The 115343-nt window shown below is 70.2% G+C and carries 100 protein-coding genes, 2 tRNA genes and 2 pseudogenes (1 of these 104 running past the window's edge); 50 read left to right on the top strand and 54 right to left on the bottom strand.

Annotation, left to right across the window (positions count from 1 at the left end):
• Positions 1-116: 116 nt before the first annotated feature.
• The 6 genes from BLV72_RS16980 to pknB all read left to right on the top strand — a co-directional run bounded on the left by BLV72_RS16980 (position 117) and on the right by pknB (position 8234).
• A complete protein-coding gene (locus tag BLV72_RS16980; RefSeq protein ID WP_093463225.1) occupies positions 117-959 on the top strand; it encodes an FHA domain-containing protein in 843 nt (280 codons plus the stop codon).
• A gap of 10 nt (positions 960-969) precedes the next feature.
• Entirely contained in the window at positions 970-1488 is a 519-nt protein-coding gene (locus BLV72_RS16975) for an FHA domain-containing protein FhaB/FipA (RefSeq protein ID WP_014053590.1), read from the top strand.
• A gap of 75 nt (positions 1489-1563) precedes the next feature.
• Positions 1564-3150, top strand: a complete 1587-nt coding sequence (locus BLV72_RS16970) for a PP2C family protein-serine/threonine phosphatase (protein WP_093470387.1) — start codon at positions 1564-1566, stop codon at positions 3148-3150.
• Between the two features lie 22 nt (positions 3151-3172).
• Entirely contained in the window at positions 3173-4585 is a 1413-nt protein-coding gene (locus BLV72_RS16965; protein ID WP_059143764.1) for an FtsW/RodA/SpoVE family cell cycle protein, read from the top strand.
• Positions 4582-6054, top strand: coding sequence for a peptidoglycan D,D-transpeptidase FtsI family protein (locus tag BLV72_RS16960; RefSeq protein WP_093463224.1), 1473 nt, complete (start codon positions 4582-4584; stop codon positions 6052-6054). Before BLV72_RS16965 ends, BLV72_RS16960 begins: the two co-directional genes overlap by 4 nt.
• 167 nt (positions 6055-6221) lie before the next feature.
• Entirely contained in the window at positions 6222-8234 is a 2013-nt protein-coding gene (gene pknB, locus BLV72_RS16955; protein WP_093463222.1) for a Stk1 family PASTA domain-containing Ser/Thr kinase, read from the top strand.
• A gap of 115 nt (positions 8235-8349) precedes the next feature.
• Here the strand turns inward: pknB and BLV72_RS16950 are convergent, their stop codons facing one another.
• The 6 genes from BLV72_RS16950 to BLV72_RS16925 form a co-directional block, all read right to left on the bottom strand.
• Positions 8350-9090 (bottom strand): class E sortase, encoded by a 741-nt coding sequence (locus tag BLV72_RS16950; RefSeq protein WP_093463221.1) that lies wholly within the window; start codon positions 9088-9090, stop codon positions 8350-8352.
• A 40-nt stretch (positions 9091-9130) separates the two neighbouring features.
• Positions 9131-10585 (bottom strand): class E sortase, encoded by a 1455-nt coding sequence (locus BLV72_RS16945; RefSeq protein WP_107417423.1) that lies wholly within the window; start codon positions 10583-10585, stop codon positions 9131-9133.
• Entirely contained in the window at positions 10582-11232 is a 651-nt protein-coding gene (locus BLV72_RS16940) for an aminodeoxychorismate/anthranilate synthase component II (RefSeq protein WP_078642451.1), read from the bottom strand. Before BLV72_RS16940 ends, BLV72_RS16945 begins: the two co-directional genes overlap by 4 nt.
• The gene (locus BLV72_RS47950; RefSeq protein WP_086710638.1) at positions 11229-11405 is read right to left on the bottom strand and encodes a hypothetical protein; all 177 of its coding nucleotides are present in this window, start codon (positions 11403-11405) and stop codon (positions 11229-11231) included. The genes BLV72_RS16940 and BLV72_RS47950 overlap by 4 nt, the downstream gene beginning before the upstream one ends.
• 84 nt (positions 11406-11489) lie before the next feature.
• Positions 11490-12167, bottom strand: coding sequence for a class E sortase (locus BLV72_RS16930; RefSeq protein WP_093463219.1), 678 nt, complete (start codon positions 12165-12167; stop codon positions 11490-11492).
• 66 nt (positions 12168-12233) lie between these two features.
• Entirely contained in the window at positions 12234-13004 is a 771-nt protein-coding gene (locus tag BLV72_RS16925; RefSeq protein WP_093463218.1) for a DUF881 domain-containing protein, read from the bottom strand.
• A gap of 145 nt (positions 13005-13149) precedes the next feature.
• Here BLV72_RS16925 and crgA point away from each other — a divergent pair, with 145 nt between their 5' ends.
• On the top strand, positions 13150-13407 hold the full coding sequence (gene crgA / locus BLV72_RS16920; protein WP_030827826.1) for a cell division protein CrgA: 258 nt from the start codon (positions 13150-13152) through the stop codon (positions 13405-13407).
• Positions 13408-13754: 347 nt separating this feature from the next.
• Here crgA and BLV72_RS16915 read toward each other — a convergent pair whose 3' ends face one another.
• Together BLV72_RS16915 and BLV72_RS16910 are read right to left on the bottom strand one after the other, a co-directional pair.
• Positions 13755-14639 (bottom strand): rhomboid family intramembrane serine protease, encoded by an 885-nt coding sequence (locus BLV72_RS16915; RefSeq protein WP_093463216.1) that lies wholly within the window; start codon positions 14637-14639, stop codon positions 13755-13757.
• 89 nt (positions 14640-14728) lie between these two features.
• On the bottom strand, positions 14729-15262 hold the full coding sequence (locus tag BLV72_RS16910; RefSeq protein ID WP_059143818.1) for a peptidylprolyl isomerase: 534 nt from the start codon (positions 15260-15262) through the stop codon (positions 14729-14731).
• A 296-nt stretch (positions 15263-15558) separates the two neighbouring features.
• On the opposite strand from BLV72_RS16910, the gene BLV72_RS16905 reads away from it, so the two are divergent.
• Entirely contained in the window at positions 15559-16281 is a 723-nt protein-coding gene (locus tag BLV72_RS16905) for a DUF5324 family protein (RefSeq protein ID WP_093463215.1), read from the top strand.
• 146 nt (positions 16282-16427) lie between these two features.
• Here the strand turns inward: BLV72_RS16905 and BLV72_RS16900 are convergent, their stop codons facing one another.
• Entirely contained in the window at positions 16428-17579 is a 1152-nt protein-coding gene (locus BLV72_RS16900) for a response regulator (protein ID WP_093463213.1), read from the bottom strand.
• A gap of 187 nt (positions 17580-17766) precedes the next feature.
• Positions 17767-17839: transfer RNA gene (locus tag BLV72_RS16895), tRNA-Ala, on the bottom strand.
• Between the two features lie 118 nt (positions 17840-17957).
• Between BLV72_RS16895 and BLV72_RS16890 the strand changes: the two genes are divergently transcribed.
• Together BLV72_RS16890 and BLV72_RS16885 are read left to right on the top strand one after the other, a co-directional pair.
• Positions 17958-18506: a helix-turn-helix domain-containing protein gene (locus BLV72_RS16890; RefSeq protein WP_078642446.1), complete on the top strand. Its 549-nt coding sequence runs from the start codon at positions 17958-17960 to the stop codon at positions 18504-18506.
• A 45-nt stretch (positions 18507-18551) separates the two neighbouring features.
• On the top strand, positions 18552-20255 hold the full coding sequence (locus BLV72_RS16885) for a serine/threonine-protein kinase (RefSeq protein ID WP_093463212.1): 1704 nt from the start codon (positions 18552-18554) through the stop codon (positions 20253-20255).
• A gap of 187 nt (positions 20256-20442) precedes the next feature.
• Here BLV72_RS16885 and BLV72_RS16880 read toward each other — a convergent pair whose 3' ends face one another.
• The 11 genes from BLV72_RS16880 to dnaA form a co-directional block, all read right to left on the bottom strand.
• Positions 20443-21798: a hypothetical protein gene (locus tag BLV72_RS16880; protein ID WP_093463210.1), complete on the bottom strand. Its 1356-nt coding sequence runs from the start codon at positions 21796-21798 to the stop codon at positions 20443-20445.
• 210 nt (positions 21799-22008) lie between these two features.
• Complete coding sequence (locus tag BLV72_RS48780; protein ID WP_003958712.1) at positions 22009-22143, bottom strand: DLW-39 family protein; 135 nt, start codon at positions 22141-22143, stop codon at positions 22009-22011.
• A 192-nt stretch (positions 22144-22335) separates the two neighbouring features.
• Positions 22336-22409: transfer RNA gene (locus BLV72_RS16870), tRNA-Ile, on the bottom strand.
• Positions 22410-22470: 61 nt separating this feature from the next.
• A complete protein-coding gene (locus BLV72_RS16865) occupies positions 22471-23250 on the bottom strand; it encodes a DUF3566 domain-containing protein (RefSeq protein WP_093463209.1) in 780 nt (259 codons plus the stop codon).
• Between the two features lie 3 nt (positions 23251-23253).
• A complete protein-coding gene (gene gyrA, locus BLV72_RS16860) occupies positions 23254-25878 on the bottom strand; it encodes a DNA gyrase subunit A (RefSeq protein WP_093463207.1) in 2625 nt (874 codons plus the stop codon).
• Between the two features lie 42 nt (positions 25879-25920).
• The gene (gene gyrB / locus BLV72_RS16855) at positions 25921-27951 is read right to left on the bottom strand and encodes a DNA topoisomerase (ATP-hydrolyzing) subunit B (RefSeq protein WP_093463206.1); all 2031 of its coding nucleotides are present in this window, start codon (positions 27949-27951) and stop codon (positions 25921-25923) included.
• 307 nt (positions 27952-28258) lie between these two features.
• Complete coding sequence (locus tag BLV72_RS16850; RefSeq protein WP_043237513.1) at positions 28259-28801, bottom strand: DciA family protein; 543 nt, start codon at positions 28799-28801, stop codon at positions 28259-28261.
• Positions 28798-29940 carry a DNA replication/repair protein RecF gene (gene recF, locus BLV72_RS16845; protein WP_093463204.1) on the bottom strand — a complete coding sequence of 381 codons (1143 nt, stop codon included), beginning with the start codon at positions 29938-29940 and terminating at the stop codon, positions 28798-28800. The genes BLV72_RS16850 and recF overlap by 4 nt, the downstream gene beginning before the upstream one ends.
• Positions 29941-29995: 55 nt before the next feature.
• Complete coding sequence (gene gnd / locus BLV72_RS16840; RefSeq protein ID WP_093463203.1) at positions 29996-30877, bottom strand: phosphogluconate dehydrogenase (NAD(+)-dependent, decarboxylating); 882 nt, start codon at positions 30875-30877, stop codon at positions 29996-29998.
• Positions 30878-30979: 102 nt separating this feature from the next.
• A complete protein-coding gene (dnaN, locus tag BLV72_RS16835) occupies positions 30980-32110 on the bottom strand; it encodes a DNA polymerase III subunit beta (protein WP_093463201.1) in 1131 nt (376 codons plus the stop codon).
• 839 nt (positions 32111-32949) lie between these two features.
• Entirely contained in the window at positions 32950-34809 is a 1860-nt protein-coding gene (gene dnaA, locus BLV72_RS16825) for a chromosomal replication initiator protein DnaA (RefSeq protein ID WP_093463200.1), read from the bottom strand.
• 436 nt (positions 34810-35245) lie between these two features.
• Between dnaA and rpmH the strand changes: the two genes are divergently transcribed.
• The 9 genes from rpmH (at position 35246) to BLV72_RS16780 (ending at position 41998) form a co-directional block, all read left to right on the top strand.
• The gene (gene rpmH, locus BLV72_RS16820) at positions 35246-35383 is read left to right on the top strand and encodes a 50S ribosomal protein L34 (RefSeq protein ID WP_009716483.1); all 138 of its coding nucleotides are present in this window, start codon (positions 35246-35248) and stop codon (positions 35381-35383) included.
• 24 nt (positions 35384-35407) lie between these two features.
• Positions 35408-35791 carry a ribonuclease P protein component gene (gene rnpA, locus BLV72_RS16815; protein WP_079059322.1) on the top strand — a complete coding sequence of 128 codons (384 nt, stop codon included), beginning with the start codon at positions 35408-35410 and terminating at the stop codon, positions 35789-35791.
• On the top strand, positions 35788-36105 hold the full coding sequence (gene yidD / locus BLV72_RS16810) for a membrane protein insertion efficiency factor YidD (protein WP_014061973.1): 318 nt from the start codon (positions 35788-35790) through the stop codon (positions 36103-36105). Before rnpA ends, yidD begins: the two co-directional genes overlap by 4 nt.
• A gap of 3 nt (positions 36106-36108) precedes the next feature.
• Positions 36109-37254, top strand: a complete 1146-nt coding sequence (gene yidC / locus BLV72_RS16805) for a membrane protein insertase YidC (protein ID WP_093463198.1) — start codon at positions 36109-36111, stop codon at positions 37252-37254.
• Between the two features lie 15 nt (positions 37255-37269).
• The gene (locus BLV72_RS16800; RefSeq protein WP_059143744.1) at positions 37270-37779 is read left to right on the top strand and encodes a Jag family protein; all 510 of its coding nucleotides are present in this window, start codon (positions 37270-37272) and stop codon (positions 37777-37779) included.
• 111 nt (positions 37780-37890) lie between these two features.
• A complete protein-coding gene (gene rsmG, locus BLV72_RS16795) occupies positions 37891-38604 on the top strand; it encodes a 16S rRNA (guanine(527)-N(7))-methyltransferase RsmG (RefSeq protein ID WP_093463197.1) in 714 nt (237 codons plus the stop codon).
• A 226-nt stretch (positions 38605-38830) separates the two neighbouring features.
• Entirely contained in the window at positions 38831-39916 is a 1086-nt protein-coding gene (locus BLV72_RS16790; RefSeq protein ID WP_078505641.1) for a ParA family protein, read from the top strand.
• Positions 39913-41055 carry a ParB/RepB/Spo0J family partition protein gene (locus tag BLV72_RS16785; protein ID WP_093463195.1) on the top strand — a complete coding sequence of 381 codons (1143 nt, stop codon included), beginning with the start codon at positions 39913-39915 and terminating at the stop codon, positions 41053-41055. Before BLV72_RS16790 ends, BLV72_RS16785 begins: the two co-directional genes overlap by 4 nt.
• Positions 41056-41380: 325 nt before the next feature.
• Positions 41381-41998, top strand: a complete 618-nt coding sequence (locus tag BLV72_RS16780) for a GNAT family N-acetyltransferase (RefSeq protein ID WP_093463194.1) — start codon at positions 41381-41383, stop codon at positions 41996-41998.
• Positions 41999-42073: 75 nt separating this feature from the next.
• Here BLV72_RS16780 and trxA (BLV72_RS16775) read toward each other — a convergent pair whose 3' ends face one another.
• From trxA (BLV72_RS16775) to BLV72_RS16745, 7 genes are all read right to left on the bottom strand, one after another.
• Positions 42074-42403: a thioredoxin gene (gene trxA, locus BLV72_RS16775; protein ID WP_014061966.1), complete on the bottom strand. Its 330-nt coding sequence runs from the start codon at positions 42401-42403 to the stop codon at positions 42074-42076.
• A gap of 42 nt (positions 42404-42445) precedes the next feature.
• Positions 42446-43396, bottom strand: coding sequence for a thioredoxin-disulfide reductase (trxB, locus tag BLV72_RS16770; RefSeq protein WP_059143740.1), 951 nt, complete (start codon positions 43394-43396; stop codon positions 42446-42448).
• A 154-nt stretch (positions 43397-43550) separates the two neighbouring features.
• Positions 43551-44519, bottom strand: coding sequence for an anti-sigma factor (locus BLV72_RS16765; protein ID WP_093463192.1), 969 nt, complete (start codon positions 44517-44519; stop codon positions 43551-43553).
• Complete coding sequence (gene sigM / locus BLV72_RS16760) at positions 44516-45205, bottom strand: RNA polymerase sigma factor SigM (protein ID WP_093463191.1); 690 nt, start codon at positions 45203-45205, stop codon at positions 44516-44518. Before sigM ends, BLV72_RS16765 begins: the two co-directional genes overlap by 4 nt.
• 37 nt (positions 45206-45242) lie before the next feature.
• Positions 45243-46958 (bottom strand): protein kinase family protein, encoded by a 1716-nt coding sequence (locus BLV72_RS16755; RefSeq protein ID WP_093463189.1) that lies wholly within the window; start codon positions 46956-46958, stop codon positions 45243-45245.
• A 110-nt stretch (positions 46959-47068) separates the two neighbouring features.
• Positions 47069-49453: a murein biosynthesis integral membrane protein MurJ gene (gene murJ, locus BLV72_RS16750; protein WP_093463188.1), complete on the bottom strand. Its 2385-nt coding sequence runs from the start codon at positions 49451-49453 to the stop codon at positions 47069-47071.
• A 49-nt stretch (positions 49454-49502) separates the two neighbouring features.
• On the bottom strand, positions 49503-51863 hold the full coding sequence (locus tag BLV72_RS16745) for a DUF6049 family protein (protein ID WP_093463186.1): 2361 nt from the start codon (positions 51861-51863) through the stop codon (positions 49503-49505).
• 181 nt (positions 51864-52044) lie between these two features.
• On the opposite strand from BLV72_RS16745, the gene BLV72_RS16740 reads away from it, so the two are divergent.
• A complete protein-coding gene (locus BLV72_RS16740; protein WP_093463185.1) occupies positions 52045-53535 on the top strand; it encodes a CCA tRNA nucleotidyltransferase in 1491 nt (496 codons plus the stop codon).
• Here BLV72_RS16740 and BLV72_RS16735 read toward each other — a convergent pair.
• The 4 genes from BLV72_RS16735 to BLV72_RS49890 form a co-directional block, all read right to left on the bottom strand.
• Positions 53520-54878 (bottom strand): MFS transporter, encoded by a 1359-nt coding sequence (locus BLV72_RS16735; protein ID WP_093463183.1) that lies wholly within the window; start codon positions 54876-54878, stop codon positions 53520-53522. The genes BLV72_RS16740 and BLV72_RS16735 overlap by 16 nt on opposite strands.
• A gap of 85 nt (positions 54879-54963) precedes the next feature.
• Complete coding sequence (locus tag BLV72_RS16730; protein WP_059143734.1) at positions 54964-56046, bottom strand: inositol-3-phosphate synthase; 1083 nt, start codon at positions 56044-56046, stop codon at positions 54964-54966.
• A gap of 62 nt (positions 56047-56108) precedes the next feature.
• Complete coding sequence (locus BLV72_RS16725) at positions 56109-56813, bottom strand: PadR family transcriptional regulator (protein WP_093463182.1); 705 nt, start codon at positions 56811-56813, stop codon at positions 56109-56111.
• 321 nt (positions 56814-57134) lie between these two features.
• Positions 57135-57461 (bottom strand): hypothetical protein, encoded by a 327-nt coding sequence (locus BLV72_RS49890; protein WP_143059782.1) that lies wholly within the window; start codon positions 57459-57461, stop codon positions 57135-57137.
• Between the two features lie 99 nt (positions 57462-57560).
• On the opposite strand from BLV72_RS49890, the gene BLV72_RS16720 reads away from it, so the two are divergent.
• Positions 57561-59852 carry a transglycosylase domain-containing protein gene (locus BLV72_RS16720; protein ID WP_093463180.1) on the top strand — a complete coding sequence of 764 codons (2292 nt, stop codon included), beginning with the start codon at positions 57561-57563 and terminating at the stop codon, positions 59850-59852.
• Positions 59853-60070: 218 nt separating this feature from the next.
• The gene (locus BLV72_RS16715) at positions 60071-61558 is read left to right on the top strand and encodes a glycosyltransferase family 87 protein (RefSeq protein ID WP_167746369.1); all 1488 of its coding nucleotides are present in this window, start codon (positions 60071-60073) and stop codon (positions 61556-61558) included.
• Between the two features lie 34 nt (positions 61559-61592).
• On the opposite strand, the gene BLV72_RS16710 is transcribed toward BLV72_RS16715, so the two are convergent.
• The 3 genes from BLV72_RS16710 to BLV72_RS16700 form a co-directional block, all read right to left on the bottom strand.
• The gene (locus BLV72_RS16710) at positions 61593-62624 is read right to left on the bottom strand and encodes an alanine racemase (RefSeq protein WP_093463177.1); all 1032 of its coding nucleotides are present in this window, start codon (positions 62622-62624) and stop codon (positions 61593-61595) included.
• Between the two features lie 66 nt (positions 62625-62690).
• Complete coding sequence (locus BLV72_RS16705; RefSeq protein WP_093463176.1) at positions 62691-63809, bottom strand: lipid II:glycine glycyltransferase FemX; 1119 nt, start codon at positions 63807-63809, stop codon at positions 62691-62693.
• A 118-nt stretch (positions 63810-63927) separates the two neighbouring features.
• Complete coding sequence (locus tag BLV72_RS16700) at positions 63928-64245, bottom strand: hypothetical protein (RefSeq protein ID WP_093463174.1); 318 nt, start codon at positions 64243-64245, stop codon at positions 63928-63930.
• Between the two features lie 229 nt (positions 64246-64474).
• Here BLV72_RS16700 and rpsF point away from each other — a divergent pair, with 229 nt between their 5' ends.
• The 4 genes from rpsF to rplI all read left to right on the top strand — a co-directional run bounded on the left by rpsF (position 64475) and on the right by rplI (position 66244).
• On the top strand, positions 64475-64765 hold the full coding sequence (gene rpsF / locus BLV72_RS16695; RefSeq protein WP_014061950.1) for a 30S ribosomal protein S6: 291 nt from the start codon (positions 64475-64477) through the stop codon (positions 64763-64765).
• A gap of 82 nt (positions 64766-64847) precedes the next feature.
• Complete coding sequence (locus tag BLV72_RS16690; RefSeq protein WP_059143727.1) at positions 64848-65444, top strand: single-stranded DNA-binding protein; 597 nt, start codon at positions 64848-64850, stop codon at positions 65442-65444.
• Positions 65445-65542: 98 nt separating this feature from the next.
• Positions 65543-65779 (top strand): 30S ribosomal protein S18, encoded by a 237-nt coding sequence (gene rpsR, locus BLV72_RS16685; protein WP_003978893.1) that lies wholly within the window; start codon positions 65543-65545, stop codon positions 65777-65779.
• 18 nt (positions 65780-65797) lie between these two features.
• Positions 65798-66244, top strand: coding sequence for a 50S ribosomal protein L9 (gene rplI / locus BLV72_RS16680; RefSeq protein WP_059143726.1), 447 nt, complete (start codon positions 65798-65800; stop codon positions 66242-66244).
• Between the two features lie 129 nt (positions 66245-66373).
• Here the strand turns inward: rplI and BLV72_RS16675 are convergent, their stop codons facing one another.
• Positions 66374-67714 (bottom strand): MATE family efflux transporter, encoded by a 1341-nt coding sequence (locus tag BLV72_RS16675; protein ID WP_093463173.1) that lies wholly within the window; start codon positions 67712-67714, stop codon positions 66374-66376.
• 460 nt (positions 67715-68174) lie between these two features.
• On the opposite strand from BLV72_RS16675, the gene dnaB reads away from it, so the two are divergent.
• Complete coding sequence (gene dnaB / locus BLV72_RS16665; protein ID WP_078642416.1) at positions 68175-69656, top strand: replicative DNA helicase; 1482 nt, start codon at positions 68175-68177, stop codon at positions 69654-69656.
• Between the two features lie 71 nt (positions 69657-69727).
• On the opposite strand, the gene BLV72_RS16660 is transcribed toward dnaB, so the two are convergent.
• Complete coding sequence (locus tag BLV72_RS16660) at positions 69728-70837, bottom strand: FAD-dependent oxidoreductase (protein ID WP_093463171.1); 1110 nt, start codon at positions 70835-70837, stop codon at positions 69728-69730.
• Positions 70838-70909: 72 nt separating this feature from the next.
• Between BLV72_RS16660 and BLV72_RS16655 the strand changes: the two genes are divergently transcribed.
• Positions 70910-71590 carry a TetR/AcrR family transcriptional regulator gene (locus BLV72_RS16655; protein ID WP_093463170.1) on the top strand — a complete coding sequence of 227 codons (681 nt, stop codon included), beginning with the start codon at positions 70910-70912 and terminating at the stop codon, positions 71588-71590.
• A 157-nt stretch (positions 71591-71747) separates the two neighbouring features.
• Positions 71748-72350 (top strand): class I SAM-dependent methyltransferase, encoded by a 603-nt coding sequence (locus BLV72_RS16650; protein WP_093470385.1) that lies wholly within the window; start codon positions 71748-71750, stop codon positions 72348-72350.
• Positions 72351-72405: 55 nt separating this feature from the next.
• On the opposite strand, the gene def is transcribed toward BLV72_RS16650, so the two are convergent.
• The 3 genes from def to BLV72_RS16635 form a co-directional block, all read right to left on the bottom strand.
• Positions 72406-73044 carry a peptide deformylase gene (gene def, locus BLV72_RS16645; RefSeq protein ID WP_093463168.1) on the bottom strand — a complete coding sequence of 213 codons (639 nt, stop codon included), beginning with the start codon at positions 73042-73044 and terminating at the stop codon, positions 72406-72408.
• A 99-nt stretch (positions 73045-73143) separates the two neighbouring features.
• Entirely contained in the window at positions 73144-73482 is a 339-nt protein-coding gene (gene trxA, locus BLV72_RS16640) for a thioredoxin (protein ID WP_093463167.1), read from the bottom strand.
• A gap of 75 nt (positions 73483-73557) precedes the next feature.
• A complete protein-coding gene (locus BLV72_RS16635; RefSeq protein ID WP_059143717.1) occupies positions 73558-73989 on the bottom strand; it encodes a MerR family transcriptional regulator in 432 nt (143 codons plus the stop codon).
• A gap of 129 nt (positions 73990-74118) precedes the next feature.
• Here BLV72_RS16635 and BLV72_RS16630 point away from each other — a divergent pair, with 129 nt between their 5' ends.
• Both BLV72_RS16630 and BLV72_RS16625 read left to right on the top strand, forming a co-directional pair.
• The gene (locus tag BLV72_RS16630) at positions 74119-75516 is read left to right on the top strand and encodes a serine hydrolase domain-containing protein (RefSeq protein ID WP_093463165.1); all 1398 of its coding nucleotides are present in this window, start codon (positions 74119-74121) and stop codon (positions 75514-75516) included.
• A gap of 284 nt (positions 75517-75800) precedes the next feature.
• Positions 75801-77084, top strand: coding sequence for an SGNH/GDSL hydrolase family protein (locus BLV72_RS16625; protein ID WP_093463163.1), 1284 nt, complete (start codon positions 75801-75803; stop codon positions 77082-77084).
• A 65-nt stretch (positions 77085-77149) separates the two neighbouring features.
• Here the strand turns inward: BLV72_RS16625 and BLV72_RS16620 are convergent, their stop codons facing one another.
• From BLV72_RS16620 to BLV72_RS16610, 3 genes are all read right to left on the bottom strand, one after another.
• Positions 77150-77605 (bottom strand): GNAT family N-acetyltransferase, encoded by a 456-nt coding sequence (locus tag BLV72_RS16620; RefSeq protein WP_093463162.1) that lies wholly within the window; start codon positions 77603-77605, stop codon positions 77150-77152.
• 77 nt (positions 77606-77682) lie between these two features.
• Positions 77683-78159: a MarR family winged helix-turn-helix transcriptional regulator gene (locus BLV72_RS16615; RefSeq protein ID WP_093463160.1), complete on the bottom strand. Its 477-nt coding sequence runs from the start codon at positions 78157-78159 to the stop codon at positions 77683-77685.
• Between the two features lie 67 nt (positions 78160-78226).
• A complete protein-coding gene (locus tag BLV72_RS16610) occupies positions 78227-78733 on the bottom strand; it encodes a DUF2269 domain-containing protein (RefSeq protein ID WP_093463159.1) in 507 nt (168 codons plus the stop codon).
• A gap of 130 nt (positions 78734-78863) precedes the next feature.
• Between BLV72_RS16610 and BLV72_RS16605 the strand changes: the two genes are divergently transcribed.
• The 3 genes and pseudogenes from BLV72_RS16605 to BLV72_RS52020 all read left to right on the top strand — a co-directional run.
• Positions 78864-79496, top strand: coding sequence for an HAD family hydrolase (locus BLV72_RS16605; protein ID WP_093463157.1), 633 nt, complete (start codon positions 78864-78866; stop codon positions 79494-79496).
• 350 nt (positions 79497-79846) lie between these two features.
• Positions 79847-81433 (top strand): globin domain-containing protein, encoded by a 1587-nt coding sequence (locus BLV72_RS16600; RefSeq protein ID WP_093463156.1) that lies wholly within the window; start codon positions 79847-79849, stop codon positions 81431-81433.
• Between the two features lie 88 nt (positions 81434-81521).
• Positions 81522-82220: pseudogene (locus tag BLV72_RS52020) on the top strand (pyridoxamine 5'-phosphate oxidase family protein); the annotation flags it as partial.
• Positions 82221-83242: 1022 nt separating this feature from the next.
• On the opposite strand, the gene BLV72_RS16590 reads toward BLV72_RS52020, so the two are convergent.
• The 5 genes from BLV72_RS16590 to BLV72_RS16570 form a co-directional block, all read right to left on the bottom strand.
• Positions 83243-83755 carry an NUDIX domain-containing protein gene (locus BLV72_RS16590; protein WP_093470384.1) on the bottom strand — a complete coding sequence of 171 codons (513 nt, stop codon included), beginning with the start codon at positions 83753-83755 and terminating at the stop codon, positions 83243-83245.
• Between the two features lie 42 nt (positions 83756-83797).
• Positions 83798-84697, bottom strand: a complete 900-nt coding sequence (locus tag BLV72_RS16585; protein ID WP_093463154.1) for a LysR family transcriptional regulator — start codon at positions 84695-84697, stop codon at positions 83798-83800.
• Between the two features lie 197 nt (positions 84698-84894).
• On the bottom strand, positions 84895-86034 hold the full coding sequence (locus tag BLV72_RS16580) for a cystathionine gamma-lyase (protein ID WP_093463153.1): 1140 nt from the start codon (positions 86032-86034) through the stop codon (positions 84895-84897).
• Complete coding sequence (locus BLV72_RS16575; protein WP_093463151.1) at positions 86031-86678, bottom strand: low molecular weight protein-tyrosine-phosphatase; 648 nt, start codon at positions 86676-86678, stop codon at positions 86031-86033. The genes BLV72_RS16580 and BLV72_RS16575 overlap by 4 nt, the downstream gene beginning before the upstream one ends.
• A gap of 24 nt (positions 86679-86702) precedes the next feature.
• Positions 86703-87083 (bottom strand): phage holin family protein, encoded by a 381-nt coding sequence (locus tag BLV72_RS16570; protein WP_093463150.1) that lies wholly within the window; start codon positions 87081-87083, stop codon positions 86703-86705.
• A 66-nt stretch (positions 87084-87149) separates the two neighbouring features.
• On the opposite strand from BLV72_RS16570, the gene BLV72_RS16565 reads away from it, so the two are divergent.
• The 3 genes from BLV72_RS16565 (at position 87150) to BLV72_RS16555 (ending at position 88748) form a co-directional block, all read left to right on the top strand.
• Positions 87150-87467 carry a cupin domain-containing protein gene (locus BLV72_RS16565; RefSeq protein WP_093463148.1) on the top strand — a complete coding sequence of 106 codons (318 nt, stop codon included), beginning with the start codon at positions 87150-87152 and terminating at the stop codon, positions 87465-87467.
• A 234-nt stretch (positions 87468-87701) separates the two neighbouring features.
• Positions 87702-87896, top strand: a complete 195-nt coding sequence (locus BLV72_RS16560) for a DUF5326 family protein (protein ID WP_059143705.1) — start codon at positions 87702-87704, stop codon at positions 87894-87896.
• Between the two features lie 414 nt (positions 87897-88310).
• On the top strand, positions 88311-88748 hold the full coding sequence (locus BLV72_RS16555; protein ID WP_046085022.1) for an SsgA family sporulation/cell division regulator: 438 nt from the start codon (positions 88311-88313) through the stop codon (positions 88746-88748).
• A 165-nt stretch (positions 88749-88913) separates the two neighbouring features.
• On the opposite strand, the gene BLV72_RS16550 is transcribed toward BLV72_RS16555, so the two are convergent.
• Positions 88914-90329: a YibE/F family protein gene (locus BLV72_RS16550; RefSeq protein WP_093463147.1), complete on the bottom strand. Its 1416-nt coding sequence runs from the start codon at positions 90327-90329 to the stop codon at positions 88914-88916.
• Positions 90330-90509: 180 nt separating this feature from the next.
• Here BLV72_RS16550 and thiC point away from each other — a divergent pair, with 180 nt between their 5' ends.
• Positions 90510-92273 (top strand): phosphomethylpyrimidine synthase ThiC, encoded by a 1764-nt coding sequence (gene thiC / locus BLV72_RS16545; RefSeq protein ID WP_093463145.1) that lies wholly within the window; start codon positions 90510-90512, stop codon positions 92271-92273.
• A gap of 162 nt (positions 92274-92435) precedes the next feature.
• On the opposite strand, the gene BLV72_RS16540 is transcribed toward thiC, so the two are convergent.
• From BLV72_RS16540 to BLV72_RS16525, 4 genes are all read right to left on the bottom strand, one after another.
• Positions 92436-93614, bottom strand: a complete 1179-nt coding sequence (locus tag BLV72_RS16540; protein ID WP_093463144.1) for a serine hydrolase domain-containing protein — start codon at positions 93612-93614, stop codon at positions 92436-92438.
• A 104-nt stretch (positions 93615-93718) separates the two neighbouring features.
• On the bottom strand, positions 93719-94567 hold the full coding sequence (locus tag BLV72_RS16535) for a hypothetical protein (protein WP_093463142.1): 849 nt from the start codon (positions 94565-94567) through the stop codon (positions 93719-93721).
• A gap of 190 nt (positions 94568-94757) precedes the next feature.
• Positions 94758-96065 carry a metallophosphoesterase gene (locus tag BLV72_RS16530; RefSeq protein WP_167746588.1) on the bottom strand — a complete coding sequence of 436 codons (1308 nt, stop codon included), beginning with the start codon at positions 96063-96065 and terminating at the stop codon, positions 94758-94760.
• 216 nt (positions 96066-96281) lie between these two features.
• The gene (locus BLV72_RS16525) at positions 96282-97382 is read right to left on the bottom strand and encodes a LacI family DNA-binding transcriptional regulator (RefSeq protein WP_093463141.1); all 1101 of its coding nucleotides are present in this window, start codon (positions 97380-97382) and stop codon (positions 96282-96284) included.
• Between the two features lie 405 nt (positions 97383-97787).
• Here BLV72_RS16525 and hisC point away from each other — a divergent pair, with 405 nt between their 5' ends.
• The 6 genes from hisC to BLV72_RS51070 all read left to right on the top strand — a co-directional run bounded on the left by hisC (position 97788) and on the right by BLV72_RS51070 (position 109337).
• Positions 97788-98867: a histidinol-phosphate transaminase gene (gene hisC, locus BLV72_RS16520; RefSeq protein ID WP_093463139.1), complete on the top strand. Its 1080-nt coding sequence runs from the start codon at positions 97788-97790 to the stop codon at positions 98865-98867.
• 229 nt (positions 98868-99096) lie between these two features.
• Positions 99097-100704, top strand: coding sequence for a cytochrome ubiquinol oxidase subunit I (locus tag BLV72_RS16515; RefSeq protein ID WP_093463138.1), 1608 nt, complete (start codon positions 99097-99099; stop codon positions 100702-100704).
• 16 nt (positions 100705-100720) lie between these two features.
• On the top strand, positions 100721-101722 hold the full coding sequence (gene cydB, locus BLV72_RS16510) for a cytochrome d ubiquinol oxidase subunit II (RefSeq protein ID WP_093463136.1): 1002 nt from the start codon (positions 100721-100723) through the stop codon (positions 101720-101722).
• A gap of 22 nt (positions 101723-101744) precedes the next feature.
• The gene (cydD, locus tag BLV72_RS16505) at positions 101745-105518 is read left to right on the top strand and encodes a thiol reductant ABC exporter subunit CydD (RefSeq protein ID WP_093463135.1); all 3774 of its coding nucleotides are present in this window, start codon (positions 101745-101747) and stop codon (positions 105516-105518) included.
• Between the two features lie 772 nt (positions 105519-106290).
• Positions 106291-107961, top strand: a complete 1671-nt coding sequence (locus BLV72_RS16500; protein ID WP_093463133.1) for a GAF domain-containing sensor histidine kinase — start codon at positions 106291-106293, stop codon at positions 107959-107961.
• A gap of 536 nt (positions 107962-108497) precedes the next feature.
• Complete coding sequence (locus BLV72_RS51070; protein WP_093463132.1) at positions 108498-109337, top strand: hypothetical protein; 840 nt, start codon at positions 108498-108500, stop codon at positions 109335-109337.
• 72 nt (positions 109338-109409) lie between these two features.
• On the opposite strand, the gene BLV72_RS16490 is transcribed toward BLV72_RS51070, so the two are convergent.
• Positions 109410-110303 carry an HAD family hydrolase gene (locus tag BLV72_RS16490; protein ID WP_425288381.1) on the bottom strand — a complete coding sequence of 298 codons (894 nt, stop codon included), beginning with the start codon at positions 110301-110303 and terminating at the stop codon, positions 109410-109412.
• A 188-nt stretch (positions 110304-110491) separates the two neighbouring features.
• Here BLV72_RS16490 and BLV72_RS16485 point away from each other — a divergent pair, with 188 nt between their 5' ends.
• From BLV72_RS16485 to BLV72_RS16460, 6 genes and pseudogenes are all read left to right on the top strand, one after another.
• Positions 110492-111400 carry an LLM class flavin-dependent oxidoreductase gene (locus BLV72_RS16485; protein ID WP_093463129.1) on the top strand — a complete coding sequence of 303 codons (909 nt, stop codon included), beginning with the start codon at positions 110492-110494 and terminating at the stop codon, positions 111398-111400.
• Between the two features lie 113 nt (positions 111401-111513).
• Positions 111514-112422 (top strand): zinc metalloprotease HtpX, encoded by a 909-nt coding sequence (gene htpX, locus BLV72_RS16480; RefSeq protein WP_093463127.1) that lies wholly within the window; start codon positions 111514-111516, stop codon positions 112420-112422.
• 2 nt (positions 112423-112424) lie between these two features.
• Positions 112425-113008, top strand: a pseudogene (gene pspAB / locus BLV72_RS16475) (PspA-associated protein PspAB).
• A 231-nt stretch (positions 113009-113239) separates the two neighbouring features.
• Positions 113240-113803 carry a hypothetical protein gene (locus tag BLV72_RS16470; protein ID WP_093463126.1) on the top strand — a complete coding sequence of 188 codons (564 nt, stop codon included), beginning with the start codon at positions 113240-113242 and terminating at the stop codon, positions 113801-113803.
• Positions 113804-113918: 115 nt separating this feature from the next.
• Positions 113919-114998 carry an ABC transporter ATP-binding protein gene (locus BLV72_RS16465; protein WP_093463124.1) on the top strand — a complete coding sequence of 360 codons (1080 nt, stop codon included), beginning with the start codon at positions 113919-113921 and terminating at the stop codon, positions 114996-114998.
• On the top strand, positions 114988-115343 hold the start of the coding sequence (locus tag BLV72_RS16460) for a hypothetical protein (RefSeq protein WP_093463123.1). 544 nt of this gene lie beyond the right edge of the window; only the first 356 of its 900 coding nucleotides appear in the window; it begins with the start codon at positions 114988-114990; its stop codon lies off the right edge, out of view. The genes BLV72_RS16465 and BLV72_RS16460 overlap by 11 nt, the downstream gene beginning before the upstream one ends.

Below are 115343 nucleotides of genomic sequence, written 5' to 3'. Positions count from 1 at the left end.
GGTGACACTGCTCCACAGGGACAGGAAGGGGAACCACCCGATTTCCCTACGCGTGGATACGATCAGTAAGCAGTACCAGGACGGCATAGAGCACGACTGACGGAAGGAGGTGCCCCGTGGGAGTACTGAAACGCTTCGAGCAGCGTCTCGAGGGCCTCGTGAACGGCACCTTCGCCAAGGTGTTCAAGTCCGAGGTCCAGCCTGTCGAGATCGCCGGCGCCCTCCAGCGGGAGTGCGACAACAACGCCACGATCTGGAACCGCGACCGGACGGTCGTCCCCAATGACTTCATCGTCGAGCTGAGCACGCCCGACTACGAGCGGCTCAGCCCGTACTCCGGCCAGCTCGGCGACGAGCTGGCCGGCATGGTCCGCGACTACGCCAAGCAGCAGCGTTACACCTTCATGGGCGCCATCAAGGTGCATCTGCAGAAGGCCGACGATCTCGACACCGGCCTGTACCGGGTGCGCAGCCGGACGCTGGCGTCCAGCGAGTCCCAGGACTCGCAGCAGGCGCCGGGCCGCCCCGGCGCCGGAGCCCCGCAGCAGCGCCCCGGCGGTTACGGCTACCCCGCCCAGCCCGCCGGTGCCCCGCCGATGCCGTCCACGCCCCCCGGCGCCCGTCCGGTGCCCCGCACCAGCGGAGCCGGGGTCGGCGCCGGAGCCCAGCAGCAGGGCCAGACCCGCCGCTGGATCGAGATCAACGGCAGCCGCCACCAGATCTCCCGGCCCACGCTCGTCCTGGGCCGTTCCACCGACGCTGACGTGCGGATCGACGATCCCGGTGTCTCCCGCAGACACTGCGAGATCCGGGTCGGAACCCCACCGACCGTCCAGGATCTCGGGTCGACCAACGGCATCGTGGTGGACGGACAGCACACCACGCGCGCTACGCTCCGCGACGGCTCGCGGATCGTCGTGGGCAGCACCACCATCGTTTACCGGCAAGCCGAAGGGTGAAGCGGGGGCAATGTCAGAGCTGACCCTCACGGTCATGCGGTTGGGTTTCCTCGCCGTACTGTGGCTGTTCGTCATCGTGGCCGTCCAGGTCATCCGCAGCGACCTGTTCGGGACCCGCGTGACCCAGCGCGGTTCGGCGCGGCGCGGCGCCCCCGACCGGCCGCAGCAGCAGCAACAGCGGCAGAGCGCGCCACCGCCGCAGCGCCAGCAGTCCGGTGGCCGCGGCCGCCGCGGTGCCCCCACCAAGCTGGTGGTCTCCGAGGGCACGCTCACCGGCACCACGGTCGCCCTCCAGGGGCAGACCATCACCCTCGGCCGTGCGCACGATTCAACAATCGTGCTGGACGACGACTACGCCTCCAGCCGGCATGCCAGGATCTACCCGGACCGTGACGGCCAGTGGATCGTCGAGGATCTCGGGTCCACCAACGGCACGTATCTCGACCGGACCCGGCTCACCACACCGACACCGATCGCGCTGGGTGCGCCGATTCGCATCGGCAAGACCGTCATCGAGCTGCGGAAGTAGTAGGACCATGACGACCGGAGGGTGGGCAGCGTGGTTGGCAAGGGGCTGTACCCGGAGCCGACAGGCGAGGTGCGCATGAGTCTGTCACTGCGTTTCGCGGCCGGATCGCACAAAGGCATGATCCGGGAGGGCAACGAGGACTCCGGCTATGCCGGTCCCCGGCTGCTCGCCATCGCCGACGGCATGGGTGGCCAGGCCGCCGGCGAGGTCGCCAGCTCCGAGGTGATCTCCACCCTCGTCCAGCTCGACGACGACGTCCCGGGCTCGGACATCCTGACGTCCCTCGGCACCGCCGTGCAGCGGGCCAATGACCAGCTGCGCGTCATGGTCGAGGAGGACCCCCAGCTGGAGGGCATGGGCACCACGCTCACCGCCCTGCTGTGGACCGGTCAGCGGCTCGGCCTGGTGCACGTCGGCGACTCGCGCGCGTATCTGCTGCGCGACGGTGTGCTCACCCAGATCACCCAGGACCACACCTGGGTGCAGCGCCTGGTCGACGAGGGCCGGATCACCGAGGAGGAGGCGGGCACCCACCCGCAGCGCTCCCTGCTGATGCGCGCGCTGGGCAGCGGCGACCATGTCGAGCCCGATCTGTCCATCCGCGAGGTCCGGGCCGGGGACCGCTATCTGATCTGCTCCGACGGCCTGTCCGGCGTCGTGAGCCACCAGACGCTCGAGGAGACCCTCGGCAGCTACCAGGGCCCCCATGAGACCGTGCAGGAGCTGATTCAGCTCGCCCTGCGCGGCGGCGGCCCCGACAACATCACCTGCATCGTCGCCGACGTCCTCGACGTCGACGGCGGCGACACCCTGGCCGCCCAGCTCAACGACACCCCCGTGATCGTGGGCGCGGTCGCCGAGAACCAGGTCCCTCTCGGGGACGGCGGCGCCGCGCACACCCCCGCGGGCCGCGCGGCCGAGCTCGGCCGCTCCGTACCGCAGCAGGGCGACCCGCACGGCGGCTTCGGCCCGCCCGGCAGCGGCGACCCGGCCATGGGCGGTCTGCCGCAGGGCAGTTACGGCGACTACGCCGACGGCGACTTCACCAAGAAGGGCGGCGCCAAGGCCTGGGCCAAGCGGTCGCTCTTCATCGTGCTGGGCCTGGCCGTGATCGGCGGTGGGCTCTACGGCGGCTATCGCTGGACCCAGACGCAGTACTACGTGGGCTCCAACGGCGACCATGTCGCGATCTACCAGGGCATCAGCCAGGACCTCGCCTGGATCAAGCTCAACAAGGTCCATGAGGACCACCGCGAGATCGAACTCAAGTACCTCCCGGCCGACCAGCGCGGCCGTGTGGAGGACACCATCACGGTCAGCGGGCTCGGCCAGGCCCAGGACAAGACCAAGGACCTCGCCACCCTCGCCGGCGCCTGTAAGAAGGTCGAGGCCCAGGAGAAGGCCGAGGACAGCCAGAAGGACCTCACCGGCGGCGACAAGGACAAGAACGGCGGCTCCGGGGGCAGCCCCTCCAACAGCGCCAACCCGTCCCAGAGCGGCGCCCAGTCCGGGGACGACAAGACCGAGAACCAGCTCGGGGCGCGCGCCGCGAAGGCCACCACCAAGCCCACGCCGACGACGTCTCCCACTCCGAAGCCCGGCCCCACCCTCTCGGAGGAGGAGAAGAAGTTGGTCCCGCAGTGCAGCAGCACCCAGCAGTGAAGCCGTAAGGGGCCGTCCACCCATGAGCAGTAGTACGACCAACACGACGACGATCAGTACGGCCGGACCGCCGAGCAGGCGGAACACCGAGCTGGCCATGCTCGTCTTCGCGGTGATCATTCCGGTCTTCGCGTACGCCAACGCGGGTCTGGCGCTCAGCGACGAGATGCCCTCCGGCATGCTCAGCTACGGCATCGGGCTCGGTCTGCTGGCCGGCGTCGGCCATCTGGTGGTCCGGAAGTTCGCGCCCTACGCGGATCCGCTGATGCTGCCGATCGCCACGCTCCTCAACGGGCTGGGCCTGGTGCTCATCTGGCGTCTGGACCAGTCCAAGCGGCTGGCCCAGAAGGCGGAGAACGCCGGTCAGGTCTTCGCTGCCTCGGCCCCCAACCAGCTGATCTACTCGGCACTGGGCGTCGCCCTCTTCGTCGGCGTGCTGATCCTGCTCAAGGACCACCGCCTCCTCCAGCGCTACACCTACATCTCCATGGTGGTGGCGCTCATCCTGCTGATCCTGCCGGTGTTCTTCCCGCCCCGGTTCGGCGCGCGCATCTGGATCACCCTCGGCAGCTTCTCCATCCAGCCCGGTGAGTTCGCCAAGATCATCATCGCCGTGTTCTTCTCCGGCTATCTGATGGTCAAGCGGGACGCGCTCGCGCTGGCCAGCCGTCGCTTCATGGGCCTGTACCTGCCGCGCGGCCGCGATCTCGGCCCGATCCTGGTGGTCTGGGGGATGAGCATCCTCATCCTCGTCTTCGAGACCGACCTGGGCACCTCGCTGCTGTTCTTCGGCCTCTTCGTCGTGATGCTGTACGTCGCCACCGAGCGCACCAGCTGGATCGTCTTCGGTCTGCTGATGTCCGCGGTCGGCGCGGTCGGCGTCGCCACCTTCGAACCGCACGTCCAGCAGCGGGTGGACGCCTGGCTCGACCCCTTCGCGGCGTTCAAGACCGGGGGCAGCGACCAGATCGCCCAGGCGATGATGGCCTTCGGCTCCGGCGGCGTCTTCGGTACCGGCCTCGGCCAGGGCAACTCCGACCTCATCGGCTTCGCCGCCAACTCCGACTTCATCCTGGCCACGGTCGGCGAGGAGCTCGGGCTCGCGGGCACCATGGCGATCCTGCTGCTCTACGGCCTGATCGTGGAGCGCGGTGTGCGCACCGCGCTGGCCGCCCGTGACCCGTTCGGCAAGCTGCTGGCCATCGGCCTCTCCGCGGCCTTCGCCATCCAGGTCTTCGTCGTCGCGGGCGGTGTGATGGGCCTCATCCCGCTGACCGGTATGACCATGCCGTTCATCGCGCAGGGCGGCTCGTCCGTCATCGCCAACTGGGCACTCGTCGCCATTCTGATCAAGGTCAGCGACACCGCGCGCCGTCCGGCGCCGACGCCCGCTCCCACCACAGACGCCGAGATGACCCAGGTGGTCCGACCGTGAACAAGCCGCTGCGCCGAATCGCGATCTTCTGCGGACTTCTCGTCTTCGCCCTGCTGCTGCGGGACAACTGGATCCAGTACGTGCAGGCCGACGACCTCAAGAACCACGAGAAGAACCGCAGGGTCCTGATCGCCCGTTACGGCCAGCCGCGCGGCAACATCATCGTCGACGGCCAGCCGATCACCGGATCCGTCGAGACCAACGGCACCGACTTCAAGTACAAGCGCACCTACAAGAACGGTCCCATGTGGGCACCGGTCACCGGGTTCGCCTCGCAGGCCTTCGACGCCAACCAGATCGAGAAGCTCGAAGACCAAATCCTCACGGGCAACGACGACCGCCTCTTCTTCAACCGGACGATCGACATGATCACCGGTAAGAAGCAGAAGGGCGGCGACGTCATCACCACGCTGAACGGCAAGGCCCAGAAGGCCGCGTTCGAGGGCCTCGGTGACAAGAAGGGCGCCGTCGCCGCGCTCGATCCGCGCACCGGCAAGATCCTCGCTCTCGCCTCCACCCCGAGCTACGACCCCTCGAAGTTCGCGGGCGCCTCCAAGAAGGACTCCGACGCCTACAACGCGCTCAAGCCGGACGTCGACAAGGACGACCCGATGCTCAACCGGGCGCTGCGGCAGACCTACCCGCCCGGCTCGACCTTCAAGGTCGTCACCGCGGCGGCCGCGCTGGAGAACGGCAAGTACACGGACATCGACGGGCCGACCGATTCGCCGGACCCCTGGAAGCTCCCGCTGTCCACCCAGCCGCTGCCCAACGAGGGGGACATCCCCTGCAAGAACGCCTCGCTGCGGCAGGCGCTCCGCTACTCCTGCAACACCGTCTTCGGCAAGCTCGGTGACGACCTGGGCAAGGACAAGATGCTCGAGGAGGCCGAGAAGTTCGGCTTCAACGAGGAGATCTTCACGCCGGTCCGCGCCGACGCCAGCGTCTACCCCGAGAAGATGGACCAGCCGGGCAACGCGATGTCGGCCATCGGCCAGTTCGACAACCGGGCCACCCCGCTGCAGATGGCGATGGTCGCCGCCGCCGTCGCCAACGACGGCAAGCTGATGAAGCCGTACATGGTCGACTCGCTGCGCGCGCCCAACCTCAACACCATCGAGCAGACCGACCCGGAGGAGATGAGCCAGCCGCTCAGCTCGGAGAACGCCCAGAAGCTCCAGAGCATGATGGAGACCGTGGTCAAGGAGGGCACCGGCACCAGCGCCCAGATCCCGGGCGTCACGGTCGGCGGCAAGACCGGTACCGCGCAGCACGGCGTCGCCAACAGCAAGAACCCCTATGCGTGGTTCATCTCCTACGCCAAGGGGGATGACGGCTCGCCGGTCGCGGTCGCGGTGGTCATCGAGGGGTCCGACACCCTCCGCGGCGACATCGCCGGCGGCAAGCTGGCCGCGCCGATCGCCAAGAGCGTGATGCAGGCCGTACTGGAAACCGATAGCGACAAGTGACCCCCGTCACGTCCGGATATCAATCCCGCACGTCGCCGTACCGGTCCGGTATCAGATAGCGACTGAGGCCGGGTCCCGTAAGACGTGCCGGGTACGGTATGCGCGAGCAGCACTTCGCCGGCCCCCACAGGTGCGGCCGGGAACCACGGAAGAGGGCTGGAGTAGCTATGGAAGAGCCGCGTCGCCTCGGCGGCCGGTATGAGCTGGGCTCAGTGCTCGGCCGCGGTGGCATGGCGGAGGTCTACCTCGCGCACGACACCCGCCTCGGCCGTACTGTCGCTGTGAAGACGCTCCGGGCGGACCTCGCCCGTGACCCGTCCTTCCAGGCCCGGTTCCGCCGAGAGGCCCAGTCGGCCGCCTCGCTCAACCATCCCGCGATCGTCGCGGTCTACGACACCGGCGAGGACTACGTCGACGGTGTCTCGATCCCCTACATCGTGATGGAGTACGTCGACGGTTCCACGCTGCGTGAGCTTCTCCACTCGGGCAGAAAGCTGCTCCCCGAGCGCTCGCTGGAGATGACCACCGGCATCCTCCAGGCACTCGAGTACTCGCACCGCAACAACATCGTCCACCGGGACATCAAGCCGGCCAACGTCATGCTCACGCGGGACGGCCAGGTCAAGGTGATGGACTTCGGCATCGCCCGCGCCATGGGCGATGCCGGTATGACCATGACGCAGACGGCCGCCGTCATCGGTACCGCCCAGTACCTCTCCCCCGAACAGGCCAAGGGCGAGACCGTCGACGCGCGCAGCGACCTGTACTCCACCGGCTGTCTGCTCTACGAGCTGCTGACCGTAAGGCCGCCGTTCGTGGGCGACTCCCCGGTGGCCGTCGCGTATCAGCATGTGCGGGAGGACCCGCAGCCGCCGAGCACCTACGACCCTGAGATCACCCCGGAGATGGACGCCATCGTCCTGCGGGCACTGGTCAAGGATCCCGACTACCGCTACCAGTCGGCCGACGAGATGCGTGCCGACATCGAGGCGGCCCTGGAGGGCCAGCCAGTGGCCGCGACCGCCGCGCTGGGCGCGGTCGGCTACGGCTCCGAAGACCAGCCCACCGCGATGCTGCGGCCGCAGAACTCCGGTGCCGGGGCGCAGACCTCGATGCTTCCGCCGATGCGCGAGGACGACGGCGGCTTCGGCTACGACGAGCGGCCGGACCGCGGCCGGGGGCGCGGGGGCTCCGGCAAGAAGAGCAACCTCTCGACGATCCTGCTGATCGTCGCGGGGATACTGGTCCTGGTTGGCGCGATCTTCATCGGGAAGTCGCTGTTCGGCGGCGGTAAGAACGACGACATGGTCCCGGTCCCCAATCTGGTCGGCAAGACGATCGCCGACGCCAAGAGCCAGGGGGAGAACGGCGACTTCAAGATCAAGAACGTCGGCTCCAAGTTCTGCGAGAACGCGGACAAGGACACCGTCTGCGAGCAGAACCCCGAGGGCGGCGGCGAGATCAAGCGGTACGGCGTGGTCGAGCTGACCATGTCCAAGGGCCCCAAGCCCGCCGCGAGGGTCGAGGTGCCCGACGTCCTGAACGTGCAGTACGAGTCGGCCAAGGATCAGCTCGAGGCCAAGGGCTTCAAGGTCGACCAGAAGACCCAGCAGTCGGACCAGACCGCCGGCAAGGTGATCGACCAGGACCCGAAGGGCGGCAAGAAGGTCGCGAAGGGCACCACGATCACCCTGACCGTCGCCCAGGCGCAGCAGAAGGTCACCGTCCCCGACGTGACCACGCAGAAGGTCGCGGACGCCACGGCCGCCCTCCAGGGGAAGGGCCTCAAGGTCCAGACGCAGGAGGTCGACAACGGCGACGTCGAGGCCGGCACGGTGACCGACCAGACGCCCAAGGGCGGCCAGGAGGTCCTGCCCGGTTCGACGGTCACGCTGACCGTCGCCAAGGCCGCCGCGGAGAACGTGCCGGTGCCCAACCTGGGCGGCCAGAAGCTCAAGGACGCCAAGAAGGCGCTCCAGGACCTGGGCCTGAACGTGGGCAACATCGCCGGTCCGCAGGACGACGAGGCCACCGTGGTGGCCAGCCAGCCCGGTGCGGGCACCCAGGTGCCCAAGGGCCAGTCGGTGAACCTCATCACGGTCGCCGGGCAGGGCAACGGAGGGAACGGCAACGGAGGCGGGGACGGCGGAGGCATCTTCGGCGGCCAGAACGGCTTCTAGACGCATAGCGGTGACATGGGGAAGCCCCCGGCATCCTGAGCAGGGTGCCGGGGGCTTCGTCGTGCGCAGGGGCCGGGGCCGCCCCGGGGGCCAGTCCGCAAGCCGTCCGAGGGGGTCAGCGCAGTTCCTTGGGGGGCGTGCGGTCCGCGTCGACCTTCTCGGTGCGCTCCAGTTCGCCCCACACGATGTAGCGGTGGCGGGAGGTGTAGACGGGGGTGCAGGTCGAGAGCGTGATGTAGCGGCCCGGCTGCTTCCGGCCCGACTCCTTCGGGACCGCGTTCAGCACGTCCACGTTGTACTTCGAGGTCTCCGGCAGCGTCGCGTAGACCTTGTAGACGTACCAGGTGTCGCGGGTCTCGAAGACCACCGCGTCGCCGTCGTGCACCTTGTCGATGTTGTGGAACTTCGCGCCGTGCCCGTCCCGGTGCGCGGCCAGGCTGAAGTTGCCCTTCTTGTCCCACGGCATCGCGGACTTGACCGGCCGGGTGTAGTAGCCGGCCACACCGTCGTTGAGGGTCTCGGTACTGGTGCCCTTCTTGACCAGCACCTCGCCGTTGTGCATGGACGGTACGTGCAGGAAGCCGATGCCGCTCTTGGTGTCCAGCCCGCCCGGCCCCTGCTGCGACCAGTGCTTGCGCACCCGGTCGCCCTGCTTCTTCGCCTCACGGTCCGCCAGGACGTTGGTCCACCACAGCGAGTACACGACGAACAGGGCGAGAATCAGCCCCGCGGTGATCAGCAGTTCGCCGAAGACCGCTATGGCCGAGGCTACCCACCCACGGCCGGGACGACGGCTGGGCGTTGCGGGCGGGCCGGGGTGCCGGTCCTGCCGCTCGTCGTGGTCGGTCCGTGCCACCGCGTCGTACCCCTTTTTCTGGTTTCCCGGCTGTTCCCGCTCATTCGACCAGCGCGTCCGGCTTTCCCTGGCTACGCGGCCGCTCCTCGACCATCTTGCCCCAGAGGATCATCCGGTAGGTGCTGGTGAATTCGGGGGTGCAGGTGGTCAGCGTGATGTACCGGCCCGGCTCGGTGAAGCCGGAGCCGGGCGGCACCGGGTTGATGACACCCGTGTTGGACGGCGACGTCTGCGGCAGGATGCTGCTCATCGCATAGGTGTAGTACCGGCTCTGCGTCTCGACGACGATCTCGTCACCGGGCTTGAGGCGGTTGATGTAGCGGAACGGCTCACCATGGGTGTTGCGATGCCCGGCGAGCGCGAAGTTGCCCTTCTTGTCCCACGGCATGGCGGTCTTCAGCGGGCTCTTGCCGTAGTGGCCGACCATGCCGCGGTCGAGAACCTTGTGCTTGTCGATGCCCTCCGCGATCGGGGCCTTCACATCCAGCTTGGGGATGTAGATGATCGCGAACCCCTGCCCGGGGGAGAAGGTGCCCGGGTTCCGGTCGTCGCCGCCGTTCTCGTCCCACTTCTTCTGCAGGTTGTTGGCGGCGCCGTTGGCCTGCTGATGGGCACGGATGTTCGTCCACCACAGCTGATAGGTGACGAAGAGCAGCATCACCACGCCGAGGGTGATGAACAGCTCGCCTACCACCCGGCTCGCCACCACCCCGGGGCTGTCCTTACGGGCCCGCGCGGCGCGCTTGGCCTCCATACGGGTGCGGGGCGGGGCGTCCCCGGCGCTCCCCGCGCCCTCCGTGGGCCGTGTGGCGCCCGCCTCGGCCGTGCCGCGCCGGGCGCGGGAGCCATGCCGTCCGGCGCGCTTCCCGGCCTCCTGGGCGGCCTTACGGCGGGCGGCCCGGCCACCGGGCGAGGGCTCGGCGTCGCCGTCCCGGTCCGGCGCGACCTTGCGCAGCGCCATGGTCTGGTCGGCGGGCGCCCCCTGCACAGCGCGCAGGGCGACCGTCTCGTCGTTCCCCGGGGGCCTTACCGGGGGCAGGACGGCCGTCTCCGCGGCCTCCGGGACGCGTCCGGGCGTCTCGGAGGGGCGTCGGGGCGCCCTCGGGCCGCGTACGGGCGTCTGAGGGGCGTATGCGGACCCTGAGGGCCCCGAGGGGGCCGCGCGGGCGCGTCGGCGCCCCGTGGGCGGCCCGGCGGCCTCAGCGGCCCCCTCCGGCCCGGCGGGGGCCGGGCGGGCGCGCCGTCGGCGACCGGTGGGCGGCGGCACGGCGAGCGACGCGGTGCCCGTGGTCCGCCCCGTGGGCCCGGCCGGGGCGGAGTCCGGCAGCGGGTCGGCCAGAGGGTCCCGAAGGCCCTCCGCGGCCGCCGCGAACGCGTCCGGGCCCGCATGCGCGCCATGGGCGTCGTGCTGCTGATGAGACCCGTACGGCGGGTACGGGGCGGGCTCCCGGGCGCCGTGGCCGGCGCCCTCGCGCTCAGGGCGCGGTCCGGTCACTCGCCGGCCTTACCGCCGACCGCCCCGACCACCGGGGCGAGCCCCGCGGACCGTCCCACGGCATCCGTGTCCCCGCACTCCACCAGCCAGTTGGCGAGCATCAGATGACCCCATTCGGTGAGGACCGACTCGGGATGGAACTGGACGCCCTCGACCCGCAGTTCACGGTGGCGCAGCCCCATGGCGATGCCGGTCTCGGTCCAGGCCGTGATCTCCAACTCCGGGGGGACCGTCCCCCGTTCCACGGCCAGCGAGTGGTAGCGGGTGGCGGTGAAGGGCGTGGGCAGTCCGCTGAAGACGCCGGCGCCCTCATGGGTCACCAGCGAGGTCTTGCCGTGCAGCAGCTCCGGGGCCCGCCCGACGACGCCGCCGTAGGCGACGGCCATGGACTGCATCCCCAGGCAGACGCCGAACACCGGTACGCCGGTGCTCGCGCAGTGCCGCACCATGTCGACGCAGACCCCCGCCTCCTCCGGCGTGCCGGGCCCGGGGGACAGCAGAACGCCGTCGAAGCCGTCCTGGGCGTGGGCCAGGGAGACCTCGTCGTTGCGCACCACCTCGCACTCGGCGCCGAGCTGGTAGAGGTACTGGACGAGGTTGAAGACGAAGCTGTCGTAGTTGTCGACGACCAAGATGCGCGCGCTCATCGCGGACCCGCCATTCCCTCGTCGACCGTCACGTCATTGAACGGCAGCAGGGGCTCCGCCCAGGGGAAGACGTACTGGAAGAGCACGAAGACGATCGCCAGCACCAGCACGAGCGAAATCAGCGCCCGCATCCATGCGTTACCCGGCAGATGCCGCCAGATCCAGCCGTACATGCCATCCCTACTCACCGATGACGAAGTCGATTGCAGCACCGGAGTGCAGCACCAGAGTAAGGGGCGCGGGGTGGGGCCGGAGGGTCAGCTGTACAAAGCCTTGGGCTTGCCTTGGGCAACCGATTGGGTCGCGTCGAGGTGCGCCCAGGTGATCAGGCGGTGACTGTGGCCCCACTCCGGCTCACAGGTCGTCAGCGTGAGATAGCGCCCGGGGCGCCGGAAACCGGACGCGCGCGGCACCGGATCGATCACCCCGGTGTCGGTCGGCAGGGTGCGGTAGGGCCGCCGGTCGACGCGGTAGGTGAACCAGGTGGTGCCGTCGGTCAGCACCACCGCGTCACCGGGGCGCAGCGCGGGGAAGTCCTTGAAGGGGTCGCCGTAGGTGCGGCGATGCCCCGCGACGGCGAAGTTGCCGAGGGCCCCGAGGCGGGCGGTGCGGGAGTAGTGGCCGAGCCCCTTCTTCAGGGTGCCGGTGGCGGTGCCCTCGAGAACGGGCTTGGCCCAGTCGGCGCCGAAGCGCGGGATGTACATGATCGCGAAGGAGTCGCCGGACTCGTAGCGGCGGGGCTCGGACGAGGGCTCGGCGCCGACAGTGACCGTGCCGGTGGCCCATCGGTCCTGGAGGTGGTCGATCTCGCCGTCCATGGCGCGGTCGGCCCGCACCGAGGTCCAGTACAGGACGTAGACCACCAAAAGGATGATCAGGGCTCCGACGGTGACGCAGATCTCACTGAGCGTCCTGACGATCAGCCGCGTTCTCATCGGCCCCCACTGTCCGCCCCGCTGACCCCGTGCCGCCGGCCCGTGCCGCGTACAGGTCCGCAGGTGCTATCCGATGGGCTGTGCCTGGTGCAGATCCACTGTGCCGGAGTAGCCGGGAAGAGTCACCGTGTCGTGCTGGTCGACTTTCCAGCCGAGGCCGTACGCGTCGACATAGCTGCGGTAGTTCTGGATCGCTGGCGAGGCGGTGAGCGCGGCGCTCAGCTTGCCCCGGTCACCCACAGCGGTGACCTTGTAGGGCGGTGAGTAGACCTGGCCCTGCAGGATCAGGGTGTTGCCGACGCAGCGCACCGCGCTGGTGGAGATCAGCCGCTGATCCATGACCTTGATCCCCTTGGCGCCGCCCTGCCACAGCGCGTTGACCACGGCCTGCAGGTCCTGCTGGTGGATGACGAGATCGTTGGGCTGCGGGTCCGGGACGCCGGGGATCTGCGGGGTGGCGTTCGGCGGGGCGTCGGTGAGGGTGACCGTAAGGCCCGCGCCGGAGAGCTTCCTGGTCCCGGCGGTCTTCTCCAGCTCGGCCAGCTTGCGGCGCTCGGCCTGGGTGCTGCCGTTGTCCCGCCGGGCGAGGGCGTCGACCTCGGAGCGTATTTTGCCGGTGCTGTCGTCCAGGGTGCCGTTCTTACGGCTGCGTTCCTGGATGAGATCGGAGAGCCGCAGCATCGATTCATCGCTGCGGATATTGGTGCCCTGGGCTGTGTTGAAGCTGGTCCAGAAGATCACTCCGGCCAGCGCGAAGACCGCGCCGGTCAGCAGTCTCACGGGCCGGAACCGGGGGCGGCGGGACGCCGGGGTGGGGGAGTCAGCGGAATTGCTCAACGTACCCTTACTCCTTACGACGCCGCGGAAGGACTACGCTAACGGACGTGTGGGGGAGGGACGTGGTCCCCGTCGCTGTCCCGCCCCGGCGCCGTCCGTACACACCCCCGCGCGGTCACGCAGCGCATCGACAGGAGAGTTCCTCGTGCCGAAGTCACGGATCCGCAAGAAGGACGACTTCACGCCGCCGCCGGCGAAGCAGGCAGCCAGCATCAACTTGAACAGCGGCCGCCGGTGGGTGGCACCGCTGATGCTCGCCATGTTCCTGATCGGCCTCGCGTGGATCGTCATCTTCTACGTGACCACGGGTGATATGCCGGTCGAGTCGCTGGGCAACTGGAACATCGTGGTCGGCTTCGGCTTCATCGCCGCGGGCTTCGTCGTCTCCACCCAGTGGAAGTGACCCGGCTGTCCCCACGCCGGTCCCCAGGTTGTCCACAGAGTTATCCACAGCCGGGGAAAACTCAGAAGATCTGTGGATAACCTCTGCCGTGTTGACGCCGGTGTGACCGGCGACGGGCGTCTGTTCGATCGTTCACACCCCCGTCTTCCTGCGAAAATGCAGGTCAGCCGGGGGTCGTACGCAGGTTCTCCACAGGTTGCGTATGATCCACCACTTGCTGTGGACAACTGACCGAGCCCGGCTCGGCCCCACGCACCGGAGATCGCCGGGAACCGTCCACGGCCCTGCGGACGGCCCTAGGGAAGGACGTCCGCGGCGGCCCGCCGAGCGTCGGCCGACCGCCCCGCTCAGCCGGTGAGCTGGATCGTCCGGATCCAGACCATGGCGACGATCCCGAGCAGCACCAGGGCGCAGGTCCCGCGCTGCACCAGCGCCCGCTTCTCACGGGGCGCGTGCACCATCCCGTACGCCACCACCGTGCCCGCGACCAGGCCGCCGACATGGGCCTGCCAGGCGATTCCGGACCAGGTGAAGGTGAAGAGCAGATTCAGCGCCAGCAGGGCGATGACCGGCCGCATGTCGTAGTTCAGCCGGCGCATGAGCACGGCGGTGGCGCCGAGCAGGCCGAAGATCGCGCCGGAGGCGCCCAGCGACGGCTGGTTCTGCGCGGCGAGGAGATACGACAGCGCGCTGCCGCCCAGCCCCGACAGCATGTAGAGCACGATGAAGCGGACGCGGCCGAGCGCGGCCTCCAGCGGTCCGCCGATCCACCACAGCGAGAGCATGTTGAAGGCGATGTGGATCACCTGCTGGTGAAGGAAGATCGAGGTGGCCAGCCGCCACCACTGGCCCTCGGCGACTCCGACGATCTGCGCCGCGCCGGGGTCATAGGCCCGTCCGACCAGGTCGAGATCGTTCACCAGCCGGTCGCCCGCGGACAACGCCGCGAGCCATACCGCGATGTTAATGGCGACCAGGATCTTGGTGATCAGCCGGGGATCCGAGGTGATCGTGCCGCCGGCCATGGTGCGCGGCTGGGCGGCACGCGGCGGGGGACCGACGGCCGAGGCTCCGGCCCCGGCGGGCACCCGTCCGCTCACGCACTCAGGGCAGTGGAACCCCACAGAGGCGCTGATCATGCACTCGGGGCAGATCGGGCGCTCACAGCGGGTGCAGCTGATGCCGGTCTCCCGCTGGGGGTGCCGATAGCAGCAGACCGCCTGGTCCTCCATGATGTCCCCTCGCCCTTCCCCCGCCCCGCTTGTTCACACGGACACTTGTTCACACGGACAAGCGGGGCATGAAAGTTCCCCGTACGGGCTCAGCCCTCGCGGGTCTCCACAACGACCGACTCGATGACGACGTCCTGCAGCGGACGGTCGGTGCGCGGGTTGGTCGCGGTGCCCGCGATCGCGTCGACGACCTTCTTGCTGGCCTCGTCGGCGACCTCGCCGAAGATGGTGTGCTTACCGGTCAGCCATGCGGTCGGGGAGACCGTGACGAAGAACTGCGAGCCGTTGGTGCCCGGGCCGGCGTTGGCCATCGCGAGCAGGTACGGCTTGTTGAAGGCCAGGTCCGGGTGGAACTCGTCACCGAACTCGTAGCCCGGGCCACCGGTCCCGTTGCCCAGCGGGTCCCCGCCCTGGATCATGAAGCCGCTGATCACCCGGTGGAAAACGGTGCCGTCGTAGAGCTTCTCCTTGGCCTTCTTGCCGGTGGCCGGGTGCGTCCACTCGCGAGTGCCTTCGGCCAGCTCGACAAAGTTCTTGACCGTCTTGGGGGCGTGGTTCGGCAGCAGCCGGACCACGATGTCGCCATTGTTCGTCTTCAGGGTGGCGTAAAGCTGCTCGGCCACGATCAACCTTCCATCGTTTTCACTTCCGTCTCCTGATCCTCGCACGGACGCAAGGTCGACGAGTAGCCGCGGAGGCGGCGCCGGGCGCGCCGATCCGCGCGGTTTCAACGAGAATCCTCCTTATGACCCAGATGCCCGGTCACGCATGCTGCCCGTGCTGCGAACGGGCATGATCTCCACAAACAGGCATGATCTTTCTTGGGATGGAAACACGAAACTGGGCAAATAGAGCGCGCGACGAAAACGCACGACTCTGAAACCGGGAGCTTGACCACGCCACCGAGGAGGAGGATCCCGTGACCCGCATTGACAGCGTGCGAGCCGCGACCGGCACAGCCAAGGGCAGCGTCCTGCACGCCGCGGAGGCGGTGGCACCCTACGCCGGCACGGCCAAGGACACCGCATCGCGCTACGCGCACGAGGCCCGCGTACGGCTGGCGCCGAAGGTGTCGACCGCGGCGCACCAGGCCCGGTGCTCGGCCGGCGCCCAGTACCACGCCCATATCGAGCCCATGCTCCACCAGGCCCGTGGCACTCTGCCGCCGAAGGTGGACCAGGCTGCCACCCGGGCCGCCAAGCGCACCCGTAAGGCAGCCCGCCACGCCGCCGACTACACCGGTCCGCGGATGGAGCAGGCGATGGCCGGGGCGCGCGCCGCCGCCGGACCGGTGCGCGAGGAGGCCGCCGTCCGTACGGCCGCGGCCATCGCGGCGCTGCGCACCCATGTGACGGCCGCGGAGATCGAGAAGCTGGCCAGGAAGCACCGCCGCCGGGCTCGGACCGCCCGTGTCGCCAAGCGTGCGGCCTTCATCGGACTGGTCGGCGCGGGCGTCTTCGCCGCGTGGAAGTGGTGGGACAAGCAGGCCAACCCCGACTGGCTGGTCGAGCCCCCGGCGGCGACCGAGGTGGGCGACCGGGAACGGCTTTCGGCAGTGGACGGCAGCGACCAGAGCGCCCTCGACCCCGAGGTGCAGGCCAAGCAGGCCGAGACCGAGCCTCGCAGGGACGACGAGCGCTGACCAAGGACGACGAGCGCTGAACGCCGCCTCATACGGCGTCCGGCGCGGCCCTCCGCGAGGGGCGGGAGATCTGATGATCGCCCGCCCCTCGCCCCGTCTCCGGCCCCGGATCGGCCCGGTCTGGCCCGGCTCGGTCGGGGCCCGGCTCAGTCCGCCGGGTCCTCCCCCTTGGAACGGCGCTGCCGGCGCTCCAGGAAGATCTCGGTGAAGACCGAGACCTTGGCCCGCAGCGCCCAGGGGTCGAACGGCTTGGCCATGTAATCCACCGCACCGGCCGCATAGCCCCGCGAGGCGTTCTCGGGATCGGCGCCCATCGCGGTGAGGAAGATGATCGGGATGTCGCGGTTACGGGAACGCCGCTTGATGTGGGCCGCCGTCTCATAGCCGTCCATCTCGGGCATCTGCACATCCAGCAGGATCACCGCGAAGTCGTCATGGTCGAGCAGCGCCTTGAGGGCCTCCTGCCCGGACGTCGCGGTCACCAGCTCCTGGTCGAGCGTGGCCAGCACGGCCTCCATGGCCAGCAGATTGTTCTGCTGGTCGTCCACCACGAGGATCTTGGGCCGCGGCCCGGTGCCCCGCTTGGGCTCCGCCGGTCCCTCCGGGGCCGCGGGCTCGTCCTCCGGCTGGGGCACCGCGGCCGGGGGCTGGGACTCCACCATGGCCAGCTGCCGCTCCAGGACCAGACAGCGCTCCTCCGCCAGCCGGCCCCGCAGCCGCACGTCCTCCAGCTCCTCGGTGAGCCGCCCCACCTCCTGCCGGAGCAGATCCCGCTCCTTGATCAGCTCCTTCCGGTCCGGGAGCTCCCGCTCCAGCGCGTCCGCCCGGGCGCGCTCCGTGGCCCAGGCCGCCTCGGCCTGGTTCAGCCGCACCTCGAGATCGGCGATGCGGTGCTTGCGGTCCAGCAGCGCCTCGCCCAGCACGTCCTGGTGTGCCATGGACACCCGGGCGTCCCGGTCGGCGTCGGCCAGCTGGATCTGCAGGATCTCCATGGCATGGCCGGGGGAGCGACTGGTGCGGACCGCGGCCCGGTGCAGCTCCCGCACCAGCTCGATGGCGGCGGGGGTGGGAGCGACGCCCCGCCGCGCCGCGAGATCGGTGAACAGATCGAAGACGAACTCCCACGGCGGGATGCGGGTGCCGCTCAGAAACCGCGAGATGGTGCTCGGGTCGCGGTGCCTGCGCACCGCATATCTGCGCACCGAGATCCCCAGCCCCAGGAACAGCTTCCTCAGCTCCACAGCGAAAACCCGGCACTCCTCGGGCAGGTTCTCGCCCAGCGGATGCAGCTCACCCATCGTGTCCCCCTGTACGGCGGCTCACGCCGATCAGACGACTCCCGGGCGATCTGCCCGAGTTGTGAGAAACACCCTGGAGCATCCCGCGGGTGTTGCGCCGGGCAATGACAGGAGTGGCAACACCGATATCAGGGGCGAAACAAACCAGCCAGGACACCGATCACGATGTCCTGGCTGGTGACGAAGGTGGAGCCTAGGAGAGTCGAACTCCTGACATCCGCCATGCAAAGACGGCGCTCTACCAACTGAGCTAAGGCCCCGTCGCCGATCAGGATACCTGCTACCGGCCACCATTCCCGACCGGGTATCGCTCGTGCGTAGCGCTCTCCGTAGGATGCCACGCAAGATTCGCGGCAGCGAAGCGAAGGGGAGAGCGAGATGGACGCAACACAGCAGGATGCCACCGCGCGCGCACGGGAGCTTCAGCGCAGCTGGTACGGGGAACCGCTGGGGGCGCTCTTTCGCCGTCTCATCGATGATCTCGGTCTGAACCAAGCCCGTCTCGCCGCCGTCCTCGGGCTGTCCGCGCCCATGCTCTCGCAGCTCATGAGCGGCCAGCGCGCCAAGATCGGCAACCCCGCCGTCGTCCAGCGGGTGCAGGCGCTGCAGGAGCTGTCCAGCCAGGCGGCGGACGGCAGGGTCAGCGCCGCCGAGGCCGCCGAGCGCATGGAGGAGATCAAGAAGTCCGCGGGCGGCTCGGTCCTCAACTCCACCCAGTCCACGGCGACGAGCACGGGCGCCCCGACCGTTCGGCGAGTGGTGCGCGAGATCCAGTCGCTGCTGCGGTCCGTGGCGGCCGCGGGGGACATCATCGATGCCGCCGACTCCCTCGCCCCGACCCACCCCGAGCTGGCAGAGTTTCTCCGTGTGTACGGCGCCGGGCGGACCGCCGACGCGGTCGCCCACTACGAGGCGCACCAGAGCTGACGGGCTGAACTGCTGACGAGTCGATGACGGGGCGGGCACGGCGCGATGGGTGAGATCTTCGCGGGCCGGTACGAGCTGGTGGACCCGATCGGGCGTGGGGGCGTGGGCGCCGTATGGCGCGTCTGGGACCACCGCCGCAGACGGTACGTGGCAGCGAAGGTGCTCCAGCAACGTGATGCCCATACGCTGCTGCGCTTCGTCCGGGAACAGGCCCTGCGGATCGATCACCCCCATGTGCTGGCGCCGGCCAGCTGGGCGGCCGACGACGACAAGGTGCTGTTCACCATGGATCTGGTGGGCGGCGGCTCGTTCGCCCATCTCATCGGCGACTACGGCCCGCTGCCGCCCCGTTATGTGTGCACCCTGCTCGACCAGCTGCTCTCCGGACTGGCCGCGGTACACGCCGAGGGCGTGGTGCACCGGGACATCAAGCCCGCGAACATCCTGCTGGAATCCACCGGGACCGGGCGGCCGCATGTGCGGCTGTCCGACTTCGGCATCGCGCTGACCAAGGGCGAGCCACGCCTCACCGAGGCCAACTACGTGATGGGCACGCCCGGTTACTTCGCGCCCGAGCAGATGATGGGCGACGACCCGGACTTCCCGGCGGACCTCTTCGCCGTGGGGCTGGTGACGCTCTATCTGCTCAACGGGCACAAGCCCGACGCGGAGGCGCTCGTCAAGCTCTTCGAGCAGGGAGTGCCGAACGCGCCCACGGGGGTGCCGGAGCCGCTGTGGCAGGTGATCGCGGGTCTGCTGCAGCCGGACCCCGAGGACCGCTTCCGCACCGCCACAGGAGCGCGGAAGGCGCTGGCGACGGCGGTCGACCTGCTGCCCGAGGCCGACCTGGACGACGACGCCATCGAGGTCTTCGACCATCTCGGGCCGCTGCCCGCCGGGTTCGACTCCAATGGGCCGACCCGGCCGCGCCGCCGCCACGCGAAGACGGACCCATCCCGAGAGAACGGCGCGAACGGAGCGGCGCCCTCTCCGTCTCAGACCGCCGCCGACGCGGGCCCCGCCGCCGAGGCGTCCCCTCCCCAGCCGGCCGCCCCACAGCCGTCCATGTCCGACACCGGCAGCTTCACCCTCCCGCCGCCGCTCCCCCGGGCCGACCAGCCAGGGACACCGCACACCGAACCCCCGCCCGGCCAGGCCCCGCAGACCGGGTCTCCAGGGGCACCGTCCTCCGGCGTCCCGCACGCCGAACCGCCGCACGCCGAACCCCCGTACGCCCAGACGCCCCTGAGTCAGACCCCACCGCCCCAGCCCGCGGGCCCACCGACGCCCCCGCCGCCGACCGCCCGGCCCGCGACTCCGCCTCCGCCGGTCCAGCGGCCGTCGATGCCGCAGCCGATGCCCCACCCACTGACCCCGCCGACCCCCTCGACGGCGGCCCCGCTGCCACCGGCACAGCCGCCCGTGCACCATCCGCACCACGCACAGCAGCCCCCACACCCCGTACAGCCGGTGCACCACGCGCACCCGCATACGCCCACCCCCGCTTCCGCTCCGACCGCGGCACCCTCGCCGACACCGACACCGACTCCCACGCCGACTCCGACCCCGACACCAACGCCGCCCCCGCGTGATTTCCCTTCTACTCGTCCATACACCGCCGGGCGGCCGCAGGTTCCCGCGGCGACGCGGCGGCGCCCCGGACCGTCCCGGAAAGCAGCGCTCTCGATCCTGATCGTCGCGGCGGTGTGCTTCGCCGTCGGCGCATGGGCGCTGGTGGCCGCGGGCTGACGTCGCCCATACGCCGACGACGCCCCTGCCGACGTCACCGCCCCTGACGGAGCCCCCGCCGACCTCACCGCCCCTGACGGAGCCCCCGCCGACCTCACCGCCCCTGGCGGAGCCCCCGCCGACCTCACCGCCCCTGAGCCCCTGACGGCGCCGCCTGACGCACCCCCAGCGAAAGCGGCGCCCCCGGCTACCAGCCCGGCGACGGCCCGTACCGCTGCGTGGAGGCCCGGCGGCGGGCGGCGAGCGTCCACACGCCGAGCCCGAGCACCAGAGCCGTCCCCGTACCGATCCCCGCGTACCCCACCACCCGCAGCGCGGTCTTCTTCGAGTCGGCGGCGCCGGAGCCAGGACTCGCCATCCGGTCATCGTCCGCGGCGTCCGGATGGCGCTTGGCCGCCTTCCGGTCGGCGGCCGTGAGGCCGAACCCCGCCTCGACCGGGTCCTTGTCGTAGCTGGGCCCACCGCGCGCGGCGCCCGCGACCCGTACCCGCAGGACGACCGGCACCGGGCCGTTCAGATGCGGCGCCACCTGCGGCGGGTTGAGGGTGACCGCCAGGAAGTACCCACCGCTGAAGCTCATCGCGCGGACCGTGGAGCCGGTGTTGGCATACCGGTTTCCGTAGGCCACCGGCGCGGTGGCCACCTGGGTGCGGGGCGCATCGCCGTCCTGCGCGGCGGGGATGCCCCGCTTGGCGAGCCCGCGCGCCGGGTTGTACGCGTGCATCGCCAGCGCGCGGTCGAGCAGACGGGTGCTCTGGTCCTTGCCGTCGGCGGATAGTTCGGCGGCGGCGGTGAGGCGCTGCCCCCAGTCGACGGGCACCCGGTAGAAATGCGTCTCCCCCGGCGTGATCTCGTCCTTCCACACCCCGCTCCCCAGGGTCGGCGCGTCGGTGAAGCCGCGTCCGCCGCGCCGCGGCCAGGGAGTGCCGTCCGGCGGTACGGGCGACGGCGTGCTCCAACTCCCCTCCGGAGCGGCTCCCGTGGCCCCGCCCTTCACCGGTGGCTCCACCATCACCCGGAGCTCCACAGGCCAGCGCTCCGAGTCCGGTGACCCGTCCTGGCGCTCCACCGTCACCACATAGCGCCCCGCTTCATGGCAGGAGGCCGGCCCGGACTCGATCTGGCGGGAGGCGTAGTCGGCGAGGGGGAAGGCGACGCCATTGGTTTCGATCTTCGGGGCGGCGGTGCCGCAGATGCCCCCGTCAGGGCTCTCCAGCGTCACCTTCACGCCGTCGCGGTACGAGGTCACGTCCGCACCCGGTGGAGGCGCGGCGACCGCTGAGACATAGGCGGCTGACTTCGTGTCGAGCGTCACGCCGTAGTACCGCTTCTCGCCCGGCCCGAGGCTGTCGACATAGGTGCGGCCGGCCGCCAGGGACGGGGCGCCCGAGTCGGCGTCGGCGCCGGATATCCGGGTGCCGCGGGTCTCGTACGCCCGGGCCCCGTCGGCGCCGTCGGCGAGGGACGTCCCCGGCGCCGCGGCCACCGTGCACAGTGCCGCCACCGCGGCGAGACCGGCCCTGACCTTGCGGCGGTCCTTCATCGCGCGTCACTCCTCGTCGTACCGGCCGGTCGGCCCGTTCAACTTTGCCTGTGCAAGCTATTCGTTTGCGAGAGTGAAACACGAAGGCCCCCGTCATCCCATCTCCCGGCGCCCCTGCCCCTTCCCCGCACGGCGCCAGTAAAGCCGACGGGGCCCCGACCGCTCCAGCGGTCGGGGCCCCGTACTGGGACTGTCTTAGGAGCTAGGAGCTCACACACCCGAACCTGCGGGCACGGAGTCGGTCGCCTCCGTCCACAGATCCTGCTCGGCGCGATCCGCCTGGATCTGGCGGTACACGAGGAGCCCGCCGATGGCGGCCAGTGCGACCAGGAGCAGCTTCTTCACTGCGCTACCTCGTCTCTTTCTTGACGTAGGGGACCTCTGGCGCCCGATGATACACACCGACCGATACCGATCGGTGACCTATGACCGGCATTGGCCGATGAGAAACCGGGCAGGAACCGGGGATCAACTCCCGGCCCCCCATACGACATCAGCCTGGATGAAGAAGATCTTCATCCAGGCTGATCGCGACGGTGGGGCTAACAGGACTTGAACCTGTGGCCTCTTCCTTATCAGGGAAGCGCTCTAACCGTCTGAGCTATAGCCCCGCGCTGCACCGAAAGATTAGCGCACGACCTGCCCCGTCCCAAAATCGGTAACGGCGGGCCGCTACTCGTCCTCGGCCAAGGTCAGCTCGACGCCACCCACGAAGCCCGCCGACAGGTTGTAGATGAAGGCCCCGAGCGTGGCCAACGCGGTGGCCAACACCACGTTGATCACGGCGATGATCCCGGTGAACCCGAGGACACGCGGAAGCGACAGGAAGGACTCCAGGTCGAACCCGCTGCCCTCCTGCGACTCCGTCGCATCGCTGATGGTGCCGCCGACCGCGCTGAAGACGCCCATGGCGTCCATGACCATCCACAGCACCGCCACCGCGATCACGGTGCAGATCCCCAGCGCTATCGCGAGCAGGAAGCTGACCTTCATGACCGACCACGGATCGACCCTGGCGACCCTCAGCCGCGCCTTACGCGTCCGCGGCGCCGGACGGGCCCCCGCGGGCGTGCGGGGGCGGCGGACGGCCGTGGCGGCCTGCTGGTGCCCCGAATGGGCGGCCTGGCCCGGCTGCCCGGGCACCGCGGAGCCGCCCTGTCCGGCCCCGCCGCCGGGCGGCGGGGCATAGGCCTGCGGCGGGTGGTACGGCTGCGCGGGCTGGGCGGGGGCGGGGCGCTCGTTGGGGAGCGGGCTGGAGTACTGGGGCTTCGGATGCGGATCCCGCTGCGGCCGTAGCTTCCGGGTCTCCGTCACCGACGCGGGGGCGGAGTCCCCGGCCGGGCCACGGGCGCCTTCCCCAGCGGTGGTGCCGCCCGCCGAAGTCTGGGCTCCCGATCCCGGACGCCCTCCGGCGTCCGCACCGCCGCCCGCGGCACCCGTGGCTCCACTCACGACTTACTCCTCGGTCTCGTCGGCCGGGGGCGGATTGCCCTCGACCGCCTCGGACGCGGCCTCCTCGGCTGGCGCGCTCCCGGTCGCGGAATCTTCCTCGACCTCTTCAGCCTCACGACCGGCCTCGGCGTTCCGGGCGATGCCGACGACGGCATCGCGCTTGCCCAGGTTGATCAGTTGGACGCCCATGGTGTCACGGCCCGTCTCCCTGACCTCATTGACCCGGGTACGGATCACGCCACCGCTGAGCGTGATGGCGAGGATCTCATCGGTCTCCTCGACCACCAGCGCCCCGACCAGGGAACCGCGGTCCTCGACGATCTTCGCTGCCTTGATCCCGAGGCCGCCGCGCCCCTGGACGCGGTACTCGTCGACATTGGTCCGCTTCGCGTACCCGCCGTCGGTGGCGGTGAACACGAACGTACCGGGCCGGACGACATTCATCGAGAGGAGTTCGTCGTCCTCGCGGAAGCTCATGCCCTTCACACCGGAGGTCGCGCGCCCCATCGGCCGCAGCGACTCGTCCGTCGCCGTGAACCGGATCGACTGGGCCTTCCTGCTGATCAGCAGCAGATCGTCCGCGGAGGAGACCAACTCGGCACCGATCAGCTCGTCCTCGCGGCCGTCCGCCATCTCCCGGAGGTTGATCGCGATCACGCCGCCCGAGCGGGGCGAGTCGTAGTCCTTCAGCGGGGTCTTCTTCACCAGGCCGGACTTGGTGGCGAGCACCAGATACGGCACCGCCTCGTAGTCCCGGATCGCCAGGATCCGCGCGATCTTCTCATCGGGCTGGAACGCCAGCAGGTTCGCGACATGCTGGCCGCGTGCCTCCCGGCCGGCGTCCGGCAGCTCGTACGCCTTCGCCCGGTAGACCCGGCCCTTGTTGGTGAAGAACAGCAGCCAGTGGTGGGTGGTGGAGACGAAGAAGTGGGAGACGATGTCGTCCTGCTTCAGCTTCGTCCCGCGCACGCCCTTGCCGCCGCGCTTCTGGGAGCGGTAGTCCTCGGTCTTGGTGCGCTTCACATAGCCGCCACGCGTGATGGTGACGACGATGTCCTCCTCGGCGATCAGGTCCTCGATGGACATGTCACCGTCGAAGGGCACCAGCTTGGTGCGCCGGTCGTCGCCGAACTTCTCGACGATCGCGGTCAGCTCCTCGCTGATGATCTGCCGCTGCCGCTCGGGCGAGGCCAGGATCGCGTTGTACTCGTCGATCTTGGCCTGCAGCTCGTCGTGCTCCTGGATGATCTTCTGACGCTCCAGGGCGGCCAGCCGCCGCAGCTGCATCTCCAGGATCGCGTTCGCCTGGATCTCGTCGATCTCCAGCAGGCCCATCAGGCCGCCGCGCGCGGTGTCCACCGTGTCGCTGCGCCGGATCAGCGCGATGACCTCGTCGATCGCGTCCAGGGCCTTGAGCAGACCGCGCAGGATGTGCGCCCGCTCCTCGGCCTTGCGCAGCCGGAAGCGGGTCCGGCGGACGATGACCTCGATCTGGTGGGTCACCCAGTTGCGGATGAACGCGTCCAGCGACAGGGTGCGCGGCACACCGTCGACCAGCGCCAGCATGTTGGCGCCGAAGTTGGTCTGCAGATCGGTGTGCTTGTAGAGGTTGTTGAGGACGACCTTGGCGACCGCGTCCCGCTTGAGCACGATGACCAGGCGCTGACCGGTGCGCGAGGAGGTCTCGTCGCGGACGTCGGCGATGCCTCCGACCTTGCCGTCCTTCACCAGGTCGGCGATCTTCTGCGCGAGGTTGTCCGGGTTCACCTGGTACGGCAGCTCGGTGACCACCAGGCACTGCCGGCCCTGGATCTCCTCGACCTCCACCACCGCGCGCATCGTGATCGAGCCGCGCCCGGTGCGGTACGCCTCCTCGATGCCCTTACGGCCGACGACCAGCGCGCCGGTCGGGAAGTCCGGGCCCTTGATCCGGTCGATCAGGGCCTCGAGCAGCTCCTCCTGGGTGGCCTGCGGGTTGGCCAGGAACCACTGGGCGCCCTCGGCGACCTCGCGCAGATTGTGCGGCGGGATATTGGTGGCCATGCCGACCGCGATCCCCGCCGAGCCGTTGACCAGCAGGTTCGGGATGCGGGCCGGGAGGACGGTCGGCTCCTGGTTACGGCCGTCGTAGTTGTCCTGGAAATCGACGGTCTCCTCGTCGATGTCCCGGAGCATCTCCATGGCCAGCGGGTCCATCTTGCACTCGGTGTACCGCATGGCCGCCGCGGGGTCGTTGCCCGGGGAGCCGAAGTTGCCGTTGGAGTCGACCAGCGGCATCCGCATGGACCACGGCTGAGCGAGCCGCACCAGGGCGTCGTAGATCGACGAGTCGCCGTGCGGATGGTAGGTGCCCATGACGTCGCCGACGACGCGGGCGCACTTGTAGAAGCCCTTCTCGGGGCGGTACCCGCCGTCGTACATCGCGTACAGCACCCGGCGGTGCACCGGCTTGAGGCCGTCCCGGACGTCCGGCAGCGCACGGCTGACGATCACGCTCATCGCGTAATCGAGGTACGAGCGCTGCATCTCCGTCTCGAGGCCGACCGGCTCGACGCGGAGTGCGGCGCCTTCGGCGAGCTCGTCGGGGGTCAGTTCATCGGGCGTGTTCGGGGTGTTCTCGTCGGCCATTGCTGGTCAAAGTCCTTCTGTCGTCTGCGGCTGGGGGCCGACTCAGATGTCGAGGAAGCGGACATCCTTGGCGTTGCGCTGGATGAACGAGCGCCGTGCCTCGACGTCCTCACCCATCAGGACCGAGAACAGGTCGTCGGCCTGCGCCGCGTCGTCCAGGGTGACCTGGCCCAGGACGCGGTGGTCGGGGTCCATCGTGGTGACCCGCAGCTCTTCGGCGTTCATCTCGCCCAGACCCTTGAAGCGCTGGACCGAGTCGTCCCGGATGCGCTTGCCCTGTTCACGGCCGACCTGGATCAGCGCGTCCCGCTCCCGGTCCGAGTACGCGTACTCGAAGTCGTCCCGGCCCCACTTGATCTTGTAGAGCGGCGGGCGGGAGAGGAAGACGTGCCCCGCCTCGACCAGCGGGCGCATGAAGCGGAAGAGGAAGGTCAGCAGCAGGGTGTTGATGTGCTGGCCGTCGACATCGGCGTCCGCCATCAGAATGATCTTGTGATAGCGGAGCTTGTCGATGTCGAAGTCCTCGTGCACCCCGGTGCCGAAGGCGGAGATCAGCGCCTGGACCTCGTTGTTCTGCAGGATCTTGTCGACCCGGGCCTTCTCCACGTTGAGGATCTTGCCGCGGATCGGGAGGATCGCCTGATACTGCGGGTTACGGCCGGACTTGGCCGAACCACCGGCGGAGTCACCCTCGACGATGAAGATCTCGCACTTCGACGGGTCATTGGACTGGCAGTCACTCAGCTTGCCCGGCAGCGACGCGGTCTCCAGCAGCCCCTTACGGCGGGTCAGATCCCGCGCCTTACGGGCCGCGACCCGGGCCGTCGCCGCCTGGATCCCCTTGCGGACGATGTCCGCCGCCTCATTGGGGTTGCGGTCCAGCCAGTCGGCGAGATGCTCGTTGACGATCTTCTGGACGAAGGTCTTGGCCTCCGTGTTGCCCAGCTTGGTCTTGGTCTGGCCCTCGAACTGCGGCTCACCCAGCTTGACCGAGATGATCGCGGTCAGGCCCTCGCGGATGTCCTCACCGGTGAGGTTGTCGTCGCGCTCCCGGAGCAGCTTCTTGTCGCGCGCGTACTTGTTGATCAGGTACGTCAGCGCGGCGCGGAAGCCCTCCTCGTGGGTGCCGCCCTCATGGGTGTGGATGGTGTTCGCGAAGCTGTAGACACCCTCGGTGTACTGGGTGTTCCACTGCATCGCGATCTCGAGGGAGAGCATCCGCTCCTTGTCCTCGGCCTCGAACCCGATCACCGTGGGGTGGACCAGCTCGCCCTTGCGGGAGTTGAGGTAGGTGACGAAGTCGACGATGCCGCCCTCGTAGTGGTACTTCACGGAGAGCGGCTTGCCCTCCTCGTCCACATGGGCCTCGCGCTCGTCCTTGAGCGAGATCGACAGGCCCTTGTTGAGGAACGCCATCTCCTGGAAGCGCCGGGCCAGCGTCTCGAAGGAGTACTCGGTGGTCTCGAAGACGTCCGGGTCCGCCCAGAAGGTGACCGTGGTGCCGGTCTCCTCCGTGGCCTCGTTCCGGGCCAGGGGCGCGGTCGGCGCTCCCGTCTTGTAGTCCTGGGTCCAGCGGTAGCCGTCCGTCTTGACCTCGACCGACACCTTCGACGACAGGGCGTTGACGACGGAGACGCCGACGCCGTGCAGACCGCCGGAGACGGCGTAGCCGCCGCCGCCGAACTTGCCGCCCGCGTGCAGCACGGTCAGCACGACCTCCACGGCCGGCTTCCCCTCCGAGGGGACGATGCCCACCGGGATCCCGCGGCCGTTGTCCACGACGCGGACGCCGCCGTCGGCGAGGATCGTGACCTCGATGCTGTCCGCGTGACCGGCCATGGCCTCGTCGACGGAGTTGTCGACGACCTCTTGGACGAGATGGTGGAGGCCGCGCTCACCGGTGGAACCGATGTACATACCGGGTCGCTTGCGGACCGCCTCCAGCCCCTCCAGGACGGTAATCGCACTGGCGTCGTACGACGGCGGAGCCAGGGCCTCGTCGTCGGGCGTGGACGGGATGTTTTCGATGGGGTTGCCGGAATCGGCCACGAAGCGCCCTTTCTGGCACAGCACAAGCCGTCTCCGGGCAGGCGGGAGCGGCTGCGTCGTTCAACATGTGTCCGCAAGCGCTCGGTGCGCCGGCGGCGACGGTGTACGGCCCCAGTCTACCGGTAGCGCCGACAAGAATGGGGGCTTGCTGCCGCCTGAGTCCGCATGTGCCGCCCTGAACCGGCTGCCAGCGACTCCCCATATGCGGGGACGGGCTCCAAGAGGCTCACACCGCCACTCAGCGCTTCGAGCTGTCAACCACCGGCAACCGTGACCGGGGTCTCAGCAGTCACCCTGTTACCCCCGGTTAACACGGGAGCGCACAACCCGGTCAGCCGTAGGTATCGCCCGGGCCGGTGGAGCCCGGGGAGCGCAGCGGGCCGTAGCGGCGGGCCGGGCCGCCGGGGCCCAGGACCTTGATCATCTTGACGGTGCCATGCCCCAGATCGGCGTTCAGCCGGGCCACGAGCTGCGGGGCGAGCAGTCGCAGCTGGGTCGCCCACGCCGTGGAGTCACAGCGCACCGTGAGCACCCGGGCGTCCTCGTCGTACCGCTGGGGCTCACAGTGCTGCGCCACCTCGGGCCCCACCATCTGGGGCCAGCGGCCCATCACCCCGCCGACCGCGGCCGGGGCCTCCCAGCCGCGCTCGGTGATCAGCCGGTTGATCGCCGCACCGAGCGGAAGCGGATCGCGGCCATCGGCGCGCGCGCCGGAGCGCAGGCCCCCTCTGCGCGCCTGCTTCTTCTGCTGGGCCGCGGCTCCCCGGGCGCGCGCCTGCTCCTTGGCGGCGCGCAGCGCCACCCGAGCGAGATCGACTCCCGAGGGCTCGGGCACCGGCGAGGGCCCCGCAGGCTGGTCCATTCCGTCGGTCATACGCGCCGCACCTCGCCCTCGGACACCGCATAGCGCGTGCCGGACAGCACCTGCGGAACGTCATCTTCCACCGCCGCGGTCACCAGCACCTGCTCCCCGGGGGCGACCAGCTCGGCCAGCCGCTCCCGGCGCCGCTCATCCAGCTCCGCGAAGACGTCGTCGAGCACCAGCACCGGCTCGCCCGCCTCGGTGCGCAGCAGATCGTAGGAGGCCAGCCGCAGGGCGAGGGCGTACGACCAGGACTCGCCATGGCTGGCGTAGCCCTTCGCCGGGAGCCGGCCCAGCTTGAGGATCAGGTCGTCGCGGTGCGGGCCCACCAGGGTGACCCCGCGCTCGATCTCCTGCTTACGGGCCTCGGTGAGAGCGGCCATCAGCAGCTCATACAGCTCCTCGCGGCTGCCCGCGTCGGTCAGCCCCTCACCGGCCGAGCCGCGGTACTCCAGCAGCACGGGGCCGCCGCCCGGGGCGAGTTGCTCGTACGCCTTGTCGGCGAGCGGCTGGAGCACGGCGATCAGATCGAGCCGCTGGGCCAGCAACTCGGCACCGGCCCGGGCCAGATGCTGGTCCCAGACGTCGAGCGTGGACAGGGCCGCGTCGCCGCCGCCGCTGCGCGAACCGTGCCGCCGGGCCAGGGCCGCGGTCTTCAGCAGGGTATTGCGCTGCTTGAGCACCCGGTCGTAGTCGGAGCGGACCCCGGCCATCCGGGGCGCCCGCGCGGTGATCAGCTCGTCGAGGAAGCGCCGGCGCTCGCCCGGATCGCCCTTGACCAGGGCCAGATCCTCGGGCGCGAACAGCACCGACCGCAGGATCCCCAGCACATCACGCGGTCTGACCTGCGAGGACCGATTGATACGGGCGCGATTGGCCTTGCCCGGGTTGAGCTCCAGCTCGATCAGCTGCTGCCGGTCACCCTGGACGACCGCGGCCCGGACCACGGCCCGCTCCGCGCCCATGCGCACCAGCGGGGCATCGGAGGAGACCCGGTGGCTGCCGAGGGTGGCGAGATAGCCGACGGCCTCGACGAGATTGGTCTTGCCCTGGCCGTTGGGCCCGACGAAGGCCGTGACGCCCGGGTCGAGCGCCACCTCGGCCCGGGTGTACGAGCGGAAGTCGGCGAGCGAGAGATGCGTGACGTGCATAGTGGGCTGCGCCGACCTCCCCCGGCTGAACTGCTTGCTCCACCCCGTGGGGTGGTTACTTGTCGCTGCTCTCGACCGCGTGGCCGCCGAACTGATTGCGCAGCGCGGCGATCATCTTGATCTGCGGCGAGTCCTCCTGGCGGGAGGCGAACCGGGCGAAGAGCGATGCGGTGATCGCGGGCAGCGGCACGGCGTTGTCGATCGCCGCCTCCACGGTCCAGCGGCCCTCGCCGGAGTCCTCCGCGTAGCCGCGCAGCTGGGCCAGGTGCTCGTCCTCGTCCAGGGCGCGCACGGCCAGGTCCAGCAGCCAGGAGCGGATGACCGTGCCCTCCTGCCAGGAGCGGAAGACCTCGCGGACGTCGGTGACCGAGTCCACCTTCTCCAGCAGCTCCCAGCCCTCGGCGTACGCCTGCATCATCGCGTACTCGATGCCGTTGTGGACCATCTTGGCGAAGTGGCCCGCGCCGACCTTGCCGGCGTGGACGGCGCCGCCCTCGCCCTCGGGCTTGAGCGCGTCGAAGACCGGCTGGACCTTGGCCACATCCTCGGCGGCGCCGCCGTACATCAGCGCATAGCCGTTCTCCAGACCCCAGACACCGCCGGAGACACCGCAGTCGACGAAACCGATGCCCTTCGCGTTGAGCTGCTCGGCGTGCTTCTCGTCATCCGTCCAGCGGGAGTTCCCGCCGTCCACCACGATGTCGCCGGGCGACAGCAGCTCGGCCAGCTCGTCGATGGTGATCTGGGTGGGGACGCCCGCCGGGACCATGACCCACACCACTCGGGGGCCCTTGAGCTTGTTGACGAGCTCATCGATGCTGTGGACATCGGCGACGTCCGGGTTCCGGTCGTATCCGATGACGGTGTGGCCTGCGCGGCGAATGCGCTCGCGCATGTTGCCGCCCATCTTGCCGAGGCCGATGAGACCGAGCTCCATCAGTGATCCTTCATGCCGTAGTGCGTTGCGTTTCGCGGTGAGTCCGAGCCTACGCCCGCGGGTAGCCGCACAGATGTGGGCTACACCTGCTCATTCGCGCTCTCAGCCGCTGAGTCGCACCGGCATGATCAGGTACTTGTACGCCTCGTCCGCCTCGGCGTCCATGGCGGGCTTGCCACTGAGCAGCGCGGGCTTGGTCGAGGTGGTGAAGGACAGCTGGGCGACCGGCGAGTCGATCGCGCTGAGGCCGTCCAGCAGGAACGTCGGGTTGAAGGCGATCGAGATGTCGTCACCGTCGAGCTGGGCGTCCACCCGCTCCACAGCCTGTGCATCGTCGCTGGACCCGGCCTCCAGGATCAGCACGCCCTGCTCGAAGGTGAGCCGCACCGGGGTGTTCCGCTCGGCGACCAGGGCCACGCGCTTGACGGCCTCGACGAACGGGGGCGTCTCGATCACCGCGACCGAGTTGAACTCGGTGGGGAAGAGCGTGCGGTACTTCGGCAGGTCGCCCTCGAGCAGCCGGGTGGTCGTACGGCGCCCGGCGCCCTCGAAGCCGATCAGGCCCTCACCCGCACCCGAGCCGGAGAGCGCGAGGGCGACGGTGTCACCGCTGGTCAGCGACTTGGCGGTGTCGAGGAGCGTCTTGGCGGGCACCAGCGCGACAGCGGAGATGTCGGGGGTCTCGGGCTTCCACAGGAACTCGCGGACCGCGAAGCGGTAGCGGTCGGTGGAGGCCAGCGTGACGGTGTCGCCCTCGATCTCGATCCGCACACCGGTGAGCACCGGCAGGGTGTCGTCACGGCCGGCGGCGATGGCGACCTGGGCAGCGGCGGAGGCGAAGACCTCACCGGGGACGGTGCCGGTCGCGGTCGGCATCTGCGGCAGCGCCGGGTACTCCTCCACAGGCAGGGTGTGGAGTGTGAATCGCGAGGAGCCGCAGACGACGGTCACCCGCACCCCGTCGCTGGAGATCTCCACAGGGCGGTTGGGGAGGGCGCGGCAGATGTCGGCGAGGAGCCGGCCGGAGACGAGGACCGTGCCGTCGTCCTCGATGTCGGCCTCCACGGAGACGCGGGCCGAGACCTCGTAGTCGAAGCCGGAGAGGCTGAGCGCGCCTTCCTCCGCCTTCATGAGGATGCCCGCGAGGACGGGCACCGGCGGTCGGGCCGGGAGGCTGCGGGCCGTCCAGGCCACCGCCTCCGCGAGTACATCGCGCTCCACCCGGATCTTCACCGTAAGCCGCCTCCTGCTGTTGCTGGCTCGCCCTGCTGGCCTTCGTCGTCGGCTGAGTAGCCGGAGACCAGTCTGACGCACGCCGCCGACAGTCGGTGCGGCTCGGGGTCAAGTCGGTGCGCGGGGTGTCGGGCGGCTCGGCCCGAGGTTGTGCACAGGCCCCACTTCGAAGCGATTTCCTCGCTATAACTCTGTGGTCGTAGTAGTAGGGCCTGTGGAAACCGTGGAAAACTGACTTTTCCCTGGTCAGCGGCGGTTTTTTGTCCACCGGGCCTGTGGGCGACGGCGGTGGACAACCAGGGTTGTCTGTGGATGCCGAAGAGTTCTGCACATGCGATGCACAGACATCGGCCGGTTCTCCCCAGCGCCGTCCCCAGTTTTACCCACCTTCCCCACAGCCCAACCCGCCTCCTTGGTGTGACGCCTTTCACTCGCGCCGGTGACCGTGGCCGTTTCGTTGCCGAACAGTGGACAGCGGTGTGGAGAAGCTGTGGGCAACGGGCCTTCGGCTGTGGGTTGCCGGTGGACAAGCTGACGTGCGGCCTGTGGGTATCTCGATCATCCACAGTCTGTGGACTCCCGATAGCCACAATTCCACAACCACCTGACCTCGGCGGATGCCTTCCCCGCCGGACACCCTGTGGACGCGATCGGGACAACTTCCACGTCCCCAGGGTGTGGACGGTGGATGGGCCGCGTATCTGTGGAGAACTGGGCCGGCCGGGCAGGGAATCGAACAGCTCGTAGGGGTGAACGACGAAGGGCGCTCCGGGAGTTGTCCCTCCCGGAGCGCCCTTCAGCGGTTCGCGGTGGCCCTGCGGCGGCCCTGCGGGCCCCTCTCAGCCGTTCTTGATGCGGTTGGTCAGCTCGGTCACCTGGTTGTAGATGGAGCGCCGCTCGGCCATCAGCGCCCTGATCTTGCGGTCGGCGTGCATGACCGTCGTATGGTCGCGGCCGCCGAACTGCGCGCCGATCTTGGGCAGCGACAGATCGGTCAGCTCCCGGCAGAGATACATCGCGATCTGCCGCGCGGTGACCAGGACCCTGCTGCGGGAGGCGCCGCACAGATCGTCGACCGTATGCCCGAAGTAGTCGGCCGTCGCGGCCATGATCGCGGTGGCGGTGATCTCCGGGGCCGCGTCCTCGCCGCCGGGGATCAGATCCTTCAGCACGATCTCGGTGAGCCCGAGGTCCACCGGCTGCCGGTTCAGGCTCGCGAAGGCGGTCACGCGGATGAGCGCGCCTTCCAGCTCCCGGATGTTGCGGGAGATCCGCGAGGCGATGAACTCCAGCACCTCCGGCGGCGCGTTCAGCTGCTCCTGCACCGCCTTCTTACGGAGGATCGCGATACGCGTCTCCAGCTCCGGCGGCTGCACATCGGTGATCAGGCCCCACTCGAAGCGGTTGCGGAGCCGGTCCTCCAGGGTGACCAGCTGCTTGGGCGGCCGGTCGGAGGAGAGCACGATCTGCTTGTTGGCGTTGTGGAGCGTATTGAAGGTGTGGAAGAACTCCTCCTGCGTCGACTCCTTGCTCGCCAGGAACTGGATGTCGTCGACCAGCAGGATGTCCATGTCGCGGTAGCGCTTGCGGAACGCGTCCGCCTTGCCGTCGCGGATGGAGTTGATGAACTCGTTGGTGAACTCCTCCGAGCTCACATAGCGCACCCGGGTGCCGGGATACAGACTGCGCGCGTAGTGACCGATGGCGTGCAGCAAGTGGGTCTTGCCGAGCCCGGACTCCCCGTAGATGAACAGCGGGTTGTACGCCTTGGCCGGCGCCTCGGCCACGGCGACCGCCGCGGCGTGCGCGAAGCGGTTGGACGCGCCGATGACGAAGGTGTCGAAGAGGTACTTCGGGTTCAGCCGCGCGGTTGGCTCACCGGGGCCGGACGCGGGCGCGGGCTGAGCGGCGAGCGGGCCGGGGGCGCCGGTCTGCGAGGGCAGGACGGGCGGTCCGCCGCGGGCGCGCTCGAGCGGGTCGGGCAGATCGTGGCGCTGCTCGTACGGCGGGCGCTCGGGGCCGGGCCCGGGGCCGCCGCCGGGACCGCCCGGACCGGGGCGCTCGGCGCCCGGACCGCGGTAGTCACCGCGCCGCTGCTGGTCGTACGGCTGCTGGTCATAGCCGGACGAGGAGTGCTGGGGGGAGGCGTAAGGATCGCTCTCGGGGAAGCCGCCGAGCCGGGGCTGCTGCCAGCCGTAGTCGTCACGGGGCCGCGGCCAGGCGCCCGGTTCGGGGCGCGGCTGCTGATAGCCGGGGTACGCGGGGCGGGCCGACGGCAGATCGTCCGGCGCCTGGCGGCCATAGCCGTCCCGGCCGTCCCGGCCGTCGTAGCTCTCGTAGGACTCGCGCTGGTCGCGGCTCTCGTAGGACTCGCGCTGGTCGCGCTGGACCTGCGGGGGGACGACCGGTTCGCCGGCGGATTCGTCGACGGTGATCGCGATGCGGATCGGGCGGCCGCACTCCCGGCTCAGCGTTTCGCTGACGACGGGGGCCAGCCGGCCCTCCAGCACGCCCTTGGCGAATTCATTGGGGACGGCGAGCAGCGCGGTGTCGGCGACCAGCGCGAGGGGCTGGCACCGCTTGATCCAGTGCTCGTCCTTGGCCTCGACACCTTGTCCGCCCTGTCCCGAGCCCTCTCCCAGCAGCCGCTCGAGCACGCGTGGCCACACTGCGGCAAGATCGGCAGGTACGTCAGCCACAGGGCACGCTCTCTCAGCTCGCTGGGTGGGGACGCCGACAGGTCCCACGAATGCGTGGTTCTCGGGACGGGCGTGAAGGAATCGGAGCCCAGCCACGGTAGTCAGGCCGGGGTACGCGGTTCAAGTCGTTGTCCACAGGGTGTGTACAAATGTGCCATGCGATGTCGCCGGGCGTTCCCTTGCCCCTAGTCTGGGAGCAGAACCGCGCTGTCTTGGTGTCGGCCACCGGTTTGACCGGATGGCGTAACCGCGCGTACCGTAACCAGGTCGAGTTGTCGATGGCTGCTGCCGCCTGCCTCCGATGGGCAAGGATCACGGGCGAGATGACCTGTGATCGTGAAGCGGTGCACTCGGGCGTATTGCGAGCTACTCGTGGGCGCACGGTGACAGCCAAGCGATAGACCGCCACCATCCGATTCATTTCTGGAGCCCCCGAGTGAGCAAGCGCACTTTCCAGCCGAACAACCGTCGCCGCGCGAAGACCCACGGCTTCCGGCTGCGGATGCGCACCCGTGCCGGCCGCGCGATCCTCGCGTCCCGCCGTAGCAAGGGTCGCGGACGCCTGTCGGCCTGAGCAGCCTGATCCAAGGTCCATGACGTGCTGCCTACCGAGCATCGGCTGAGGCGGCGCGAGGACTTCGCGGCCGCGGTACGCCGAGGACGCAGGGCCGGTCGCCCGCTCCTTGTCGTGCATCTTCGCACCGGCCTCACCAGCGGTGATACGGACCCGCACGCATCCGGGGAGAGTGCTCCTCCGGCGCGTGCGGGTTTCGTCGTAAGCAAGGCCGTCGGCGGCGCCGTCGTCCGCAATCTGGTGAAGCGGCGACTGCGTCATCTGATGCGGGACCGCATCGATCGTTTTGGCGCAGGTAGCCTTGTGGTCGTACGGGCGCTGCCCGGCGCGGGTGAGGCGGGCCACGACCAGCTGGCCCGCGATCTCGACACGGCAGTGCAGCGGCTACTGGGAGGGGTGCCGCGATGAAGTACCCGCTGCTGTGGTTGATCAAGCTGTACCAGTGGACCATCAGCCCGATGCTGGGACCGGTCTGCAAGTACTACCCGTCGTGCTCGCACTATGGCTACACGGCCATTGACCGGCACGGCGCGGTAAAAGGAACGGCGCTGACGGCCTGGCGCATCTTGCGCTGCAATCCATGGTCGCTCGGTGGCGTCGACCACGTTCCGCCCCGGAAGCGTCCGGTGTGGCACCAGCGGCTGCGGAACCGCCTCGGCGGGCATCCGACTGTGGAGCCTGCCGCACAGCCCGAGACCCAGCCCAACGCCCAAGGAGCCTGATTCGTGGACACGATCCTCGGTCCTCTTTATGACGTAGTTTCCTGGATCATCGTCCAGTTCCACTCGTTCTACAGCCTCATTTTTGATCGGGACAGTGGCTGGGCGTGGGGTCTGTCCATCGTTTCGCTGGTGGTGCTGATCCGTATCTGCCTGATCCCGCTCTTTGTGAAGCAGATCAAGTCGACGCGGAACATGCAGGCGCTCCAGCCCAAGATGAAGGCGATCCAGGAGCGCTACAAGAGCGACAAGCAGCGTCAGTCCGAAGAGATGATGAAGCTGTACAAGGAGACGGGGACCAACCCGCTCTCCAGCTGCTTGCCGATTCTCGCCCAGTCGCCGTTCTTCATCTCGCTGTACCAGGTCCTGAACCACATCGCGAACAACAGGACGGTCGGTGTCATCACCGACCAGGCCCTGCTGGACAGCGCCCGTAACGCCCACATCTTCGGCGCTCCGCTGTCGGTGAAGTTCATGGACTCGGCCTCGAAGGTCGAATCCCTCGGCGCCTCGCTGACCGATGTGCGCATCGTGACGATCACCATGATCGTCCTGATGTCGGCGTCGCAGTTCTTCACCCAGCGCCAGCTGATGACCAAGAACGTCGACCTCACGGTGAAGACGCCGTTCATGCAGCAGCAGAAGATGCTGATGTACGTCTTCCCGATCATGTTCGCCGTCTTCGGCATCAACTTCCCCGTCGGTGTCCTCGTCTACTGGCTGACCACCAACGTCTGGACCATGGGCCAGCAGATGTTCGTCATCCGCCGTAACCCGACCCCGGGCAGCCTCGCCTTCAAGGCCCGCCAGGAGCGGCTGCGGGCCCAGGGCAAGCTGAAGGAGGAGCCGGCCGACGTCGTCGCGAAGCAGGCGGCCGAGACGGCGCGTGCCAACCGTCAGCAGCCCAAGCGCCAGACCAAGGCGCAGCGCTCCACGACCGGCCACAGCAGGGCCGGCGCGCAGGCGGATTCCGCGGTCTCCACGGAGAAGTCCGCCGAGGCCAAGAAGCCCGGCGAGAAGCAGGGCGCGGGGCAGAAGAAGGGCGCGCAGGGCGGCAAGCCGGCCGGTGGCTCGGCTTCCGGCTCCTCCCGTGGCGCGAAGTCCGGCCAGCGCAAGGGCCAGCAGCGCCCCAAGCACCCGTCCAAGAAGTAACGAAGGAGTCCATCCGTGACGGAAGGCACCACCCCGGCCGCCGAGGGTGTCGACACCCTGTCCCGCCTTGAGCAGGAGGGGGAGATCGCGGCCGACTACCTCGAGGGGCTGCTGGACATCGCGGACCTCGACGGCGACATCGACATGGACGTCGAGGCCGATCGCGCAGCGGTGTCGATCATCAGCGACTCGACCAGCCGCGATCTGCAGAAGCTGGTCGGCCGCGACGGCGAGGTGCTGGAGGCCCTTCAGGAGCTGACCCGCCTCGCGGTGCACCGGGAGACCGGCGACCGCAGCCGGCTGATGCTCGACATCGCCGGATACCGGGCCCGTAAGCGTGCCGAGCTGACCGAGCTGGGCACCAAGGCCGCGGAGGAGGCGAAGGGCACCGCTCAGCCGGTGAAGCTCAAGGCGATGACGCCCTTCGAGCGCAAGGTCGTGCACGACGCTGTGGCCGCCGCCGGGCTGCGCAGTGAGTCCGAGGGCGAGGAGCCCCAGCGCTGCGTGGTCGTGCTTCCGGTCTGAAGCGGTTCCGCATCGTGATCCACCCGGCCCCGTCTGCACGCAGACGGGGCCGAATCTTGTCAGCCTTACATCATCGTTCAGCACAGTGTTCGGTACGGAAGGACGGTCCCCGTGACGGAAGCAGCGGAGCTCCCCCCGGCGCCCCCCGAGGCAAGGGACGTATTCGGTGACCGCTTCCCGGAGGCCGTGCGCTACGGCGAGCTGCTGGCTGATGTGGGAGTGACGCGCGGGCTGATCGGTCCGCGTGAGGTGCCGCGGCTGTGGGAGCGGCATCTGCTGAACTGCGCGGTGCTCTCCGAAGTGGTGCCCGAGGAGGTCACCGTCTGCGATGTGGGGTCGGGGGCCGGGCTCCCCGGTATCCCGCTCGCCCTGACCCGCCCTGATCTCCAGATCACGCTTCTGGAGCCCTTGCTGCGGCGGACGAACTTTCTGCGGGAAGTGGTCGAGCTGCTGGGGCTGGATCATGTGACGGTGGTGCGCGGCCGCGCCGAGGAGGTCCTCGGGAAGCTGACCCCGATGCATGTGGTGACGGCTCGGGCGGTGGCCCCGCTGGACCGGCTGGCCGGCTGGGGGGTTCCGCTGCTGCGCCCGTACGGCGAGATGCTGCTCCTGAAGGGCGACACCGCCGAGGAGGAGCTGAAGCAGGCCCGGGCCGCGTTGGGCAAGCTGGGTGTGGTGGAGACCTCGGTGCTGCATGTCGGTGAGGGAGTGGTGGACCCGCCCTCGACGGTGGTGCGAGTCGAGGTCGGGGAGAGTCCCGGGGGTGTGCGCTTTGCCGCGAAGCGGGCCAAGGCCGCTCGCCGGACGCCGCGCCGTCGCCCCTGAGCCGAGGGCATTGCTCCATACAAGCTGGCAAAACTACGCATACCGGAGTGTCGCGACCAATCCGCAGGGCCTCCCGTGCATCGTGTTTCACGTGAAACGTCGCTCCCTGCTGCATGGAATCATCAGTCGCGGTCGTGCGGCAGCCTCGCCCCGCGACCGCCGACCCCGTATGAACGTGGATTCATCCACAGGAGAACGGGCCTCGCTGGTTCACGACCCCAAAAGCATGGCAGGCTCTGCTTATTGCGAGCCTGATGTCGAGGAGAGTGAATCCTTGCGGTCCGACGCCAACATCGCGGGGCCGATGACCGATCCGGTCCCCGGCCCCCGTACCGAATCGCCGGGGGAGGATGTTTCACGTGAAACGCCACCCCCGATGGACGACACCCCTATTGGCCGTGCTGCTCAACTGGCGGTAGAAGCTCTGGGCCGTGCTGGTGAGGGGCTGCCCAGGCCGGAGCAGACCCGGGTGATGGTGGTCGCCAACCAGAAGGGCGGGGTCGGAAAGACCACGACCACGGTCAACCTGGCCGCCTCGCTTGCCCTGCACGGTGGTCGGGTGCTGGTGATCGACCTCGACCCACAGGGCAATGCTTCGACGGCGCTGGGGATCGACCACCACGCCGAGGTCCCATCGATCTATGACGTGCTGGTCGACAGCAAGCCGCTGTCCGATGTGGTGCAGCCGGTCCCGGATGTGGAGGGCCTCTTCTGCGCCCCCGCCACGATCGATCTCGCCGGTGCCGAGATCGAGTTGGTCTCTCTGGTGGCGAGGGAAAGCCGACTGGAGCGGGCCATCCAGGCATATGAGCAGCCGCTGGACTACATCCTGATCGACTGCCCGCCCTCGCTGGGGCTGCTGACGGTCAATGCGCTGGTGGCCGGTGCGGAAGTGCTGATCCCGATCCAGTGTGAGTACTACGCACTGGAGGGATTGGGGCAGCTGCTGCGGAACGTGGATCTGGTGCGGGGCCATCTCAACCCCAAGCTCCATGTCTCGACGATCCTTCTCACCATGTACGACGGCCGCACCCGGTTGGCCTCCCAGGTCGCGGACGAGGTGCGCAGCCACTTCGGCGGTGAGGTGCTTCGGACGAGCATTCCCCGATCGGTGCGCATCTCCGAGGCCCCCAGCTATGGGCAGACCGTCCTCACCTATGACCCGGGGTCCAGTGGGGCGCTCTCCTATCTCGAGGCGGCCCGCGAGATCGCCCTCAGAGGCGTCGGCGTGCACTACGAGGCCCAGCACGTTCATGCCTTGCCCGAGCTCAGCCAGCACGACCAGCACAGTATGCAGGAGGGGATTCAGTGAGTGAGCGACGCAGAGGACTGGGCCGTGGGCTCGGTGCCCTGATTCCTCCCGCGCCGAAGGGGGCGGACAACGCCGCGCCCTCGGCGGGGGCGGGAACGGTCACGACGACCGGGGCCACCACCTCACCGACCGCGGTCCCGGTGCTCACCCAGGAGCGCGGAGTGCCGGCGGCCAAGGTGGCCGCATTGTCGACGCACACCGTTCCACAGGAGCCCGAGCCCGCACCGCCGGAGGCGGAGCCCGAGGCCGCACCGGCGGTGATGCCGGAGGAGGTGGCCGGGGCGCACTTCGCCGAGCTGCCACTGGACTTCATCACCCCCAATCCGCGGCAGCCTCGTGAGGTCTTCGACGAGGACGCGCTCGCCGAACTGGTCACCTCGATCCAGGAGGTCGGTCTCCTCCAGCCCGTCGTCGTACGGCAGTTGGCGCCGGAGCGCTATGAGCTCATCATGGGCGAGCGCCGCTGGCGGGCCTGTCGTGAGGCCGGGCTGGAGAAGATCCCCGCGATCGTCCGGGCCACCGACGACGAGAAGCTGCTGCTCGACGCGCTGCTGGAGAACCTGCACCGGGCCCAGCTGAACCCGCTGGAAGAGGCGGCGGCGTACGACCAGTTGCTGAAGGACTTCAACTGCACGCACGACGAACTGGCCGACCGCATCGGGCGCTCACGTCCGCAGGTCTCCAACACGCTGCGGCTGCTGAGGCTCTCCCCGTCGGTTCAGCGCAGGGTGGCGGCGGGGGTTCTCTCCGCGGGCCATGCGCGGGCGCTGCTCTCCGTGGACGACGCGGAGGAGCAGGACCGGCTGGCCCATCGCATCGTCGCCGAGGGACTCTCGGTGCGTGCGGTGGAGGAGATCGTCACCCTGATGGGATCGCGATCGGGCGGTACGACGAAGACCAAGAGCCCGCGGGCGGGTGCGAGGGTGTCCCCCGCGCTCACGGATCTGGCGTCACGTCTCTCCGACCGGTTCGAGACGCGGGTGAAGGTCGACCTCGGTCAGAAGAAGGGAAAGATCGTCGTCGAGTTCGCCTCAATAGAGGATCTCGAGCGGATCCTCGGCTCGCTGGCCCCCGGTGAGGGGCCGGTGCTGGAGCAGCCGCTCTCCTCCGAGGGCGGAGCGGAGGACGAGGACGAGTGAGGCGCTGTCCGTGCGGCCAGGCCGTACGGAAGGGCAGTGCGGGGCGGGTCGCGGTCCGACATGGTCGGAACGCGACCCGCTGTTTGCCCAAGGGCGGTATCGGTGCAATCTCGGCACGGATACGATGCGATCAGGCAGGGCGGATCCAGGTGGAGGCGCCGCATGTGGAGGGCAGGGCCATGCGACCGGTGAGTCGCACCGGGCTGGTGGCCACAGGATTGGGCCTGGGAGCTGTCGGCGGCTTCGTCGGCAGTCTGCTCAGGGAGCGTAGTGCGCTGTCAGCCGCCCGTGGCGCGGCTGGCCAGGGAAGTGAAGGACTGGCTTCATGGGGCGTCGGCTCGTACCGCTCACGTTGGACAACCTCCCGGACATCCCCAAGCGCTGTCGCGCCTGTGTCTTCTGGGAGCTCGATCCGGTCAGCGGCGAGGCAGCCGTAAGGGCCGGCCGGCCGGAGCTGGAGAAGGAGGCATGGATCTCGGCCGTGCTGCTGGAGTGGGGATCCTGCGGCCGGGTGGTCTATGTCGATGAGGTTCCGGTGGGCTTTGTGCTGTACGCACCTCCGGCGTATGTGCCGCGCTCCACGTCCTTCCCGACCAGTCCGGTCGCGGCGGATGCCGTCCAGCTGATGACGGCGTGGCTGATGCCCGGATACCAGGGGCAGGGGCTGGGCCGGGTGATGGTGCAGACCGTCGCCAAGGATCTGATCCGCCGGGGCTTCAAGGCGGTGGAGGCGTTCGGGGACGCCACCTGGAAGGAACCGGCGTGTGTGCTGCCCGCCGATCATCTGCTGGCCGTGGGCTTCAAGACCGTCCGGCCGCATCCGCGCTATCCCCGGCTGAGGCTCGAGCTGCGGACGACGATCTCCTGGAAGGAGGATGTCGAGTTGGCGCTGGATCGGCTGCTCGGCGCCGTCCAGAAGGAGCCCGCGCTTCGGCCGCTGTAGAGAGTTCCACGTGAAACACGAAGGGGCTGCCCGTATGGGCAGCCCCTTCGTGCATCAGCGCGACGCGCGATGTGTTCAGCCGATGAAGTCGGCCAGGTCGCGCTCGATGGCGGCCTTCGGCTTGGCGCCGACGATGGTCTTGGCGACCTCGCCGCCCTGGTAGACATTGAGCGTCGGGATGGACATCACGCCGTACTTGGCGGCCGTCGCCGGGTTCTCGTCGATGTTGAGCTTGGCGATGACGATCTTGTCGGGGTGCTCAGCCGCGATGGCCTCCAGCGAGGGGGCGATCTGGCGGCACGGACCGCACCAGGCGGCCCAGAAGTCGACGAGTACCGGCTTGTCGCTCTTGAGGACCTTCTCCTCGAAGTCGGCGTCCGTCACGGTGACCGTGGCACCGGCCATGGCAATCTCCTTAGTGAGTTGGTGCAGGGGTGGGAAGCGAAGTCAGACTGTGGCGTCGCCCTGGCCCAGCGAGGCGAGGTACCGCTCGGCGTCCAGCGCCGCCGAGCAACCGGTGCCGGCCGCGGTGATCGCCTGGCGGTAGGTGTGGTCCACGACATCGCCCGCGGCGAAGACACCGGGCAGGTTCGTCCGGGTGGTGGGCGCATCCACCTTGAGGTAGCCCTCGTCGTCCAGGGCCAGCTGGCCCTTGAACAGCTCGGTGCGCGGGTCGTGGCCGATCGCGATGAACAGTCCGGTGACCGGCAGCTCCGAGGTCTCGTCCTTCTTGACATCGCGGAGGGTGAGACCGGAGAGCTTGCCGTCGCCGTGGATCTCCTCGACCGCGCTGTCCCAGACGAACGAGATCTTCGGGTCGCCGAAGGCCCGCTCCTGCATCGCCTTGCTGGCGCGCAGGGTGTCCCGGCGGTGGACCACGGTGACCGACTTGGCGAACCGCGACAGGAAGGTCGCCTCCTCCATGGCCGTGTCGCCGCCGCCGATGACGGCGATGTCCTGGTCCTTGAAGAAGAACCCGTCACAGGTGGCACACCAGGAGACACCGCGGCCGGAGAGCTCGTCCTCGCGGGCCAGCCCCAGCTTGCGGTGCTGGGAGCCGGTGGTCACGATGACGGTCTTGGCGCGGTGGACCGTACCGGCGGAGTCGGTGACGGTCTTGATCTGCTCGGTGAGGTCGACCGCGACCACATCGTCCGGGATGAGCTCGGCGCCGAAGCGCTCGGCCTGAGCCCGCATGTTGTCCATCAGGTCGGGGCCCATGATCCCGTCCCGGAAGCCGGGGAAGTTCTCCACATCGGTGGTGTTCATCAGGGCACCACCCGCGGTCACGGAGCCTTCGAAGACCAGCGGCTTCAAGGAAGCGCGGGCGGTGTAGAGCGCGGCCGTATAGCCCGCGGGCCCGGAACCGATGATGATCACGTTGCGGACGTCGCTCACGGATGTCTTCCTTGTCTCTGCCGACTGCCGGACTGCTGACTGGGCGGGCGGCTCCGGGTCCCCCCGGAATTCCGCTGCCACCCCACCCAACGGATCCTACGGGTCAGGCATTCCCGTGCGCTGTCAGACAGGGCCCTGGGGTGCGTGGTGTGCCTCAGGGGCGCGGATAGGTCCGGGTCACCAGAAGCTCCCCGGGAGACGACGGAGACGCCGAGACGCAGGACGCGTCGATCACAAAGGCATCGACGAGCGAGCTGTCGGAGGGATGCGGGAGGACGACGATATAGGCGCTCTGGCCGTCGTAGGTGTCCTGCTGCGCCGCGAGTGCCGGCTCCTTGCGGCCGGTGCCGCTCTGTACACAGGACGGCACATTCGGGTCGTCGTCGGCGCGCAGCGGCACATCGGGTGAGTTGCCCTGCCCGGTGACCCCGTTCGACGCGGTGGACTTCCGGTCGGCGAGCAGCTCGTGCACGCGGTCCTTGAGCGTGCCCGAGGAAAGGGTGGACTTCCCGGAGCTCTGGCTGGCATGGGCCTGGGTGCCGGGGTCGCCATGATCACTCGAGGAGCCGCCCTGGATGAAGAAGGAACCGATGCCGATCACCGCCGCGGCACATGCGCCGCCGAGGACGACCTTGGGCCAGCGACGGGAGCGGCCCGGACGGGCGGCGGGCCCGGTGGAGCCTCGTCCGGGTCCGGTGGCCCCACGCGGGCGCCCAGCGGGCCGGTCCGCCGCGGTGGAGGACTTGGACAGGGGCTTCACGGTGCCGGAGGCGGGGGCGCCGTCGCCGGTTTCACGTGAAACCGGCGTGGGGGCTGGATCCGGATCCGGAGTTTCACGTGAAACATCGGCCACCGCCTCGGGAGCGGTCGCGTCGAGAAGCGCCTCGGCGGCCAGTGCCGCGTCGATACGGCCCGCGATATCGGCGGGCATCCGCACCGGCCCCGGCAGGGTCCCGAGCAGGGAGCGGATCTCTTCCAGTGACGTCGATACGTCCGCGCACAGCACGCAGCTCGCGAGGTGAGTGCGCACATCGACGGCGCGGGACGGAGAGAGCAGACCCTCGGTGAGTGCGGAGATCTCCGCGACTTCAGGGTGCTCGTCCGTGTCCGTCGAGGATGTCACGCTCGCCCACCTCCGCCCTTCACGGCATCTGTGTCGTTCGGTCCTGCCGTCGGTGGGACGGACGTCCCCTGCGTCCGGTTCCTTCCCACGCCCGAGGGTGAGCTATCCCTCCCGCTGGGGTGGAGATGTGAGAGCAGTGGCAGCAGTCGTGCGCGGCCCCGGGCACAGCGGCTCTTCACGGTGCCGGTGGGAACGTCCAGGACCTTCGCCGCCTCCGCGACGGGATAGCCCTGCATGTCGACCAGCACCAGAGCCGCGCGCTGCTCGGGAGGGAGGGTGCGCAGCGCCCGGAGCAGTTCGCGGTGGAGATCACCGCGCTCGGCGGGAGCGGCGGCTGATTCATGGGGTTCCAGAAGTTGCTCGAGCCGCTCGGTGTCGTCCACGGGGGAGGTGCGACGGGAGGCGGCCTTACGGGCCCGGTCCAGACAGGCGTTGACCGTGATCCGGTGCAGCCAGGTCGTCACGGCGGACTGGCCCCGGAAGGTATGCGCGGCGCGGTAGGCGGAGACGAGCGCGTCCTGGACCGCGTCGGCCGCTTCCTCACGGTCGCCGAGGGTGCGCAGCGCCACCGCCCAGAGTCTGTCGCGGTGGCGCCGCACTATTTCGCTGAAGGCGTCCGGGTCGCCGTCGACGTGCCGGGCAAGGAGCTCGCCGTCGCTCGCCCCGCCGATGGTGGCGTCGTCCAACGTTGAGCCCCTCCCCTCTCGGCCGACCGCTAGAGGGTCAGCCCTTGACCTTGATCTCCGAGATGCCGCCACGGTAGCGATCAGCGGTGCTGGCCGGAAGCTCGGTGATGTGAACCAGGACGAAACGCGTCCGTACTGGCTTGTCGAGAACGGTGGTCAGCTTCTTCCCGGCGCTCTTCAGGTCGGTGAGGTGCTGGGAGAAGGCGCTGAGTGAGGTGGGGTTGGAGGCGGAGGGGTCCGCGGCGAGAACTTCCACCTTCTGGCCGGCGCGGTAGAAGTCGATGTCGATACTCGCGACGCTTTTGGCGCTGCCGAGGTCGACGACGATGCCGCTGCCCTGCTTGCGTTGGGGCAGGTTACCGAAGTTCGGGTAGTTCCAGAACTCCTTGGTCACCCAGGCGGTGTCCGCGTCGCCGTCCACGGCTCCATCGACCTTGTCAGCGGCGAAGGGCGGACCCAACGGGGAGAACTCCGTGGCGCTCGCGATGTCGAGCGGCTTGCCCACGAGCTGCTCGCCCTTGCCGTCGTCCTTCTCGCTGGTGGACTTGCCCGGGTCGGCCTTGTTCTCCTCCTTGAGGAGGGTGTCCGCGAGCTGCCAGCTGCCGAGGCCGAGGGCGGCGATCAGAAGGGCGGAGACGGTCCACTTGAGGGCCTTGCCCGTGCGGCTCTGCAGCGGCGGCGGAGGCGGCACGGGAACGGCCGGGCGGGCCGTGTGCGCGGCGCCGCCACGGTTCGGAGGCTGGCCGTACACGCCCTGTTGGTACGTCGTGCGCGAATACGCCGGCGAAGGGGTGTAGGCGGGCTCGGGCGGCCGGATGCGCGGCATGGCCGCGACGGCCTTGGCCAACTCTTCGGGGGTGGTGCAGGGCTGGTCCTGACGGGAGGCGGTGGCCCCGTCGTTGACCAGTGCGCGCATCGCGAGCTCGGACAGACCGCGGTGCACTCCCGCGCGGACCTGGTCGGGGGCGATCAGGCCCACGCCCTTGGGCAGCCCGGAGAGGCCGTAGGCGTCGGTGTCGTACGGCCAGCGCTGAGTGAGCCCCGCGTACAGCAGCGCGCCGATCGCCTCGGTGTCCGTGCGCTGTGGGTGGTCGACGCTGATACCGCGCAGGGCGGCCATGACGGCGAGTCCCCGGATGCGGTACTGGCCGGACTCGGTGCGCAGCACGGAGCCGGGGTTCAGCCGCAGATGGGCCAGGCCCTCGCGGTGGGCCGCGGCCATGGCCTGGGAGACCTGGCTGACCAATTGGTACGCGTCGTGCGGCTCGAGCGGCCCGGCGGCCAGCACGGCGGTGAGTTCGGTGGCGTCGGGAAGCCACTCATGGACGACATAGACGAGATCGTTCTCCTCGACGGCGTCGAGGACCTGGACGAAGCGGGGGTCGCCCAGCAAGGCCGCCGAACGGGCGGCGGCCAGCACCGGCCTGGCGCGCGGATGGTCGGCGGGCAGGACATGCACACCGACGGCACGCCGCAGCTTCTCGTCCACGGCACGCCAACTGCTGAATCCGTCCAGACGGGTGACGCACTCCTCCAGACGGTAGCGTCTGGCCAACTTATGACCGCTGTGCAGCTCGAGGGGGCTCGCTTCGGCCGCGGCGCCCACCTCATCGGTGACCGCGTCCTCCGTCCCCTTACCGACCTTCTCTTTCGTCCCCGCCCCGTCGGCCGTGGCCTTGCCCGCCTCGGCGGTCAGCGGCTCCTCTCCACCGCTGTCGGCCACGTCGACGGCAGCCGTGCTCCGTTCCGCCACCGTCGTTCCTGCCTCCCCATCCGTTGCGCCTACTCCGAGCCAAGACAATTGTGCCCACAGTCCGCCGCTATGCACGACACACGGTGGCGGACGATGGTTGTGCTCAATGATCAGCGTCCGAGTCGTCCGCGCACCATACCGACCATGGCCGTCAGCTCCTCAACGCGCATCCGTTTGGCAGCAATGTAGAAGACCGCGATAAGAACGAGACCGCCGCCCAGCAAACCCGCTACAGAGCCGGCGATGCCCATTCCGAGGGTCTGCATGATGGTGTACGCCGAGCCGCCGCCCAGGAGGGCGGCGGGGATGCTGGCGCCCGCGAGGCGGGTGTAGGTGCGGACGACGCGGGGGCCGTCCAGATCGCCGCCCAGCCGGTCGCGCAGCCGCTTCCAGGCCACGCCCACGCCCGTCGCGTAGGCCAGGCCGTAGGCGGCCGCCATACCGGCGACGGCCCAGCGGGCGGGGAGCACGACATAGGCGAGCGCGGAGCCGGCGGCGTTGACGGCGGCGACGATCACCGTGTTGTAGAAGGGGGTGCGGGTGTCCTCGTAGGCGTAGAAGCCGCGGAGGACGACGTACTGCACGGAGAAGGGGATGAGTCCGAGGCCGAACGCCATGAGGATGTAGCCCATGGCTTGGGCCGTTTCGGTGCCCGACGTCCCGAAAAGCAGGGTGCAGAGGGGGATACCGAGCGCGATGAAGCCGAAGGAGAGGGGGACGATGGCGACGGCGGAGGTGCGCAGGCCCTGAGAGATGTCGTCGCGGACCGCTCCAGGGTCGCCGTCGTGGGCCGCCCGAGAGAGCCTGGGGAGCAGAGCTGCCATCACCGACACGGTGATGATGGCCTGCGGCATGTTCCAGATGAGCTGAGCACTCGTGTAGCCGACGTAGCTCGCTCCTGGGTGGCCCCCGTTGTCGGCCTCCGTACCGGCCGAGGTGGCGAGCTGGGTGACCACGATGTTGCCGGCCTGGTTGGCGAGCACGAACAGCACGGTCCACTTGGCCAGTTTGGCGGCCTTGCCGAGTCCGTGGCCACGCCAGTCGAAGCGTGGCCTGAAGCGGAAACCGGCTGCCCGGAGATAGGGGAACATCGCCAGGGCCTGGACGGTGAGGCCGAGGAGTGTGCCGATGCCCAGCAGCCGGATGCCTTCCGGCGTGATGGTCGTGACGCCCATGTTGGAGTTGCTGGAGGTGCCGAACACCCAGATGAAGAGGCCGAAAGTGGCGATGACGACAATGTTGTTGAGGACCGGGGTCCACATCATCGCGCCGAACTTGCCCCGGGCGTTGAGGATCTGACCGACCACGACGTGCACGCCCATGAAGAAGATGGTGGGCAGGCAGTAGCGGGCGAAGGTGACCGCAACCTCGTTGGAGGGGGGATCGCTGGCGATGTCCGCAGAGAGCATCCGGATCAGTGTCGGAGCCGCGAACAGCGAAACCGCGACGAGGCTGCCGAGCGCGACCATCGTCAACGTGAGCAGACGGTTGGCGTAGGCGACTCCGCCGTCGTCGTCCTCCTTCATCGAGCGCACGAGCTGGGGGACGAAGACGGAGTTCAGACCGCCGCCGACGGTGAGGAAGTAGATCATCGCGGGCAGCTGATAGGCGACCTGGTAAGCCTGGCCGAGGCTGGCGGCACCGAGGCCCGCGACGATCACCATCTGTCGGATGAAGCCGGTCAGACGGGAGACCAGGGTGCCCGCGGCCATCAGCGCGCTTGACTGCAGCAGACCCCCGGCCCGGCCCCCTGAGGGCTTCTTCGGCTCGGGCTCGGGCTCGGGCTCGGCCGCGGGGGCGGTCACGACGGGAGCGGCCACCGTGGGAGCGGCGGCCGCGGCATGGGCAGACTCGGATCTCGACGGTCCGGGGACCGGTGCCTGCCCCTGTGCGGGCGCCTGTCCGTGCGGGTAGTTCTCCGGGCCCTGCTGGTAGCTCTGGCCCTGGGCGGCCCGGGGGTCATAGGGCTGCTGATCGCGGTAGAGATGCGCGAAGGCGTCCCGCTGCGGCTGCTGCACCGCGCCGTAGCCATCGCCGGCCCCCGGATAGCCGGGGCCCGGCTGACCGCCGGTGTACGGCTGTTGTGCCGCGCCGTGGTGGCCGGGGGCAGCCTCGGAGTGCCATGCGCGCGGGTCGGGGCCCTGCGGCGTGGGGGGCTGCTGGTACTGCTGCTGCTGGTAACCGCCCTGCTGCGGTGCGTGAGGGGCGTTCCGGTCGTACAGCGGATCCGTCAGCGGGTCGTGGGCGTAGCGATCCTGCGTCGGATACGGGTAGGGCGTGAAGCTGCCCGTCGCGTACGTATCGTCCAGATACGGATCCGGTGCGTAGTACTGCTGGCCGTACGACTGGCGCGGATCGGCCTGGGGGGCCTGGTGGGCGTCGCCCAGATACGGATCGCGCTGGTGCGGTTCCTGTCCGTAAGGGTCGTGGGAGCCGTGAGGCGAAGGCTGCGGCGGTGGTGGCACTCGGCCATCACCGTCATACGGCGCGTTCATCGCTACCCCACCTCATCGTCCACTGCGGCCGACCGGCCCCGTGCTTTGCTCAACGCTCCACTTTCTCACCCGAGCCGGACGGGCCAGCGCTTTGCGATCCGGTGTCCGCCGCCGGGTCACTCGGCTGCTCGGGCACGAGGGCGTGAGCGGGGTCACGCCGGTCGGTCTCCGGCGCCTCGCTGTCGTCCTCATCATCCTGCCCGTGCGCCGTCTCGGCGTCTTCCCCGTCTCCGCCGTCCTCACCACTCCTGGCGGCCGCGCGCTTGCGCTGGACGTAGATCCGGACACCGGCGAGGACCAGCAGCAGCACACCGCCGGCGATCACGAGAATCACGGTCGACGTGATTTCGGTGACATTCACCTCGAACAGCATCTCGCGGCCGTAAGGCTGTCCGTCCGGCGTGTAGAGCTGGGCCGAGACCCACACCGGGCCGTTCGCGTTGGCCGTGGTCCCGAACTTCACGGACTGGCTGTGTCCGCCCTCCACATTGACCAGCTGAGGGTCGCTGATCGCCAGCCGGTTGCCCTGCTGGGAGCGGAGGACGAGCCGCAGCTCGACGCCCTGCACCAGGTTGTTCTGCAGGGTCACCGGGACGGTCGCGCTCCGCCCGGAGAGGGTCATGTCCGTCTTGGGGACCAGGCGCACCTTCTTGGTGAGCCCGGACAGGTAGGTCTGCACGTCGTGCCGGAAGCCGGCCGCGTTGTGCGCCTCGCTGCGCCATGAGGTCGACATCTCGCGCCTGATCGCGTTCCCGAAGGGAGTGACCACCCGGTACTTGGCGGTGAGAATCGGCTCGAAATTGTCCAGGGTCTTCTGGGTCTCCTGGATCCTGTCGAACGCCTCGGTGGGCAGTTCCCGCGCGCGCAGCGACCGGGGGTACGAGCGGGAGCTCGGCACCCGCTGGGTGGCGCTCGGGTCGGGCTTGGCCTTCGCGGCCTGTCCCAGGCTCAGCGGCTGCGTCCACTGCCCGGAGAGGCCCTCCAGGGCCGCCGCCATCGCCTGCGCCTGGCTGGTGGTTGGCGTCCGCTGGGGGGCGACCACGATGCTGCGCTGCTTGTCCGGCGCCTGCAGGTTGAACATCTGGCTCTGGGCCAGGAACGTCTGGATGGCGAGGGTGGAGTTCTCCGCCTTGGACATGTCGCCGGTGAAGGCCGTCGACAGCCGTGCGTCGGCCACCACCGCCGTATTGCCGCCGCCGATCTGGCGGGCCGCGGTGGGGGTGTAGGAGAGCCCGCCGGTCTCCCGCAGGCTGTCGCTGCGGGCGATGACGTTGTGCGCGCCCGCGGAGGTGGCGACGTCCACGATCGAGGAGTCGATCGCGCCGTCCACGGGCCAGGCGAAGTCGGTGCGCGGCCGCACCCCGAGGATGGTCTCCACGGTGGTCGAGGCGAGCTCGGTGGCGCCCTGGAGGTGGCTGAGGGTGCCGGTGACGTTCTTACCGCGGTGGGCGAGCGAGGCGAGGTCGGGGTCGGCGAACGGCAGCGCGACCACCTGCTTGCCGTCCACGGCCTTCTGCAGGGCGTCGAGCCACTGCTTGGCGACGGTCTGGCCGCGGCCCGCCGTGGTGCCCTTGCCCGAGGGGTTCTGGACCTCGTACTTCTTGGTCATCGCGTCGACCGTGGCGAGCAGGTCGGGGTCGATCACCCAGGTGATGGGGAGATTCTTCCCCAGGGCGACCATCTGCTGCAGTCGGCCGCCGGGGGCCAGCTCCTCGGCGAGGCGGTCGTCCCGGAAGATCGGGGTGCGGTCCTCGTCGTTGTCCGTGCGCGCGGTCACATGGGTGGCGGAGATCAGCGGCCACAGATAGGTGAGCTGGGACTTCTTCGTGGCCGTGCCGGACTGCCAGGGCAGGAAGGTCCGCTCGATGCCCAGCACCTGCGGCCAGGGCTGACTGGAGGTGCCACCGGTGAGCGAGACGCCGAGCTGATAGACGCCGTTCTCCCCCAGGTGCAACTGGTCCACCGGTATGGAGAGGGAGAAGTCACGGCTGGCGCCGGCCGACAGCTTGCCGATCTTCTTGGCGTATTTGTCGTCCACCTCGGTGCCGTCGAGGCCCTCCGTATAGCCGGTGCGGTGGGCGGTGGTGTCGATCGCGCTGCGGCCGTTCATGGTCGGACCGACACGGAGGCCCACCTGGGCTCCCGAGACCGTGCTCTTGGTGTCGTTGGTGACGGTGCCGCTGACGGTGAGGGTGTCGCTCTTCTTCGGCGCGGTGGGGGTCAGCGAGGTGATGGAGACGTCCACCGACCGTGAGCCGGTGGCCTTGCTCTCCGCATGGGCGGCGGGTGCCGCCGGAATCTGCGTCAGGCCCGCGAGCATCGGCGCCGCGGCGAGCAGGGCCGCTGTGCGCCGCAACCATCGCCGGGCGCGAGCGGAAGTTGTCCCCCGGAGGTCTGCCGCATCGGCCACGCGCTCGCCCGTCCCTTGTCGTCAGTAGGTCGTCAGTGGTCGTCGCAATGTGCGTCCACGAAATGGTAACGATGCCCGCTGTGGCGAAGTGCTGTGGATGGCTCCACAAGATCGTTACGCAGTGGTGGTCCGCATCGGGTGTGGAGTCCGCGGGGCGCACGGCCACGTACCCTGTTCTGTTGTGCCGAACGCCAACAATGACAGCCGACCCCCGCAGCCGACCAATGAGCTCAGCCAGGTGCAGCGCCGCGCCGTGGGCGAGCTCCTGCGGGTCTCTCCCGTCGCCGACGATCTTGCCCGTCGCTTCCAGCAGGCCGGTTTCCGCCTGGCCCTGGTCGGTGGCTCGGTACGGGACGCGCTGCTCGGCCGGCTCGGTAACGATCTGGATTTCACGACGGACGCACGGCCGGACGAGGTACTGAAGATCGTACGGCCGTGGGCGGACGCGGTGTGGGATGTCGGCATCGCCTTCGGCACCGTCGGCTGCCGTAAGGACATGGCCGCAGGAAGCGGGTCGGACCAGAGCTTCCAGATTGAAATCACAACTTATCGGTCAGAAGCCTATGACCGGACATCCCGGAAGCCCGAGGTGTCGTACGGCGACTCCATCGAGGAGGACCTGGTCCGTCGGGACTTCACGGTCAACGCGATGGCGGTGGCGCTTCCGCAGAAGGAGTTCATCGACCCGCACCACGGTCTGGAGGATCTCGCCGCCCGGGTGCTGCGCACCCCCGGGACGCCCGAGGAGTCCTTCTCCGACGATCCGCTGCGGATGATGCGTGCCGCGCGCTTCGCCGCGCAGCTGGACTTCGAGGTGGCCCCCGAGGTGGTCGCCGCGATGACGTCGATGGCCGACCGTATCGACATCGTCTCGGCCGAGCGGGTACGTGATGAGCTCAACAAGCTCATCCTGGCCGACCACCCCCGCAAGGGGCTGCGGCTGCTGGTGGAGACCGGGCTCGCCGACCGTGTCCTGCCGGAGCTCCCGGCGCTGCGCCTGGAGCGTGATGAGCACCACCGCCACAAGGATGTGTACGAGCATTCGCTGACGGTGCTGGACCAGGCCATCGACCTGGAGGCCGAGGGGCCCGATCTGGTGCTGCGGCTGGCCGCGCTGCTGCATGACATCGGAAAGCCCAAGACGCGCCGCTTCGAGAAGGACGGCCGGGTCTCCTTCCACCACCACGAGGTGGTGGGAGCCAAGATGACCAAATTCCGGATGACGAAGCTCAAGTACTCCAATGAGCTGATCAAGGACGTCTCGCGCCTTGTCGAGCTGCATCTGCGCTTCCACGGCTATGGCACGGGGGAATGGACCGACTCCGCCGTCCGCCGCTATGCCCGTGACGCCGGGCAGCTGCTGGACCGGCTGCACAAGCTGACCCGCTCGGACTGCACCACCCGTAATAAGAGGAAGGCGACGGCGCTCTCGCGGGCGTACGACGGCCTCGAGGAGCGCATCGCCCGGCTGCAGGAGCAGGAGGAGCTGGACTCGATCCGCCCGGATCTGGACGGCAACGAGATCATGAAGATCCTCGGTATCCCCCCGGGGCCGCAGGTCGGCAAGGCGTACAAGCATCTGCTGGAGATGCGGCTGGAGCACGGCCCGATGGAGCGGGACACCGCGATCGCCACGCTAAAGGAGTGGTGGGACGCTCAGTCGGAGGGCTGAGTCCCTCCGGTTTCACGTGAAACATCGACCCGCTGGGCGTGGTCCCGGTCATGTTTCACGTGAAACCTGACCAGCAGCGCGGTGACCGCGTAGAGCAGTGCCACACAGAGCAGCAGCGGGGCCGATCTGCCGTCCGGTGGCAGTATCACCGCGGCGACCGCCGCGGCGCCCACGAAGGCGACGTTGAACAGCACGTCGTAGAGGGAGAAGATCCGGCCGCGGAAGTCATCGGCGATGGCGGACTGCACCACGGTGTCGGTGGCGATCTTCGCGCCCTGGGTGACGAGCCCGAGGATGAACGCGGCGATCAGCATGGGGGCGGGCTCGAAGGGCAGCCCGAGCCCCGGCTCCAGAAGGGCCGCGCTTCCCGCGCACACCATCACCCAGGAGAGCCGGCCGTTCGGGCGGGAGGACGCAGGCCTCCTGAGTCGGGCCACCGCCCATGGCGTGATCACCGCGGCCGCGAAGAAGCCCGCGCCCGAGACACCGACCGCCAGCCCCAGAAGCGCGAGCCCCTCGGACTCGGTATCGGCCCATGCATAGCGGCAGAGCATCAGCACTGTCACCGTGAGCGCGCCGTAGCAGAAGCGCATCAGCGTCATCGCGGCCAGCGCCACGGTGGGGTCCCTGCGCTCCAGCAGATGGCGTACACCCGCGACCAGGCCCCGCGCGGTGCTCATCAGGGCCGCGGGGAGACGGGGCTGAAGGGCCGCGGGATCCGGTCCCAGCAGGCCCGGTGCCATCGACAGGGCGGTGAGCCCGGCGATGAGATAGAGCGCGGCGCCCACCAGGACGACCAGCGCGTCCGACGAGGTGCCTCCCGGGCCCGACAGCCGGACGATGAAGGCGAGGCTGCCCCCGGCCGTGGCGGCGAGTGTTCCGGCGGTGGGCGAGAGCGAGTTGGCCATGACCAGACGTTCCTGGCTGTCGACGACCCGCGGCAGCGCCGCCGAAAGACCGGCCAGCACAAAGCGGTTGACGGCCGTCACCGACAGGGCCGAGACGTAGAAGAGCCACTCCGGCACCTGACCGAGGACCAGTACGGCGGTTCCGGTGGCCAGTCCCGAGCGCAGCAGATTGCCGTAGAGCAGCACCTGCCGTCGGCGCCAGCGGTCCAGCAGCACCCCGGCGAAGGGGCCGAGCAGGGAGTAGGGGAGCAGGAGGACGGCCATGGCGGAGGCGATGGCCGCGGGGGAGGTCTGCTTCTCCGGGGAGAAGACCACATAGGTGGCGAGTGCGACCTGGTAGACGCCGTCGGCTGCCTGGGACAGCAGCCGGATGGTCAGAAGGCGCCGGAAGTCACGCAGTTGCAGCAGTACGCGGAGATCACGCACAACAGGCATGACGCCAGCCTCACACACCACACGGGCCTCCGGGTGTATTACCCGAAGGCCCGTGATCACGCGGCGGGAATCAGCGCATGGCGCGTCAGCGCTCGACCTCGCCCTTGATGAACTTCTCCACGTTCTCCTGCGCCTCGTTGTCGAAGTACTGCACCGGCGGCGACTTCATGAAGTACGAGGAGGCGGAGAGGATCGGGCCGCCGATGCCGCGGTCCTTGGCGATCTTCGCGGCGCGCAGCGCGTCGATGATGACACCCGCGGAGTTCGGGGAGTCCCACACCTCGAGCTTGTACTCCAGGTTCAGCGGGACATCGCCGAACGCGCGGCCCTCCAGGCGGACATACGCCCACTTGCGGTCGTCCAGCCAGGCCACGAAGTCCGAGGGGCCGATGTGGACGTTGTCGGCACCCAGATCGCGGTCGGGGATCTGCGAGGTGACGGCCTGGGTCTTGGAGATCTTCTTGGACTCCAGGCGCTCGCGCTCGAGCATGTTCTTGAAGTCCATGTTGCCGCCGACGTTCAGCTGCATGGTGCGGTCCAGGATGACGCCCCGGTCCTCGAACAGCTTGGCCATCACGCGGTGCGTGATGGTCGCGCCGACCTGCGACTTGATGTCGTCACCGACGATCGGCACCCCGGCCTCGGTGAACTTGTCCGCCCACTCCTTGGTGCCGGCGATGAAGACCGGAAGGGCGTTGACGAAGGCGACCTTGGCGTCGATGGCGCACTGGGCGTAGTACTTGGCCGCGTCCTCGGAGCCGACCGGGAGGTAGCAGACCAGAACGTCGACCTGCTTGTCCTTGAGGACCTGGACGACGTCGACCGGGGTCTCGTCGGACTCGTCGATGGTCTGGCGGTAGTACTTGCCGAGTCCGTCGAGCGTGTGGCCGCGCTGGACCGTGACACCGGCCGTCGGCACGTCGCAGATCTTGATGGTGTTGTTCTCGCTGGCGCCGATGGCGTCCGCGAGGTCCAGGCCGACCTTCTTCGCGTCCACGTCGAAGGCGGCCACGAACTCCACGTCGTTCACGTGGTAGTCGCCGAACTGCACGTGCATCAGACCCGGCACGCGGGTGTCCGGGTCGGCGTCCTTGTAGTACTCGACGCCCTGTACCAGCGAGGCGGCGCAGTTGCCCACGCCGACGATGGCTACACGAACCGAACCCATTCCGGTTGCTCCCTGTGTGTACTGGACGAGGCCCCGCGGCTGCCGGGCCCCACTTGGCGGTGTCATTCGGACGGATCCGGCCGGGATCCACCCCGGTGCCGGGGCGGGCCGTCCGCATCTCCTGACTGGTCCTGCTCCTGGTGTGGCGGCCGGTCCTCATCCCGCTCGATCGCCCGGTCCTGCCCGGCGGTGCCGTCGCGCTGGTCGCGCCCGGCCCGCTCGCTCTCGATCAGCTCGTTCAGCCAGCGGACCTCGCGCTCCACCGACTCCATCCCGTGCCGCTGCAGCTCGAGGGTGTAGTCGTCCAGCCGCTCGCGGGTGCGGGCCAAGGCAGCGCGCATCTTGTCCAGGCGCTCCTCAAGGCGGCTGCGCCGCCCTTCGAGCACCCGCATCCGAACGTCTCGTGACGTTTGGCCGAAGAAGGCGAAACGGACGCCGAAGTGCTCGTCCTCCCAGGCGTCCGGCCCGGTGTGGGTGAGCAGCTCCTCGAACCGCTCCTTCCCCGCCGCCGTGAGCCGGTAGACGATCTTGGCCCGGCGACCGGAGAGGGGCGCCGCGAGGGCGTCCTGGGAGGTGCTGCCGGATTCCTCGATCAACCAGCCGTTGGTGACCAGCGTCTTGAGGCAGGGATAGAGGCTGCCGTAGCTGAACGCCCGGAACACCCCGAGTGACGTGTTGAGCCGCTTGCGCAGCTCGTATCCGTGCATCGGGGACTCGCGCAGCAGGCCGAGGACGGCGAACTCCAGGACGCCGGAGCGTCTGCTCATTCCCCGCCTCCCCTCTCCTCCGAGCCAGCTATGTCGAGCTGATGTATCGACTCGATACATCAAGACGATAGAACCGTGCCCCCGGCGGGACAAGAGGGCCCACGGTGAACGCCGTCACATCATCAATTCGTGGCATTCAATCTGACGGTTATGGAGCGAAGGTGGCGGCTGGGCGGGTTTTGACCGTGCGTACTCTGTTCGCCATGCAGACCTATGGGAACCAAGTGACGCCCCGAAGCGTCCTCGTCCCGGATGCAGTGCGTCCGGTTGCCTGGTGCGACCGGACCGCACATTGGGGGGACCGGAAGCCATCTGCCGCTTTCAGGCGATAGCGCCTGCCCGAGGAGAAGTCGTTCCATGAGCGAGCACCGTCGCAAGTCGCCGCAGCCCCAAGGCGGCGGACGAGCAGCGGCCCGGCGAGCCGGACAGCAGTCGTCCGGCCGCCGCGCAGCACCGATGCACAACGCCGCAGCCGGGTCGGACGCCACCCCCCAGGGGGAAGAGCGTCCTTACGGCGGCCGCGCGGCGGCCCGCCGCGCCGCACAACGCGGCGGCGGCCGTAGACGAGGAGCCGATCCGGGCGCGGGCGGCGCGGGCCACGGTGGTCGCGGTGGCGGCCGGCGGGGAGTCGGCGGCGGCCGCGGACATGGCTCGGGGGGCGATGGGCAACCCGGCAAGAAGCGCTTTATTGACTATCCGCGTGGCGGAAGGTCGGGCTTCCGGCGCTGGGTTCCGTCCTGGAAGCTGGTGACGGGAACCTTCCTCTTCTTCTTCGCGGTGCTGCTCGGGGCCGTCGGCATAGGGCTGTGGCTGGTACAGGTGCCGACCGCCCAGGCCGCGTCCCAGACCCAGAAGAACGTCTACTACTGGGCGGACGGCAAGCAGATGGTCGTCTCCGGCGGGGGTGACCTCAACCGCCAGATCGTCCCCCTCAGCAAGATCCCCAAATCCATGCAGAACGCGGTGATCTCCGCGGAGAACGCCAGCTTCTACGACGACAACGGCGTCGACCCGATGGGTATCGCACGCGCGGTCGTCAACATGGCGCGGGGCGGCGCGACCCAGAGTGGGTCGACCATCACCCAGCAGTTCGTGAAGAACACCTACCTGGACCAGTCGCAGACGCTCACGCGCAAGGTCAAGGAGCTGTTCATCTCCATAAAGGTGGGCGCGACCAAGGACAAGGACTACATCCTCGGGAGCTACCTCAACACCGCCTACTACGGACGTGGTGCCTACGGCTGCCAGGCGGCCGCCCGCGCATACTACGACCGTGACTGCTCGGCCCTGACGCCCAGCCAGAGCGCCTTCCTGGCCTCGACGCTGAACGGCCCCAACCTCTACGACCCGAACGGCGGCTACGGCGCCGCGGCCACCAAGGAGGCCAACACCAAACGGGCCAAGCAGCGCTGGGAGTGGATCCTGCGGCGTGAGGTCGCCGTGCACCGGATGCCCAAGACCGAGGCCCAGGAGTGGATCGGCAAGGGCTTCCCGATGCCGCAGGACCCGAAGGTGGCCACGAACAAGCAGGGCCAGATCGGCTACCTCACCGACCTCGCCGACAACTACATCATCGCCAACACCGGCATCAGCAAGTCGAAGCTGGACAAGGGTGGCTATCAGATCCACACCACCTTCGACCGGAAGAAGATCAGTGAGCTGACCCGGGCGGTCGAGAGGGTCACCAAGGAGAACATCAAGCCGAAACAGCGCGAGGTGGACAAGTACGTTCAGTTCGGCGGCGCCTCGGTGGAGCCCAAGACGGGCAAGATCCTGGCCATCTACGGCGGCAAGAACGCGCTGGAGCACTACCGCAACAACGCCGACTACACCGGTGTCCAGGTGGGCTCGACCTTCAAGCCCTTCGTGATGGCCGCCGCGATGACCAATGGCGTCCGCGACCCGAAGGGCACACGGGAGCAACCCGATTCCGAGCGCACCCTGGTCTCGCCGAGCAGTGTCTACAACGGCGACAACAAGGTGACCCTGCGGGACTACGACGGAACCGTCTGGCACGACAAGGACGGCAAGGAGTGGCACCAGCGGAACGACGGTGACGAGGACAAGGGCCCGATCAGCCTGCGCACCGCGATGCAGTACTCGGTGAACACCCCGTTCATCCAGCTGGGCATGGACGTCGGCACCGACAAGGTGCGGGACGCGGCCCTGGCCGCGGGCCTCAGCAAGGAGCAACTGGCCTCGATCACCCCGACGTTCTCGCTCGGCACCTCCGCACCCAGCGCCATCCGGCTCGCCGGGGCGTACGCCACCTTCGCGGCCAGCGGCGAGCAGGCGGACCCGTACTCGGTGGAGCGGGTCGAGGACAAGAACGGCCCCGTCTACGACCACAAGCAGGACGCCCAGCTCAAGCGGGCGTTCGACTCGAACGTGGCGAACAACGTCACCGGTGTCCTGGAGAACGTGGTCGAGCACGGCACCGGCACCTCGGCGAAGATCGGCCGGCCGGTGGCGGGCAAGACCGGAACCACCGACGAGAACAAGTCGGCGTGGTTCTCCGGGTACACCCCGCAGCTGTCCACCGCGATCGGCATGTGGCGGGTGAACGACCAGGCCAAGAGCCAGAAGTTCCTGTCCATGCGCGGTGTGGGCGGTCAGAAGACGATCCACGGCGCGTCGTTCCCGGCCGAGATCTGGGCCGACTACATGCGCGGTGCCCTGCAGGGCAAGCCGGTCAAGGACTTCCCCGCGGCCACCCCGATCGGCGAGAAGGTCTTCGGCGAGGACGCGAGCCCGAGCCCCACCCAGACGACGGAGAAGCCTTCCGAGTCCCCGTCGGAGTCTCCTTCGGAATCCCCGTCGGAGTCGCCCTCGGAGTCGCCGTCCGGCAGTCCGACCCCGACGGGCACCTGTGACCCGCTGGACTTCGACTGCAACGAGGACGGCGGGAACCAGAACGGCGGCCAGAACGGCGGCCAGAACGGCGGTCCGGGCGGTCCGACCACCTCGCCGACCTCGGATCCGCCGGGCGGTCCCGGAGGCATCTTCGGCGGCCCGACCGGGGCCCGGCGGGAGGACTAGCCCGCAGCCCCGAACGACCCGTTCACCACTCGCCGGCCGCGCCGGAGCGAACCCCGCTCCGGCGCGGCCGGCGCCGTTTAAGGCCCCTGGACGGCCCTCTGCGCCTCTCGCAGCTCTGTTCCCGCCCCGAGGACCTGCCGAGGCGTCCGCGGCGCGCTCAGCGGCCGCTGGGGCGGTCCTGACTCCTGCCGCCAGGCTCGTACGGCAGGATGGGGGCCATGAGCGTGCGCGAGGACCCAGAGGCCGAGCCCGTCAGGCCGACCGCCGAGGACCCGCTGGCCGCGGCCGGCAGCGAGCTGATCGGTGGGCCGGCCGGGCGCCGGGCTCTGCTCGGCACGAGCTGGTGGACCCCGGTGCGGATCGTGGCGATCGCCGCCATCGGCATGTTCGCCCTGGGCATGGTGCAGAAGATGCCGTGCTACGACGGCGGCTGGTTCTACGGCGCCACCGCCCAGTACACCCACGCCTGCTACTCCGACATACCGCACCTCTACAACGGCCGCGGCTTCGCCATCGACCTCGTCCCGTACTTCGACCGCATACCGGACAGCGTCTCGGGCGGGATGCAGTACCTGGAGTACCCGGTCCTCACCGGCCTCTTCATGGAGGTCGCCTCCTGGCTGACCCCGCACAGCGGCTCCATCCAGGACCGTGAGCAGATCTACTGGCTGGTCAACGCGGGCATGCTGATGATCTGCACCGCGGTCATCGCGGTCTGTGTGGCCCGTACGCACCGGCGCCGTCCCTGGGACGCGCTGCTGGTCGCCCTGGCCCCCGCCTTCGCGCTCACGGCCACCATCAACTGGGACCTGCTCGCCGTCGCCCTTACGGCCGCCGCCCTGCTGATGTGGTCCCGCAGCCGCCCGCTGGCCGCCGGTGTGCTGCTGGGGCTCGCGACGGCCGCGAAGCTCTACCCCGGACTGCTGCTCGGCGCGGTGCTGGTGCTCTGCCTGCGGGCGGGACGGATGAGGACCTTCTGGACGGCGACGGGCGGAGCCGTGGCCGCCTGGCTCGTGGTGAACCTCCCCGTGATGATCACCACGCAGGGCGGTGGCCTGCACATCCGCGAGGGCTGGAAGACGTTCTACACCTTCAGCCAGGAGCGCCCCGTCGACTTCGGCTCCCTGTGGCTGATCATCTCGCAGCGCACCGGGAACCCCCTGGAGGACGTCAACACCTACGGGACCCTGCTGATGGTCCTGGCCTGCATCGGGGTGGCGGCGCTCGCCCTGTGCGCCCCGCGCCGTCCGCGGCTGGCCCAGCTGTCCTTCCTGGTCGTCGCGGCGTTCGTGCTCACCAACAAGGTCTACTCACCGCAGTACGTGCTGTGGCTGATCCCGCTGGCTGCACTGGCACGACCGCGCTGGCGGGACTTCCTGGTCTGGCAGGCGTGCGAGGTCATGTACTTCCTCGGGATCTGGATGTACCTCGCGTACACGGGCAGCGGCGACCAGCACCGGGGGCTGCCCGCGGAGGGCTATCAGCTGGCGATCGCCGTGCATCTGCTGGGGACGCTCTATCTGTGCGCCCTGATCATCCGGGACGCGCTGGTGCCGGAGCGGGACCCGGTGCGCAAGGACGGGGCGGACGACCCCGGAGGCGGCGTGCTGGACCGGGCCCCGGACGCGTTCGTGCTGGGACGGGCGCGGCGCGCTTCCCGGTACGACGGCGCGGCGCTGGTGGACTGGGGCGTCCACCGGGAGTGAGCCCCGGAGGGGAGCCTCTCCCGGCGGCGCGGAATCAGCGGTCGAAGAGCCGGTCGAACTGCGTCGTGGTGTGCCGCAGATGCGCCACCAGCTCATCCCCCACCTGGGGTGCCTGGACCTCACTGGGCACGAACAGGATGGACACCTGCATATGCGGCGGCTCGGCGAACCACCGCTGCTTGCCCGCCCATACGAACGGCGAGAGATTGCGGTTGACGGTCGCCAGACCGGCGCGGGCGACCCCCTTGGCGCGGGGCATCACCCCGTGCAGCGCCTTGGGCGCCTCCAGACCGACGCCGTGGGAGGTGCCGCCCGCGACGACGACCAGATGGCCGTCCGAGGCGGACTTCTGCTGGCGGTAGCCGAAGCGGTCGCCCTTCGCCACCCGGGTGACGTCGAGCACCGAGCCCCGGTACTCCGTCGAATCGTGGTCGCCCAGCCACAGCCGGGTGCCGATGCGCGCCCGGAAGCGGGTCTGCGGGAACTGCTGCTGCAGCCGGGCCAGTTCCTCGGCCTTGAGGTGGCTGACGAACATGGTGTGCAGCGGCAGGCGTGCCGCCCGCAGCCGGTCCATCCAGGCGATGACCTCCTCGACCGCGTCCAGACCGTCGGTGCGGTCGAGCGGGAGGTGGATGGCGAACCCCTCCAGCCGGACGTTCTCTATCGCGGCGTGCAGCTTGGGCAGGTCCTGCTCGGTGACGCCGTGCCGCTTCATGCTGCTCATGACCTCGATGACCACACGCGCGTTCACCAGGCCGTAGACGCCGTCGACCGAGGAGACCGAGCGGATCACCCGGTCCGGCAGCGGCACCGGCTCCTCACCGCGGCGGAAGGGGGTGAGCACGAGCAGGTCACCGCTGAAGAAGTCCTTCATCCGGGCGGCCTCGTACGTGGTCCCGACCGCGAGGATGTCGCTGCCCATGCGGGCTGCCTCCTCGGCCAGGCGCTCATGGCCGAAGCCGTAGCCGTTGCCTTTGCAGACCGGGACTATCCCTGGGAACTGCTGGATCACCGTCTGCTGGTGCGCCCGCCAGCGCGCGGTGTCGACATAGAGGGTGAGCGCCATTGGCCGGTCCCGGAACCTTTCTCGTTGCCGCGGTGTATTGGAAGTATGGGAAACAGCGAATCGTGGTCAACGGCGCGACATGTAGATGTCGAGTGCCTTGTGCAGGAGCTTGTTGAGCGGGAAGTCCCACTCGCCGAGGTACTCGGCAGCCTGCCCACCGGTGCCCACCTTGAACTGGATCAGGCCGAAGAGATGATCTGTCTCGTCGAGGGAGTCGCTGATGCCGCGCAGGTCGTAGACGCTCGCGCCCAGCGCGTAGGAGTCGCGGAGCATCCGCCACTGCATCGCGTTCGAGGGCCGGACCTCGCGCTTGTGGTTGGCGGAGGCGCCGTAGGAGTACCAGACATGGCCTCCGACGATCAGCATCGTGGCGGCGGCCACGACCTCGTTCTCGTGCATCGCGAAGTACAGCCGCATCCGGTTGGGGTCCTCGGTGTTGAGGGCCGTCCACATGCGCTGGAAGTAGCTGAGCGGGCGCGGCCGGAAGTGGTCGCGCTCCGCGGTGATCTCGTAGAGCCGCTGCCACTCGGGCAGATGCTCGTAGCCGCCCTGGACGACCTCGACACCGGCCTTCTCGGCCTTCTTGATGTTGCGGCGCCACAGTTGGTTGAAGCTCTTGTGGACATCCTCCAGGGAGCGGTTCTCCAGCGGCACCTGGAAGACGTATCGCGGCTGGACGTCACCGAAGCCGGCCCCGCCGTCCTCGCCCTGCTGCCAGCCCATGCGCCGCAGCCGCTCGGCGACCTCGAAGGCGCGCGGTTCGATGAAGGTGGCCTCGACATCGCGCAGCCGCTTGACGTCGGGGTTCTGGATGCCCGACTTGATCGCGTTGGCGTCCCAGCGGCGGATGATGACCGGCGGGCCCATCTTCACGGAGAACGCGCCCTGCTGCTTCAGATGCGCGAGCATCGGGCGCAGCCAGTCCTCGAGGTTGGGCGCGTACCAGTTGATGACCGGGCCCTCGGGGAGATAGGCGAGGTAGCGCTTGATCTTGGGCAGTTGCCGGTAGAGGACGAGGCCGGCGCCGACGAGCTGGCCCGTGGCGTCGAACCAGCCGAGGTTCTCCGAGCGCCACTCCGACTTGACGTCAGCCCATGCCGGGACCTGCATGTGGCTGGCCGCGGGCAGGCTCTGGATGTACGCCAGATGCTGCTCTCGGCTGATCGTCCTCAGGGTCAGGCTCATGCGGGGCGCTCCTCGGCAGGTTTGTCCCCAGGGTCGGGGCTCCGGCTCTCGCGCCGAAGCCTACTGCGACCGGGACGCGCCCCGTTCGGGCCTGGGGGCAACCAGGCTCCGGCCGGGCTCAGCCCAGCACGCCGCCGAAGAGCCCTCCGTGTGCCATGCCGAGGTAGAAGCCGACCCCCGCGGCACCGAGTCCGATGATCAGCACGAACCGCTCACCGGTGGTCGCGGAGATCAGCTGGCCCCAGGCGCCAGTGATCATCCCCACCAGCCCGGTCCATGAGCTGACCAGGTGGAGCTGGGTGAAATGAGCCGTCACGAAGGCGATCGCCCCGATCACCAGCGTGGTCACGGCGAAGGCGTTCTGAACGGGATGCGGCTTGCCGTCGGTGTCCAGGAAGGAGAGCAAGCCGTGATGGGGTCGTGCTGCCTGTGCCATGGGGCACCTCCAGGTAGGCACATAGAGCAAAGCGGCGAACTGTAATGCCGCTCACACCCGATGTGTACAGATTGCGGGCTAAGACGCCCGGATTTCAAGCGGGAGGCCCTAGCCGGGTACTGTGTACCGTCCGCGGTGGTGTCTGCACAGATGCCGCAACGGATACGCATCACGACCCTCCTGCCACGGAACGACCGTGGCCGCTGAGTCCAAAGGAGGTGGGTTCCACATGCGTCACTACGAGGTGATGGTCATCCTCGACCCCGATCTCGAGGAGCGCGCTGTCTCCCCGCTGATCGAGAACTTCCTTTCCGTCGTCCGTGAGGGCGAAGGCAAGGTCGAGAAGGTCGACACCTGGGGCCGTCGTCGTCTCTCGTACGAGATCAAGAAGAAGCCCGAGGGCATCTACTCGGTCATCGACCTGCAGGCAGAGCCCGCGGTCGTCAAGGAGCTCGACCGCCAGCTGAACCTGAACGAGTCGGTCCTCCGGACCAAGGTCCTCCGTCCCGAGACCCACTGACGCGTAAGCGTTCAGCGGTCATCGGGGCCGTATCGCAACGAGTAGCAAGCAGCCCAGCAGTACCCGCCGAGAGGTTCCCCCAATGGCAGGCGAGACCGTCATCACGGTCGTCGGCAATCTCGTCGACGACCCCGAGCTGCGTTTCACCCCGTCCGGTGCGGCGGTCGCGAAGTTCCGCGTCGCGTCCACTCCCCGTACCTTCGACCGGCAGACCAACGAGTGGAAGGACGGCGAGAGCCTCTTCCTCACGTGCTCGGTGTGGCGGCAGGCCGCGGAGAACGTGGCCGAGTCCCTTCAGCGCGGCATGCGCGTCATCGTGCAGGGTCGTCTGAAGCAGCGGTCCTACGAGGACCGTGAGGGGATCAAGCGCACGGTCTATGAGCTGGATGTCGACGAGGTCGGCGCCAGTCTGCGCAACGCCACAGCCAAGGTCACCAAGACCACCGGTCGCGGTGGTCAGGGTGGTTACGGCGGCGGCGGTGGCGGCGGCCAGGGCGGCGGAGGCGGTTGGGGCGGCGGCCCCGGCAACTCCGGCGGCGGTCAGCAGGGCGGCGGCGCTCCGGCCGACGACCCGTGGGCGACCGGCGCACCGGCCGGCGGCCAGGGCGGCGGCGGTGGTGGCTGGGGCGGCGGCTCCGGCAACTCCGGCGGCGGCTACTCGGACGAGCCGCCCTTCTAGGCCTGGGGCGCTGTTTCACGTGAAACCACGTGAAACAACAGCGCTCGGTCTGGTCAGGGCGACCAGCACATACTTCTTGATCACACTGGAGAGAGACAATGGCGAAGCCGCCTGCTCGCAAGCCTAAGAAGAAGGTTTGCGTGTTCTGCAAGGAGAAGATCTCCTACGTCGACTACAAGGACACGAACCTGCTGCGGAAGTTCATTTCCGACCGCGGCAAGATCCGTGCCCGCCGGGTCACCGGCAACTGCACCCAGCACCAGCGTGACGTCGCCACGGCTGTGAAGAACAGCCGTGAGATGGCGCTGCTGCCCTACACCTCCACCGCGCGATAAGGGAAGGGTGACCCAGTCATGAAGATCATCCTCACCCACGAGGTCTCCGGCCTCGGTACCGCCGGTGACGTCGTGGACGTCAAGGACGGTTACGCCCGTAACTACCTCGTTCCGCGTGGTCTGGCGATTCGCTGGACCAAGGGCGGCGAGAAGGACGTCGAGCAGATCCGCCGCGGTCGTCGCATCCGCGAGATCGCCACGATCGAGCAGGCCAATGAGGTCAAGGCCCGACTCGAGGGCGTCAAGGTGCGGCTGAAGACCCGTGCCGGCGACGCCGGCCGGCTGTTCGGCTCCGTCACCCCGGCCGACATCGCTTCGGCGATCAAGGACGCGGGTGGTCCGGAGGTGGACAAGCGCCGCATCGAGGTGCAGTCGCCGATCAAGACCCTGGGCGCACACCAGGTCTCGGTCCGTCTGCACGCCGAGGTTGCCGCCAAGGTGGGCGTCGAGGTCGTCGCCGCCTGACGACCGTGACGGTCGCCTTGGGCACCGTGCACCGGAGGGCCGCACCCTGTGGGGTGCGGCCCTCCGCCGTGCCGGGGGACCGGTGGCTCTGGTTCTGTCCGAGGACGCGCGTGGTGTGGTTCGGCGGGCTCAGCCTCGTACCGCGCCGGTGACGATCCAGCGGCCGGAGCGGGTGCGCAGCCACAGGGTCGCCAACCGGACCGACATCATCAGCGCCATCGTGCACCACAGCGCGGTCAGCCCGCCGCCGAACGAGGGCACCAGCAGTGCCACCGGAGCGAAGGCGACGAGGGTGATGATCATCGCCCAGGCCAGATACGGCCCGTCGCCCGCGCCCATCAGCACGCCGTCGAGGACGAAGACCACCCCCGAGACCGGCTGGATGAGGGCGGTCACCAGCAGGGCGGGCAGCAGGGCGTCCCGTACCGCGGCATCGGTGGTGAACAGGGGGATGAACAGCGGCCGGGAGGCGACCACCAGCAGACCCAGCGCCACGCCCGACGCGATGCCCCAGTGCACCATGCGGCGGCAGGCGGCCCGGGCGCCCTCCTCGTCGCCCGCCCCCAGATACCGTCCGATGATCGCCTGGCCCGCGATGGCGATGGCGTCCAGGGCGAAGGCCAGCAAATTCCACAGGGTGAGCACGATCTGATGGGCGGCGACGTCGGCGTCGCCGAGGCGGGCCGCCACGGCCGTCGCGATCAGCATCACGGCGCGCAGCGAAAGCGTCCGGATCAGCAGCGGTGCCCCGGCATGGGCACAGGCCCTGATCCCGGCGGCGTCGGGCCTCAGCGAGGTGCCATGGCGCCGCGCGCCCCGGATGACCACGGCGAGGTAGACGGCGGCCATGGCGTTCTGGGCGATCACTGTGCCCCAGGCCGAGCCCGCGATGCCCAGCCCGGCCGCGTAGACCAGGGTGACGTTGAGCGCGGCGTTGGCCCCGAAGCCGCCGATGGCGACATACAGCGGGGTCCGGGTGTCCTGGAGGCCACGGAGGACACCGGTGGCGGCGAGCACCACCAGCATCGCAGGGATGCCGAGGGTGCTGATCCGCAGATAGGTGATGGCGTAGGGCGCGGCGGTGTCCGAGGCGCCGAAGAGGTCGACGATGGCGGGGGCGGTGGGAAGGACCACGGCGATGACGGCGGCGCCGAGCAGCAGGGCCAGCCAGATGCCGTCCATGCCCTGCCGGATCGCTCCGGCGAGGTCGCCCGCGCCGACGCGGCGGGCGACCGCCCCGGTGGTGGCGTAGGCGAGGAAGACGAAGATGTTGACGGCGGTGGCGAGCAGGGCCGCGGCGACGCCCAGACCGGCCAGCTGGGTGGTGCCCAGATGGCCGACGACGGCGCTGTCGACCATGACGAAGAGGGGTTCCGCCACGAGCGCGCCGAAGGCGGGAAGCGCGAGTGCGACGATCTCGCGGTCGTGGTGGCGCAGGGTGCTCCGCGCGCTCGTGGGGGCCTGTGTCATGAGGGCAATGTAATCGTCCACAGGTAAGAGACACAAGTGATCCCCGGTCCTTACAAGGCGGCGTGCGGGACGATCTTCTCTGCGCCCTTTGTCGTGATCTTGCGCCGGGGGCGGAAGTTTTTCTTCTGCACAGCCCCTGGATAGAGAAACCGCAGGTCAGAGTTGGGCTCTCGGGGTGATTGTGTGTTTGTCCACAGCACTGTCCCCCGACCCGTGCACAGGTTCGCGCGACTTACCCACAGGATGGATCCCATCATCCACATGCCCTGTGGATAACCAAGTTGGCTGGCGGTCCCGACGGGCCTAACGTGGTCCGGCGCCCGCCACCCGATTCGGCCCTGGAATCCCCAGCCTCCGATGCGCCGTGTCCGGAAAGCCGGCCGCTCAGTTGTGTCATAGCCGTGCCGTAAGAAGGACGGGCACGGCGAGGTTCGCTTTGCGGACGGGAGGAGGTGACGGGGTGAGCGTTCCCGAGCCCATGGACGACCCCTGGGCGGACTCCGGCCCGTCCGACCGGTTCCCGTCCCCCCGCTTCCGCCGCGGTGAGGGCGGCGGCCGGGGCCGCGACGGCCAGCAGGACCGCGACGGAGGGGGCGGCTCCGCCTGGGAGGGCTCCGGCTTCGAGCGCGTTCCGCCCCAGGACCTCGACGCCGAGCAGTCCGTGCTCGGCGGCATGCTGCTCTCCAAGGACGCCATCGCCGATGTGGTGGAGGTCCTCAAGGGCAATGACTTCTACCGGCCCGCCCATGAGACCGTCTACCAGGCCATCCTGGATCTCTACGCCAAGGGCGAGCCGGCCGACCCGATCACGGTCGCCGCGGAGCTGACCAAGCGCGGTGAGATCGCCCGGGTCGGCGGCGCCTCGTATCTCCACACCCTCGTCCAGTCTGTCCCCACCGCCGCCAACGCCGAGTACTACGCGGAGATCGTCCACGAGCGCGCCGTGCTGCGCCGCCTCGTCGAGGCGGGCACCCGCATCACCCAGATGGGATACGCGGCGGACGGGGACGTCGACGAGATCGTCAACAACGCCCAGGCGGAGATCTACGCCGTCACCGAGCAGCGCACCAGCGAGGACTATCTGCCGCTCGGCGACATCATGGAGGGCGCGCTCGACGAGATCGAGGCGATCGGCTCACGCAGCGGGCAGATGTCCGGGGTGCCCACCGGCTTCACCGATCTGGACTCCCTGACGAACGGTCTGCACCCGGGCCAGATGGTCGTCATCGCCGCCCGGCCCGCGATGGGCAAGTCCACCCTGGCCCTGGACTTCGCCCGGGCCTGCTCGATCAAGCACAACATGCCGAGCGTGATCTTCTCGCTGGAGATGGGCCGCAACGAGATCGCGATGCGTCTGCTCTCCGCCGAGGCCCGGGTGGCGCTGCACCATATGCGCTCCGGCAGCATGACCGACGAGGATTGGACGCGGCTGGCCCGGCGGATGCCGGATGTCTCCCAGGCCCCGCTCTTCATCGACGACTCCCCGAACCTGTCGATGATGGAGATCCGCGCCAAGTGCCGCCGGCTCAAGCAGCGCAGCGATCTGCAGCTGGTCGTCATCGACTACCTGCAGCTGATGCAGTCCGGCGGCGCCCGGCGCCCCGAGAGCCGTCAGCAGGAGGTCTCGGACATGTCGCGAAACCTGAAGCTGCTGGCCAAGGAGCTGGAAGTGCCGGTCATCGCGCTCTCCCAGCTCAACCGAGGCCCCGAGCAGCGCACGGACAAGAAGCCGATGGTCTCCGACCTCCGTGAGAGTGGATCCATCGAGCAGGACGCGGACATGGTCATCCTGCTCCACCGCGAGGACGCCTATGAGAAGGAGTCACCGCGCGCGGGGGAGGCGGATCTGATCGTGGCCAAGCACCGTAACGGCCCGACGGCCACGATCACGGTCGCCTTCCAGGGCCACTACTCACGCTTCGTGGACATGGCGCAGACCTGATACGAGGCGAGGTTGGGTCGTCACGATCGGGCCGGCTGGACGACCGGTCTCCTGGTCGTACGTGGTGACCTTCAGCCAGGTTGGAAGAACGCGAGCAGTTTCCGGGCGGCGTCCGGCGACATCAGCAATTCCTGCATATCCGCGGACATCCGGGCGGCGGCGCTGGTGCGTTCGAACATCTCGCGTTCGTATTCCCTGACCGCGGCGGGAAAGTCGTCCGGGTGCGCGGCCAGCGCGAGACCGAGCAGGGCGCCATCGAGCAGCGCCATGTTGGCGCCCTCTCCCACCGGCGGCATCAGGTGCGCGGCATCGCCGAGCAGCGTGATGTCCGGCGTCGACGGCCAGGTCAGGCCGACCGGGAGCGTGGTGATCGACCGCGGCACGACCGCGTCGTCGCAGGCCGCGATCAGCGCGGTGAACCGTGCGTCCCAGCCGGCGAGCAGATCGATCAGCCGCGCCCGGGCGGCGGCCGGGTCGTCGAACGGGATCCCGCTGGTGGCGAGCCAGTCCTCGGCGGTGTTGTAGAAGCTGAGGCCGATGCGAACGCGGCCGTCACCGTTGCGCTGCGCCGCCAGGGACAGTCCGTTGCCGAGCACCCAGTAGTTGCCGCGCCCGACCATCGCCGCGAGGTCGGGATGCGTGCGGTCGATATCGGGAATGCCGACCTCGACGATGTTCTGGCCGATATGCGCCGGGCGGGCGTCGGTGAGCAGCGCGCGGACCCGGGACTGCGCGCCGTCCGCGCCGACCAGCAGGTCATACGTCGCACTGCCGCCGTCGGCGAAGTGCAGCAGGCCGTTGTCCGCGGAAGTGAACGCGCGCCCCCAGCGCACCATGTCTTCGGGGAGGGAATCCAGCAGCAGGTTGCGCAGATCGGCCCGGTCGACCTCGGGTCGCTCGAGCGGGGCGTCGTCGGGCGTGTCCTCCTGGAGCAGCAGGGTGCCATCCGGTTCGAGAAGACGCATGTCCTGGCCTTCACCACGGGCAATCGCGTGGAACCGGTCGATCAGACCGGCCTCGCGCAGCGCCCGCTGGCCGGAGTGGATGTCGAGCATGCCGCCCTGACCGCGCGCATCGCGTGACGCTTCACGTTCAAATACGACGGCGTCCATGCCGTTCACATGCAGCACCCTGGCGAGGGCCAAGCCGCCCAAACCGGCTCCGACAATGGCGATGGTCATGGTTGCCTCTCCTTCGATACACCGTACCGGGTCGATACAGTGTATTCCCCGATGCGATGTATGGTGAGCCGCATGTTGGTGTGGGAGAGGCCGGAGCCACCGAATCGACCCGTGCCGGCCCCGTTGAGCCGGGAGCGGATCGTACGAGCGGCGATCGAGCTGGCCGACGCGGACGGCCTGGACGCGGTGTCGCTGCGCAAGGTCGCCACCGCGCTGGATGTCCGTCCGATGCGGCTGTACGGCTACATCGCCGGCAAGGAGGAGTTGCTCGACCTGATGGTCGACGCAGCCCACGCCGAGATCCGGCCGGTCGGAGACGGCTGGCGGGAGGTGCTCCGGTCTCTTGCCGAGGCCACTCGGCAGGCCGCTCACGAGCACGAATGGCTCGCCGATCTCCTGGGCGGCCGACCCCAGCTCGGGCCGCACGCGCTGGCCACTGGGGAGGCCGTGGTGGCCGCATTGGACGACGTCGACGTGGACGCCATCATGCCGGTGGTCGCCGCGGTGAACGCGTATGTGATCGGCGCGGTGCGTCGGGAGATCGCCGAGCGGCGTGCCGAGCGGGCCACCGGGATGGACGAGAAGCGCTGGCAGGCCTCACTCGGGCCCTATCTGGAGCGAACCTTCGCCACCGGCCGATTCCCCGCGCTGGCCACGGTGGTGCGCGATGCCGCCCACCTGGACGCCGACCACACCTTCCGGATCGGCCTCGACTGCCTGCTCGACGGCATCGAAGCCCGTATCTCGAGGTGACGCGCGGACATTGATGGAGTCGGTGGGGGCGAAGGCCGACGACGAGTCGGCCCTGACAACCGCCCGCTCTTCGTCGTTTCGGCAAAAAAGTTTGTCGATTCGCCGCGGGCAGGGACAGGTTGGTGCCGGACGCGACCCCTCCACGTAAGGCATGGCCATGGACACACAGTTCTGGGATGACGTGTATCGCAGCCGCGACCAGCTCTTCAGCGGCGCGCCCAACGGAGTGCTCGTCACCGAGGTCACCGATCTACCGCCGGGGCAGGCGCTCGACGTGGGATGCGGTGAGGGCGCCGATGCCATCTGGCTGGCCCGGCGCGGCTGGCAGGTCACGGCGGTCGACATCTCCCGGGCCGCCCTGGAACGCGCCGTCGCGGCCGCCACGGAGGTCGAGGGCCGTGTGGCGTGGACCCGCGCCGACCTGACCGGCACGCCGCCCCCGGCCGCCGCGTTCGACCTGGTGTCCGTCCACTACTTCCCGCTCGCACACCAGCCGGACCACACCGCGCTGCGCGGCCTGCTGGACGCCGTCGCACCCGGCGGCACCCTGCTCTTCGCCACCCATGCCCTCGCCGATCTGTCCCCGGACCCCGAGCAGGGCTTCGACCCCGGCGACTACTACCAGCCCGACGAGATCGCCGGGCTCCTCGACGACGACTGGACCGTCCTGATCAACGAAACCCGGCCACGTACCGCTCCCGCCCCCGCCGGCACCCATCACACCCAGGACACCGTCCTGCGAGCGCGACGCCTGCGGTAATGCGGCGGTGACTTGAGGCCGATCCCGGCCGTCACCCGCCCGGGGGCGGGCCGGGTCAGGGACGCAGCTGGTGGCCCAGGGCCGCCGCCTTCTCCACCCGCCGTGCGAGGACCCGCTCATGGAGGTCCGTCATCTGCCGCAGCGCGTCCTTGCGGTCGCGCTTGGAGAGCCGGTCGATGTAGAGATGCCCCGAGAGATGGTCGGCCTCGTGCTGCAGACAGCGGGCGAAGTAGCCGGTGCCCTCGATCACCAGCGGGTTGCCGTCCTTGTCGACGCCGCGGACCACGGTGCGGTCGGTGCGCGGTACGTCCATCCGCGCGCCCGGTACGGACAGACAGCCCTCGGCGTCCTCGATGAGCAGCCGCTCGGCCGGATCGGGCTGGTCCAGGACGGGGTTGATGATGTGGCCGACATGCCGGACGCCGTTGTCGTCCGGGCAGTCGTAGACGAACAGCCGCAGATCGACGTCGACCTGATTGGCGGCCAGCCCGGCGCCGTCGGCGATGTACATGGTGAGGAACATGTCGTCGATGAGGGCGCTCAGCTCGGGCGTGCCGAACTCGGCCACCTCCCGGCAGGAGCGGCGCAGAATCTCCTCACCGACCTCGGTGATCCGGCGCGGTGACCCGCGCTCGGCCTCGGGGGGCAGCGCCGGATAGGAGCCGACGGGTTTCCCCTGCACCAGGACGCGCACCGCTGACCTCACCTTTTCCGCCCCCACTGATGGCCGCCCCCACTGATGGTCATGTCCGGCCAACGTAGCAGGGGCGGTTCGGCCGCGGCTCCGGCTCCGTCAGATCGCCTCGGCGAGCTCCTCCAGCAGCCGCCGCTTGCTGCGCGCCCCGACCAGCGACCGCACCGGCTCGCCCGCCCGGAACAGCATCAGCGTCGGCATCGACAGCACCCCGTACGCGTTGGTGGTGGACGGGTTCTCGTCCACGTCGAGCTGCACCACCTTCAGCCGGTGGCCCTCCTCCTGCGCGATCTCCGCCAGCACCGGCGCGATCATCCGGCACGGCGGGCACCACGAGGCGGTGAACTTCACCAGCACCGGCAGCTCGGCCGTCAGCACTTCCTCTCCGAAGGTGGCGTCCGTGACCGTGGCCACTCCCCCGGTGTGTGTCAGCGACATCTCATCTCTCCTTCGGAGTTGTTCGGAGTCGTTCGGAGCCGTCGTGGTGACGGCGGGATGGCGGGACGGCGGGGCTCACGGCCCGGGCGGCGTCAGCTCGCAGCGCGGCTCCGGGGCCCCTTCGGGCGCCGTGGCCGCGGCCTCCAGCTCCGCACGGGCCAGCTCCGCCTGGGCGAGCTGGGTCCCGACCCGCTCCCGGATGGCGCTCAGCCGGCCGATGCACTCGTCCAGCTCGGCCAGCTTGCGCCGGTAGACCTCCAGCGAGGCGGGGCAGGAGTCACCGGCCGGATGGCCGGAGCGCAGGCATTCGACGAACGGGCGCGTCTCCTCCAGCTCGAAGCCGAAGTCCTGCAGTACGCGGATCTGCTGGAGCAGCCGCAGATCGTCCTCGTCGTACGACCGGTACCCATTGCCGGTGCGGCGCGCGGGCAGCAGCCCGAGCGACTCGTAATAGCGCAGGGTGCGGGTGGTGGTACCCGCCCGTTCGGCCAGCTCTCCGATCCGCATGGGCCGACGGTAGACCTTGACCCTGACGTCAAGGCCAGACCGCGCCGCGGTCCCGGGCGGTGCCCCGGCTGTCGACGATCGGCCGGCCGATGACTGCCCGCTGTCGGACCCCCGCCGTACAGTGCCGACATGACCACACGCGACGCGGATGAGTTCACGGAGCCGCTGCCCGCCACCCGCCGTGCCCTGCTGCGGCGCGTCGCGCTCGGCCAGGCCGAGGGCCGTGCCCCGTCCCTGGTGGGGGCCGTGGTGCGGGACGGGCGGCTGGTGTGGACGGGCTCGCGCGGCCGCGTGGACGGATCGGATGGATCCGCGCCGGACGCCGACACGCAGTACCGCATCGGCTCCTTGACCAAGACCTTCGTGGCGGTGCTGGTGATGCGGCTGCGCGACGAGGGGCTGCTGGACCTCGGCGATCCGCTGGCCAAGCATCTGGACGTGCCGCAGGCCGAGGGCGCGACCGTGGCCCAGCTCCTCTCCCACACCTCGGGGCTCGCCGCCGAGGCCCGCGGCCCGTGGTGGGAGCGCACGCCCGGGGCGCTGCGGCCCGAGACGGCCGATATCTTCGGCGAGCGCCCCCTGGTCCACCCCGCGGGCCGCCGTCACCACTACTCCAACCCCGGTTTCGCGCTGCTCGGCGCGCTGGTCGAGCGGCTGCGCGGGGCGCCCTGGGGTGAGGTGCTGGCCCATGAGGTGCTGGAGCCGCTGGGGATGGGGCGCACGTCGCTGGAGCCGCGCGCCCCGCACGCCGCGGGCTGGGCCGTGCACCCCTGGGCGGATGTGCTGCTGCCCGAGCCGGCCGAGGACACCGGGCGGATGGGCCCGGCCGGGCAGCTCTGGTCGACCGCCGGGGATCTGGCTCGCTTCGCCGCCTTCCTGCTGGACGGGGACGCGCGGGTGCTCGGTGCGGAGTCGCTCGCCGAGATGCGGGTGCCCGCCGTCGCCCCCGAGGAGAGGGACTGGGACGGCGGCTATGGCCTGGGGACGCAGCTCGTCCGGCACGGCGGGCGGTTCCTCCACGGCCACACCGGCTCCATGCCGGGCTTCCTGGCCTCGCTGTGGGTGAGCGCCGAGGACCGGCTGGCCGGGATCGCGCTGGCCAACACCACCTCGGGGCCCGCGATCGGCGCCATCGCCGCCGACCTCATAGGGATCGTGGCGGAGCACGAGCCCCGTATCCCCGAGCCGTGGCGGCCGCTGACCGAGGCCGATCCGGCGCTGCTGGCGCTGACCGGCCCCTGGTACTGGGGCCCTCGCGCCTACCATCTGCGGCTGCGCGCGGACCGCGCACTGGAGCTCTCCCCGGCCACCCAGGGAGGCCGGGCCTCCCGCTTCAAGGCCGAGCCGGACGGCACCTGGACGGGGCTCGACGGCTATTACGCGGGGGAGACGCTGCGGGTGGTCGAGGGGGAGGGCGACGCCCCCGCCCACCTGGACCTGGGCACCTTCGTGTTCACCCGGGAGCCCTACGCCCCGGACGGCGTGGTGCCCGGAGGGGTGGATGCGGAGGGCTGGCGGGCGCTCTGAGGGGGTGGGGGCGGGGTCGGGGTGCGGTGATCCGGCGGTCGCGGGTTCCGGCGGTTCGCGGGCTTCGGCGCTCATAGCCTGACCCCGCCAGTGGTACGCACGGCCGGGGGCTGGGTCGGCGGTGCGATGGACGGCAGGTTGGTCTCCGGCACTCCGGCACTCGGTACGCCGGTACTCAGGTGCTCGCACTCCCGTACGTCGGTACGGCGGCGCTCAGGCGCCCCGTACCCCGTACCGGAGCGGCCTGGTCCGCCCTTCCCGCGCCCTCCCTCAGGAGCCCCGCCATGCGCTCGTCCACGCTTCGCCTCAGCGCCTCCCTGCTCGCCCTCACCACCGTCCTGGCCGCCTCCGGGACGGCCACCGCCCGGCCCGGAGGCCCGGCGGCCGGCCGCGACCGGGCGGGGACCGGCTGGTCGGCCGGGTGGGCCGCCCCCGTCCAGCGCCCCAGCGCGGGCTTCGAGAAGAACTGGGCCGAGAGCGGCTTCGCCGAGCGCACCGCCCAGACCCTGCGTCAGGTCGTCCGGGTCACCGGTGGCGGCACGGCCGCCCGGATCCGGCTGTCGAACCGCTATGGCACCGCGCCGCTGCGGATCGCGGGCGCGACCATAGCCCGTACCGCGCACGGTGCCTCCGTCCAGGGCGCGAGCCTGCGCGCGCTGACCTTCGGACACCGGCGGCCGGTGGAGATCCCGGCGGGCGGTGAGACGGTGAGCGACGCGGCCCCGCTGCGGGTGGCGCCGCGTCAGCCGGTCACGGTCACGCTGTACTTCGACCGCCCCACCGGCGCCGCCACCTTCCACGCCCAGGCGTACGCCCGCAGCTACCGCGCGGACGGCGACCACCGCGCCGACCGCACCGGGACGGCCTTCACCGAGACCACCCACTCCTGGTACTACCTCTCCGATGTCGAGGTCACCGGCGGCCCCGGCCACCCGGGCACGGTGGTGGCCTTCGGCGACTCGATCACCGACGGCTTCGGCTCGACCGACGACGCCGACCACCGCTGGCCGGATCTGCTGGCCGAGCGCCTCGCGGCCGCGGGCACCCCGCGACCCGTCCTCAACTCCGGGATCGGCGGCAATCTGCTGCTGCACGACTCGGCCTGGTACGGGGACCGGGCGGGCGCCCGCTTCCGGCGCGATGTCCTGGACAAACCGGGCGTACGGTCGGTCATCCTGCTCGAGGGGCTCAACGACATCGGCTTCAGCGAGGTGGATCTGCCCACCTACAAGCCCAATCCGCAGGTGTCGGCGGAGCAGGTGATCGCGGGTTACCGGGAGCTGATCGCCCAGGCCCACGCCCGCGGTATCAAGGTCATCGGCGGAACGATCCTCCCGTTCAAGGGGGCTGAGTACCACACCCCGCGCTCGGAGGCGAAGCGCGCCGCGATCAACGAGTGGATCCGCACCTCGGGCGCCTTCGACGCGGTCGTCGACTTCGCGACGGTCATGGCCTCGCCGTCCGATCCGCTGCGGCTGGACCCGGCGTACGACTCGGGCGACTTCAAGCACCCGAACGACGCGGGCTACCGGCGGATGGCCGAAGCCGTCGACCTCGCGACGCTTTAAGGCCGCCCGGCGGTGAGATCAGGTCATGTCGGCTCAGGCAGGACGGACGGGCCGGGAGGGACAGCTCAGCCCAGCGGGAGCTTGAAGCCGACGTGGCTGGCCTCGAAGCCGAGCCGCTCGTAGAAGCGGTGGGCGTCGATACGGGTCGCGTCCGAGGTGAGCTGCACCAGGGCGCATCCCTCGCGGCGCGACTCCTCGACGGCCCATTCGATCAGCTGGGTGCCGAGCCCGCCGCCGCGCTCCTCGGAGTGGATCCGGACCCCCTCGATGATCGAGCGGGTGGCACCGCGCCGCGACAGCCCGGGGATCACGGTCAGCTGGAGGGTGCCGACGGTACGGCCGTCCCGGACCGCGACGACCAGCCGCTGCTGGGGATCCTGGTCCAGACGGTCGAAGGCGGCGCGGTACGGGGCCGGGTCGTCCAGGGACTCCCGGTGGGCGCCGAGCGGGTCGTCCGCGAGCATGGCCACGATCGCCGGGATGTCGTCGGCGGTCGCGCGCCGTATCTCGAAGTCGCTCATGCGGTGAGCCTACGCCGGTGCCCGCGAGCCCCGGACGGGCGGCGGACCAGGGGCAAGCCACTCACGGCCGGTGGCGATCAGTACGTCGCCGTCAGCCTCTCGACGGCGGCGACCAGCGGTGCCAGCTCCGGCCGCCGGGCGGCGTCGGCCAGGGCCTCGCGCAGCGCCGCGTCGTGCGTCGGCCGCGCCTCCTCCAGGAGCTTGAGCCCGTCGTCGCTGACGTTGGTGTAGATGCCGCGGCGGTCGCCGGGGCAGATGTAGCGGGAGAGCAGCCCACGGTCCTCCAGCCGGGTGACCAGCCGGGTCGTGGCGCTCTGGCTGAGCACGACGGAGTCGGCGAGCTGCTTCATCTGCAGATGTCCGCCGTCGCCGTCGTGCTGTCCGCTGAGGACGTTGAGCACGGAGAATTCGCGGACGCTCAGATCGTGCCCGGCCTGCAGCGCACGCTCGATATGCGTCTCTATCCGGCCGTGCAGGGAGGACAGGGCGCACCAGCCCTGGGCGAGCGCCTGCCCTGCGGGCGGGGCGACGGCGCTGTGCGCCTTCTCCGGCATGGAACCCCTCCTTGGTGGGTGAGCGGATTCCAGGATAGTCCAGCGATGAAAAAGACCGCGTATGCAATTATCGGTGCTTTGTCGCCCGCAGCCGGCGCCCCCGGGCGGTCAGCCCCCAGGGCTTGGTCACCGAGATCGCGGTGAGGAACGTATAGACGCCCAGGCTGACCGACGGCGCCACGATCAGATCCGTGGTCGCCCCGACCGCCCGGCCCGCCACCACATCGGCCATCGCGGCGTCGATACTGGCGCGCAGGGCGAACGCCGTGGCGCCGGTGGTGACCAGCGTCAGCCAGAACTTCACGTACACCCACCGGTGGCGGGCCAGCCCCCAGGGCGTCCCCAGCGACAGCACGATCCCGCTGGCCGGCGCCAGCAGGCTGATCGGAATCAGCAGCCAGTCGCCCAGCACATTCATGGACCGGTACATCGCCCCGGCCTCTTCGGCCGAGTCGGCCACGGCCCCGGTGATCCCCAGGGCCAGCATGCCGAGGGACAGCCCGAGCCATCCGACGGAGACGACGACATGCACGACGAGGAGGCCCCGGCGGACGGGGCGGGTGAGCTGCTGCATGCCCCCACCGTGGCGGCGCGGCGGCCCCGCGGCGTCTGACGGCAGGAGTATCCACGCGTACTCCCGGCGGCGGGCAGCAGAGCGGGGCGGGACCGGGGCGCCCCGGGGGTTGCCTCTAGGCTCGGCTGATATGACCAGACTGCATCTGTTCGATCTGGACGGCACGCTCATCCACGGCTCCGCCGCCGCGATCGAGATCTCCCGGCAGCTCGGTCTGGAGCGGGAGATCGCCGCGCTGGAGCGGGCGTTCGCCGGCGGGGAGCTGACGACGGCCCAGTTCGCCGAGCGGGCCTGCGCGCTGTGGGAGGAGCTGACGGAGGCCCATGTGGCGGCGGCGTTCGAAGGGGCGCCGTGGCTGGCGGGGATCCGTGAGGTGTGGGCGGACATCCGGGCGCGGGGCGAGCGCTGTGCGGTGATTTCGCTCTCGCCGGGCTTCTTCGTGTCGCGGCTGTTGGAGTGGGGCGCGGACGCCACCTACGGATCGACCTGGCCCGCCGTGCCGTTCCGGGAGCCGGTGGATCCGGCGGGGATCCTGACCCCGGCCGCGAAGGTCCGGATCGCCGATGAACTCTGTGCGAAGTTCGGGTTGACCAGGGACCACTGCGTGGCCTATGGGGATTCCCTCTCGGACGCGGAGCTGTTCACGGTGGTGCCGGTCTCGGTCGCCGTGAACGCCGACCACCATGTGAGCGACATCGCATCCCACGCCTATGCCGGACGTGATCTCCGAGAGGCTTACGAATTGATGGGTAACCGCACGTAACTATCGGTAATTACGTGAGTTGGCAGGTGTAACGAATGCGGTGCACTTGGGGCTTGTGAATTCATCCGGGGCCGGTAGGGTCGGGTCCGGTTCCGTGTGGCGTGCTGTAACGGGGTCAGAACGGGCATCCCAGGCCAACCAGCATAACGGGAACGCGGCCCCCGTTCCCCGGACTTCGGGCTATGTGCCCGAGGTGGGGAACGAGCGTGGCATGCTGCCCGAAGAGAGTCACGGAGAGGGTCGGCACGACCATTCTCGCTTGAACCAGGGCACCAGGACGGGGAATTGCGGGCACATTCCGGCAGCGGAAGTGCGAAGACCGACAGAAAGATGTTCGAGGCGAGGCAACCATGGACGCTCCGACCACCACATCGTCGGCCGGCAGTGACGGCTCCGGCGGAAACAGTGGCGACTGGGGCTGGTTCACCCCGAGCAGGCCACCGGCCGAGGAGCGGGGGTCCCCGGACCGGCAGAGCGACGAGCGTGCGCCCAGCCGTCCGGTGAATCCGATACGGCCGGTCGGCACCGGAGCCGACCGCCGTACGCCCGTGGAGCCGCCCCCCGCGCCCGGTCCGGGGCCGTCCGGCCCGCGGGCGGGCGACCGTCGAGTGGACGAGCGCCGGGCGGGCGACCGTCGAGTGGACGAGCGCCGGGTGGACGACCGTCGGGTGGACGAGCGCCGGGCCCCCGGCCCCGCGGCCCCCGGCCCCACGCCCTCCAGGCGCGAGGAGCATCAGCGTCCTGATGAGGCCCCGGCCCCGCAGGACGTGCGGCCCGGCCCCGACTCGCCGTTCGCCGTCCCGGAGACCGCCTCGCCCGACGCGATCCTCCTGCGCCGCACGATGGCCGAAGTCGAGCCCATCAGCGACAAGGTCACCTCGTACTTCTACGCGCTGCTCTTCGTCCAGCACCCCGAGCTGCGGCCGCTCTTCCCCGCCGCCATGGACGCCCAGCGCGACCGGCTGTTCAAGGCGATACTGACCGCCGCCCGGCTCATCGACGACCCCGACATCCTCACCGAGTTCCTCACCCGGCTCGGCCGCGGCCACCGTAAGTACGGCACCCAGCCCGAGCACTACCCCGCCGTCGGCGAATGCCTGATCGGCGCGCTCACCCGCTATGCGGTCACCACCTGGACCGACGAGGCCGAGGCCGCCTGGGTGCGTGCCTACACCGCGATCTCCCAGATCATGATCGACGCGGCGGCCGAGGACGAGCTGCGCGCCCCCGCGTGGTGGCAGGCCGAGGTGGTCGGGCATGAGCCGCGCACCCACGACATCGCCGTGATCACCGTCCGCCCGGACCAGCCGTACCCCTTTCGGGCGGGCCAGTACACCTCAGTGGAGACGCCCTGGTGGCCGCGGGTGTGGCGGCACTATTCGTTCGCCTCGGCGCCGCGCTCCGACGGGCTGCTCTCCTTCCATGTGAAGGCCATTCCGGCCGGATGGGTGTCCTCCGCGCTGGTGCACCGGGCCCGCCCCGGCGATGTGATCCGTCTCGGGCCCCCCGCCGGGTCCATGACGGTCGACCACTCCAGCGACAACGGGCTGCTCTGCCTGGGCGGCGGCACCGGTATCGCGCCGATCAAGGCACTGGTCGAGGACGTCGCCGACTACGGCATCCACCGTCCGGTCGAGGTCTTCTACGGCGCCCGTAATGATCACGACCTGTACGACATCGACACCATGCTGCGGCTGGCGCGGAAGCATCCGTGGCTCGCGGTCCGCCCCGTCGTCTCCGACGGCCCGACCAACGGCCTCAGCGGCCGACTGCCGGACGCCGTGCGGCAGTACGGCCCGTGGAACGCGTTCGACGCGTATCTCTCCGGGCCGCCCGGGATGATCCGCAGCGGTGTCGACGCCCTGGTGGGCATCGGTATTCCGTCCCACCGCATCCGGCACGACTCCATCGAGGAGCTCGCCGCGGCCGCGGAATAGGGCGCGGACGGCAGACGGCGAAACACCGACATGAGGCAGGCATTCCGGCGATTCCGGATGGCGAATCAGTAGGACGGGGACGAGAACCGTGGACAGTGCGGAGCACCTCGACGACCGCGCGTGGCGTCCGGGGAGCGACGGCGAACACCTTCTGCAGCGGCGACTGGACACGGTCGACCGCGCCGACCGCTTCTACGACGAACAGGTGCTGGACCACCTCAACGCCCGGATGAGGGAGTTCATCGACCGCCAGGAAATGTTCTTCCTGGCCACCTCCGACGGGCACGGGGAGTGTGACAACACCTTCCGTGCCGGTCCGCCCGGCTTTCTGCGGGTACTCGACGCGCGCACCCTGACCTATCCCGAATACCGTGGGAACGGCGTCCTGGCCAGCCTCGGCAATATCCAGGAGAACCCCCACGTCGGCATTCTCATGGTCGACTTCTTCCGGGACCGGATCGGGCTGCATGTGAACGGCCGGGCCCGGGTGGTGGAGGACGCCGAGATGCGCGCGGCCCACCCCGGCCTGCCGGTGGATCCGGTGCCGGGGCGGCGCGCGGTGGTGTGGGTCGAGGTGACCCTCGAGGAGGCGTACATCCACTGCGCCAAGCACATCCCGCACCTCCAGAAGGTCCCGGCCCAGCGACGCACCGGCGGCGGCGACAACCGGCACCGCGGACCCTCCGGTGACCAGGCCCTCGAGCACGACCGGGAGCGGCACTGGGGGACGGACGACATCAAGCGAAAGGGCGGCGACTTCTTCGGCGCGGCCGCCGAGGCGCGTGACGGCCGCCGGACCCCGCCCGCCCCGCCCATCACCCCACCGACCGCGCCGACCCTGCCGACCCCGGCGACCCCGGAGCCGGCGGACCTGCCCGGCCGGCCTGCCCCGGTGGCCCCTGCGGTCCGGGTGCTTCTGGCCCCGCCGGTCCCGTACGCCCCGGTGGTCCCGGGTACGCAGGCTCTGGCTATGGCGGCCGTCTCGGGTCCTCAGACCCCGGTCACCCCGGCGGCCCCGGCCGTCCCGGGCCTTCAGGCCCCGCCTGTCCCCTACGCCCCGGTGGTCCCGGGTGCTCGGCCCCTGGTCACGTCAGCCGCCTCGGGCTTTCAGACACCGGTCACCACAGCAGCCCCGGTGGCCCCAGGCCCGCAGGCCCTGGCCACTCCGGCGGTCTCGGGCCTTCAGTTCTCAACAGCCCCTGCTGCCCCGGGCCTTCAGGCCCCGCCCGCCGCCCCGGCGGTCGCGGCTGCCCCGGGCCCCCAGATCCCGGCCGCCCCGGCGGTCTCGGACCCTCAGACCCCGTCGGTCCCGGCGGTCGCGGGCCTTCAGGCCCAGGCGGTTCCGGCGGATTCGGGCCTTCAGGCCCAGGCGGCTCCGGCCGCCCCGGGCCCCGCCCCAGCCGTACCGGCCGTCCCGGCCACCCCACCGGCGCCGCGGCGGGTGGACCTTCCCGGCGAGGCCGCCCAGGCCGTGTCGGCTTCGCAGGCCCCGGCCGCCTCACCAGCCGTGCGGCCGGTCGACCTGGCCGGCCAGACCGTGCCGGCCGAACCGGGCACCCAGACCCCACCGGCCGCGCAGGCCGAAGCGACCGACTCGGCCGGGCAAGCGCCGCAGCCCTCCGTGGCGCGCGCCGATCTCAGCCCCGCCATCCGGCCGGAGGTCCGCCCCGACGCGGGCCCCGAGGCCTGGCGTGAGGAGGCCGAACGGGTGCTGGCCGAGGCGCGTCAGCGGGCGGCCCGGAAGACCCAGCAGCCGTTCGGCGGCTGGTTCCGCTAGGTCCTGCCCCGCGACGATCCACCCGGCAGGCGCTAGCCGAGGTCGTCCGCGAGCAGGGCCAGCACACCCTCGATGTTGGCGTCGAGGTAGGCCCGCAGCGAGGGCGGCACCACCTCGACCGAGGCGATCCCCTCGCGGGTGAACGGGACGCTCACCACGTCGTACTCCCCGCACGGCTCGTCCACCTCCGGGCCGTGCCGCCGGGTGAGGTCCATCGAGGCGAGTCTGCAGACGAAGAAGTGCTGCACCTTCACCCCGCCGGCGCCCTCGGCGCCTCCGGCGCCGTCCGCGCCCTCGTCGAGATGGGGGACGGTGTCCACGAACGCGGGCACCACATCGGTCACCTTCGCCCCCAGCTCCTCGTCCACCTCGCGGTGCAGGGCCTCGACGACGGTCGCGTCCTCGGGCTCCATCCCGCCGCCCGGAGTGATCCAGTACGGCGCCTGGCCGGGCTTGGTGCGCTTGATCAGGATCATCCGGGGGGCGGCCTCGCCCTCGAGGAGAATGGCGCGAGCGGTGCGCTTGACCACAGGTCGTTCGGTCATGCAGGACATCTGCCGCACCCTTCGCCCCGCGAAACCACTTACTCACCAGTCGACAGCCGCGCGCAACAGCCATTCGTGCGCCCGCGCGATATGCGGCAGCGCGAGCGCCCCCGTCCGCACCACCAGGAAATAGGTGCGCAGCGGCGGCACCGGCGGGTTGAGCAGCGCCACGACCTCCCCGGCGTCCAGCGCGTCCATGCACAGATAGCGGGGCAGGACGCCGAGCCCGGCGCCCTCCGCGACGCAGGCGAGCACCGCGCGCAGATCGGGCGCGATGATCGTGCCGGCGGTGACCGGCCGGGTGTCGAAGACGGCCGACCAGTAGCGGGTGACCAGCGGCAGGCTCTCGTGCACCTCGACGACGGGCAGCGCCTCCAGCGCGCGCACCCCCTTGACCTGGAGCACCGCGGGACCGCCGAGCCGGGCCGCCCAGCGCGGGGCCGCGACCAGCACATGCTCCTCGTCGCACAGCGGGGTGGCGGTCAGCAGCCGGCCCCGCGGCCGGGCGGTGGTGATGACCAGGTCGTGATGGCCGGCGCCCAGCCCCTCGAACAGCTCCTCGGTGCTGCCGAAGGCGCACCGCGCCGCCAGGCCCTGGGCGACGAGGGTGGTCAGCGCGGGCAGGACGCGCAGCGCGGTGAACTCCGGGGGGCCCGCGAGATGCAGGGTGCGCAGCGCCGAGCGGTCGTCGTCGAGACCCGCCTCGGTGATCTCCACGAGGGCGTCGAGATGCGGCGCGGCCTTGTGGGCGAGTTCGTCCCCGACGGTGGTGGGCACGACGCCACGCGCCGTACGGAGGAACAGGGGGCGGCCCAGCTGCCGCTCCAGGGTGCGTATCTGGCCGGTGACCGCGGGCTGGGAGAGGCCGAGCAGCCCGGCGGCGCGGGTGAAGGACCCGGCGCGGTGAACCGCGACAAAAGTGCGTAAGAGGGCCAGATCCATGCGGTTCCCCTCGCCTCGTCGCGCCCCGCACGCAGGCCAACTATAAATATGCCGATAGGTTCATGTCGCTACTGTGATTGGACACTGACGCTGAGTCAACTAGCCTTGTTCGAGCGGTTCTCCACGAGAAGAACCGGGGCGTCTCAAGCCACGAGGGGGGAGGCTTGAGACGCCCGCACAGGCGTACCCGCCCGCTTTCAGCCACCCGCCGCGGCGGATGCCGTATCGAGCGCCCGCAGCACATCGGCGATCAGGTCGTCCGGGTCCTCCGCGCCCACCGAGAACCGGATGAACCCCTCGGAGACCGCGTCGCCGCCCCACCGTCCGCGCCGTTCCGCCGTGGAGCGCACCCCGCCGAAGCTGGTGGCGTCGTCCACCAGCCGCAGCGCGTCCAGGAAGCGCTCCGCGCACTCCTTGTCCGGCAGGGTGAAGGAGACCACGCAGCCGAAGCGCCCGCCGCGCATCTGCCCGGCCGCGACCTGGTGGGCGGGATCGGTCGGCAGCCCGGGGTGGCGCAGCCCGGTGATCTCCGGGCGGTCGCGCAGCGCCTCGGCGAGGGCCAGGGCGGTCGCCGCTTGGCGGTCGACGCGTAGCTGGAGGGTGGCCAGGGAGCGGTGGGCGAGCCAGGCCTCCATGGGGCCGGGGATCGCGCCCACCGTCTTGCGCCAGGCCCGCACCTCCGCGGCGAGCCGCGGATCGCGGCAGGTCACATAGCCGAGCAGCACATCGCCGTGGCCGGTGAGCGCCTTGGTGCCGCTCGCCACGGCGAAGTCCGCGCCGAGCTCCAGCGGCCGCTGGCCGAGCGGGGTGGCGAGGGTGTTGTCGACGGCGACGAGCGTGCCGCGGGCGTGCGCGGCCTCGGCGAGCCGGCGGATGTCGCAGACGTCCAGTCCGGGATTGGACGGGGTTTCCAGCCAGAGCAGCTTCGTCCGGTCGTCCAGCGCGTCCAGCTGGGCGTCCCCGCCGGTCGGGGCGGTGCGCACGGTGACCCCGTAGCCCTCCAGCCGCTCGATCAGTGCCGGGAGCAGTTGATAGCCGTCCGTCGGCAGCACGGCCGCGTCGCCCTGGCGCAGCTGGGACAGCAGCACGGCCGAGATCGCGCCCATCCCGGAGGAGAAGACGACCGTCTCGGCGTCGGTGCCCGGTGACTCCAGCTCGCTGATCGCCCGCTCCAGCAGGGACCAGGTGGGGTTGGCGTCCCGGCCGTAGGTGTAGGGGCCGGCGGCGTCGCCGGGGAGGTGGTAGTGGGCGGCGAAGACCGGGCCCGGCAGCGTCGGCTCGTACGCCTCGGCCTCGGGCAGTCCGGCCCGTACGGCGCGGGTACCGTCGCCGGTCATGCGGGCTCCTTCCCTGCGTCCGGGCCATCGGCGGCCGACGCGCTCTTCCTGCTTTCGGCGCTCTGGGCGGCCTGCTCCGGGGTCCCCTCGGCGGTCTCTTCTGCGGCGCTCCCCGGGGTCCCCTCGGCGGCGCTCCCCGTCGCGTCGATGGCCTCGGTGACCGCGTCCAGCAGCCCGCCGCTGGCGGCCTCGATCATGTCCAGGCACTCCTCGAAGTCGTCCGTCCCGCCGAAGTAGGGGTCCGGTACATCGAGGCCGCCCAGCGCGTCCCGGTCCGCGTCCGGGTCGTAGCTGCGCAGCAGCCGTACCTTCGCGGCGTCGTGCGGTGTCGGCGCGAGCGCGCGCAGCTCATGGAGATGGCCGCTGTCCAGGGCGATCACCAGATCGAGGCGATCGAACCAGTCGGCCCGGAACTGCCGCGCGATGTGATCCTGCTCATAGCCGTGGGTGGTGAGCACGTCGATGGCGCGGCGGTCGGCCCCGTCGCCCTCGTGCCAGGGCCCGGTGCCCGCGCTGTCCACCTCGACCCGGCCGTCCAGCCCGGCCTCCGCGGCATGGGCGCGGAAGACGGATTCGGCCATCGGCGAGCGGCATATGTTGCCGGTGCAGACAAAGCAGACACGGTAGGGCGACGGGTCTCTCATGCCTCCCATCATCCCCGGCCGGGATCAGTCCTTGTCATCGGGCAGCACGACGTGCAGGGCCCACGCGACTATGGAGACGATCAGGCCACCGAGCACCGCGGTGCCGAAGCCGTCGACGTGGAAGCTCAGATCCAGCTTTCCGGCCAGCCAGGAGGTCAACAGCAGCATCAGGGCGTTGATCACCAGCGTGATCAGCCCGAGGGTCAGGATGAACAACGGAAAAGCCAGGAGCTTGACGATCGGCTTGACCACCACGTTCACCACGCCGAAGACCAGCGCGACGAGAATGAGGGTGAGCGCTTGGCGGCCGGTGTTGTCACCGGTGAGCGTGATGTCCTTGAGTAGCCAGATGGCGACGCCGAGGGCACCGGCGTTCGCGATCGTCTTGACGAGAAAATTCTTCATGGTTGAGATCGTCGCAGACAGGCCCCGCGGTAGGCAGGGGCCCCGTAGGCAGGGGTGGAGAGGCGAATGAAAGCGTTCCGGCTGGATGAGCTGGAGGCGGAGCGGGCCGCGAACAATGGCGCGTATCTGCAGTTCCTGCGGGAGCGGAACATGTCCGTGGGGCTGTACGCGCTGGACGCGGGCCAGCCCGATCCGCAGTCACCGCACAACCAGGACGAGGTCTACCTGGTGGTGAGCGGCCGGGCGTCGGTCACGGTGGGAATGGAGACGACGCAGGTGGCGCGGGGCAGCGTGGTCTACGTACCGGCGGGCGTGGCGCACAAGTTCCACCACATCACCGAGGACCTGAGGGTGCTGGTGGTGTTCTCGCCGCCGGAGGGCTGATGCCGCCCGAGGGCTGATGTCGCCGGAGGGCTGACCCTGACCGGGACTGATGCCGTCTGCGGGCTGGTCCACCGCGGAGCCGACGGGTGGCCGGACGGTCCCGTAGGGGTTCGGTCAGGGGAGGACGGGGGCCGCGGGACGCCCGTGCGCTTCCGTCCCGTCCTAGCATCGACGGCAGGGAAGACCGGCCGTCGGCGTCCGGACCCACGGCTCGGAGAGAAAGCAGGGAGTTACGTGACCACGAAGGGGATATTCCGGGGCTTGCCATGGTGGGTGACCTGGATCGCGATACCGGTCCTCATCCTCGCCGTGTTCGGCGGCCTGATCATGAGCGTGATCGGGTTCCTGGTGAGCTTCGTCTTCAAGGCGCTGCTGCTGGTGGCGCTGATCGCCGGGCTGATCTACGTCGTACGGAAGTTCACCGCCTGACCCGCCGCGCGGCGCTCGCCGCGTCCCCCAGGGCCTGACGCATCCCCGCAGGCCCTGCGGACCCCCACCGCGCGCGGATACGCCGCGCGAGGGATACCGCCGGGGCGGGAGCGCGGCCCGGCGCCACCCCTGCCGTTAAAGTGCGAGACCTCGGCGTCCTTTCTCTCGGCGTCTGCCTCGCAACAACACCCCGGGGGTGCCTGTTGACGACAGCGATCTTCGATACGGCCGGTGCGCCGGCCCCGATCTCCCGCCCACCGGGCCCGCGTCGTCCGGCCCCGCGGGCCTCCCCATGGCAACACTGGCCATTTTCGTTCCCTCACACGAGGCAAACCGACTCCGCACAGCAATCGAGTCGCTACGCTCCAGAGTCGGCCATGCGCAAACAACCCGGGGCGGCGAACGATGCGTGACATGCGTGACACAGTTCAGGCGGAAGTGACGATGACCTTCCTGGTCTCGCAGGATCTCTCCTTCCGGATCCCGGTCGAGCTGTCCTACGACAGCAGCGACCCCTATGCCGTCGAGATCACCTTCCATCTGCCCGGCGACGCGCCGGTGAGCTGGGCCTTCGCGCGGGAGCTCCTGCTGGACGGGTTGAGCAGACCCACCGGTGAGGGGGATGTGCGCATCGCTCCCGCCTCCCCCGAGGGGCTCTCGGACGTCTTCATCAGACTCCAAGTCGGTTGTGAACGGGCCCTGTTCCGGGCCGGGGCCGCCCCGCTGGTGGCCTTCCTCGATCGGACGGACCGGGTGGTGCCTTTCGGCCAGGAGCCGGCGGCCTGCGATCCGGTCGGCGATCTCGACGCCGAACTCCACCGCATCCTGGCCGAGGACCGGTACGCGGGCTGAGGGCCGGATACGCGGCGGCGGGTCGACGACCGGTGTGCCCGCGGCCGAATCGAACCGGTCGGGCCACCGAACAGCCCGGGCGGCGCGCCCGGGGGCTGAGGTTCTCGCCGCCGAGTGGCTCGTCGTGCCTCCGCCCGGCGGCTCAACGTGTCGTCGCCCGGCCGCTCAGCGCGTCTTGGCCCGGCGCCGCCGCCCGCGTCCGCCCCGGCCGGTCCGGGCCGCCTGGGCGCCGCCCGCGTCGGCCCCCCGCTTCGCGCCGCCGTCCGCCGCCGGTGCGCGGTCCGCGGAGACCACGAGCACGGCCAGCGCCGTGGTCACCGGCACCGACGCGACGAGCCCGATGCTGCCCACCAGCGTCCGTACGATCTCCTCCGCGACGATCTCGCTCGTGGCGACCGTGCCCACACCGGTGTCCGCGATGGAGAACAGCAGCAGCAGCGGAAGCGACGCGCCCGCGTACGCCAGCACCAGCGTGTTCACGACGGAGGCGATGTGGTCCCGCCCGATCCGCATCGCCGCCCCGTAGAGCCTGCGCCGGGACACGGTCGGGTCCGCGGCCCTCAGCTCCCACACCGCCGAGGTCTGGGTGACCGTCACATCGTCCAGCACGCCCAGCGAGCCGATGATCACGCCCGCCAGCAGCAGCCCGCGTATCTCGATGTTCGGATAGAGGCCGTGCACAAGACCGGTCTGGTCGTCCGTATTGCCGGTCAGGCTCGCCCAGGCGATGAACAGCGAGCCCAGCACCCCGATCAGCAGCAGTGACACCAGCGTGCCGAGCACGGCGACCGATGTACGGGCCGTCAGCCCATGGCACATATAGAGCGCGAGAAGCATGATCGCGCTGCCCCCGACGACCGCGACCACCAGCGGATTGGAACCTTGGAGTATCGCCGGGAGGATGAACAGCGTCAGCACCCCGAAGCTGATCGCCAACGCCACCAGCGCGAACACCCCGCGCAGCCGCCCCACCGCCACGACGGCGAGCGCGAACAGCCCCGCCAGCAGCGCCATCGGCATCGACCGGTCGACGTCGGACACGGAGTACTGCAGCTCCTTGGGCGCCTTGGGGGCGTACGCCAGCTTCAGCTCCTGCCCGGCGCTGAACTGACGCGAGGCGTTGGGCTGAACGATTTCGGGGAAGGTGCGACCTTTGTCCTTGCCCGAGGTGACCTCGATGGTGGCCTTCTCGCAGACGCTCTTCTTCCCGCCCTGCCCGGGGGCGCCGTTCTGGGCGGCGCTGTCCTGGCCGGGCTCGGTGGGTGCCTGCGGCTGGGCGTTGACGTCCGCGCAGTTCACCTCCTCGACCTTCACCACCCGTCCGGCGACGGTCTGCTGATCGAAGCCGAGACCGCTGCGGCCGCTGGCCTTGTGGTCGGGCGTGCCGCCCGGCCAGAGCACGATCAGACCGGCGACGACGGCGACTGCGAAGGGGATGAGCACCGCCGCGATGATCTTGCGGAGGCGGGCGGAGACGGGAGCGGCGGGGCCATGACCGTGGGAATGGCCGTGGCCGTGGTCGTGCGCCTGATCGGAGGGGCGGGGCTGCTCGGGCGGGTGGTCCTGCTGGATGGCGGTCACGGTCGCATCATCGCAAGAGGAGTGGGCCCCCTGTTCAGCACTGTGGATAAACCGTTAGCGTGGGCACGAACCTTTGCAATCGCGGGAGCTCGGAGCACCGGGCTGAGAGGGCGCTGACGCTGCAGCTGCGCCGACCGCTGAACCTGTTACCGGGTAATGCCGGCGTAGGGAGTGGGTCTCATGACTCAGCAGGATGCATCATCGCGCGCCGAGAACGCCGAATTCGGCTGGCATAAGGGATATGTCGCGGGCTCGCGCCCGGACCTTCACGTCCCGGTCCGCCGAGTGCACCTCACCAACGGCCAGGATGTGACGCTGTACGACACCTCCGGCCCGTACACCGACCCCACCATCGAGACGGATGTCCGCCGTGGCCTGGCGCCGCTGCGGCAGAACTGGATCGTCGCCCGCGGCGACACGGAGGAATACGCGGGCCGTCCCGTGCGCCCCGAGGACGACGGGATCAAGCACACCTCGCCCCGCGGGGGGCTGCGCAACCTCGACGCGGTCTTCCCCGGCCGCCCACGCCAGCCGCGGCGCGGTCGCGCGGGCGTCCCCGTGACCCAACTCGCCTATGCGCGGCGGGGCGAGATCACGGCGGAGATGGAGTACGTGGCGATCCGCGAGAACGTCTCCCCCGAGGTGGTCCGGGAGGAGATCGCGGCGGGCCGCGCCGTCCTCCCGGCCAATGTCAACCACCCGGAGATCGAGCCGATGATCATCGGCAAGCGATTCCTGGTGAAGGTCAACGCCAATATCGGCAACTCCGCCGTCACCTCCTCCATCGAGGAGGAGGTCGAGAAGATGACCTGGGCGACCCGCTGGGGCGCCGACACGGTCATGGACCTCTCGACCGGCCGCAACATCCACACCACCCGCGAATGGGTGCTGCGCAACTCCCCGGTCCCCATCGGCACCGTGCCGCTGTATCAGGCGCTGGAAAAGGTCGACGGCAGGGCCGAGGAGCTGACCTGGGAGATCTACAAGGACACGGTCATCGAACAGGCCGAGCAGGGCGTCGACTACATGACCGTCCACGCCGGCGTCCGCCTGCCGTACGTCCCCCTGACCGCCCGCCGCAAGACCGGCATCGTCTCCCGCGGGGGCTCCATCATGGCGGCGTGGTGCCTCGCCCATCACCAGGAGTCCTTCCTCTACACCCACTTCGACGAGCTGTGCGAGATCCTCGCGGCGTACGACGTCACCTACTCGCTGGGCGACGGACTGCGTCCGGGGTCGATCGCCGACGCCAACGACGAGGCGCAGTTCGCGGAGTTGCGTACGCTCGGCGAGCTCAACCGGATCGCCAAGGAGCACGGCGTCCAGACGATGATCGAGGGCCCGGGTCATGTCCCGATGCACAAGATCAAGGAGAATGTCGACCTCCAGCAGGAGATCTGCGAAGAGGCCCCCTTCTACACCCTGGGCCCCCTCACCACCGATATCGCCCCCGCCTACGACCACATCACCTCGGGCATCGGCGCCGCGATGATCGCCTGGTGGGGCACGGCGATGCTCTGTTACGTCACGCCCAAGGAGCACCTGGGCCTGCCGGACCGCGATGACGTCAAGACCGGCGTGATCACCTACAAGATCGCAGCCCACGCGGCCGACCTGGCCAAGGGCCATCCGGACGCCCAGGCATGGGACGACGCGCTCTCCGACGCGCGCTTCGAATTCCGCTGGGAGGACCAGTTCAACCTGGCCCTCGATCCGGACACGGCCCGCTCCTTCCACGACGAGACCCTCCCGGCGGAACCGGCCAAGACAGCACACTTCTGCTCGATGTGCGGGCCCAGGTTCTGCTCGATGAAGATCTCCCAGGACATCCGCCGCGAACACGGTGGCGCGATGGACGCGGCGGAGGCGGAGGCCGGTATGGCCCAGAAGTCCAAGGAGTTCGCCGAGGCGGGCAACCGTGTCTATCTGCCGATCGCGGACTGACGCGGACTACGGATATGGGCCGTACGTCGCCGCTGTACAGCTGACGGGGAGCGCTTTCCTCTTCTGCCCGTTGGCCCGTTTCACGTGAAACATCCCTTCGAGCGTTGGTCCGTGCTCCGCGCCGCCCCTTGGGGCGGTCGGAGCGCGGACCACTGGGGTGGTTCACGCGGTGAGTATGGCGACGACTCGGTTGGTCATCTCCTCCTGGGCGGTCAGTGGTGTCGGGGCGTAGGAGAGGACGAAGCGGAGTGCCTGGTCGCGGGTGGCGAACATGCGGGTGCGGTAGCCGTATCTCTCGCCGGTCTTTCCCCAGAACGTCACGCCGTTGACCGTGGCCTTCTGCAGGCCGAGGCTGTAGCGGGCCGGGGTGCCGTCCAGCATGCGTACGGAATCCGGGGGCAGGGTGAAGAGCTTGTCCAGCGCGTGGGATGGCAGCAAGGCGCCGGAGAACAAGGCTCGCTGAAAGCGGGACAGGTCGTCGAGGGTCGAGACCAGCTCGCCTTCGCCCCAGGCGCTGGACTGGTTGTACACAGTGATATCGCGCAGCGACCCGTCGGTCATCCGCAGATAGCCGTGCACATGCGGGCCGTGGAGGCGCGGGTCCTGGCCCGGTAGCAGGGTGCGGGTCAGGCCCAGCGGGCGGAGGACGCGGGACTCGATCGCCTGGCCGTAGGGGCGGCCGGTCAGTTTTTCGGTGATCAGGGCGAGCAGGACGTAGTTGATGCCCCGGTACTCCTGTGCGGTCCCCGGATCGAACTTGAGCGGGTCATGGGTCACCGTCTCGACCCACTGCCGCGGTGTCCACCGGTCCCACCGATGCCGTACCACGCCCTCCGGGGTGCTGTCGTCCGGCAGTCCTCGATGGTCGGGCAGTCCGCTGGTGTGGTTGAGCAGCTGGGCCACGGTGATGCGGCGGGAGAAGGCCGAGGGGAGCAGATCCGGGAGGTACCGGCCGATGGGTGCGTTGAGCTCTACCCGGCGCTCGGCCCACAGTTGAAGGACCACGGTGGCCACGAATGCCTTCGTGATGCTGCCCGCACGGAAACGGTCGTCCGGGCGTACGGCCCGCCCGCTCCCGAGGTCCGCCGCCCCGGCCGTGCCGTACCAGTGGTCGCCTCGGCGGTCGACGCGCAGTTGCGCGGAGGTGGCGGGCGGATGGGAGAGGTCGCTGATGGCGGCCCGCAGGGCGGCCTCGTCGGATGCGGTGGTCGCTGCGGTGGTCGGCGTGGTGGTCGACCCGGTGGGCCGTGTCGCCGCGCGGGCCTCGGTGCTCCCGGTCACGGCCAGCAGTGTTCCGGCCGCGCAACCACCCATGAAGGTGCGCCGAGTCAAGGAAGTCATGGTCAGCCATGCTGGCGAGGCGGCCGCGCCCCGCCATCCGGGATGACCCCATGTGCACCCCCACGCCCACCCGGACCGCACCCCGGGGCGGCCCCGGACGCGGGCTAGTCCGGCTGGTGCTCCGGGCCGCCGTAGTCGGGGCTGGTGAAGTCCGGGCTGCTGTAGCGGGGGCGGGCCTTGGGGCCCTCGCCGTCGGTGCTGAAGCCGGGGCGGCTGTAGCCGAGGTGCGGGGTGCGGCTGACCGCTTCGGGGTTGGTCGGGACGTAGGCGGAGGGGGACGGGGCCGAGGGGTTGGCCAGGGCCTCGCGGAGGAACGGCAGGATGCCGCGCTCCAGCAGGGCCTCACGCCAGATCTCTCGGGCGCGGTCCACCTCCTCGAGCTGCTCGCTGCGCGCCTCGCCCCGGATCGCGCTGGAGCCGTTGCGCAGCGCGGTCAGGAGCAGTCCGACGGCGGCGATCAGGATGCCCGCGGCGGTCAGCGCCGCGAAGAACCAGCCCGCGGTGACCATCGGCTGGGCGATGGAGGGGGCCGGGTCCAGGACGTTGAGGACGTAGCCGACGATGAGGAAGATGATCGCGGCGGTTCCGGCGAGCACCGGCGCCAGCACCGCGAGCATGGCGACGAGCCCGGCCCCCGCGGCGTCCTGCATCGCGCCGGCGAGCCCCACCGTGCCGTCCGGGTGCTCGCGCTCCCCCACGTCCCCGGCGAGCGGGAAGAGCGGCGCGGGCTCGCGCAATTTGGCGCGAGTTTCGCGGTAGTCCTGATATTCGGCGGCCGCGCATGCCGCTATCGCGGCCGAGGCGCCGAGCGCCATCGTGCGCAACTGCTCGGCAGTCAGCCGCTGCCCGACACCGGTGAGGTCCGGGCGACGGTCGGCGGTGCGCAGTGCCTCGTCGAGAACTCGCTCGAACTCCGGGCGGTCCTCGGTCAGCAGGTGCGGAGCGCTTTTCATGGTGCATCCCCCGATGCTCCGTAGGGCCGTGACGTCGGCTTGCGCCGGGCAGTCGGGCGGAAACGGAGGAGAGCCTGCGACGGATAAGCCGATGGTAGAGCCGATCCGGCGCGGGGTGACAGCAAGTTTCGGGAATTGCTCCCGCGCCGGTGAAGCTCTCTATCTGCCCCGGGCAGCGTCCGCTGAATCCTCAGCCGGTCAGGGGAAGTTGGACGACCAGCAGTTTTCCGGCCATGGTGACGCCGCCGTCCATGGCCACGGCGAGATTGTCCGCGTAGACATGCGGGCCCTCGACCGCGGGCGTGCCGCCGTCCTCGCCGTCCTCGGAACCGACCTCGCCGAGCAGATACGGGATGGGGCTGTGACCGTGGACGATGCGCTCCCCGCCGTAGACGTCGAGCAATTCGCGGGCCGCCAGGGGCCCGGCGTCCTCGTCGCGGAAGGCGAACCGCTTGGTGAATTTGCGGAACAGGTCCCAGCACTCGTCGGCGTCGCTGCGCTGCAGCGTCTCGGTGACGGTGTCGTTGACGGCCTCGATCGAGTCGCCGTAATCCAGATAGGCGGTGGTGTCGGAGTGGACCAGCAGATGCCCGTCCTCCTCCGCCATCGCGTCCAGCCGGGACATCCACTGGAGGTGGTGGTCCTCCAGCCGCTCCATGTCGCTGCGCTGGCCGCCGTTGAGCAGCCAGGCGGCCTGGAAGGAGGCGGTTCCGGCGCCTGAGTTGACGGGCGTGTCGCCGAACCGCTTGGCGCCGATCAGCAGCAGCTCATGATTGCCCATCAGCGCCTTGCAGTAGCCGCCCGCGGCCGCGGCCTCGGCGGAGAGCTGCATGACCAGGTCGATGACGCCGATGCCGTCCGGACCGCGGTCGGTGAAGTCGCCGAGGAACCACAACCGGGCGTTCCCCGCGGCCCAGTTGCCCTTGGGGTCGATCAGGCCCTCGGCGGCGAGCGCCTCGCGCAGCTCGTCGTGGTAGCCGTGGACATCGCCCACGACGTACAGCGGGCCGGGCCCCTCGTCCTCGGCGAGCGGGCCGTGCTCGGGCTCGGGCAGCGAGGTGAGCGCGACGGTGGGGCGGTCCTGCGCCGGGACGAGCGGCATGTCCGGGATGGTGTGACCGGGGCCCATGACCGGGAGCCGCTCGGTCGGGGTGTACTCGGCGGGCGGTGGCGCGGCGGGCGCGGGCGCCTCAGGAGCCCCCGGCGCGGGCCCCCCTGGAGCCGGCACCCCGGGCGCGGGAGCCCCGGGAGCGGGCGCGGGCGGCGGCACGGGCGCGGCGGGGCCCGGCGCCGCGGGCGCGGGCCCGGGCGGTACGGCCCCGGGCGCGACCATGCCGGGCGGGGGGAACGCCCCGTACGCCGGCATGGGCGAAATGGGCGCGCCATGCGTGGACATGGGCGGGGTGGGCACCCCGTACGCGGGCACGGGTGGGATCGCAGCCGTGGTCCCTGCCGTGGCTTCCAGACCGGCCCCCTGAGTCATCGACCCCTCCACCATCACGCCGCCGTCCCACCTTGTGGACCTTGCCTGGTCGACGGCGGTCCGCGGTGTCGTCCGCCCATCATAGGAATGACCGTGAGGGCTTGTGACGCACCAGGGTGCCGTCAATCGGTGCTCACTCCTGCTTGGTCGGACTTTTATCCCGGATTGGCCCGGTAGGGGAAGCCCATGGGGCTCAGGTCCTCCTCGGGTCATCCTTGAGTCGCCCTCAGGTCAGCCTCCGGCACGGCTGCGCGGGGCGCTGACCGTCGTACGGGGCGGACGGCGCTGTGACGACGTCCGCACGATCAATTCGGTGGGTATGACCTGCTCGACGGGGTGGTCGGTATCAAGGCCCTCGATGGCGTCGATGAGCAACTGTACGACCGCCGTGCCGATCCGGCGGGGTTTGAGTGAGAGGGTCGTGATGGGCGGCTCGGTGGTGCGGTAGACGGTTGATTCGCTGCAGCACACCAGCAGCAGATCGTCCGGGACGCGCAGTCCGTAGCGGCGGGCGGCGGCGAGCAGATCGGTGCCGTTGGGGTCGAAGAGGCCGTAGACCGCGTCGGGGCGGTCGGGGCGGGCGAGCAGCCGGTCGGCGGCGACGGCACCGGCACAAGGGTCGTGGGCCGGGTACGCCTCATAGACCGGATCCTGCCCCACGCGTTCGCACCACCGCAGATACGCCGTGGTGGACAGTCGGGTGTAGGTGTCGGTGGACGTCCCGGTGAGCAGTCCGATCCGGCGGGCGCCGGCCTCGGCGAGATGGTCGAGCAGTCCGAGCACCGCCGCCTCGTGGTCGTTGTCGACCCAGGCGGTGACGGGGAGGGCCCCGGCCGGGCGGCCGTCGCTGACGACGGGGATGCCCTGGCGTAAGAGCTCGGTGACGACCGGATCGTGGTCGGAGGGGTCGATCACCACGGTGCCGTCGAGGGCGACGTTGGACCACACGTCGTGGCGGGAGGTGGCGGGGAGGATGACGAGGGCGTAGCCGCGGGCCAGCGCGGCGGAGGTGGCGGCTCGCGCCATCTCGGCGAAGTAGGCGAACTCGGTGAAGGTGAAAGGTTCATCCCCGTACGTGGTCACGGTCAGGCCGATGAGGCCGGACTTGCCGGTACGGAGGGTGCGGGCCGCTGCGGACGGGCGGTAGCCCAGCCGCTCGGCGACCTCGCGGACATGGCGGCGGGTGGCCTCCGGGAGCCGGCCCTTGCCGTTGAGCGCGTCGGAGACGGTCGTGATCGAGACCCCGGCGGCGGCGGCCACGTCCCGGATGCCCGCCCGCCCTAACCGGCGGCCGGCCGACCGGCTCACCTGGTGCTTCCCTGCTGCTGTCATGGCCAGCCGATAGTAGGGCTCGGGTGGGAGGGTTGCGCGATTCCGCCATCGGTATTCGGAAGGCACGTTTCTGCATGAACGCCCCCCTCAATTCCCTTGGAAGTGAAGCCAGTTGGGGGATCCACCGGGCCTCTGATCGCCCCTGGCATATCCACGCCTGCTGATTGATACATGTCTCGAAGAGGTCTCAACTCACCTGCACGGGTGATGCGCGCCACGGCGCTCGCCACCGGCGCGCGCGGAAAAGCAGGGCGCTCCCCCCGGTCGGTACGCGGGCGCCGGGGGCGGGTACGCGGCGGCGCCCGGCGGGTACGCGAGACGGGGGAATCCTCATAAGGTGTGCAGTATTGCCGTGTGCGAACGCTGTGCACGGTCCGGGACAGGATGGGTCGAGGAGGACTGTCGGTGACCGAGAAGAGCCCCAAGCTGCGTGCCGCGCTGGACGGCATTCCGACGTACAAGCCCGGCAAGCCGGCTGCCACGGGGGGTCCCCTGGCCTTCAAGCTGTCCTCCAACGAGAACCCCTATCCGCCGCTGGCCGGGGTGCTGGAGACGGTGGCGGACTCCGCCGCGTCCTTGAACCGCTACCCGGACCTCGCCTGCACGGCGCTGATCGCCGAGCTCGCGGAGCGCTTCGATGTGCCGCTGGAGCATCTGGCCACCGGGACCGGTTCGGTCGGCATGGCCCAGCAGCTGGTCCAGTCCACGGCGGGGCCGGGCGATGAGGTGATCTACGCCTGGCGGTCCTTCGAGGCATATCCGATCATCACTCAGATCGCGGGCGCGACCTCGGTGCAGGTTCCGCTGACCGATGCCGAGGTCCACGATCTGGACGCGATGGCCGATGCGATCACTGACCGCACCCGGCTGATTTTCGTCTGTAACCCCAACAATCCGACCAGCACCGTCGTGCGCCGGGCCGAGCTGGAGCGGTTCCTGGACCGGGTGCCGTCCGATGTGCTGGTGGTGCTGGACGAGGCGTACAACGAGTTCATCCGGGACGAGCGGGTCCCCAACGGCGTCGACCTCTACCGCGACCGGCCGAACGTCTGCGTGCTGCGCACCTTCTCCAAGGCGTACGGCCTGGCCGGGCTGCGGGTCGGCTTCGCGATCGCCCATGAGCCGGTGGCGGCGGCGCTGCGCAAGACCGCGGTGCCGTTCGGCGTCAGCCAGCTCGCCCAGGACGCGGCGGTGGCCTCGCTGCGCAGCGAGGACGCGCTGCGGGAACGGGTGGACGCGCTGGTCACCGAGCGGGGCCGGGTGTGGGAGGCGCTGACCGCCCAGGGGTGGACGGTCCCGGACTGCCAGGCGAACTTCGTCTGGCTGCGGCTGGGGGAGCGCACGCTCGACTTCGCGGCGGCGTGCGAGGCGGCTGGCGTGGTGATCCGTCCGTTCCCGGGTGAGGGGGTGCGGGTGACGATCGGCGAGCGCGAGGCGAACGAGATCTTCCTGCGGACGGCGGAGGAGTTCCGCAAGGAGCTGTGAGCCTGAGCTCCAGGGCCCCGCAAGGCGCTCCGAGCCCCGCCTGGGCCTCTGGGCGCACAAGGGGCCCATCGGCCCCTCCGTAAGGTGCGCAGCATACCCAGACGTGCCCCATTCGCCCCCTCCCACCCCCTGTGGGAGGGGGCGAAGCCATGTGCGTATCATTGCTTGTGAATGTGAATACGTTCACAAGCTCGTTCGCGGGCAGGCACGACCGTAAGGAGAGATTCAGGTGAATCTGGCTCTGGCGCCGGAGACGCTCGCCCGATGGCAGTTCGGCATCACCACCGTCTACCACTTCCTCTTCGTGCCACTGACGATCTCTCTCGCCGCGATCACGGCGGGTCTGGAGACCGCCTGGGTCCGCACGGGCAAGGAGAAGTACTTCCACGCCACCAAGTTCTGGGGCAAGCTCTTCCTGATCAATATCGCGATGGGTGTGGTCACCGGCATCGTGCAGGAATTCCAGTTCGGCATGAACTGGTCGGACTACTCCCGCTTCGTCGGTGATGTCTTCGGTGCCCCGCTCGCGATGGAGGCCCTGCTGGCCTTCTTCTTCGAGTCCACCTTCATAGGTCTGTGGATCTTCGGCTGGGACAAGCTGCCCAAGAAGATCCACTGCGCCTGTATCTGGATCGTCTCGATCGGCACGATCCTCTCGTCGTACTTCATCCTCGCCGCCAACTCCTGGATGCAGCACCCGACCGGCTACACCATCGACAAGGCCACCGGAAAGGCCCAGCTCACCGACATCTGGGCGGTGCTGACCCAGAACACCACCCTCGTCGTGGTCTTCCACACCCTGACCGCGGCCTTCCTCACCGGCGCCGCCTTCATCATCGGCATCTCCTCCTTCCACCTGCTGCGGGCCAAGCGCCGCCGGGAGCGTGGCGAGGAGCTGGGCGAGCAGCGCAAGAAGCAGATCGGGGCGATGCGGGCCTCGCTGCGGGTGGGACTGGTCGTCGCGGTCATCGCGGGGATCGGCACGGCGCTCAGCGGTGACCAGCTCGGCAAGGTGATGTTCGAGCAGCAGCCGATGAAGATGGCGGCGGCCGAGGCGCTGTGGGACACCCAGGCGCCCGCACCCTTCTCGATCTTCGCCGTCGGCGACGTCAGCAAGGGCCACAACAGCGTCGAGCTGGAGGTCCCCGCCGCGCTCTCCTTCCTGGCGCACAGCAACTTCACCGACGCCGTCCCCGGGATCAACGACATCGCCCAGCGGGAGGCCGACGCCTACGGCGGGCAGCCCGATGACTACATCCCCAGCATCTTCATGACCTTCTGGGGCTTCCGGCTGATGATCGGCTTCGGCATGACCTCGTTCGTCGCCGGGCTGATCGGGCTGTGGACGACCCGGCGCAAGCGGTGGCTGGCGCCCGCCTTCCGTACCGGCGAGGACGAGGTGCCCCGGCTCATGCTCACCAAGAAGCGCGAGATGAGCCCGCTGCTGTCCACCTGGTCCTGGCGGATCGGCATTCTCACCATGGGCTTCCCTCTGGTCGCCAACTCCTTCGGCTGGATCTTCACCGAGATGGGCCGGCAGCCCTGGGTGGTCTACGGGCTGATGAAGACCGCCGACGCGGTCTCCCCCGGGGTCAGCCGGACCGAGGTGCTGATCTCACTCGGCGTCTTCACGCTGCTGTACGGGGTGCTCGCGGTGATCGAGGTGCGGCTGCTGACCAAGTACGCCAAGGCCGGACCGGACACCGACGAGAAGCCGCCCGCCAAGGACCCGAAGCTGCGGCTGCCCTCGGGCGGTCCGGGCGATCCGGGCAGTCCGGACGGCGGTGCCGCCGCCGAGGACGAGGACGCCGACAAGCCGCTGACCTTCGCGTACTGACGGCCGGGAGAGAATCATGAACCTTCACGACTTCTGGTTTCTGCTGATCGCCTTCCTGTGGACGGGCTACTTCTTCCTGGAGGGCTTCGACTTCGGCATCGGCGTGCTGACCAAGCTGCTCGCCCGCGACCGCACCGAGCGCCGGGTCCTGATCAACACGATCGGGCCGGTGTGGGACGGCAATGAGGTCTGGCTGATCACGGCGGCCGGGGCGACCTTCGCCGCCTTCCCCGACTGGTACGCGACGCTCTTCAGCGGCTTCTATCTGCCGCTGCTGGCCATCCTGGTCTGCCTGATCGTGCGCGGTGTCGCCTTCGAGTACCGGCACAAGCGCCCCGAGGACCGCTGGCAGCGCAACTGGGAGCATGCGATCTTCTGGTGCTCGCTGCTGCCCGCGTTCCTCTGGGGCGCGATCTTCGCCAATCTGGTGCACGGGGTGCCGATCGGCCGGGACGGGAACTACGCGGGCGGTCTGCCGGACCTGATCACGCTGTACGCCCTGCTGGGCGGGGCGGTCACGCTGGTGCTGTTCACCTTCCACGGCGCCGTCTTCGCCGCGCTCAAGACGTCCGGGGACATCCGGACGAGGGCACGGCGGTATGCGACCGGGCTCGGACTGGCCACTGTCGTGGTCGCGGTGCCGTTCCTGGTCTGGACGCAGAGCGACAGCGGGAACGCCCGGAGTCTGGTGGCGGTCGTCATCGCCGTCCTGGCGCTGGCCGTGGCGCTGGTCATGAACCGGCAGGGGCGTGAGGGGTGGGCATTCGGGCTGTCCGGGGTGGCCATCGCGGCGGCCGTCGCGATGCTCTTCCTGGCCCTGTTCCCCGACGTCATGCCCTCCTCGCTGGACCCGAAGTGGAGCCTGACGGCGGCGAACGCGGCCTCCAGCCCCTATACGCTCAAGATCATGACGTGGGTCGGGGTGATCATGATGCCGCTGATCATGGCCTACCAGGCGTGGACGTACTGGGTCTTCCGTAAGCGCATCGGTACCCGGCACATCCCCGCCGCCCACTGATGCTTCGGGTGGTGTGTTTCACGTGAAACCAATCGACCCCCGGCTGCTGCGGTACGCGCGGGCCACTCGGTTCTTCCTCATCGCCTCCGTGGCGCTGGGCCTGGCCGGAGCGGGTCTGGTCATCGCGCAGGCGATGCTGATCGCCGAGATCGTGGTGGGCGCCTTCCAGCGGGGCGAGGACGTGGGGGCGCTGACGCTTCCGCTGGGGCTGCTGGCGCTGGTCGCCGTCGGCCGGGCCGCCATCTCCTGGCTGACCGAGCTGGCCGCCCATCGGGCCGGTGCGGCGGTCAAGTCGGAGTTGCGGCTGCGACTGGTGGAACGGGCCGTGCGGCTCGGCCCGAGCTGGCTGGACTCCCAGCGGACCGGTGAGCTCACCACCCTCGCCACCCGGGGCATCGACGCGCTGGACGACTACTTCGCGCGCTATCTGCCCCAGTTGGGGCTGGCCGTGGTGGTGCCGGTGGCGGTGCTCGCCCGGATCGTCACCGCGGACTGGATCTCCGCGCTGATCATCATCGCCACCCTGCCGTTGATCCCGCTGTTCATGATGCTCATCGGCTGGGCCACCCAGTCCCGGATGGACCGCCAGTGGCGGCTGCTGTCCCGGCTGTCAGGGCACTTTCTCGATGTCGTCGCCGGACTGCCGACCCTCAAGGTCTTCGGCCGGGCGAAGGCCCAAGCCGCCTCGATCCGCGCGATCACGGCCGACTACCGGCGGGCCACGCTCAAGACGCTGCGGCTGGCCTTTCTGTCCTCCCTGGCCCTGGAACTGCTCTCCACCGTGTCGGTCGCCCTGGTCGCGGTCGACATCGGCATGCGGCTGGTGCACGGCGAGATGGACCTCTTCACCGGGCTGGTGGTGCTGGTGCTCGCCCCTGAGGCGTATCTGCCACTGCGGCAGGTGGGCGCGCAGTACCACGCGGCGGCGGAGGGGCTGGCGGCGGCGGACGAGGTGTTCGCGGTGCTGGAGCGCGAGCCCTCGAACACGGGCGGTTCGCCGGCCCTCGATGGCCGGGCGGCCCCCGATGCCCGGAGCGCCGCGCTCACGCTGGACGGGCTGGTGGTCCGCCACCCCGGGCGCAGCGAACCGTCCCTCGCCCGGACCTCATTCGAGATCCGCCCGGGGGAGACGGTCGCCGTCGTGGGCCCCAGCGGTGCCGGGAAGTCGACGCTGCTGAACGCCGTGCTGGGCTTCGCGACACCGGACGAGGGCCGAGTGCGGATCGGGGGCCGCGACCTGGCCGCGCTGGACCCGGAGAGCTGGCGGCGCCAGATCGCCTGGGTGCCCCAGCGCCCGTATCTCTTCGCCGGGACGATCGCGGAGAACGTCCGGCTGGCCCGGCCGGACGCCGATGACGCGGCGGTACGGGCCGCCCTGCGGGACGCGGACGCGCTGCGCTTCGTCTCCGCGCTGCCGGACGGGATCGAAGCCCGGCTCGGCGAGATGGGCGCGGGGCTCTCCGCGGGCCAACGGCAGCGGGTCGCCCTGGCGCGCGCCTTCCTGGCCGACCGGCCGGTGCTGCTGCTGGACGAGCCGACGGCGAATCTGGACGGCGAGACGGAGGCGTCGGTCGTCGAGGCGGTGCGGCGGCTGGCCGAGGGCCGCACGGTGCTGCTGGTGGTCCACCGCCCGGCGCTGCTTCCACTGGCCGACCGCGTGCTGCGGCTGCCGGGGGCGGACGCTTCTGGTGGGCTGGGCCTTCTGCGGGATGCTTCGGGTGGGCCGGGCCTCTTGCCGGACGCTTCTGGTGGTCCGGACCCTCTGTCGACCGCTTCTGGTGGGCCGGTCCTTCTGCCCGATGCTTCGGGTGGGCCGGACCTCCTGCCCGCCGCTTCTGGTGGACCGAGCCACCTGCCCGACGTTTCCGGTGGACCTGCCCTCCTGCCCGCCGCTGGGCGCGAGTTGGCGGTGAGCGGCGTGCGCCCGGGGCCGACCGTCTCTGTCCGGCCCGTGACCGCGCCGGGCGGATCGGTCCCGTCGCATCGCTCGGCCGCACATCCGCGCCGGGGTGCGCTGGCGCGGGTGCGGGGCGCCGCACGTGGCGGGCGCGGCCGGTTCGGGCTGGCGCTGCTGCTCGGGAGCCTCGCCCTGCTGAGCGCGGTCGGGCTGATGGCGGTCTCCGGTTGGCTGATCTCCCGGGCCGCGCAGCAGCCGCCCGTCCTCTATCTGATGGTGGCCGTCACCGCGACCCGGGCGTTCGGGATCGGCCGGGCCGTCTTCCGCTACGCCGAGCGCCTGGTCTCGCATGACGCCGTGCTGCGGGTGCTGGCCGAGCTGAGGGTCGCCGTCTACCGGCGGCTCGAGCGGCTGGCGCCCGCGGGGCTCGGCCGGACGCGCCGCGGCGATCTGCTCTCCCGGCTGGTGGCCGATGTGGACGCCGTCCAGGACTACTTCCTGCGCTGGCTGCTGCCCGTCGGCACCGCGCTGACCGTCGGCGCGGCCTCGGTGGGCTTCCTCACCTGGGTGCTGCCCGAGGCCGGGGCCGTGCTGGCGGCGGGGCTGCTGGTGGCGGGGGTCGCGGTGCCCGTCGTGTCCGGGGCGCTCGCGCGACGGGCGGAGCGCCGACTGGCACCGGCGCGCGGTGCCCTGTCGGCGCAGATCGTCGATCTGCTCGCGGGGGCCGCCGAGTTGACCGTCGCGGGCGCGCTGCCGCGCCGGCTGGACAGGGTGCGCCGGGCCGATGGGGTGCTCACCCGGATCGCCCGGCGGGCGGCGGCCGCCGCAGGCACCGGTGCCGGGCTGTCCGCACTGGTCTGCGGGCTGACCGTGGCGGCCGCGGCGTGGGTGGGCGTGCCGGCCGTGACCGACGGCCGGATCCACGGGGTGTGGCTGGCGGTCGTGGTGCTGACCCCGCTCGCCGCCTTCGAAGCCGTCGCGGGGCTGCCGCTCGCGGTGCAGCACCGGCAGCGGGTGCGGCGGGCCACGGAGCGGGTGTACGAGGTGCTGGACGAGCCGCTTCCGGTGCGCGAGCCCGACGAGGCGCGGCGCGAGGAGGCGCCCGGTGCGCCCTATCCGCTGGTGCTGCGCGGGATCACCGCCCGCCACCCCGGCCAGGGTGCCCCCGCGCTGGACGGGTTCGGTCTGGAGCTGCGGCCGGGCCGCCGGGTCGCGGTCGTCGGCCCGTCGGGGGCGGGCAAGAGCACGCTCGCCCAAGTGATGCTCCGCTTCCTGGACACCGAGGGCGGCACCTACACGCTGGCGGGCCGGGACGCTGCCGCCCTGGACGGGGACGCGGTGCGGCGGCTCGTCGGTCTCTGCGCCCAGGACGCCCATGTCTTCGACAGCTCGCTGCGCGAGAACCTGCGGCTGGCCCGCCCAGGCGCGAGCGATGACGAGCTTCGCGCGGCGCTGGCCAGGGCCCGGCTGCTGGACTGGGTGGACGGACTGCCGGACGGCCTGGACACGCTCGTCGGCGAGCAGGGCGCACGCCTCTCCGGCGGCCAGCGGCAGCGGCTGGCACTGGCCCGCGCGCTGCTGGCGGACTTCCCGGTGCTGGTGCTGGACGAACCGGCCGAGCACCTGGACCTGCCCACAGCCGACGCGCTGACGGCCGACCTGCTGTCGGCGACCCAGGGGCGCACCACCGTCCTGATCACGCACCGGCTGGCGGGCCTGGACGCGGTGGACGAGGTGATCGTGCTCGACGGGGGCCGGGCCGTCCAGCGCGGGACGTACGGAGAACTGGCCTCGGCCGACGGGCCGTTCCGCCGGATGCTGGAGCGCGAGGCCGTGGAGTGCGGAGCCATGGAGGGCGGAGCCCTGGTGGGCACCGGGCACCCGGGCGCCGGGCACTAGGGCGCGGACACCGGGGCGCTGGCTAGGCGGCTCTGTCCGGCGGATCGTCGCAGACCCGCGACCGCCTGGCCCGGCGACCCCGGCTAGGGCTGGGAGGCGCCTCCCCGGCACCGCTGGGGGCGCCCTCCGACACCGCTGTGAGGCGCCCCCGGTAGCAGACGGCGAGGGCTACGGCACGAGCTCTCGCGGTCTACGGCGCCAGATAGGCGCGGGGTCCGGCAGCAGACTGCGTGGGCCTGGGCAACGGTCGCAGCGGGCCCCGGCGCCAGCCCGCGGCAGCCACGGCACCAGCTGCCGTGGGCTGCGGCACCAGGTGGGCGCGGGGTCCGGCGCCAGGCGGCGCGGGCTCCCGGTAACGGTCGCAGCCGGCCGCGGCGCCAGCTGTCGCGGGCTACGGCGCCAGAGGGGCCCGGGGCCAGGCACCGGACGGCGCGGGCCTCCGCGCCCGCCCGCAGCGGGGCACGGCGCCAGCTGTCGTGGGCTACGGCGCCTGCTGTCGCGGGGTTACGCGCCAGACCGCCGCGGGTCCGGCAGGAGACGGCGTGGGGCCTCGGCAACGGTCGACGCGGGCCACGGCGCCAGCTCGCAGCAGCCACGGCACCAGCTGCCCCTGGGTTACGGCGCCAGCCTCAGCGGGCCTCGGGCCTCGCGGTGCCAGCCGCTTGGTGTCGCAGGCGGCAGTCGACCGTTGCGCAGGCGACGAAGATCCACCGGACAGGGGTCAGCGCGAGCAGAGCGGCGTTCATGTGTGCCATTCATTAGGCTCGACGGCATGGCGGCCGCTGCGCCCTCCCCCGATCCCCTGGACGTGGCCGCGGAGGCGACCCGGGGTCTGCGTGGGCTGTCCACCGAGCTCACGGCGCGGCTGCCGCGGCTGCTGGAGGCGATGCGTTCGCTCGGCGACGGGCCGGACGCGCATACCGTCCTCGACCGGATCGTGCGCACCGCGGCCGAGCTCGTGGGCGCCCGCTGCGCCGCGATCGGGGTGCACCACGCCGACGGCCATGCCGCCGGAGGTCAGGGCCTGGCCGATGTAGTCACCTACGGCGGCACCGAGACCGACCGGGAGCGGTGTGCGGAGTTGCCGGCCGACGCACTGCGCACCGGTACGCCGTCGGCCGACCGGCCGCCGGGCTCGTATCTCAGCCTTCCGCTGCGGGTCGGGGAGGAGGTCTTCGGCACCCTCTGCCTTGCCGGGAAGCGGGACGGCGGTCCGTTCACCGAGTCCGACCGGCATCTGGTCGAGGTGCTGGCGACCGAGGCGGGGATCGCCATCGGCCACACCCGCGTCCAGGGGGCCACCCGGCAGCGCGAGCGCTGGATCGAGGGCTCGGTGGCGGTCACCCAGGCGCTGCTGTCCGGCGGTGCCGGGGAAGGGCCCGCCGTGGTTGCCGAGAAGGTCCGGGAACTCGCGGACGCGGTGGTGGGGATCGTGCTGCTGCCGGAAGAGGGCGAGGGCGGGCTGAAGGTCGCGGCGGTGGCCGCCGATGAGCGGTCCGGGCTGCTCGGCACCGTACTGCCGGCTCGCTCCCCGGCCGTGCCGAGGCTGCTGGCCGGTCAGCCGGTCGTCATCGAGGACCCGGCCACCGACCCGCTGCTCGGCACCGGCGTCCCCGGGCGCTACGGGCCGAGCCTGATGGTCCCGCTGAGCAGCGGGGACCGGGTGGTCGGCGTGCTGGCCACCGCGCGCGAGCGCGGCGCCAGCCCGTTCACCGCCACCGAGCGCACCCTGGCCGCCCAGTTCGCGGCGCAGGCGGCGGTCGCGCTGGTGCTCGCCGAGGCGCAGCGCGACCGGGAGCGGCTCGCGGTCCTCGAGGAGCGCGACCGGATCGCCCGCGATCTCCATGACCTCGTCGTCCAGCGGCTCTTCGCGACCGGGATGCTGCTGGAGAGCGCGGAGCGCCAGTTGGACGCGCCGGAGGTGCGGGAGCGGATCGAGCGGGCCGTCGAGGAACTGGGCGCCACCATCCAGGAGGTGCGGACGGCGATCTACGCGCTGCAGCAGACCCCGCCGGAGACGCCGCCCGGGCTGCGCGGCCGGGTGCTGCGGGAGGTCAGGGCGGCCGCCGTGCCGCTGGGCTTCCAGCCGTCCCTGACCTTCGTGGGCCCGGTGGACTCCCGGGTCGGCACGGCGACCGGCGCCCATCTCGTCGCGGCGCTGCGCGAGGCGCTGTCCAACGCCTTCCGGCACGCGCGGGCGGAGCGGATCGAGGTGGTCGTGGACGCCACCGGGCGGCTTGCGGACGGGCGACCGTCGGTGCGGCTGACGGTCGCGGACGACGGGGTGGGCGTGCCCGCGGGCGGGCGGCGGAGCGGTCTGACGAACCTGGTGCGGCGGGCCGAGGCGCTGGGCGGGTCGAGCGGCGTCGGGCCCGGGCTCGGGGAGGGCGGGCGCGGTACGACGGTGGTGTGGGAGGCGCCGCTGCCGAGCGAGGGCGCTTGACGCCGCTGTGCGTCTGATGCCGCCGTACGTCTGACGCCGCTGTGCGTCTGATGCGGCTGTGCGTCTGGCGTCGCCGTAGCCTGACGCCGCTGTGCATCTGGTGGTGGGCTGTGTGCCTGCGTCTGCCGTGCGTGTGACGTCGCCGTGCGACTGCGTCTGCCGTACGCGTGATGGCGCGGTACGCCTGCGGCTGCCATACGCGTGACGCCGCCCAGCGCCTGACGGCGGGCCGCGTGCCTGCGTCTGCCGTCGTGCGCCTGACGCAGCCGTACACCTACGTCTGCCGCACTCGTGACGCGTCGCCGCCGGGCGAGGGTGATGCCCGGCGGGCCGCTGTGTGCCCGACACGCCGCTGTGGGGCGCTGGTTGTCGCTCGCCCGGCCCAACGCCTCACCTACGCGGGCCAACTAGCGCGCCGTCGGAGTGCGGGTCGTGGTGGCCGACGGTGGGATGAGGCTCGCGGGCCGTTCGGACCTTCGTATCCCATCGCCCTCCGCGACAGATGTTGGCCCGCCCGCGGGGAAGGAAGTCATGACGTGAACAGCCAGAGTCCCACTCCCAAGCGATCCCGGACACGCCGCCGGGTCCTTTTCGCCACCCTTGCTGCGGCGAGCCTCACCGGCCAGGTGCTGACCATGTCCCCCGCCGCACAGGCGGACGACACTCTGGGCGGCGGCCGTCCCCAGCCGCCCCGGCCGCCGTCCATCATCCACGGGGTCCAGGAGTTCACCACGGACGGCACCTTCACGCCTCCCGCGGGCGTCACCTCGGTGCACATCCAGGCGTGGGGAGCGGGCGGCGGTGGCGGCGGCGGTGGTGGCGGCGCCAGCGCCACGGCGACCGGCGCCGGCGGCACTGGCGGTGGCGGCGGATCCGGCGGCTTCACCTGGTGCGTCATCCCGGTGACGCCCTTCGCCACCTACACGGTGGACCTGGGCACCGGTGGTGGCGCCGGTACCGGCGGTCCCGGCGGCACCGGCACCGCTGGTGCCGGAGGTGCCGGTGGCACCGGTGGCAATGGTGGCGCGACGTCCCTGGTCTCCACCACCGGTACCCAGCTCATCGCCGGTGGCGGCACGGGCGGCACGGGCGGTGGCGGCGGATCGGCCGCTCCGGGCACTCCGGGCACCGGCGGCACCGGTGGCACCGGCGCCTGCAACAGCTTCTCCGCGGTGAACCGCACCGGTGAGAACGGGGCGTCCGGTGCCGACGGCGGCGCGGGCGGCGACGCGGTCGACGGCATCGTCGAGCTGCCCCCGACGAACACCAGCGCGGGCGGCGACGGCGGCGTCGGCGGCCCCGGTGGCAACACCCCGGGCAGCGCGGGCGCCCCCGGTACCGCCGGCGGCAACGGCTACCTGGTCTTCTTCTGGTAAACGCGGTTGGTGAACGCGGTCGTGCGAACCGCCGCCCCCCGGCCCCACGGCCGGGGGGCGGTCGCGTGCGCTTCAGCCCGTCAGGGTCCGCTCGACGATCCGCTCGATGACGGCGGCGACGCCGTCCTCGGTGTTGGCGTCCGTGCGGTGGGTGGTCGCGGCGAGCACATCCGGATGGGCGTTGGCCATCGCGTAGGAGGTGCCCGCCCACATCAGCATCTCCAGGTCATTGGGCATATCGCCGAACGCCACGACCTCCGCGGCGGAGATCCCGCGCTCGGCACAGCACCGGGCCAGAGTGCTGGCCTTGCTGACCCCGAGCCCGCTGACCTCCAGCAGGGCGGACGGGCTGGAGCGGGTGAAGTCGCCGTAGGTCCCGGCCACCGAGCGGGCCAGCCGGAGGAAGGCGTCGGGCGCCAGCTCGGGGTGGTGGGCGAGCAGCTTGAGGACCGGCATGTCGGCGTGCGCGAATCCGTCGTGCAGCAGCTTCTCGGCGGGGGCGACGATCGCGCCCGGGTCGAGATGGAACGGCGGGTACTCCGGTTCGTAGAAGATCCCGCCGCTGCGCTCGATCGCGAAGGACGTGCCGGGGGCCGCCTCGCGCAGCGCCTCGACGACGGCGAGGGCCTGGCCGGCGGCGAGCGGGCGGACCTCGATCGGCAGCCCGCCCCGGTGCAGATCGACCACGGCGGCGCCATTGGCGCAGATCGCCAGGCCGTGGCCGTGCACATGGGCGCTGACGACGTCCATCCAGCGGGCCGGGCGGCCGGTGACGAAGAACACCTCGATGCCCGCCCGCTCGGCCGCCGCGAGCGCCGCCACGGTGCGGTCGGAGACCGTCTTGTCGTCCTGCAGCAGGGTGCCGTCGAGGTCGGTGGCGATCAGCCGGGGCCGGGCCGGGGCGGGGTGGGAAGGCTCTGGGGCCGGGGTGTTCGGCCGCTCGGTCGCAGGGGTCACGGCAACCATCCTCCCGCATATGCCGCTCAGCGGTGCCGGGGCTGTGCTCGGGTGGGACCTTGGGCGCCGTCACCGGACGTCCCGAGGCGCCGTCCCAGGTGTCCCGCCCGTACGGCGTTGACATCGGTGCGGCGCTGATATCGGTGCGACGTCGACATCGGTGCGGCGTTGTCACACCCACCGCTTAGGCTCGCCCCATGCGAGTGAGCACCGTGATCCTGCCCGTCTACCGCTGGTCCGAGCGCGGCCGGGAGATATGGCAGCGCGCCGAGGAGCTGGGTTTCCACGCGGCGTACACCTATGACCACCTGTCCTGGCGCAGCTTTCGCGACGGGCCCTGGTTCGGGGCGGTCCCCACGCTGACGGCGGCCGCGGCGGCGACCTCCCGGCTGCGGCTGGGCACCCTGGTCACCTCCCCGAACTTCCGGCATCCGGTGACGCTGGCCAAGGAGCTGATCACGCTGGACGACGTGTCCGGCGGGCGGATCACGCTCGGCATCGGCGCGGGCGGTTCCGGCTTCGACGCGACGGCGCTGCTGCGGGGCGACGAGGAGCCGTGGTCGCCCCGGGAGCGGGCGGACCGCTTCGGCGAGTTCGTCGAGCTGCTCGACCGGCTGCTGACGCATGATGTGGTGACGCACGAGGGCACCCACTACAGCGCCCACGAGGTGCGCAACATCCCCGGCTGTGTGCAGCGGCCGCGGCTGCCGTTCGCGGTGGCCGCCACCGGTCCGCGCGGACTGCGGCTCGCGGCGCGCTACGGCCAGGCGTGGGTGACCACGGGCGACCCGAAGATCTCCGAGACCGGCACCCCGGCCGATTCGCTGGCCGCCATCGCGGGTCAGATCGAGCGGCTGGGGCAGGCGTGCGCGGCGGCCGGACGGGACACCGGCGAGCTCGACAAGATCATGCTCACCGGTTTCACCCCGGAGGCCACAGGGCCGCTGAGCTCGGTGGACGCCTTCGTGGACTTCGCGGGACGCCATGCCGAGCTGGGCATCGACGAGATCGTGCTGCACTGGCCGATCCCCGATTCGATCTTCGCGGCCGACCTCGCGACCTTCGAGAAGATCGCCACCGAGGGCGCGGCACAGATCGCCGGGTAGCGGGTGTGGCGCGCCTTGCCGGATCGCCGAACAAAGGGCAGGGCGCAGATCGCCCTATAAGCGGCAGAATCGGGTATAGAGCCTTTGGCGTCGCGTCACTGGGGAGGCATCCCATGCCGCATACCCGCTATGCCCCCGACCGGGGGCTGACCACCCGCATGGTCACGACGATGTTCTTCATCGGGCTGCTCTATGTGGTCTTCATCGGTGTGCTGCTCGCCCTGTTCAAGGGCGCCTGGCTGCTGATCGTGATCATCGCGGGAGGGCTGTTCGTGGCGCAGTTCTGGTTCAGCGACCGGATCGCGGCGTTCAGCATGGGCGCCCGGGAGGTCACCCCGCAGCAGGCCCCCGAGCTGCACGGTGCGGTGGACCGGCTGTGCGCGCTGGCGGACATGCCCAAGCCGCGGGTGGCCATCGCCGACACCGATGTGCCGAACGCCTTCGCCACCGGCCGCAATCAGCGCAACGCGCTGGTGTGCGCCACCACGGGGCTGCTGCGGCGGCTGGAGCCGGAGGAGCTGGAGGGCGTGCTCGCCCATGAGCTCTCGCATGTGGCGCACCGCGATGTGGCGGTCATGACCATCGCGTCCTTCCTCGGCGTGCTGGCGGGCATCATGACCCGCGCGGCGCTGTGGGGCGGGCTCAGCCGGGGCAGCCGTAACAACAATGTGGGCATCGCGGTGCTGCTCATCCCCCTGATCAGCGCCGTGGTCTATGCGATCAGCTTTCTGCTGACCCGGCTGCTGTCCCGCTACCGCGAGCTGTCCGCCGACCGCGCCGGCGCGCTGCTCACCGGGCGCCCCTCGGCGCTCGCCGCCGCGCTGACCAAGGTGACGGGGCAGATGGCCCGGATCCCGACCAGGGATCTGCGCAAGGTGGAGCCGTTCAACGCCTTCTTCTTCGCGCCCGCGCTCTCCGGGGAGAGCGTCAGCCGGCTGTTCTCCTCGCATCCGACGCTGGAGCGGCGGCTCGACCAGCTCGCCCGCATCTCCACCCAGCTCGGCCAGGCGGGAAGGGGCTGAGCGTGAGGATCTTGGACGCCATCCTGGGCCGCAGCAAGCCGGTGCGCCCCGACCTCGACCGGCTCTTCGGGCTCCCGGGGGCCGCGGTCAGCCTGGAGGCGGGGCGGGGTTCACCCCGACCGGGCGGGGCTCGGTCTGTTTCGCGAGCGTGGAGGGCGGCGCGTTCTCCCAGCTCCAGCGGGATGTGCGGGAGCTGCTGGACGCGGACACGGACCGGGGCGGAGTGCCCGTGGAGTTCAGCCAGGACGCGTACGGCTACACCTGGCTGCTGGCCCGGCAGCCGCCGGACGATGTGCCCGCCCTGGTGAACGATCTGCACGCGGTCAATTCGCTGCTCCAGGACGGCGGGTTCGGCCCTCAGCTGCTGTGCTCGCTGATCGGATTCCAGGACCCGGCGGGGCGTTCGCTCGCGCTGGTCTATCTCTACAAGCGCGGCACCTTCTACCCCTTCGCGCCGCTGCCGGGCGTCGCGGAGAAGCGGGACAACGCGCTGGAGCTCCAGATGCGGGCGCTGCTCGGGGACGATCTGCGGATCGAGGAGGACCTGAGCCGCTGGTTCCCGGTCTGGGGCGCACCGGGTCTCTAGCGGCCCGGCTCAACGGGCTTCCAGCGGCCCATCTCCGCCCGGATGAACCGGCCCCACTCGCTCCGGATGAACCGGCCCGACCTGCCCCCGATGCAGCGGCCCAACTCCCCCCGGTGCAAAGGCGAATCCACGGACCGGACAGGCCCTCAGGCATAGGAATGGGCTCGCGGGGCACCTTCTACCTTCGACATCGCATGCCGGAAGGTGACCTGACGCCCGGGGGAGGGCCGAATGAACTACTTGCGCGGCTTCATCCCATGGATCGCCCTCGCGGTCGTGTCGACACTCGGCTGGCAGTGGGGCGCCCTGGCCGGGCTGGTGCTGGGTGGCGCGATGCTGGTGCGGGCCCGTAAGGCGGGCATGGCGGCCGACGCCCTCATCCTGGAGTGCAGCACGGTGGCCTTCTTCACCGCGCTGACGATCTGGGCCTTCGCCCGGCCGGACAGTGGACTCAAGGACTACATCGGGGCGCTGGCGCTGAGCTGGCTCGCCGTCACCGCCTGGACGACGCTCGCCGTGGGACGGCCCTTCACCACCGGTGTCGCCCGCCGCCAGGCACCGCCCGAGGTGTGGGACACCTATGTGTTCAAGCGGATCAATGTGGTGATCACCCGCGCCTGGTCCACCGCCTTCACCCTCTCCGCCGCGGCCATGGTCGTGGTGATCTCCGCCGGTCTGGGCATGGTGGCGGCGCTCACGGTCCAGTTCGCGGGGTTCGTCCTTCCGGCCCTGTTCACCGCGTGGTACCCAGGGTGGGCACGGTCGCGTCTCACACCGGCCGCACACCGGGCATAAGCCCCCGGAATACCTGTGGATACCCGGGGTAACCCCCGCCCGTCGGGGTCCTTCCCCTACGGGCGCGTCAGACCCGAGGACGAGGGGAATCCCACCGTCAGGAGTGACGCCGCTTGTGGCTCACACCACTACGGTCGAACACGTGACTGTGATCGCCACCGAAAGTCTGAGCAAGCGGTTCCCCCGCGTCACCGCGCTCGACCGGCTCTCCGTCGACATCGCACCAGGAGTAACTGGCCTGGTGGGTGCGAACGGCGCCGGTAAGTCCACGCTGATCAAGATCCTGCTCGGGTTGTCCCCCGCCAGCGAGGGCCGCGCTTCCGTGCTCGGTCTCGATGTGGCCAAGGACGGCAGCGCCATCCGCGAAAGCGTCGGCTATATGCCCGAGCACGACTGTCTGCCGCCCGATGTCTCGGCGACCGAGTTCGTCGTCCACATGGCGCGCATGTCCGGGCTGCCGCCCTCCGCCGCCCGTGAGCGCACGGCCGACACGCTGCGCCATGTCGGCCTGTACGAGGAGCGATATCGCCCGATGGGCGGCTACTCCACGGGCATGAAGCAGCGGGTCAAGCTGGCCCAGGCGCTGGTGCACGACCCCCGCCTGGTCCTGCTGGACGAGCCGACCAACGGCCTGGACCCGGTCGGCCGCGATGAGATGCTCGGCCTGATCCGTCGCGTCCACACCGACTTCGGCATCTCGGTCCTGGTCACCTCGCATCTGCTCGGCGAGCTGGAGCGCACCTGTGACCACGTCGTGGTCATCGACGGCGGCAAGCTGCTCCGCTCCAGCTCCACCAGTGACTTCACCCAGGCGACGGCCTCGCTCGCGGTCGAGGTGACCGACACCACCGACCACCCCGACGGCACCAAGGCGCTGCGCACCGCCCTCGACCGGGCCGGGCTCACCGTCCAGCCCGTCGGCCGCGAGGCCGACGGGACGCCCGGCTCCGACCATGTGCTGCTGGTCGATGTCGCGAGCGAGGAGACGTACGACACGGTCCGCGACACCATCGCCGACCTCGGCCTCGGCCTGGTCCGCATGGAGCAGCGCCGCCACCGCATCGCGGAGATCTTCCGGTCCGACGACGATGCGGACGCCTCGGATGCCCCGGACGCCCCGGACGGCACGGAGAAGCCCGCAGGACCGGCCGGCGCAAGCGCACACGGGAACGGAGGTGCCGTCGATGCCGCCTGAGACCGTGACCCAGCAGCGTGCCGACGTCATTCACAACATCGGCTATCGCCACTACGACGGCCCGCGCCTCGGCCGCGCCTACGCCCGCCGCTCGCTCTTCTCCCAGAGCCTGCGCGGCGCCTACGGCCTCGGCCGCTCGGCGAAGTCCAAGGTGGCGCCGATGCTGCTGTTCGCCGTGATGTGCATGCCCGCCGCGATCATCGTCGCGGTGGCCATCGCCACCAAGGTGGACGAGCTCCCCGTCGAGTACACCCGCTACGCGATCATGCTGCAGGCCGTGATCGGCCTGTACACCGCCTCCCAGGCGCCACAGTCCGTCTCCCGGGACCTGCGCTTCAAGACGGT

The organism is Streptomyces melanosporofaciens (assembly GCF_900105695.1).
Classification (GTDB): domain Bacteria; phylum Actinomycetota; class Actinomycetes; order Streptomycetales; family Streptomycetaceae; genus Streptomyces; species Streptomyces antimycoticus.
Note: the sequence above shows the minus strand (reverse complement) of the source record. Positions and strands in the feature narration are given on the sequence as shown.

Bases quoted from the DNA above. Each gene is read 5' to 3' on its own strand.
- BLV72_RS16975 (WP_014053590.1), top strand. From the start codon at position 970: ATGTCAGAGCTGACCCTCACGGTCATGCGGTTGGGTTTCCTCGCCGTA.
- BLV72_RS16970 (WP_093470387.1), top strand. From the start codon at position 1,564: ATGAGTCTGTCACTGCGTTTCGCGGCCGGATCGCACAAAGGCATGATC.
- BLV72_RS16965 (WP_059143764.1), top strand. From the start codon at position 3,173: ATGAGCAGTAGTACGACCAACACGACGACGATCAGTACGGCCGGACCG.
- pknB (WP_093463222.1), top strand. From the start codon at position 6,222: ATGGAAGAGCCGCGTCGCCTCGGCGGCCGGTATGAGCTGGGCTCAGTG.
- BLV72_RS16940 (WP_078642451.1), bottom strand. From the start codon at position 11,232: ATGAGCGCGCGCATCTTGGTCGTCGACAACTACGACAGCTTCGTCTTC.
- BLV72_RS47950 (WP_086710638.1), bottom strand. From the start codon at position 11,405: ATGTACGGCTGGATCTGGCGGCATCTGCCGGGTAACGCATGGATGCGG.
- BLV72_RS16930 (WP_093463219.1), bottom strand. From the start codon at position 12,167: ATGAGAACGCGGCTGATCGTCAGGACGCTCAGTGAGATCTGCGTCACC.
- BLV72_RS16915 (WP_093463216.1), bottom strand. From the start codon at position 14,639: ATGGAGGACCAGGCGGTCTGCTGCTATCGGCACCCCCAGCGGGAGACC.
- BLV72_RS16900 (WP_093463213.1), bottom strand. From the start codon at position 17,579: ATGGGTGAGCTGCATCCGCTGGGCGAGAACCTGCCCGAGGAGTGCCGG.
- BLV72_RS16890 (WP_078642446.1), top strand. From the start codon at position 17,958: ATGGACGCAACACAGCAGGATGCCACCGCGCGCGCACGGGAGCTTCAG.
- BLV72_RS16885 (WP_093463212.1), top strand. From the start codon at position 18,552: ATGGGTGAGATCTTCGCGGGCCGGTACGAGCTGGTGGACCCGATCGGG.
- BLV72_RS16880 (WP_093463210.1), bottom strand. From the start codon at position 21,798: ATGAAGGACCGCCGCAAGGTCAGGGCCGGTCTCGCCGCGGTGGCGGCA.
- gyrA (WP_093463207.1), bottom strand. From the start codon at position 25,878: ATGGCCGACGAGAACACCCCGAACACGCCCGATGAACTGACCCCCGAC.
- BLV72_RS16850 (WP_043237513.1), bottom strand. From the start codon at position 28,801: ATGACCGACGGAATGGACCAGCCTGCGGGGCCCTCGCCGGTGCCCGAG.
- recF (WP_093463204.1), bottom strand. From the start codon at position 29,940: ATGCACGTCACGCATCTCTCGCTCGCCGACTTCCGCTCGTACACCCGG.
- gnd (WP_093463203.1), bottom strand. From the start codon at position 30,877: ATGGAGCTCGGTCTCATCGGCCTCGGCAAGATGGGCGGCAACATGCGC.
- yidD (WP_014061973.1), top strand. From the start codon at position 35,788: ATGAAGTACCCGCTGCTGTGGTTGATCAAGCTGTACCAGTGGACCATC.
- BLV72_RS16790 (WP_078505641.1), top strand. From the start codon at position 38,831: ATGGCAGGCTCTGCTTATTGCGAGCCTGATGTCGAGGAGAGTGAATCC.
- BLV72_RS16780 (WP_093463194.1), top strand. From the start codon at position 41,381: ATGGGGCGTCGGCTCGTACCGCTCACGTTGGACAACCTCCCGGACATC.
- trxA (WP_014061966.1), bottom strand. From the start codon at position 42,403: ATGGCCGGTGCCACGGTCACCGTGACGGACGCCGACTTCGAGGAGAAG.
- murJ (WP_093463188.1), bottom strand. From the start codon at position 49,453: ATGAACGCGCCGTATGACGGTGATGGCCGAGTGCCACCACCGCCGCAG.
- BLV72_RS16735 (WP_093463183.1), bottom strand. From the start codon at position 54,878: ATGCCTGTTGTGCGTGATCTCCGCGTACTGCTGCAACTGCGTGACTTC.
- BLV72_RS16730 (WP_059143734.1), bottom strand. From the start codon at position 56,046: ATGGGTTCGGTTCGTGTAGCCATCGTCGGCGTGGGCAACTGCGCCGCC.
- BLV72_RS16725 (WP_093463182.1), bottom strand. From the start codon at position 56,813: ATGAGCAGACGCTCCGGCGTCCTGGAGTTCGCCGTCCTCGGCCTGCTG.
- BLV72_RS49890 (WP_143059782.1), bottom strand. From the start codon at position 57,461: ATGTCCGCGGCCGCCGCCGACTCCCCGCCGGCCGCCACCGCGACCACC.
- BLV72_RS16715 (WP_167746369.1), top strand. From the start codon at position 60,071: ATGAGCGTGCGCGAGGACCCAGAGGCCGAGCCCGTCAGGCCGACCGCC.
- BLV72_RS16710 (WP_093463177.1), bottom strand. From the start codon at position 62,624: ATGGCGCTCACCCTCTATGTCGACACCGCGCGCTGGCGGGCGCACCAG.
- BLV72_RS16705 (WP_093463176.1), bottom strand. From the start codon at position 63,809: ATGAGCCTGACCCTGAGGACGATCAGCCGAGAGCAGCATCTGGCGTAC.
- BLV72_RS16700 (WP_093463174.1), bottom strand. From the start codon at position 64,245: ATGGCACAGGCAGCACGACCCCATCACGGCTTGCTCTCCTTCCTGGAC.
- rpsF (WP_014061950.1), top strand. From the start codon at position 64,475: ATGCGTCACTACGAGGTGATGGTCATCCTCGACCCCGATCTCGAGGAG.
- BLV72_RS16690 (WP_059143727.1), top strand. From the start codon at position 64,848: ATGGCAGGCGAGACCGTCATCACGGTCGTCGGCAATCTCGTCGACGAC.
- rpsR (WP_003978893.1), top strand. From the start codon at position 65,543: ATGGCGAAGCCGCCTGCTCGCAAGCCTAAGAAGAAGGTTTGCGTGTTC.
- rplI (WP_059143726.1), top strand. From the start codon at position 65,798: ATGAAGATCATCCTCACCCACGAGGTCTCCGGCCTCGGTACCGCCGGT.
- BLV72_RS16675 (WP_093463173.1), bottom strand. From the start codon at position 67,714: ATGACACAGGCCCCCACGAGCGCGCGGAGCACCCTGCGCCACCACGAC.
- BLV72_RS16660 (WP_093463171.1), bottom strand. From the start codon at position 70,837: ATGACCATCGCCATTGTCGGAGCCGGTTTGGGCGGCTTGGCCCTCGCC.
- BLV72_RS16655 (WP_093463170.1), top strand. From the start codon at position 70,910: ATGTTGGTGTGGGAGAGGCCGGAGCCACCGAATCGACCCGTGCCGGCC.
- BLV72_RS16650 (WP_093470385.1), top strand. From the start codon at position 71,748: ATGGACACACAGTTCTGGGATGACGTGTATCGCAGCCGCGACCAGCTC.
- trxA (WP_093463167.1), bottom strand. From the start codon at position 73,482: ATGTCGCTGACACACACCGGGGGAGTGGCCACGGTCACGGACGCCACC.
- BLV72_RS16635 (WP_059143717.1), bottom strand. From the start codon at position 73,989: ATGCGGATCGGAGAGCTGGCCGAACGGGCGGGTACCACCACCCGCACC.
- BLV72_RS16630 (WP_093463165.1), top strand. From the start codon at position 74,119: ATGACCACACGCGACGCGGATGAGTTCACGGAGCCGCTGCCCGCCACC.
- BLV72_RS16625 (WP_093463163.1), top strand. From the start codon at position 75,801: ATGCGCTCGTCCACGCTTCGCCTCAGCGCCTCCCTGCTCGCCCTCACC.
- BLV72_RS16620 (WP_093463162.1), bottom strand. From the start codon at position 77,605: ATGAGCGACTTCGAGATACGGCGCGCGACCGCCGACGACATCCCGGCG.
- BLV72_RS16615 (WP_093463160.1), bottom strand. From the start codon at position 78,159: ATGCCGGAGAAGGCGCACAGCGCCGTCGCCCCGCCCGCAGGGCAGGCG.
- BLV72_RS16610 (WP_093463159.1), bottom strand. From the start codon at position 78,733: ATGCAGCAGCTCACCCGCCCCGTCCGCCGGGGCCTCCTCGTCGTGCAT.
- BLV72_RS16605 (WP_093463157.1), top strand. From the start codon at position 78,864: ATGACCAGACTGCATCTGTTCGATCTGGACGGCACGCTCATCCACGGC.
- BLV72_RS16600 (WP_093463156.1), top strand. From the start codon at position 79,847: ATGGACGCTCCGACCACCACATCGTCGGCCGGCAGTGACGGCTCCGGC.
- BLV72_RS16590 (WP_093470384.1), bottom strand. From the start codon at position 83,755: ATGACCGAACGACCTGTGGTCAAGCGCACCGCTCGCGCCATTCTCCTC.
- BLV72_RS16585 (WP_093463154.1), bottom strand. From the start codon at position 84,697: ATGGATCTGGCCCTCTTACGCACTTTTGTCGCGGTTCACCGCGCCGGG.
- BLV72_RS16580 (WP_093463153.1), bottom strand. From the start codon at position 86,034: ATGACCGGCGACGGTACCCGCGCCGTACGGGCCGGACTGCCCGAGGCC.
- BLV72_RS16575 (WP_093463151.1), bottom strand. From the start codon at position 86,678: ATGAGAGACCCGTCGCCCTACCGTGTCTGCTTTGTCTGCACCGGCAAC.
- BLV72_RS16570 (WP_093463150.1), bottom strand. From the start codon at position 87,083: ATGAAGAATTTTCTCGTCAAGACGATCGCGAACGCCGGTGCCCTCGGC.
- BLV72_RS16565 (WP_093463148.1), top strand. From the start codon at position 87,150: ATGAAAGCGTTCCGGCTGGATGAGCTGGAGGCGGAGCGGGCCGCGAAC.
- BLV72_RS16555 (WP_046085022.1), top strand. From the start codon at position 88,311: ATGCGTGACACAGTTCAGGCGGAAGTGACGATGACCTTCCTGGTCTCG.
- thiC (WP_093463145.1), top strand. From the start codon at position 90,510: ATGACTCAGCAGGATGCATCATCGCGCGCCGAGAACGCCGAATTCGGC.
- BLV72_RS16540 (WP_093463144.1), bottom strand. From the start codon at position 93,614: ATGACTTCCTTGACTCGGCGCACCTTCATGGGTGGTTGCGCGGCCGGA.
- BLV72_RS16535 (WP_093463142.1), bottom strand. From the start codon at position 94,567: ATGAAAAGCGCTCCGCACCTGCTGACCGAGGACCGCCCGGAGTTCGAG.
- BLV72_RS16530 (WP_167746588.1), bottom strand. From the start codon at position 96,065: ATGGTGGAGGGGTCGATGACTCAGGGGGCCGGTCTGGAAGCCACGGCA.
- BLV72_RS16525 (WP_093463141.1), bottom strand. From the start codon at position 97,382: ATGACAGCAGCAGGGAAGCACCAGGTGAGCCGGTCGGCCGGCCGCCGG.
- cydB (WP_093463136.1), top strand. From the start codon at position 100,721: ATGAACCTTCACGACTTCTGGTTTCTGCTGATCGCCTTCCTGTGGACG.
- BLV72_RS16500 (WP_093463133.1), top strand. From the start codon at position 106,291: ATGGCGGCCGCTGCGCCCTCCCCCGATCCCCTGGACGTGGCCGCGGAG.
- BLV72_RS16490 (WP_425288381.1), bottom strand. From the start codon at position 110,303: ATGGTTGCCGTGACCCCTGCGACCGAGCGGCCGAACACCCCGGCCCCA.
- BLV72_RS16485 (WP_093463129.1), top strand. From the start codon at position 110,492: ATGCGAGTGAGCACCGTGATCCTGCCCGTCTACCGCTGGTCCGAGCGC.
- htpX (WP_093463127.1), top strand. From the start codon at position 111,514: ATGCCGCATACCCGCTATGCCCCCGACCGGGGGCTGACCACCCGCATG.
- BLV72_RS16470 (WP_093463126.1), top strand. From the start codon at position 113,240: ATGAACTACTTGCGCGGCTTCATCCCATGGATCGCCCTCGCGGTCGTG.